The organism is Streptomyces sp. P1-3, from assembly GCF_050613155.1.
Lineage (GTDB): Bacteria > Actinomycetota > Actinomycetes > Streptomycetales > Streptomycetaceae > Streptomyces.
This window is the reverse complement of sequence record NZ_CP192512.1, coordinates 1416907-1532249: the sequence shown is the minus strand read 5'-3', so window position 1 is coordinate 1532249 and position 115343 is coordinate 1416907. Positions and strand designations below refer to the sequence as shown.

Here is a 115343-nt window from a genome sequence, read left to right as displayed (position 1 = left end):
CATCGCGTCCTCGATGGCCAGCTTGTGCAGGTCGAACTCCTCGGCGAGGGAGACCAGTTCCGCCTCGCTGGGGCGGTGCAGGCCGATCCACGCCATGCTGCCGTCGGCCTCCTCGCGCAGCCGCCGGTAGGTGGCCGCGAGCGTGCCGGGGGTGGCGACGCGGTGCCCGTCGCGGTAGACCGCCGCCTCGACGACGGTGCGCGCCGGGGGAGTGCCGAGGGAGTCGGACCGCGGCGCGGCCGGCGCGCGCGGGCCCGCGGCCGGCGGCGGCGCGGCACCGCCGTTCGCCCGACCGCCTGCCGGACGCAGCCAGGAGTAGTGCTTCTTCTGCTTCTGGTGCTCACCACTTGTCACGGACTCACACCTCCTCGCCGTACGTCGTCACCATGTCGCTCACGCCGCACGCCGACGTGCCCAGAGCAGGATATACGTCCGATTTGACCCGGTGGCCTGGCGGACAGGCCGGGTCACCCGGCCCGGCGATGCGGACCAAAGCTGTCCGCAAGGGGCCGTAGCGTGGAGGCCATGACCGAGACCGGGACCGTCCTGACCCGCCGCGAGCTCAACCGCGCCACCCTGGAGCGGCAGCTCCTCCTGCGCCGCGCCCGGATGACGGCCTTCGACGCGGTGGAACATCTCGTCGGCCTCCAGGCGCAGGCCATCAAGCCGCCGTACCACGCGCTGGCCGCACGGCTCGCGGACTTCCGGCCCGAGGAACTGTCCGGGCTGCTCGCCGACCGGCGGGTCGTGCGCATCGCGCTGATGCGCTCGACGATCCACCTGGTGAGCGCCGCCGACTGCCTCGCGCTGCGGCCCCTGGTCCAGCCGGTGCACGACCGCGTCTTCCAGGGCAACCACGGCAAGCGGCTCGGCGGGGTGGACCAGAGGCGTCTCGCGGCCCTCGCGCGCGAGCTGGTCGAGGAGCGGCCGCTGACCTTCAAGGCACTCGGTGAGCAGCTGCGCGCGCACTGGCCCGACCGCGACCGCCAGGACCTGGCCATGGCCGCCCGGACCCTGCTGCCGCTGGTCCAGGTGACCCCGCGCGGCCTGTGGGGCCGGAGCGGGCCGATCGCGCACACGACGGCGGAGCACTGGCTGGGCGCGGCGCTCCACCCCGCGCCGGACCTGCCCGGCACCCTGCTGCGCTATCTGGCGGCGTTCGGCCCGGCCTCGGCGAAGGACATGCAGACCTGGTGCGGGCTGACCCGGCTGCGCGAGGTGATGGAAGGGCTGCGGCCACGGCTGCGGACGTTCCGCGACGAGCGGGGCGCGGAGCTGTTCGACCTCCCTGACGCACCCCGCCCGGCGCCGGACACCCCCGCGCCGCCGCGCTTCCTGCCGGAGTACGACAACGTGCTGCTGTCGCACGCCGACCGCAGCCGGGTGATCAGCGACGCGCACCGGCCCCGGATCTGGCAGGGGAACCAGGCGTACAGCGCGTTCCTGGTGGACGGATTCGTCCGCGGGGTGTGGCGGCTGGAGGAGGCAGAGGGAACCACCGCGCTGGTGGTCGAGCCGTTCACCCGGCTGAGCCGGGCGGAGCAGACGGCACTGGAGGCGGAGGCGGCGGGCGTCCTGGCGATGACCGCACCAGACGCCGCCGCGCACGACGTGCGCTTCCTGACGGCCTGAGCCGGGCCCTCGGCGGGGCGGGCAAGGCACGCGGGCGGGCCACACCGGGTACGACGGCGCACCCTGGGCGGTGCCCCCACACAGCTGGGCACGACCGCTCACGGGAAGCACCAGCCCCGCAAGGGCAACCCGCGACGGACGGGGGCGGCCGCGGCCCGACGGCGGGAGGCGGCGGGGCCGCAGGATCAGCGACGGCGCGGGGCCCACAAGGACACCCCGCGACGGACTTGGGCGACCGGGGCCGATCGCACGAGGCGGCGGGGCGGCAGGATCAGCGCACGACGCGGGGGCCGCGGCTGACCACGACGGTCACCAGCCCGCAAGGGCAACCCGCGACGGACGGGGGCGGCCGCGGCTCGGCGGCGGGAGGCGGCGGGGCCGCAGGGGCGGGTTCTGGAGGCCACGTGTATTTGTGGCGTAAGCACCCAGAAGCCGACCTCACCGCGTACGCGCCGTAAATAGACGCTCCAGGGCCCGCCCCGGAGGCCCCAGCCGCCGGCACCCGACAACGGCGAGCAACCCACCCCCACCGCCCCGCCCTACGGCAGCAGCCCCGCGCGCCGAGCCTCGACCACCGCCTGCAACCGGGTGTGCGCCCCCAGCTTCCGCATCGAGGACCTCAGATAGCTCTTCACCGTCTCCGGCCGAAGCCCCAGCCGCTCCGCCGCCGCGGCGTTCGTCGCTCCTGAGGCCACACACGCCAACACGTCCACCTCGCGCGGCGACAGTGCCACCGACGGCCGCTCCACCGACGGCCGCCCCGCCGACTCGAGCCCCACCGCCCCGCCCGCCGCCGGATCCCCGCCCGCCGCCGCTCCCGACGACGCCCTCGCCAGCCGTCCGCACGCCGCCAGCATCTCGTCCCGCAGCACCGCGTCCGAGACCCGCTGCGCCAGCGCCCGCAGATCCGCGTGCGCCGCGCGTACCTCTTCCCACACCGCCGGGTCCGCGTCGCCCGGCCCCCGCTCCACCGGCCCCCGCTCCAACGACCCCCGCGCCACCGACAGCAACCGCTCCGCCTCGTCGTACACCGCGAGCGACTGCTCCAGCTCCCGCGCGGCCTCCACCGCCGCCGTCAGCGACCGGTCACCGAGCGCCGTCGGCTGCCGCAGCGCGCCGTACAACACCCCGCGCACCCGGCGGCGCACCACCACCGGAACCGCCAGGACCGACCGCAGCCCCTCCGTCGCCACCGCCGCGTCGTACTCGTGGCTGATGGCCCGTGAGGCGCGGTAGTCGGACACGGACATGGGACGGGACATCGTGACGGCCTTGCCGCCCAGCCCGTTCCCCGGGGAGATCACCAACCCCTGGAGGATGCGCGTCGCCGTACCGCTCAGTTCGGTGATGCGGAACTGCCGCGCCCCGGCGAACAGTCCGCCGAACGCGACGGGCAGCCCGCCGCTCCGCCGCATCCGCGACAGCGCCGCCCGCAGATCGACGGCCCCGTCCGGTTCCGCCACGGCCACCTCCCGACACGCCGCCACCCCCGTCCGGGGGTGGCGGGACTCAGATCACCCGGCAACGATGCTATCCAGCGGAACGGCAACGAGGAGGACATGTGGAAGCAACGAACCCGACCGGCGCCTTCCGCGCGGCCCGGGACTTCCTGCTCCGGCACCGCGAGGACTACACGGCGGCGTACGAGGGATTCAGCTGGCCGCGCCCAAAGACCTTCAACTGGGCCTGGGACTGGTTCGACCACATCGCCCACGGCAACGCCCGCACCGCCCTCCACATCGTGGAGGAGGACGGGCGCGAGACCCAGGTGTCGTACGGCGAGATGTCCGTGCGCTCCGACCAGGCGGCGTCCTGGCTGCGAGAGCAGGGCGTACGGGCCGGGGACCGCATCGTCGTCATGCTCGGCAACCAGCGGGAGCTGTGGGAGGTCGCGCTCGCCGCGATGAAGCTGCGCGCCGTCGTCATCCCCGCCACCCCGCTGCTGGGGCCGCTCGACCTCGCCGACCGGATCCACCGTGGCAGGGCCCGGCACGTGATCGTACGGTCCGCGGACACCGGCAAGTTCGCCGACGTGCCGGGCGACTACACCCGCATCGCCGCCGGCGAGGACGTCCCCGGCTGGCTGCCGTACGACGACGTCTACGGGGCCGCCGCGGACTTCGCGCCCGACGGGCCGACCCGCGCCACCGACCCCCTGATGCTGTACTTCACCTCCGGTACCACCGCCCAGCCCAAACTCGTCCAGCACACCCACACTTCGTACCCCGTCGGCCACCTGGCCACGATGTACTGGATCGGGCTGAAGCCGGGCGACGTCCATCTCAACATCTCCTCGCCTGGCTGGGCCAAGCACGCCTGGTCCAACCTGTTCGCACCCTGGAACGCCGAAGCCACCGTCTTCGTCTACAACTACACCCGGTTCGACGCGGCCCGTCTGATGGCGGAGATGGACCGGGCGGGCGTCACCACCTTCTGCGCCCCGCCGACCGTCTGGCGCATGCTCATCCAGGCCGACCTGAGTCTGCTGCGCACCCCGCCCCGCGAGGCCCTCGCCGCCGGGGAACCGCTCAACCCCGAGGTCATCGAGACCGTCCGGCGCGCATGGGGAGTCACCATCCGGGACGGCTTCGGCCAGACGGAGACCGCCGTCCAGGTCGCCAACACCCCCGGTCAGCCGGTCAAGACCGGCTCCATGGGCCGCCCCACCCCCGGCTTCGCCGTCGCCCTGCTGGACCCGGTCACGGGCAAGCCCGCCGACGAGGGCGAGATCAGCCTCGACCTGTCGGCACGCCCCGTCGGACTGATGACCGGTTACGAAGGCGACGGGGAGCGCACCGCCGAGGCGATGGCGGACGGCTACTACCGCACCGGCGACATCGGCGCCCGGGACGAGGACGGCTACATCACGTACATCGGCCGCGCCGACGACGTGTTCAAGGCGTCCGACTACAAGATCTCCCCCTTCGAGCTGGAGAGCGCGCTGCTGGAGCACGAGGCGGTCGCCGAGGCCGCCGTCGTACCCGCCCCCGACCCGCTCCGGCTCGCCGTCCCCAAGGCGTACGTCGTCCTGGCCGCGGGCTGGCAGCCGGGCCCGGAGACCGCCAAGGCGCTCTTCGCCCACTCCCGGGCCGTCCTCGCCCCGTACAAGCGCATCCGCCGGCTGGAGTTCGCCGAGCTGCCCAAGACCGTGTCCGGCAAGATCCGCCGCATCGAACTGCGGGAGCGGACCGCGCGGGGCGACGGCGTCGAATACCACGAGGAGACCGCATGACGACCAGCACCGCCGGGCCGGACTCGCGGCACCCGTCGCACGAGCCGTCCTACGCGAGCGGGACCGGCGACGTGCCACTGCTCGGCGACACCATCGGCGGCAACCTGGCCCGCGCCATCGAGCGGTTCGGCGACCGCGACGCGCTGGTGGACATCCCCAGCGGCCGCCGCTGGACGTACGCGGAGTTCGGCCAGGCCGTCGAGGCGGTGGCGCTCGGGCTGCTGGCCAAGGGCATCGGCAAAGGCGACCGCGTCGGCATATGGGCCGTCAACTGCGCCGAGTGGGTGCTGATCCAGTTCGCGACGGCCCGGATCGGCGCCGTCATGGTCAACATCAACCCCGCCTACCGTGTCCATGAGCTGGCGTACGTCCTGAAGCAGGCCGGGATCCGCCTGCTCGTCTCGTCCACCGCGCACAAGACCAGCGACTACCGGCGGATGGTGGAACAGGTCCGCGGCGACTGCCCCGACCTGCGCGACGTCGTCTACATCGACGACCCGACCTGGGACCTGCTGGTCGCCGCGGGCGGCGACGTACCCCAGGACCGGCTCGCAGCCCGCGAAGCCGGCCTGAGCTGCGACGACCCGGTCAACATCCAGTACACCTCGGGCACCACCGGCTTCCCCAAAGGCGCCACCCTCTCCCACCACAACATCCTCAACAACGGCTACTTCGTGGGGGAGACGCTCGGCTACACCGAACTGGACCGGGTCTGCGTGCCGGTGCCCTTCTACCACTGCTTCGGCATGGTGATGGGCAACCTCGCCGCCACCAGCCACGGCGCCTGCGTCGTCATCCCGGCCCCGTCCTTCGACCCCGCGGCCACCCTCGGCGCCGTCGAGCGCGAGCGCTGCACCTCGCTGTACGGCGTCCCCACCATGTTCATCGCCGAGCTCAACCTGCCGGACTTCGCCGACTACGACCTCACCACGCTGCGCACCGGGATCATGGCCGGATCGCCGTGCCCGGTGGAGGTGATGAAGCGGGTCGTCGCCGAGATGCACATGGCCGAGGTGTCCATCTGCTACGGCATGACCGAGACCTCGCCGGTGTCCACCCAGACCCGCCGGGACGACGACCTCGAACGCCGCACCGGCACCGTCGGCCGCGTACTGCCGCACATCGAGGTCAAGGTCGTGGACCCGGTCACCGGTGTCACCGTGCCGCGCGGCACCAGCGGCGAACTGCGCACCCGCGGCTACTCGGTGATGCTCGGCTACTGGGACCAGCCGGACCGCACCGCCGAGGCGATCGACGCCGCCCGCTGGATGCACACCGGCGACCTCGCGGTCATGGACCAGGACGGCTACGTCCAGATCGTCGGCCGGATCAAGGACATGATCATCAGGGGCGGCGAGAACGTCTATCCACGCGAGATAGAGGAGTTCCTGTACACCCACCCCAAGATCGCTGATGTGCAGGTGGTGGGCGTCCCGGACGAGAAGTACGGCGAGGAGGTCCTCGCCTGCGTCATCCTCCGCGACCCCGACCAGCCCCTGACCCGCGACGAACTCGCCCGCTTCTGCCGCGGCCGTCTCGCGCACTACAAGGTGCCGCGCTATCTGCGGATCGTGACGGAGTTCCCGATGACGGTGAGCGGCAAGGTGCGCAAGGTCGACCTGAGGGAGGAGGGCGCGCGGGAACTGGGGCTGACGGCGGAGCCGGCGCCGTCATCGGCCTAGGAGCGGGCCGCGCCGGACGGGTCGCGCCGGGCGGGCGGCACCCGTGATGGTCAGCCGCCCTGGAAGATCGTCGTGCACAGCAGGGTGCTGCCGTCGTCCACCGTCCAGGCCCAGTACCGCGTCCGGTCGCCCTGCCCGCGGACGCAGTTGCTGGCGCTGGCGCCCGCCGGGGCCCTGTAGACCCCGGTGATGTGCATGATCTGGTTGTACGGGGCCGGGACCTGCTGCCGCCGGCAGTCCACCGCCGTCATCGGCCCCACCGAGATCCTGTCGCCCGACTGCCGGCCGAGCAGGCAGTAACTCGCGTGGTAGATGCGGGACAGGCAGAGCCTCCTGGTCTCACCGGTGCTGACGGCCCGGTAGTTCCAGGACGCCTTTCCCACACCGCTGGGGCAGAGGCCGCCGGTGGTGCCGGTGACGCGGACCTGTGCCCGCTCGCTGCCACAGGACACGGGGTCCGGGGGCAGCTCGGTGCTCCACTTGACGGTGGTGTCGCCGCCGTAGCCGGTGTCGTAGACCGGGAGGCAGTCACCGGCCGAGACGTCTTCGAACGCCTCCTCGGTGGGGTCGGGGGTCGGTGGTGGCGTGGTCGGCGAGTCGGTCTCCTCGTCGGCGGTGCTAGAGCTGCCGGTTGAGCCGCTGCTGGAGCCGCCGCTCGAACTGCCGCTGGCACTGCCGTCCGAGGTGCTGGTCGGGTACGTGTCGCGGGTGGGCAGGGAACCGGTGCCGCCGCTCGATGAACTGCTCGACGTGCCCCCGCTCGTCGAGCCGGACGAGTCGTCGCGGTCCCAGGGCTGCCAGGCGAAGGCCACGACCGCGATGACCACGACCGCGATCCAGGAGAGTCCGGCGGCCGCGGAGTTGGTGGTCCGCGGGGCGGAAGGCGGTCGGGACGAGGAGGGCGCGCCGGTACGCGCCGAGGCACCCGCCTGGTGCGCGCTCGCCCGCGCCCTGGCCCGCGCTTGCCTGCGAGCCTCCTCCTCCGCGCGCTGCCGGGCCTCGCGCTCCCGTGCGGCGCGGGCCAGGTCGGCTTCGGCCCGGGCCCGTTCGGCGCGCTCCCGCTCCGCCCGCTCCCGGCGCGCGGCCCGCTCCTCGGTGGAGACGCGCGTGGGTCCCGGCGGCGGTACCTGCCGCGTCCGCTCGTCGATCGTGGGAGCCTCCGCGCCGCCGTCCTCGCTCAGCGCCCGCCCCTGAGCCTCGTACTCCCCGATCAGTGCCGTCCACCGCGGCGGCAGCCAGCGCTCGCCGCGCTGCGAGGTGCCCGTGCTCTGAAGCTCCTCCAGGAACCCCCGCAGCACGTCGGCGGGTTCGGGCCGCTCGCCCGGATCGGCGGCCAGGCACGGGCGGACCAGCGGGGTCAGTTCCTTGGGCAGCCCCGTCAGGTCGAGTTCGCCGCGCTGCACGAGCGTCAGCAGCCGGATCGTGTCGTCCGTCTCGGGGTAGGGCGGGCGGCCGACGGCGAGATGGAAGAGCGTCGCGCCGAGCGAGTACACGTCGGACGCCGTGGTGGACCGCTCCGCGCGCGCCTGCTCCGGCGAGGTGAAGGCGATGGTGCCCAACGTCAGCGACGTGCGCGTGATGTCGAAGGCGTGCGAGATGCCGAAGTCGATGAGGCGGGGCCCGGCCAGGGGCAGCAGGATATTCTGCGGCTTGACGTCCCGGTGGACGATGCCCTCCCCGTGCAGGGCCACCAGGGCCTGCGCGGTGCCCGCCGCGATCCAGCGCACCGCGGAACCGGGCAGCCGTCCCGCACTCCGCACGAGTTCGGACAACGCGGGCGCCGGTATGTACTCGATGGCCATCCACGGCCGCTCGGCCTCCGGGTCGGCGTCCCGCACCCGGGCCGTGTACGCGCTGTCGACCCGCCGGGCCAGCGCCACCTCGCGGGCGAACCGCCGCCGATCGGTGTCGCTGACGACGCCCTCGGCGAGCAGCGTCTTGACCGCGACGAGCGAACCGTCCACCGTGGACCGGGCCAGATAGATCCGCCCCATGCCCCCCGAGCCGAGCCGCCCCAGCAACCGATAGGCCCCCAGACCCTGCGGATCGTCACCGCTGAGCGGCCTCACTCCCATGCCGGCCATGCCGTGTCACCCTCCCCCGTGGTCCCGCTGCCGTGACACTGGTCAAACAGTGCCACGACAAAGGAAGTTGAGGAAGCGGCCGTCCCGGACGGTCACCGTTTCCGCCGGGGCGGGCATGCCCCGCGGCGGTCAGCGGACCGCGTCCGGAAGGCAGGCCCGTACGCCCGACTCCGCGCCCTGGCTGAACGACGCGATCCGCTCGGAGGCGTCACCGTGGTCCGCGGTGTCGGTCCACGGCGTCTCGTCGGCCAGCGCGGCCAGCGCCTGCGCGAGCTCCCGCGTGTCGCCCTCCTCGATGCGGAGGGTGCCGTCCCGCGCGGCCCCGAAGAGCGCCGCCCCGGCCAGGCAGTCCGCCTGCAACTCGCCCGCCAAGCTGACCAGTTCCTCGTGCAGCCGGCTCTGGATGGCGTGCCCCCACTCGTGGGAGATCACCAGATAGACCCACGCGTCGCCCATCCGATGCCCCTGCCGCATCAGGTCCATGTCCCAGGCGACGTAGTCCCCGGCGGGGCAGTAGACGGCGTTGTTGTCGGGCAGCCGCTCTTCGCCGCACAGGGGAACGTCGGAGGCGGCGCCGTCGTACGCACCCGACACCCGGGGCGAGCGGTACTCGCCGGTGAACAGCTCGGTCCAGTGCTCCGACCAGTAGCCGTCGGTCGCCCGTACCGCCGCCTCGATGTCCTCCTCGACCGTGTCGTCACCGCCGCCCGGCGGGGGCGAGACGGCGGACGTGGTGCCGCCGGGGGAACGCGGTCCGCCGTCACCGCCGCCGCTGCCGCAGCCGGTCAGCAGCGCGAGGACGGCGACGAGCACGGTCGGCGTCGTCACGTACCAGCGAGCAGCCATGGCGGCCTCCGACCGGGCGCGGGTGGGCGGCACTGGTCCCACGGAAGCGGCACCGCTCCCACAGAACCCGCAGCCTGTCATGATCGCAAGGTCTGGGCGCCGACATGCTCGCGGATGAGCAGAGCCACCTCGCGCGGGCGCTCCAGGAGCATCGCGTGCGTCGCGTCGAGGGTCCGCAGCGCGATGTGGCCGTGGCCGGCGGCCAGCTCGGCCAGCTCACGGTCGAGGCCCTGGGAGAGGGCCGCCATCAGCTCGTCGAACCACGCCAGCTCGCCGCCCTGGGCGGCGAGCCGCCCGGCGCGCACGACCAGCAGCCGGCAGCGCAAGCGACGGTACAGGGGGAACAGGTCCAGCGCGTGCATGGCGTCCAGCATCTGCAGCGCGGGACCGCGCTCGGGCCGCAGCAGCCGGTGGCCGTCCGCCGTCTCGGCGAACCCGCGCGCCGCGGCCTCCTCGAAGATCTCGGGGCCGATGCCCAGGCTCTCGGCCATGGCCGCCTGCTGTGCGCGTACGGCGTCGAAGACCTCGGGCGGGACCGCCTGGCCCGCGCGCGCCGCCACGGCTTCACGGACCCGGGCCATGCCCCGCAGCGCCGTCTCCCGGTCCAGGCCCGCGTACTGCTCGGGTACGCCCTGATTGTGGCCGTCGAGGTTGACCACGGCCGGGGTGCACGGGTGGGAGTCGGCGTACAGCGCCGCGGTCATGCCGCCGAGGGAGTGGCCGGCCAGTGCCGCGTCGGGGATGCCGCAGGCGGCCAGTACGGCCTCGATGTCGCCGAGCACCGCGGGGAACGTCCACGGGCCCGACCCGGAGTGGCCGTGGGCGCGCAGATCCATGGAGACCACGCGGTGGTGCCCCGTCAGCTCGGCCGCTACCCGTGACCAGTCGGCGAGGGTGCGGGAGGCGCCGTGCAGCAGCAGGACCGGGGTGCCGGTGCCGCCATGGTCCCGCACCGCGAGGTCCACGCCGCCGTGCCGCACGGTGAGGTCGCGGACGGTGAGATCGGAAGAGGACATGCCGAATCGCTCCAGGAAGGGAGGGGGAGGGGACGGATCCCACCCTAGGGCGGCCCGGGGACGCGAAGATCATCCGCGAAGGGGAGGACAGAAGGGGCCCGCGCGGGAGATGATGAACAAGGCTCAGAACTCCTGCGGGCCGTTGCGGATCAGCTCGTCCGCCTGGTCGTTGACCGGCTGCGGCGTCCCGGTGAGGTCCATGACGAACAGCGGCATCAGCAACTGGTCGGCTCGGCCGCGGGCGTCCCTGGCGTAGCCCGCCAGTGAGAAGAACACCGCGACGGCGGAGTCGTTGAGCCCGTTCAGCCACAGGCACTCGATCGCGCGGAGCGCGGTGGGGCGGGTCGTCGGGTCGACCCGGGCGACGAGCCCCGGACCGCGCAGATCGACGCCGGTGGCCGCGTGGTCCGCGGTCCGGCGCGCACCGGCGAAGCCCAGCCAGCGCAGATAGAGCGCGGCGGCCGTGACCGCGTCCCGCGCCGTACGGATCGTCACCGGGCGGAAGGCGGGCCGCAGCACGCCGGTGCCGGCCGCCGGACCCGCCGCGGGGAACCCGGTGCCGCCGCCCGCCTCGGTGTCGTCGCCGGGCTCGGGTTCGGGCGCGGGAGCCACCGGGACCCGGATGACCGTGCCGCAGGGGCAGTCCAGTTCGGGCTGGGGCCAGTCGTCGCGGCGGCCGCAGCCGGGGCAGCGGACGGCGACCCAGCTGTCGTCCCAGGTGCGGTGGTCCACCGCCTCCGGTGCGCCGTCGCGCAGTACGGGGAGGGCGAGCGGTGCGCCGCACGCGCACGGGAAGGCGGGCGGGGTGAACGACTGCTCGCGGCGGCACCGGGGGCAGCGCACCGGCACACTGTCTGTCATCTGCGGCTCCAGCGACGGGTCCGTGGACGGGGAAGGCGGTTCCCATGCTCCCGGAAGCACGACGCCACGGAAGGGGGATTGTCCCAATCCGTGGCGGCAGGGTGGCCCTGCGTGAGATGGCGCGGGGCGGCCATGTGGTTGCCGTCCGACGGCGCGAGGCTGCGTGCGACAGGACGTTCGCGCCGCCGGACGGATCTTGAGGGGACCGGTGAGGGAGCCGGTCCCCGGCTTGTGGTGTCGGGCCTTGTCGCGGGGTCAGTCCTCGCGGAGTTCGCGGACCATGGCCTCCACGCGCTTGCCGTAGTCGGCGTCGGCGGCGTGGAAGTGGGCGAGGTTCTTCTCGATCACGTCGTCCCGGGTGACCTGGGAGAGGCCGCCCGCGATGTTGGCGACCAGGCGCCGCTTCTCCTCCTCGGACATCAGCCGGTACAGCTCGCCCGCCTGGAAGAAGTCGTCGTCCTTGGCGTGGGCGGGCGCGGCGTGGGTGCCGGTCCAGCCGGTGACGGCGAGCGGGGCGGACAGCGGCCGGTCCGTCTGGGCAGGGCCGTCGTAGGAGTTGGGCTCGTAGTTCTTGGCGTGGCGGCCCTGGCCGCCTGCGGCCATGAACCCGTCGCGGCCGTAGTTGTGCGCGGTGGTCGCCTTCGGCGCGTTGACCGGCAGCTGGGTGTGGTTGACGCCCAGGCGGTAGCGGTGCGCGTCGGCGTAGGCGAAGAGGCGGCCCTGGAGCATCTTGTCGGGGGAGGGGCCGATGCCGGGCACGAAGTTGTTGGGCGAGAACGCGGACTGCTCCACCTCGGCGAAGACGTTGTCCGGGTTGCGGTCCAGGACCAGGCGGCCCACCCGGCGCAGCGGGTAGTCCGTGTGCGGCCACACCTTGGTGAGGTCGAACGGGTTGAAGCGGTAGTCCGCCGCCTCGGCCGCGGGCATCACCTGCACGTGCACCGTCCACGACGGGTACACGCCGCGTTCGATGGACTGGACGAGGTCGCGCTGGTGGCTGTTGGCGTCCTTGCCGACCGTCTCGGCGGCCTGCTCGGCGGACAGGCAGCGGATGCCCTGGTTGGTCTTGAAGTGGTACTTGACGAAGAAGGCCTCGCCCTCGGCGTTGGTCCACTGGTAGGTGTGCGAGCCGTAGCCGTTCATGTGGCGGTACGAGGCCGGGATGCCGCGGTCGCCGAAGAGCCAGGTGATCTGGTGGGTGGCCTCGGGGGCGTGGGCCCAGAAGTCCCAGACGTTGTCCGGCTCCTGCACGCCCGTGAACGGGTCGCGCTTCTGGGAGTGGATGAAGTCCGGGAACTTGATCGGGTCCTTGATGAAGAAGACCGGGGTGTTGTTGCCGACGAGGTCGTAGTTGCCCTCTTCGGTGTAGAACTTGACCGCGAAGCCGCGCGGGTCGCGTACGGCGTCGGCGCCGCCGAGGTTGTCCGCGACGGTGGAGAAGCGCAGGAACACCTCGGTCCGCTTGCCGACGGTGTCGAGGAAGGCGGCGCGGGTGATGTCGGTGACGTCGTCGGTCACCTCGAAGTGGCCGTACGCGCCGGAGCCGCGGGCGTGCACGACGCGCTCCGGTATGCGCTCGCGGTTGAAGCGGGCGAGCTTCTCCAGGAGGTGCTGGTCCTGGAGGAGGAGCGGGCCGCCGGGGCCGGCGGTGGCGGAGTTCTGATTGTCGGCGACGGGGGCGCCCGACTCAGTTGTCAGCGTGTGCTTTGGCATGGCGGACCTTCCGTGACTACTGCCCAGCGGTAGCGCGTTTCCGTATCGCGGACACTAGGGATTGCTTCAACAAAATGTCAATGGTGGAGGGTGCCGCCCGGCGGCACTTTGGGCGCGACGGGACAGGTCAGCGCCGCCGGGCGGAACTCGGGGGAGGGCCTGGCTGTTGAAGGAGGCGGCCAGGCCCTCAGGAGGCCGTCAGGCCCCGGGGAGCGGCTCGAACTCCTTGACGGCGTCGATGGCCGGGCCGTGCGGAGTGTTGGCCTCCCGCTCGATCATGATCTCCACGAGCACCGGGCGCCGCGTGGTCTGCGCCTCCTTGCGGGCCCACTCCAGGCTGGTCCGGATGTCCTTGGGGTCGTAGACCCGGGTGCCGGAGCAGCCGTACGCCTCCATGATCTTGACGTTGTCGGAGCCGTACTGGTCGTAGTGGATGTCGACCTGGTAGTTCATGTCGAACGGGATCGACGCCTGGCGGATCAGGCCCAGGTACTCGTTGTTCAGCATGACGATGACGTACGGGACGTTGTACTGGGCCGCGACCGCGAGCTCCTCGACCATGTACTGGAAGCCGTAGTCGCCGACGATGCCGACGACCTCGTTGTCCTTGCCCGCGTTCTCCAGGGCCTTCTTCACGCCGATCGCCGCCGGGATCTCCCAGCCGAGCGGGCCCGCCTGGCCGCAGATCTGGTAGTGGCGCGGCTTGTACGCCTTCTGGTGCTGGCCGCCCCAGATCTGGTACAGGCCGATCGCGGTGACGAAGTAGGTGTCCTCGTCGAAGACCTCGTTGATCTCCTTGTAGGCGCGCGGGGCCTTGATCGGGATGTCGTCGAAGTCCTCGCGCCGGGTCAGGGTCTGCCGCAGCTCCTGGACCCGGGCCACCCACGCGCCGTCCTCCCGCGCGAGTTCGCGTGCCTTGGCGGCGTCGATCAGCGCGCGCAGGAACAGCCTGGCGTCGGAGACGATGCCCAGGTCCGGTTCGAAGACCTTGCCGATCTGGGTGGCCTCGATGTCGACGTGGATGAACTTCCGCGTCCCCCGGTAGGTGTCCAGCTGCCCGGTGTGGCGGTCGCCGAAGCGGGCGCCGACGGCCAGCACGGTGTCGGACTCCAGGAACGACTGGTTTCCGTACCGCTGCGAGGTCTGCACACCGGTCATGCCGGAGTACAGCGCGTGGTCCTCGTCGATGGCGCCCTTGCCCATCAAGGTCACCTGGACAGGTATGCGCAGCAGCTCCGCCAGCTCGCGCACCTCGTCGGCGGCCTCGGCGATGATCACGCCGCCGCCCGCCAGGATCAGCGGCTTCTCGGCCGCCAGCAGCAGGTCGAGGGCGGCCTCGACGCGCGGCAGGTGCGGCTTGACCGCCTCGATGGCCAGCGGGGCGTCGATCTCCGGGTCGTACCAGATCTCGCGCTGGGCGACGTCGACCGGGATGTCGATCAGGACCGGGCCCGGACGGCCGGAGCGCGCGATCCGGAACGCCTCGCGGAAGATCCAGGGGGCCTGTGCGGCCTCCTTGATCTGCACCGCCCACTTGGTGACCGGCTTGGCGATGTCGACGATGTCGACCGCCTGGAACGCCTCCTGGTGCAGCTTGGTGGAGGCCGCCTGGCCGGTGATGCAGATGATCGGGATCGAGTCCGCGATGGTGGTGTACAGACCGGTGATCATGTTGGTGCCGGCCGGCCCCGAGGTGCCGATGGCCACGCCGACCTTGCCGGTCGTACGGGCCCAGCCGTCCGCCATGTGGGTGGCGCCCTCTTCGTGGCGGACCGTCAGGTGGTCGATCCCGCCGACCGTCTCCATCGCCTTGTACAGCGGCAGGATCGCGGCGCCGGGGCAGCCGTACGCGATGTCGACACCCTCGGACTTCAGGACGTGGACGACCGCCTCCATGGCGGGCATCTTGCGCGGAGCCATGTCTCAGCCCTCGACCTTCTGGCCCGAGAGCCGCTCGACGCCGCGCAGCAGCGCGGAGTGGTCCAGGCCGCCGTCGCCCTGGGCGCGCAGCGAGGCGACCAGGTTGGCGACCACGGCGCCCACCGGGAGGGCGGCGCCGACGTTGCGGGCGGCGTCGGTGACGATGCCCATGTCCTTGTGGTGCAGGTCGATCCGGAAGCCGGGCTTGAAGTCCCGGTTCAGGAAGTTGCCCGTCTTGCGGGCCAGGACGGTGGAGCCGGCCAGCCCGCCGCCCAGGACGTCGAGGGCGGCGGCCAGGTCCACGCCGGACTTCTCCAGGAAGACCACGGCCTCGGCGCACGCCTGGATGTTGACCGCGACGATCAGCTGGTTGGCGGCCTTCACCGTCTGGCCGGAGCCGTGCGGGCCGCACAGCACGATGGTCTTGCCGAGTACGTCGAGGATCGGCTTGGCCGCGTCGAAGTCGTCCTGGGTGCCGCCGACCATGATGGACAGCACGGCCTCGATCGCGCCCGCCTCGCCGCCGGAGACCGGGGCGTCGAGCACCCGCACGCCCTTCTCGGCCGCGGCGGCGGCCAGGTCGACCGAGGTCTGCGGGGTGATGGAGGACATGTCGATCAGGAGGGCGCCGCGCCTGGCGTTGGCCAGGATGCCGTCCTCGCCGTAGGCGATGGCCTCGACCTGCGGGGAGGCCGGGACCATCGTGATGATGATGTCGGCGTCCTTGACGGCTTCGGCGATGGAGGCGGCGGCGGTGCCGCCCGCGGCGGCGAGCCGGTCCAGCTTCTCCCGCTCGAGGGTGTAGCCGGTGACGGAGTAACCCGCCTTGATCAGGTTCTCGGACATGGGGGAGCCCATGATGCCGAGGCCGATCCATGCGATCTGGGGGAGTTTGCTCATGAGGGTGCCTCTTTCAAAGCTTCGGTACGAAAGTGGCGGCGCGCGGCGCGGGGGTCAGGCCGGCAGCCAGCCGAAGGAGTCGGCGCTCGGGCGGTCGCCCGCCTTGTACTCCAGGCCCACCCAGCCGTCGTAGCCCGCCTTGCCGAGCTGGTCGAGCAGCTGCTCCAGCGGAAGGGCGCCGGTGCCGGGGGCGCCGCGGCCGGGGTTGTCCGCGATCTGCACGTGGCCGGTCTTGGCGGCGTAGGCGTCGATGACCTCGGGCAGGTTCTCGCCGTTCATCGACAGGTGGTACAGGTCCATCAGGAACTTGGCGTTGCCCAGGCCCGTCGCGGTGTTGACCTTGTCCACGACCTCGATGGCGGCGGGTGCGCTCACCAGCGGGTAAAGCGGGGACTCCGGCGCGTTCAGCGCCTCGATCAGCAGGGTCGCGCCCACCCGGTCGGCGGCGCGGGCCGCCAGGACCAGGTTCTCCAGCGCGAGGCTGTCCTGGATCTGCGGGTCCACGCCCGCGACCCGGTTGCCGTACAGCGCGTTCAGCGCCGTGCACCCCACCGACCGGGCGAAGTCGGCCGCCACGTCGATGTTCGCGCGGAAGCGGTCCGATTCCTCGCCGGGCACGGACAGGGCGCCGCGGTCGGGGCCCGGGAGCTGCCCGGCGTAGAAGTTCAGGCCTACGAGCCGGGTCCCGGCGGCGTCCAACGCCGCTCCCAGGGCGTCGAGTTCGGCCTGCGGAGGCGTGGGCGAGTCGACCCAGGGCCACCACAGCTCCACCGCGCCGAAGCCTGCGGCGGCGGCCGCCGCCGGGCGCTCGAGCAGCGGAAGCTCCGTGAAGAGGATCGAGAGGTTCACATCGAAGCGCTGGTCCTGGAATCCCACTGGCGCTGCGCTCCTTCCGTATCGCGGAAGTTAATTTCTATCTGACGGAAGAGTGCAGGGGATCTCGGCGGGCTGTCAAGTGGGGCTGCCGGATCTGCGGCCGGGCGCAGTAGGTTGGCCGGGTGAGATTGAAGGTTGAGTTCACGACCGAGCCGTTCGACCTCGACGAGGCGCCGCCGCATGCCGTGGCCGCCCGCGAGGTCCTGCAGTCCGCCCAGCTGGACGCCGTCGACGTGGGGCCGTTCGGCAACACCGCCGAGGGCCGGGCGGAACAGGTGCTGAGTGCCGTGGACGAGTTGCTGCGCAAGTCCCTGGCCGCCGGCGCCACCCGGGTGTCGTTGCAGGTCAACGTGGTAGGGGAGGGCGAGGCGTGATCGATTCCGCCGACCACCCGTCCATCGCCGCCGATCACCCGTTCGTGGCCGCGGTCAAGCCGCTCGTCGACGCCATGGGCGGCGAGATGGTCGCGCCGGACCGCGCCGAGGGCGACGATGTCGTGCTCTCCTGGGAGGGCCGGGAGCTGGTGGCCGTCCGGCTGCCGCATCTGTCCGACTCGCTGGACCACATCCTCGCCGAGCTCCAGCGCCGCCACGGGATGCCGCTGGCGGAGCTGGACCGCAAGACCAAGCAGTCGGTGGTGCGGATCCTGGAGCAGCGGGGCGCCTTCTCGGTGCGGCACGGCGTCGAGACCGTGGCCGCCGCGCTCGGCGTCAGCCGCTTCACGGTCTACAACTATTTGAACCGGGAGAGCGCGGCGAAGGCCGGGGAGTGACGCCAAGCCCGGCGGGTAGCGGCGAGGCCGGCGGGTAACTTCGCGGCAACGTCTGTTACCAGAAGTTTTCAACAAAGTGTTGACGGGTTGTACCGGCGGCTCCTAGCTTGCCAATGTGACTTCCAGCGCGACGCCGGGCCTCGCCCGGCTCAACTCAAGCGACGAGCCGCACGCGGCCTACCTGCTGCGCGAGGTGTGCGCCAGCCGGTCGTGGGCCGCGGCGGTGGCGGGCGGTCGCCCGTATGCCGACGCGGAGGCCCTCTGCGCCGCGAGTGACGCCGCCATGGCGGCCCTCGCCCCCGCCGACCTCGCCGAGGCGATGGCGGGCCACCCGCCCATCGGGCGCCCCAAGCCGGGCGACCCGACTTCGGCGCGGGAGCAGAGCGGCGTGCAGGAGTCCGTGCGCGAGGAACTGCTCGAACTCAACCTCGCGTACCAGGACCGGCACGGCCACGTCTTCCTGATCTGCGCCACCGGCCGCACCGGCGACGAGATGCTCGCCGCCCTCAAGGAGCGGATCGGCAACGACGCGGACACCGAGCGCGAGATCGTCCGCACCGAACTGGGGAAGATCAACCGCATCCGGCTGACCCGGCTCGTGGAAGAAGAGAGCACATGAGCACCGAAACCACCGCTTCCGTGTCCACCCACATCCTGGACACCAGCGTCGGCCGCCCCGCCGAGGGCGTGATCGTCCACCTGTCGGTCCGTGCCGGCACCGAGGCGCCCTGGCAGGGCCACGGCACCGGTAAGACGGACTCCGACGGGCGCTGCAAGGACCTGCCGGCGCCGCCGGAGGGCACGACCCACGTACGGCTCGACTTCGAGGTCGAGCACTACTTCCTTTCACAACAACACAGCACAGCCAAGCAAGCCGATGCGCAGCAGGACGCCCCCGCGAATCGGGACAGCGGCGCGTTCTTCCCCGAGGTGGCGATCACCTTCGCCGTCGTACCGGGCGAGCACTACCACGTACCGCTGCTGCTCAACCCGTTCGGCTACTCCGTTTACCGAGGGAGCTAGCAGACATGCCCACGATTCTGGGACAGAACCAGTACGGCAAGGCTGAGAACCGCGTCGTCAAGATCACGCGGGACGGCGGCACCCACCACATCAAGGACCTCAACGTCTCCGTCGCCCTCTCCGGCGACATGGACGAGGTCCACCTCTCCGGCTCCAACGCCAACGTCCTGCCGACCGACACCACCAAGAACACGGTGTACGCGTTCGCCAAGGAGCACGGCATCGAGTCGGCCGAGCAGTTCGGCATCCACCTGGCCCGGCACTTCGTGACCAGCCAGGAGCCGATCCACCGGGCCAGGATCCGGATCGAGGAGTACGCCTGGGAGCGCATCGATACCTCCGACGGCAACTCCCGCTTCATCGGCGCCGACGAGGTCAAGCACTCCTTCGTCCGCAAGGGCCAGGAGACCCGCACCACCCAGATCACCTTCGACGGTGAGACGTGGCAGGTCATCTCCGGTCTGAAGGACCTGACGGTGATGAACTCCACCAACTCGGAGTTCTGGGGGTACATCAAGGACAAGTACACGACGCTCCAGGAGGCGTACGACCGCATCCTCGCCACCCAGGTGTCGTCCCAGTGGCGCTACAGCTGGTCCAGCGACGAGGAGCGCATGCCGAACTGGGAAAAGTCCTACGCCCAGGCCAAGAAGCACATGCTCCAGGCCTTCGCGGAGAGCTACTCCCTCTCGCTCCAGCAGACCCTGTACCAAATGGGCGCACGGGTCATCAACAGCCGCAGCGAGATCGACGAGATCCGCTTCTCGCTGCCGAACAAGCACCACTTCCTGGTGGACCTGGAGCCCTTCGGCCTGAAGAACGACAATGAGGTCTACTTCGCCGCCGACCGCCCGTACGGCCTGATCGAGGCCACCATCCTGCGGGACGGCGTCGAGCCGCAGATCCCGGTCGACCTGACCAACCTGTAGGGCAGCCGTCCCGCAGGGCTGTCCCCCGACGCGCGCGCCGGCGTCGATCCCAGGGGAGAGCGGGGGCATCTGCGCACACTGAGCAGTACCGCGGGCCCGGTCGTCACCCCGCTCGAACCCCGGGCCCGTGCATTCCACAGGGAAGAACGAGGGAACCTGCCATGGCAGTTTCGCGCATCGTCATCGAGAACTGCGCCATCGCGACCGTGGACGCGCACGACACCGAGTACGCCTCCGGCCATGTCGTGATCGCCGACAACCGCATCGAATCAGTGGGGGCGGGCGCGGCCCCCGCCCATCTCGACGGCGTGGTCCGCCGGATCGACGGCACCGGTCACCTGGCCACCCCCGGCCTGGTCAACACCCACCACCACTTCTACCAGTGGATCACCCGGGGCCTCGCCCAGGACTGCAACCTCTTCAACTGGCTCGTCACGCTCTACCCGACGTGGGCCCGCATCGACGAGCAGATGGTGCACGCGGCCGCCCAGGGCTCGCTGGCCATGATGGCCCGGGGCGGAGTCACCACCGCCATGGACCACCACTACGTCTTCCCGCGCGGGGCCGGCGACCTGTCCGGCACCATCGTCCGGGCCGCCGCCGACATGGGGGTCCGGTTCACCCTGGCCCGCGGCTCCATGGACCGCGGCGAGTCCGACGGCGGACTGCCGCCGGACTTCGCCGTCGAGACCCTCGACGGAGCGCTGGCCGCCACCGAGGAGACCATCGACCGCCACCACGACGCCTCGTTCGACGCCATGACGCAGATCGCGGTGGCACCGTGCTCGCCGTTCTCCGTCTCCACCGAACTGATGCGCCAGGGCGCCGAACTGGCCCGCCGCAAGGGCGTACGCCTCCACACCCACGGTTCGGAGACCGTGGAGGAGGAGAAGTTCTGCCACGAGCTGTTCGGCATGGGCCCCACGGACTACTTCGAGTCCACCGGCTGGCTCGGCGAGGACGTGTGGATGGCGCACTGCGTCCACATGACCGACTCCGACATCGCGTCCTTCGCCCGCACGAAGACCGGCGTCGCCCACTGCCCCTCCTCCAACGCCAGGCTGGCGGCCGGCATCGCCCGCGTCCCCGACATGCTCGCCGCGGGCGTACCGGTCGGCCTGGGCGTGGACGGCACCGCCTCCAACGAGTCCGGCGAGCTCCACACCGAGCTACGCAACGCGCTGCTCATCAACCGCCTCGGCGGCCACCGCGAGCGCGCCCTCAACGCCCGCCAGGCGCTGCGCCTGGGCACCCACGGCGGCGCCCAGGTGCTCGGCCGCGCCGACCAGATCGGCTCGCTGGAGGCCGGCAAGCTCGCCGACCTGGTGCTGTGGAAGCTGGACGGCATCGGCCACGCGTCGATCGCCGACCCGGTCGCGGCACTGGTCTTCGGCGCCGCCGCCCCGGTGACGCTCTCCCTCGTCAACGGCAGGCCCGTCGTCGAGGCGGGCCGCCTCACCACCGTCGACGAGGACGCCATCGCCCGCAGCACGCGGGACGAGGCCCGGCGCCTCGCCCGCATCGTCGCCGCCGCGGGCTGACCCCCGCGCCACGGCGCGACCGCACCACAACACCACAGGAACTCGGCCGGGAGGGACGGCTCCCGGCCGGGCTCGTGGACCCCTTCGTCCACGAGCGCCGCGCCCGGGGGCGGGGGCCCGTAACCCACGTCCCCGGGCACGGTCGAAGGTCTTCCGGAGGGAGCCCCACCGGGCTCCCTTCTTCCGTACGCGCACCCGTACGCGCACCCGCGACCCGTACCCGTGCGCTTCCCCGTACGCGCACCCGCACGCGTCTGGCACCACCAGCACACCCCCCACAGCACCTCCCTGAAACCCGCGTCCGCCGCGACGTGTTACCCGACAGGAGGATCGGCGTGCATCCGGTCGATCAGACTCTTCCCCCCTTCAAGATGTTCACCAGCGGGCTGCAGCATGTGGCCGCGATGTACGCGGGCGTGGTGGCCCCGCCGATGATCATCGGCCCGGCCGTCGGGCTCTCGGCCACCGAGACCACCTTCCTCATGGGCGCCAGCCTGTTCACGGCGGGCATCGCCACGCTGCTCCAGACCCTCGGCTTCTGGCGGGTCGGCGCGCGGCTGCCCTTCGTCAACGGCGTCTCCTTCGCGGGCGTGACCCCGATGATCGCCATCGGCAACGGCGCCGGGCCGCACGACGCCATGCCGGTCATCTTCGGCGCCACGATGGTCGCCGGAGTCCTCGGCTTCCTCCTCGCGCCCTACTTCTGCCGACTGGTGCGCTTCTTCCCGCCCCTGGTCACCGGCACCGTCATCACCCTCATCGGCATCTCCCTGCTGCCCGTGGCGTTCAACTGGGCGCAGGGCGGCAACCCGCACGCCGACGACTACGGAGACCCCGAGCTCCTCGGCCTGGCCGCCGCCACCCTGGTCCTCGTCCTCGTGCTGCGCCGGGTGCTGCGCGGCTTCCTCCAGCAGATCGCGATCCTGCTCGGCCTCGTCGGCGGCACGCTGATCGCCATACCCTTCGGGGTCACCCACACCGACGCGATCCGCGACGCCGACATCGTCGGCTTCCCGACGCCCTTCCACTTCGGCGCCCCGCAGTTCGACATCGCGGCGATCATCTCGATGTGCGTGGTGATGCTGGTCTGCATGACCGAGTCGACCGCGGACATGCTGGCGCTGGGTCAGATCGTCGACCGGCCGGCGGACGAGCGCACGCTGGAGGGCGGGTTGCGCGCCGACACCCTGGGCACCGCCGTGAGCCCGCTGTTCAACGGGTTCGCCACCAGCGCCTTCGCCCAGAACATCGGCCTGGTCGCGATGACCAAGGTCCGCAGCCGCTTCGTCGTCGCGACCGGCGGCGCGATCCTCGTCGTGCTCGGCCTGTGCCCGGTCGCCGCCTCGGTGATCTCACTCGTACCGCTGCCGGTGCTCGGCGGCGCGGGCATCGTGCTCTTCGGCTCGGTGGCCGCCAGCGGGGTCCAGACCCTGGCCGGGGCCGCCCTGGAGAAGGGCGACAACGCCCTGATCGTGGCCGCGGCACTGGGCATCGGGCTGATCCCCATCGCCGCCCCGGACTTCTACCACGCCTTCCCCGACGACCTGCTGGTCGTGCTGGACTCCGGCATCAGCACCGGCTGCCTCGTCGCCGTCGTACTGAACCTCGCCTTCAACCACGTGGGACGGCGAACGCCGGACGGGCCGCAGGAGTCGGCCCGCCCGGCAGTCGAGGAAGCGGTTCAGCCCAGCAGCTCGTAGGCCGGGAGGGTGAGGAAGTCCGCGTAGTCCTCGTCCAGGGAGACCTTGAGCAGCAGGTCGTGGGCCTGCTGCCAGCGTCCCGCGGCAAACGCCTCCTTGCCGATCTCCTCGCGGATGGCGGCCAGTTCCCGTGCGGCCACCTCGCGGGCCAGCTCCGCGGTGGCGCGCACGGTCCGGCCGTCGTGCTCGAACTCGACGCCCGCGTTGATCCACTGCCAGATCTGCGACCGGGAGATCTCGGCGGTGGCGGCGTCCTCCATCAGGTTGAAGATGGCGACCGCGCCGAGCCCGCGCAGCCACGCCTCGATGTACCGGATGCCGACCTGGACGGCGTTGCGCAGCCCCTCGTACGTCGGCGCGGCGTGCAGCGAGGCGACGTCGATCAGCTCGGCGCCGGTGACGTGGACGTCCTCCCGCAGCCGGTCCTTCTGGTTCGGCTTGCTCCCCAGCACCGCGTCGAAGGAGGCCAGGGCGATCGGCACCAGGTCCGGGTGCGCCACCCAGGAGCCGTCGAAGCCGTCCGCGGCCTCCCGGTCCTTGTCGGCCCGGACCTTCTGATACGCCACCTTGTTGACCTCGGGATCCTTGCGGGAGGGGATGAAGGCCGCCATGCCGCCGATGGCGTGGGCCCCGCGCTTGTGGCAGGTGCGCACCAGGAGTTCGGTGTACGCGCGCATGAACGGGGCCGTCATCGTCACCGCGTTGCGGTCGGGGAGGACGAACTTGGGCCCGCCGTCGCGGAAGTTCTTCACGATCGAGAACAGGTAGTCCCAGCGGCCCGCGTTGAGCCCGGCGGCGTGGTCGCGCAGCTCGTAGAGGATCTCCTCCATCTCGTACGCGGCGGTGATGGTCTCGATCAGGACGGTGGCGCGGACGGTGCCCTGCGGGATGCCGACGTAGGTCTGGGCGAAGACGAAGATGTCGTTCCACAGCCGCGCCTCAAGGTACGACTCGGTCTTGGGCAGGTAGAAGTACGGGCCCTTGCCCAGGTCGATCAGGCGCTGGGCGTTGTGGAAGAAGTACAGCCCGAAGTCGACCAGGGCGCCGGGCAGGGCGCGGCCGTCGACCTGGAGGTGGCGCTCGTCCAGGTGCCAGCCGCGCGGCCGCATCACGACGGTCGCCAGTTCGTCGGCCGGCCGCAGCGCGTAGGTCTTCCCCTCGGGGCTGGTGAAGTCGATCCGCCGCTCGTACGCGTCCATCAGGTTGAGCTGGCCGAGGATGACGTTCTCCCAGGTGGGGGCGGAGGCGTCCTCGAAGTCGGCGAGCCAGACCCGCGCGCCCGAGTTGAGCGCGTTGATGGTCATCTTGCGGTCCGTCGGGCCGGTGATCTCCACCCGGCGGTCGTTCAGCGCGGGCGGGGCCGGAGCGACCCGCCAGGTCTCGTCCTCGCGGATGTGCGCGGTCTCCGGCAGGAAGTCCAGCGTGCTCGTACGGGCGATCTCGGCGCGGCGCTCCGCGCGGCGGGCGAGCAGCTCGTCGCGGCGCGGGGTGAAGCGGTGGTGGAGTTCGGCGAGGAAGGCGAGGGCCTCGCCGGTCAGCACCTCGCCCTGACGTGCCAGTGGGCTTGCGTCGACGACGGCCGGCCGGGACGGCGCTGGTGCGGACATGGGCTGTCACTCCTTTTGCGATGGCACGGGGTGCCGCTGCTCTTCAGGCGCGGTGGCCGACGCCATCTGACGGTTCAGCGATGCTCAGGGCGCTTCTGACCAGTGGAGAATAATTTCCTCATGGTGGAAGTTCAATGGTTTGTTGATGTCGAGATATCTTTTTCCGCCGGGACGGGCGGTGGGGTGGCTCAGAGTGCCACCTCGTTCACTCCAGGAGTGCGAGGTCCCCGGGTGTGTCGATGTCGTCGGGCGCGGCGATGTCCGCGCACTCGACGAGGGTCAGTTCCGCCCCGTGCGCGCGCAGGAAGTCGCGGGCGCCGCGGTCCCCGGTCGCGGCCGCCGCGACTCCCGCCCAGTGCTCGCGCGCGAACAGCACCGGATGGCCGCGCTCCCCGCCGTACGTGGCCGCCACCAGGGCCGCCCCGGCGCGGTGCGCGGCCACCAGCCGGGCCACCACCTCCGGCCCGATCCGCGGCTGGTCCACGAGCATCACCAGGGCCGCCGGCGCCCCGGTCCCGGCCAGCGCCGCAAGTCCGGTACGCAGTGAGGAGCCCATGCCCGACGCCCAGTCGGGGTTCTCCGCCAGCAGGCAGCCGGACAGCTCCGCCCGCTGCCGCACCTCGTCGGCGGCCGCGCCCAGCACGACCTGGACCGGCCCGCAGCCGCCCGCGCGCAGCGCCGCTACGGCGCGCTCCACCAGCGGCCGCCCCCGGTACGGCAGCAGCGCCTTGGGCCTGCCGCCCAGCCGCCGCCCGCCGCCGGCCGCCAGCAGCAGCCCGGCCACGGCGCCCGCGCCCGCCGCGTCGTGTGAGGCGGCGTCACCTTCGGTACGTGTCATGGCCCCTGCATACCGCATCCGTCCGCCCCGTGCCCGAACCAGTCTGTTCCGAGGGAAGCCGGAAGAAATCGGAGACCTGAATTTCGCCCTCCGTGTGGCGCGCTGTGCGGAGAGTGGCGTTAACTGATCCGGGCCTCGCGCGTCCGGTCATCCGCGGACGGGCGCGGCCGATGTGGGCGAGGAGTCTCGCGCGACGGCGCGCGAGGGGGAGAGGCGAGTGTTGTCCGACGATCGTGTGGGGCGCGGGCGGCTGCCCGGGGCTCCGGCCATGAAGGGCGCCGCAGTCGTGGACCAGATGCGGGTGGGCGGCACCGGCGAGGACCCGGGAACGGCGGAGCTGCTCCGGGCGGTGGCCCGGCTGCGCCGTGAACTCGCCGCGTACCGGGCCGACTTGCCGGACCGGGACATAGCCGAGGACGAGCTCGCGGCGCTGGACGCCATGGCGCGCGCGGGCGCGCCGCCCGAGCCGTCCCGGCTCTTCCGGTCGCTGCTGTTGGTGGCGGGCGCGCTCGGGTCGGTTAGCGCGCTGGCGCCCGCGCTGGGCGCGGTGCGGGCGGCGGTCGACCTGTTCGGCGACGTGCCGCGCTCGCGGGCGGGTACGGAGCGGGGCTGACCGGGGACAGGCGGCGCTGGCGCGGGCTCGTACTGAACAGGCTGCTGCCGTTGGGCCGGTACGGAATGGCGCTGACGCGGGCCCGTACCGAACAGGCTGCCGTGGGCCGGTGCGGAGCGGGCCGACGCCTGCCGGTACGGAACGGGTCGACGTCTGCCGGTACGGAGCGGGGCTGGCCGGGGCTGCGGCGGGCCGCCCGGTGCGGTCCGCGCTCCGGGGGCTCGACAGCCGCCGGTACGGAGCGGGGTCGGCCAGGGCCGCGGGCGGGGCCCGGGTGAGGCCGTCAGGCGCCCGCGCTCCGAGCGGTCATGCTTCCGCGCGCGCTCCGGGCCCGCGACGGCCGCCGCGTCCGCGGTCGCCGGGTGCGCGTCCGTGCCGCCGGGCGCGCGCGGCCGCCGATTACGCGTTCCCGTTCGTGTCGGTGAGCGCCACCGACAGCTGGGCCGCGACCGCCTTGAGGATCGGCACGATCTCCTCGGTGGCCTCCTCCGTCACCCGTCCGGCCGGGCCCGAGATCGAGATGGCCGCCGCCGTCGGCGAGTTGGGCACGGAGACCGCCAGGCAGCGCACGCCCATCTCCTGCTCGTTGTCGTCGACCGCGTAGCCCTCCTCGCGGACCTGCTCCAGCGCGGCGAGGAAGTCGTCCGGCGAGGTGATGGTCTTCTGCGTCGCGGCGGGCATGCCGGTGCGGGCGAGCAGGGCCCGTACCTCCTCGGGCGGGGTGTGCGCGAGCAGCGCCTTGCCCACTCCCGTCGAGTGCGGCAGCACCCGCCGCCCCACCTCGGTGAACATCCGCATCGAGTGGCGCGAGGGCACCTGCGCGACGTACACCACCTCGTCGCCGTCGAGCAGCGCCATGTTCGCGGTCTCGCCGGTCTCCTCCACCAGCTGCGCCAGATACGGGCGGGCCCAGGTGCCCAGCAGCCTTGACGCGCTCTCGCCGAGCCGGATCAGCCGGGGCCCCAGGGCGTAGCGCCGGTTCGGCTGCTGGCGTACGTACCCGCAGGCCACCAGCGTCCGCATCAGCCGGTGGATGGTGGGCAGGGGCAGACCGCTGCTGCCGGAGAGCTCGCTCAGCCCGACCTCGCCCCCGGCGTCGGCCATCCGCTCCAGCAGGTCGAAGGCGCGCTCAAGGGACTGGACGCCGCCAGAGCTGTTGCTGGCGGACTTGGGCTCGGCGGACGGCGGCACGTCGCGTTCCTTTCGGGACGGGTGGGGTCGATCGTCGCGCGGTGACGGGCGCCGCGGTGCCGACCGGCAACGGGCAGCCTACCCGCCCCCGGCGATCTCCACAGCGCCTTGGGCGTGCGGTTATCGCCGGTCACGGCCTGTTTGCGGCGGCGCCCGCCGACCGTGCACGGCACGATCGACCGCGCCAGTGGACGGAACCACATTCTACTTCGCGGAAATACTCTTCCGTTTTGTGGAATCCTCCGAGTCGCGGTCGGATCCGTGTCGCGACATCCTGGCGCCGGGCGGGTGGGTCTTGACTCCGCGCCGAAGCGGAAGGAAAACTCTCAACAGAACGTTGAATTCCGCGATGCGGAAACATAGCGGTAACTTTATGGGAGGGAGAGGTGTCCGACGTGGAGCTGGTGCTGCGTTCGACGCGCGTCACAACCCCGGAAGGCACGCGCGCCGCTGCCGTGGCCGTCGCCGACGGGAAGATCGCCGCTGTCCTGCCGTACGACGCCGAGGCCCCGGCCGGCGCCCGGATCGAGGACCTCGGCGACGACGTGCTCCTCCCCGGCCTCGTCGACACCCACGTCCACGTCAACGACCCCGGGCGCACCGAGTGGGAGGGCTTCGCCTCCGCCACCCGCGCGGCCGCGGCGGGCGGCATCACCACCCTGATCGACATGCCGCTGAACAGCATCCCGCCGACCACCACCCCCGACGGGCTGGCGGCCAAGCGGGCCGTCGCCCGGGCCAAGGCCCACATCGACGTCGGCTTCTGGGGCGGCGCCGTCCCCGGCAACGTCCCCGACCTGCGCCCGCTGCACGACGCCGGGGTCTTCGGCTTCAAGTGCTTCCTGCTCCACTCCGGCGTCGACGAGTTCCCGCCGCTGGGCCCGCCCGAGCTGGAGGCCGCGCTCGCCGAGATCGCGGGCTTCGGCGGGCTGCTCATCGTGCACGCCGAGGACCCGCAGCTCATCGGCGGCGCCCCGGAGCCCCGGGGCCCGCGCTACGCCGACTTCCTGGCCTCCCGCCCGCGTGCCGCCGAGGACCGGGCCATCGCCGGGCTCATCGACCTGGCCCGCAAACTGGACGCCCGCGTGCACGTGCTGCACCTGTCCTCCAGCGACGCCCTGCCGCTGATCGCCGAGGCCCGCCGCGAGGGCGTACGGATCACCGTCGAGACCTGCCCGCACTTCCTGACCCTGACCGCGGAGGAAGTGCCCGACGGCGCCACCGAGTTCAAGTGCTGCCCGCCCATCCGGGAGGCCGCCAACCAGGACGCCCTGTGGGACGGCCTGGCCGACGGCACGATCGACTGCGTCGTCTCCGACCACTCGCCGTGCACCGCGGACCTCAAGGTCGGCGACTTCGGGCAGGCGTGGGGCGGCATCGCCTCCCTCCAACTCGGCCTGCCCGCCGTATGGACCGAGGCCCGGCGGCGCGGCCGCAGCCTCGAAGGGGTGGTCCGCTGGATGGCCACCGCCCCGGCCGCCCTCGTCGGCCTGGGCACCAAGGGCGCGATCGAGGCCGGGCGGGACGCCGACTTCGCCGTGCTCGCCCCCGACGAGACCTTCACCGTGGACGCCGCCGCGCTCCTGCACCGCAACCCCGTCACCGCGTACGCCGGGAAGACCCTGTACGGCGTCGTACGGTCCACCTGGCTGCGCGGCCGGAAGATCGCCGACCACGGCGTCACCACCGAACCCACCGGCCGACTCCTCGAAAGGCCCTAAGGCATGACCGCCGCGATACCTTCCTTCACCGGAGACGCCAACCCGTACGGCGGGGGCGACCCGTATGCCGACTACCGCACCGCCGACTTCCCGTTCGCCCACCTCGTGGACCTCGCGGACCGCCGACTCGGTGCGGGCGTCATCGCCGCCAACGACGAGTTCTTCGCTCAGCGGGAGAACCTCCTGCTGCCCGAGCCCGCCCACTTCGACCCGGAGTCGTTCGGGCACAAGGGCAAGATCATGGACGGCTGGGAGACCCGGCGGCGGCGCGGCGCCGACGCGGACCACCCGCACCCCACCGACGAGGACCACGACTGGGCGCTGGTCCGCCTCGGCGCGCCCGGCGTCATCCGCGGCGTCGTGGTGGACACCGCCCACTTCCGCGGCAACTACCCGCAGGCGGTCAGCGTCGAGGCCGCCTCCGTCCCCGGCTCCCCGTCCCCGGAGGAGCTGCTGGCGCCGGACGTGAAGTGGACGACCCTCGTGCCGCGCACCGCGGTCGGCGGCCACGCGGCCAACGGCTTCGCCGTCGAGGCCGAACAGCGCTTCACCCACCTGCGGCTCAACCAGCACCCCGACGGCGGCGTCGCGCGGCTGCGGGTGTACGGGGAGGTCGTACCGGACCCGGCGTGGCTCGCCGCGCTCGGCACCTTCGACGTGGCCGCCCTGGAGAACGGCGGCCAGGTCGAGGACGCCTCCAACCTCTTCTACTCGCCGGCCACCAACACCATCCAGCCGGGCCGCTCCCGGAAGATGGACGACGGCTGGGAGACCCGGCGCCGCCGCGACAAGGGCAACGACTGGATCCGCTACCGGCTGGCCGCGCAGTCCGAGATCCACGCCGTCGAGATCGACACCGCCTACCTCAAGGGCAACGCGGCGGGCTGGGCGGCGCTGTCGGTCCGCGACGGCGACGACGGCGAATGGGTAGAGGTCCTGCCTCGCACCCGGCTCCAGCCGGACACCAACCACCGCTTCGTCCTCGCGACGCCCGCGATCGGCACGCACGTCCGTATCGACATCTTCCCGGACGGCGGAATCTCCAGGCTGCGGCTGCACGGCGCCCTGACCTCCGACGGCGCGGCACGACTCGCCGCCCGGCACCGGGAACTCGGCGGCTGACGGCCCGTGAGCCGTGGCCTCGTCCAGCGGTCTGACGACGCGTAGAGGCCCGGATCCGGGCCGGCTGACGGCCTATGAGCTTCACAGCTTCAGACGGCTGACGGCCTCTGAGTCCCACGGCTTCAGACGGCTGACGGCCTCCAAGGCCCCGGCCCTCCAGAACGGCTGACGGAAGGGCCGCCGACCGCACCCACGCCAGGTCGGCGGCCCGCCTTCGCGGTGGCGCCCGTCAGTCCGGCCGCGGCGCGGGCTCCGGGACCCCCATGGGGTTCGGATACCGGAGCACCGCGCCGCAGGCGCGCGCCACCATCGCCGGCGCGAAGCCGAAGTCCACGACGCGCCCGCCCACGCCGCACGCGGTGGATCCCCACGGTCAACATCCGGTGAACGCCTCGTCACTTCACGCGCGCGACAGGGGGGATCTTGTGAACTCCGGGGAAACACTGACCCTTTGGCGTTGACATGTCACCGTCTACGCGCGTCATGCTGGTGGGCATGAGAATCCCCCCACGGATTGCCCGTATCGGCGCCCTCGGCGCGCTCGCCTCGACCCTGCTCCTCGCCGGACCCGCCGTCGCGGCCACCCCCGCCGCGCAGCAGGCCGGGTGGCAGACCACCGCCACGGCCGCCGCGCCGTTCCAGGCCGCCGCTGTCGGCGACATCTGCTACTCCAAGCTGCCGGCCCAGGCCCACGACACCCTCGACCTGATCGCGTCCGACGGGCCGTTCCCGTTCCCGCAGGACGGGACGGTCTTCCAGAACCGGGAGGGCGTGCTCCCGACGCAGAGCAGCGGCTACTACAAGGAGTACACGGTGATCACGCCCGGCTCCGACAACCGCGGCGCGCGCCGGATCGTCACCGGTGAGCGTACGAGCGAGGACTACTACACCGCCGACCACTACAGGACCTTCGACCTGGTCGACCGCTCCTGCTGACGGACCGCCACCCCCCATACACTGCGGCCGCTGCCTCCGCCCGGCAGCGGCCGCAGTCCCGCGGGCGCGCCGCCGGGTTCCGTCCTCCCCTCAAGGAGATGCCGTGAGACGTGCCGCCACGCTGTCCGCCCTCGCCGCCGTGCTCGCCGCGACCGCCGCCGGCTCGGCCCTGGCCTCTGGCGCCGGAGGGCCCCGTACCGCGGCGTCCGGCGCCACCGCGCCCCGTACCGCGGCGCACGGCAAGCACGCCACGCTGCTGGACGCGGTGCCCGCGCGCGGTGTGCTGCGCGTGTGCACCACCGGGGACTACCGCCCCTTCACCCATCGCGACCCGGCGACCGGCGCGTACCGCGGCATCGACATCGACATGGCGGCCGACCTGGCGAGGAGCCTGGACGCCGAACCCGCGTTCACGGCCACCACGTGGGCGAGGCTGGTGGACGACCTGGCCGCGGGGCGGTGCGACATCGCCATGGGCGGGGTGTCGGTGACCCTGCCCCGGGCCCGCAAGACGTACTTCAGTGAGCCGTACCTCACCGACGGCAAGACGCCCATCGTCCGGTGCGTGGACAAGGAGAAGTACCGCACCCTGGAGCAGATCGACCAACCGGGCGTGCGGGTGATCGTCAACCCCGGCGGCACCAACGAGCAGTTCGTCCGCGCCCACGTCAGGCGGGCCACCCTGACCGTCCACCCCGACAACACCACGATCTTCGAGGAGATCATCGCGGGCCGCGCCGACGTGATGATGACGGACGCCAGCGAGACCCGCTACCAGTCCAAGATCCACCCGGAGCTGTGCGCGGTCCACCCGGACCGGCCGTTCACCTTCTCGGAGAAGGCGTACGCCCTGCCGCGCGGCGACGAGGAGTTCCGGAACTACGTCGACCAGTGGGTGCACCTGGCCACCCGTGACGGCACGTATGCCAAGTACCAGGACGAGTGGATGAAGTGACCCGTCCTCGCGGGGTCGGGTAACTGGCCCGTCCCCGCGGGGTCGGGTGGCGCTGAATGTCCGCATTTTGTCAGGACAATCTGACGTCACGGCTTTGCGTCATGTACGCGGCCGGTTACGCTCACCCCCGTGGCAGCAACGAGGGGAACCGACTCACCGGCGGCACCGGAACCGGTCCAGTTCATCGTGGACCGCACCAGCCCCGTCCCGCTCTACTTCCAGCTCTCCCAGCAGCTCGAAGCGGCGATCGAGCAAGGACGGCTGGCTCCCGGCAGCCTGCTCGGCAACGAGATCGAGCTGGCCGGACGGCTCGGGCTGTCCCGCCCCACCGTCCGCCAGGCGATCCAGACGCTCGTCGACAAGGGCCTGCTGGTGCGCCGCCGCGGTGTCGGTACGCAGGTGGTGCACAGCAAGGTCAAGCGTCCGCTGGAGCTCAGCAGCCTCTACGACGACCTCGAAGCCGCAGGTCAGCGCCCTGCCACCCGCGTCCTGGTCAACACCACCGAGCCCGCGTCCGCCGAGGTCGCCGCCGCCCTCGGCGTCGCCGAGGGCACCGAGGTCGTACTGATCGAGCGGCTGCGGCTCGCCCACGGGGAGCCCATGGCCCATCTGCGGAACCACCTGCCCGCCGGGCTGCTCAAGCTGGACGGCGCGGCTCTGGAGGAGACCGGGCTCTACCGGCTGATGCGCGCGGCCGGGATCACCCTGCACAGCGCCCGGCAGACCGTCGGCGCGCGCGCCGCGACCGCCGAGGAGGGGGAGCGGCTCGGTGAGCCGGCGGGCGCGCCGCTGCTGACCATGGAGCGGACGACCTTCGACGACACCGGGCGGGCGGTCGAGTTCGGCTCGCACGTCTACCGCGCCTCGCGCTACGCCTTCGAGTTCCAGCTGCTCGTACGGCCCTGAGTCGGTCGTGCGCCTCCGAGGCGGCTGGTGCGCCCGGGGGCGCTCCCGCGGTCCCGAGACCGCCGCGGAATGATCTGTCCGGTACCTGCCAGGGGACCCGCTGGGCGTCCGAAGACGCGGTGACGGATACTTGGGCGCCGTGTGCCGCTCGTCGGCACCGGCCGCACCCTGGTGGACACTGAGAAGGGCGAGACTTCGTGGCAAAGCTTCGGACAGGTGTACGAGCGATAACCGCCGTGATGGCAGCGGTGCTCGGCGCGACCGCCCTGGCGGGGTGCAGCAGCACCGGTGGCAAGCGCGCGGAGGAGCGGGCGGCCCAGGCCAAGGGGCAGGCAGCGGTGAGCACCCCCCGCTGGACCATCGCCATGGTCACGCACTCCGGTGACGGCGACACGTTCTGGGACATCGTCCAGAGCGGCGCCGAGGAGGCGGCCCGCAAGGACAACATCAAGTTCGTCTACGGCCACCACGAGGAGGGCCAGCAGCAGGCCCAGCTCGTGCAGTCCTACATCGACCAGGACGTCGACGGGCTGATCGTCTCCCTCGCCAAGCCCAACGCCATGAAGGACGTGCTCAAGAAGGCCCGCAAGGCGGGCATCCCCGTGATCACGGTCAACTCCGGGTCCGAGCAGTCCAAGGAGTTCGGCGCCCTCGCCCACATCGGCCAGGACGAGTCCATCGCGGGCGAGGCGGTCGGCGAGGAGCTCAACAAGCGGGGCAAGAAGAAGGCCCTGTGCGTGCTCCACGAGCAGGGCAACGTCGGCCACGAGCAGCGCTGCGACGGCACTGAGAAGACCTTCACGGGCAAGCTGGAGAAGCTCTACGTCGAAGGCACCAACATGCCCGACGTCCAGTCCTCCATCGAGGCCAAGCTCCAGGCCGACAAGGGCATCGACGCCGTCGTCACCCTCGGCGCGCCCTTCGCGGACACCGCGGCCAAGGCCGCCGACCAGGCGGGCAGCGACGCCGAGATCGACACCTTCGACCTGAACGCCAAGGTCGCCGCGGGCCTCCAGGACGGCAAGCTCGGCTTCGCCGTCGACCAGCAGCCGTACCTCCAGGGCTACGAGGCCGTCGACCTGCTGTGGCTGTACCGCTACAACGCCGACGTCCTCGGCGGCGGCCGCCCGGTCCTCACCGGCCCGCAGATCATCACCAAGGACGACGCCGCCGACCTCGCGGACTTCACCAAGCGGGGCACCCGATGAGCGCCGCCGCCCCGACCGCGGCCCCGGAGAAGACCGGCGACGAGCGGCTGATGCACCGCTCCGCGGCCCGGCGGCTGCTCGGCCGGCCCGAGCTGGGCGCCGTCGTCGGCGCCGTCGCCGTGTTCGTCTTCTTCTCCGTCGTCGCCGACGCCTTTCTTCAGTGGTCCAGCTTCAGCACGGTGCTGTACGCGTCCTCGACCCTCGGGATCATGGCGGTGCCGGTCGCGCTGCTGATGATCGGCGGCGAGTTCGACCTGTCGGCGGGGGTGATGGTCACCTCGTCCGCGCTGACCGCGTCGATGTTCTCGTACCAGATGACGGCCAACGTCTGGGTCGGCGTCGGGGTCTCCCTGCTGGCCACCCTTGCCATCGGCTTCCTCAACGGCTTCCTGCTCACCCGCACCAAGCTGCCGAGCTTCATCGTCACGCTGGGCACCTTCCTGATGCTGACGGGTGCCAACCTCGGCTTCACGAAGCTCATCAGCGGCACCGTCTCCACCAAGATCATCGGCGACATGGAGGGCTTCTCCTCCGCCCGCAAGGTCTTCGCCTCGCACCTGACCATCGGCGACGTGGAGCTCAACGTCACCATCCTGTGGTGGTTCGGCCTGGTGGCGGTGGCCACGTGGATCCTGCTGCGCACCCGTATGGGCAACTGGATCTTCGCGGCGGGCGGCGGCGCCGACGCGGCCCGTGCGGTCGGCGTACCGGTGAACCGCACCAAGATCGGCCTGTACATGGCGGTGGCGTTCTGCGCGTGGATCGCCGGGATGCACCTGCTGATGTCGTACGACGAGGTGCAGTCGGGTGAGGGCGTCGGCAACGAGTTCCTGTACATCATCGCGGCCGTCATCGGCGGCTGCCTGATGACCGGCGGCTACGGCTCGGCCATCGGTGCCGCCGTCGGGGCGTTCATCTTCGGTATGACCAACAAGGGCATCGTGTACGCGCAGTGGAGCGCGGACTGGTTCAAGCTGTTCCTCGGGGCGATGCTGCTGCTCGCCGTGCTGCTGAACGCGTGGGTCCGCAAGCGGTCGGAGGCAAGCAAGTGAGCACGGAACGCACCCCCCTGGTCGAACTCGCCGAGGTCAGCAAGTTCTACGGCAACGTCAAGGCGCTCCAGGACGTCTCCCTCGAAGTGCACGCCGGGGAGATCACCTGCGTGCTCGGCGACAACGGCGCCGGCAAGTCCACCCTCATCAAGATCATCGCCGGGCTGCACCAGCACGACGCGGGCACCTTCGCCGTCGAGGGCGAGGAGACCCGGCTCGGCTCGCCGCGCGAGGCCCTGGACCGCGGGATCGCCACCGTCTACCAGGACCTCGCCGTCGTCCCGCTGATGCCGGTGTGGCGCAACTTCTTCCTCGGCTCGGAGCCCACCAAGGGCCGCGGGCCCTTCAAGCGCCTCGACGTGGCGCGGATGCGCGAGACCACCCGCGGCGAGCTGCTGCGCATGGGCATCGACCTGCGCGACGTGGACCAGCCCATCGGCACCCTGTCCGGCGGCGAGCGGCAGTGCGTGGCCATCGCCCGCGCCGTCTACTTCGGCGCCAAGGTCCTGGTCCTGGACGAGCCGACCGCGGCGCTGGGCGTCAAGCAGTCCGGCGTGGTGCTCAAGTACGTCGCCGCCGCCCGCGACGCGGGTCTGGGCGTCGTCCTGATCACCCACAACCCGCACCACGCCTACCTCGTCGGCGACCGCTTCGTGCTGCTCAAGCGCGGCACCATGGCCGGCAGCCACGCGAAGTCGGAGATCGCCCTGGAGGAGCTGACCCGCCAGATGGCCGGCGGCAGCGAGCTGGAGCAGCTCAGCCACGAGCTGGCCCGCACGCCCGCCCCCGACCTGCCGGGCCCGGCCGCCAGGGACTGAAGGCCCCCGCCGGGGCCGTTATGCGCGACATACCGCCGGTGAGGCACAATCGGCCACGGCGGGCCGCGCCCGCAGCAAACCGTGACCAGAGGCTCCGGCCTCCCGAGACCTCCGCAGGGACGACGACTCTTGCGAGCACGCACCCGCAGCGAACGCGACCCAGACACCGCACCCGCGAAGAGGTGCAGCCGATGAGCATGTATCGCGAACGCGTGCACCGGGGCTCGGCCCGGGCCACCGTGCTGCGCACCGTCGGCACCCGCGAGCGCCGGTCGCACCTGACCGCCCCCCGGGTGCCGACCGTCGGCATCGACATCGGCGGCACCAAAGTCGCCGCCGGTGTCGTCGACGCCGACGGCAACATTCTGGAGAAGGTCCGCACGGAGACCCCCGACAAGTCCAAGAGCCCCAAGGTCGTCGAGGACGTCATCGTCGACCTGGTGCTGGACCTGTCCGACCGGCACGACGTACACGCCGTCGGCATCGGCGCGGCCGGCTGGGTCGACGCCGACCGCAACCGCATCCTGTTCGCGCCGCACCTGTCCTGGCGCAACGAACCGCTGCGGGACCGGATCGCCCAGCGCCTCGCCGTCCCCGTCATGGTCGACAACGACGCCAACACCGCCGCCTGGGCGGAGTGGCGGTTCGGCGCCGGACGTGGCGAGGACCACCTGGTCATGATCACCCTCGGCACCGGCATCGGCGGCGCCATCCTGGAGGACGGCCAGGTCAAGCGCGGCAAGTACGGCGTCGCCGGCGAGTTCGGCCACATGCAGGTCGTCCCCGGCGGCCACCGCTGCCCGTGCGGCAACCGCGGCTGCTGGGAGCAGTACAGCTCCGGCAACGCCCTGGTCCGCGAGGCCCGCGAACTGGCCGCCGCCGAGTCCCCCGTCGCGTACGGCATCATCGACCGCGTCGGCGGCCACATCCCGGACATCACCGGCCCGCTCATCACCGAGCTGGCCCGCGAGGGCGACGCCATGTGCGTCGAACTCCTCCAGGACATCGGCGAGTGGCTCGGCGTCGGCATCGCCAACCTCGCCGCCGCCCTCGACCCGTCCTGCTTCGTCATCGGCGGCGGCGTCAGCGCCGCCGACGACCTGCTGATCGGCCCCGCCCGCAACGCCTTCCGCCGCCACCTCACCGGCCGCGGCTACCGGCCCGAGGCCCGCATCGTCAAGGCCCAGCTCGGCCCCGAGGCCGGCATGGTCGGCGCCGCCGACCTGGCCCGGCTGGTCGCCCGCCGCTTCCGGCGTGCCACCCGGCGCCGCGTCGAGCGGTACGAGCGCTACGCACAGGCGGGCCGCGGATGACCGAGGACGCCGAGTCCGAGCGGCCCGACCGGAGCGAGCCGGGTCCCGGGGAGCGCCCCCGCCCGCAGCGCCGCTGGCTCACGGCGATCGTGGTCTTCCTGCTGATCACCATCCCCGCGGGCTATCTCGTCATCTCCGCGCTGCAGAGCCGGGACAGCGGCGAGGAGAAGGAGCAGAGCGCCTCCGCGACCGGGCTGACCGAAGACTGGCCCAGCAAGGTCCAGCGGCGCATCTACGACGTGTGGATCCCGCCGTGGTCGCGGGACGTGGCGTACTACGAGACGAACAGCTGGAAGACCAGCGTGATGTACGTGCAGTTCCTCACCTCCCCGGAGGGCCTCGACCGCTATCTCAAGGACACCCTGAACACCAGCTCGCGGGCGCTCACCGACGGCAACATCACCATCAGCGAGGAGGATGAGAAGGCCGCGGGCTGGCGGCTGGACCCCGGCGACGGCTGGTCGGGCCTCACGGTCGACCAGAAGGACCCCCAGCCGACGGTGGACGTGGTCGTCGAGTACCGCGACCCCCGGCACCGCATGGTGTACGTGGCCTCCACCATCACCCCCTGACGGGGCCCTCTACCATCACCCCCTGACGGGGGCGGCCTGCTGTTGGGCCGGGACGCCGTCTAAGGCGCGGGCGCGGGCGCGTCGGCTCCCGCCTTCGTCTCGGCCAGCGTCCGGACGACGGACTGCAGCACTCGGGCGGCCCAGTCGTTGCGGCTCAGGCCGAAGGATTCCGCGATCCTGGTGATCTGGTCGAACTCGTTGACCGGCAGGTCGATCTCTATCGTCGTCCCCCGGTTGGCGGGTGCGATTTCGTCCGCCGGAACCGGCTGCTGGTCGGTGGACTGCCTGTTCGCGGCGTTCGGCGGCGGAACCGGGATGCTCTCGCGCTCGGCGATGCTGGCCCGGACCTGCTTCCGCAGTTCGTTGCGGGACCATGCCTGCTGCTCGGCCTTGCGCAGCCAGTAGTCCTGTTCCGGGGTGGGCAGCCGAGCCACCTCCGCGTGGTGCGCGAAGCTGAGCGCCTCGCGCCGCCGGTGGTGCTCGAACCTCCTGGCCACCCAGGCGTAGTTGCGGAGCGTTTTGTAGTCGAGCCCGGTCCGCTCGATCGCCTCGCGGTACTGCGAACCGTACGAGCTCTCGCCGTAGATCATCCAGTCCGCGAGCCACCAGACAGATGAAATGGATACGTCTTTCAGCTGATTTCCGATAGCTTCCCACGATTGCCGGGTCATGCCCTGGGGAAAGGTGATGCCCATTTTTCTCAGCGAACCATGGACGGCCAGACGGCTGAGCGGCGACATCTTTTTCGCGCCGAATGCCTCTAGCGGTAATTGGAGTTCGCTGGAAGTCATGTCGCATATCTCCTATTGGGTCAGTTCAAGCCAGCCCCTGGCGCATGCGGGCGTGCTGATCCGTACCCCTGTCATCACCACGCCGATCTTCGCGTACGCTAACCAGCGGAGCACCCTGACCACAACCCACATATTCGGGCCTCGCTCACTCATATGGTCACCGAACAGCTCATTCGGGTGGCCGCTGCACCCCAAGGGCGCTTGACCAGCAGGAATAGCAAATGCAATGGGGTAACAGTCGTAGGTCGCAAGCGCCCCGTACCGGAACTGTTCGTCAACTGTTCGTCAGCAGGGTCTGTCCCGTTGACGGGACGCCCGTCGAAATCCGCCTGGTAGCGCTCCGTCGTTCGCGTCGCGGCGAGGGCCACCGGCACGTTTCGCTCGTCGATGATGGTCAAGTGACGATCGGAGGACGGCCCGACGTACTTTCGGTGCGGCCGACAGTGCCAAACACCGGACGAGGGAAGAGGGCTGGAAATGGGATCGTGGCTGCGGCGATATCAGCATGATGAACAGCCGGCCATGACGCTCGTCTGCCTGCCGCACGCAGGCGGGACAGCCGGGATGTTCGCCGCGTGGCACCCGCTGTTGCCCGCGGATGTCGAGCTGATCAGCGTGCAGTACCCCGGTCGTCAGGACCGGTTGACCGAACCGCACGTCGAAGACCTGGCGGAGGTCGCCGACCGCGTGGCGGCCGAACTCGGCGAGTTGCCCGACCGGCCGGTCGCGCTCTTCGGCCACAGCGTGGGTTCGGCCATCGCCTACGAGATCGCCGTGCGCCTGGAGCGGGACACCGGTCATGCCCTCCAGCACGTCTTCGTGTCGGCGCGGGAAGCACCGCACCGCAAGCACGGCGAGGAAGACCACCGACTCGGCGACGAGGACCTGATCGCCGCCATCCGGCAGCTCGGCGGCCGGGACCTGGAGGCGCTCAACACCCCCAGGTTGTGGCCGATCATCCTGCCGCCCCTGCGGGCCGACCTGCGGATGGCGGACCGCTACCGGCCGACGCGCCTGGAGCCGCTGCACGCGCCGATCACCGCGTTCGGTGGTGCAGGCGACCACACCTGTGCGCCGCAGGACCTGGAGACCTGGCGCGACGCGACGGCCGAGAAGCTCGACGTTCAGGTGTTCCGCGGGAAGCACCACTACCTGACCGAGGATCCGGCGCCGGTGGTCGAGGCGATCACGCAGCGGCTCCGCGCCGGGACGCCCGAGCCCAGCTCGCCGCTGCGAACACGGGCCACGCCGACGAGTCCGCCGACATCGCTGGAGCAGGAGATAGCGGCGCTGTGGCGGAAGAACCTCGGCGGTGGCGAGGTCGGGGTGGACGACGACTTCTTCGAACTCGGCGGCAATTCGCTGGCCGGGATGAAGATCATCGACCAGATGCGGGAGATCTACGGCGTCGAACTCTCCGTACGCGCCTTCTACCTGGCGCAGACGCCGACCGGGGTCGCCGGACTGATCGAGAAGGAGAGGGCCACGCTGTGAGGCTCACCGCGGGGCCCGAGCACGCGGTCGATCTCGACCACGTCGACCTGTTCGACCCGGAACTCTTCGCCTTGGGTGATCCGCACGCGATCTGGAACGTCATGCGGACCGAGGCGCCCCTGCACCACCAGGTCCTGCCGGACGGCCGGGCGTTCTGGTCGGTGACCCGGTACGAGGACGTCTGCCGGGTCCTCGGCGACCACCGGGTGTTCACCTCGGAACGCGGCACCGTCGTGACCCAGCTGGGGCATGACGACATCGCCTCGGGCCTGCTGATGACGTCCACCGATCCGCCGCGCCACACCGAGGTCCGCCGGTCGATCAGCGGCCGGCTCACAGCGCGGGCGGTGGCGTCCTGGGAGGACCGGATCCGGCGGGCCATCGTGGGTTTCCTCGAACCGGCGCTCGACGGTGGCCGGTGGGACCTGGCCGAGGGGGCGTACCGCCTCCCGATGATCGTCGCGGGCGCCCTGCTCGGGATACCGGAGCGGGACTGGGACGACCTCGTGCGGCTGACGGGCATGGTGACCGCCCCCACGGACCCGGAGTTCCGGCTCGGCACCCAGACGGCGACGCTGACCATCGCGCACCACGAGATCTTCCAGTACCTCGGTGAACACATCCGGCAGCGGCGAGCCACGGGGGGTGAGGCGGAAAGCCTCTTCGACCACCTGATGTCCGCCCACGCGGGGCGAGCGCCGCTGAACGACGAGGAAATCGCCTACGACGCCTACAGCCTGCTGCTGGGCGCCAACGCGACGACGCCGCACACCCTCTCCGGCACGGTGCTCACGCTCATCGAGCGACCCGAGCAGTTCGACAAGGCCCAAGCCGACCCTTCGTTGACCCCGTCGCTGGTAGAGGAGGGGCTGCGCTGGACATCGGCGGCGTGCAACTTCATGCGGTACGCGACGGCCGACACCCGGATCGGCGGGGGCACGGTCCGCGCCGGTGACGCCGTCGTCGCGTGGATCGGGTCGGCCAACCGCGACGAGTCCCAGTTCGCCGATCCGCACGAGTTCGACGTGACGCGGGGAGAGAACCGCCATGTGGCGTTCGGGTTCGGGCCGCACTACTGCATCGGGGCCCCGCTGGCCCGGATGACCGCCCGCATCTTCTTCGAAGAGCTGTTCCGGATGTTCTCGTCGGTCGAGCTCGACGGCGAACCGCAGCACCTGAGGTCGATCTTCATCGCGGGCATGACCCACCTGCCCATCGTCACCCGGAAGCGAGCGAAACCATGATCTCCGGCTCCGCCAGCAACAGGTCCCCGTGGTTCGTCCGGCAGCCGTCCACCGAACATCCCGCCCGGATGTTCTGCTTCCCCTATTCCGGGGTCGGAGCCTCGAGCTTCCACGCGTGGCCCGCCGTGATCGACGACGTCGAGGTCTGCCCGCTGCAGTTCCCCGGCCGCGAGAGCCGGATGGCCGAACCTCACTACGGCACGTATCAGGAGCTCGCCGCCGGCCTGATCGAACCGCTGGTGCCGCAACTCGACCGGCCGTTCGCGTTCTTCGGCCATTGCGCGGGTGCGCTGCCGGCGTTCGAGACCGCGGCGCTGCTCGACGAGCTCGGCCTGCCCACCCCGGACTGCCTCTTCGTGTCCGGGCAGGTGGCACCGCACGACTGCCCGTACGACCGGATGCTCACCATGACCGAGGCCGAGCTGCGCGCGGAACTGGAAGGGGTCACCCGGAGCCGGGGGCACGCGCCGAAGCCGGACATGATCGACATGGGCATGGCCGTGCTGCGCCGAGATCTCGAGGCCACCGGCGCCTACCACCGGCCGGAACCGGTGGTGTTGCCGTGCGAGATCGTCGTGCTGCACTGGCGGGACGACCCCGAGGTGGATCTCGACCAGCTCGAGGGGTGGCACCAGTACTCCGATTCGGTCGACGTCCGGGTCGTCGAGGGGGGACATTACGACTTCCTCGACGCACCGGACGAACTGACGAAGCTGCTGACAGGCTGGCACTAGCGCCTACGCCACGCCGCCGCGGTCATCCGCGTACCGCTCGACCGGCTCGACGGGCCGCACCCGCGTGAGGGTGCGGCCGGCCAGGGCCTGGGAGCACGCCCGCACCAAGCCGTGCATCCGGTAGATCCCGGGCACGGTCGGCTCGACGAAGTGCCGATCGGCGAGCGCCTCGAGCCCCTGTTCGGCGCGACTGCCCGAGATGCCGGCGAGCGCGGCGGCTTCCGCGACGTCGATCCGCTCGGTGCGCGTCTGGCCGAGTGACCTGAAGAACCGCTGGAGCTCCGGTGCCAGTCGCTGGTACGACGACAGCAGCCGGGACGCGACGCTGCGGTCCTCCGCGCAGAGTTCGTCCAGCAGGCCATCGCCGTCGGACAGCCGGCCGGCCAGGTCGGCCACTGTCCAGTTGGGACGGTGGCGAAGCCGCGCAGCGGCGATCAGGATCGCGAGCGGCAGTCCACCGCAGAGCCGGACGACCGCCCTCGCCTCGGCCGGCTCCCCCTCGGAGCGCGCATCACCGAGCGCCCGCGAGAACAGCGACCGCCCCTGCTCGACGGAGAGCACGTCGAGCGAGACGGTTCGGACCCCGTCGAGACCGGCGAGCCGATGCCTGCTGCTGATCAGCACCAGGCAGTTGGCCCCGTCCGGCAGCAACGGCCGGACCTGCGCGCTGCTGGCGACGTCGTCCAGGACGATCACCGCACGGCGAGTGCGCAGGCTCGCCCGCCAGAGCGCGGCGCGTTCCTGGAGACCGGCCGGGATCTCCTGGCTGGGGATGCCGAGTGCGACGAGCAGGTGCCCGAGCGCGGTGGTGGGGCTCATCGACGCGCCGTCGCCGGTGTGCGCTCCCATGTCGAGGAACAGCTGCGCGTCCCGGTAGTCGCTGGCGAGTTCACGCGCGGCCCGGATGGTGAGCGCGGTCTTACCGACACCCGGCATGCCGTCGATCACCACAGTGCCACCGTGCGCGGACCGCGCGGACGTGGCCGTGCGTGCCGCCGCGACGATCGCGCCGAGCTCGGCGGCCCGGCCGACGAGGTGGGGCACATCGGGAGGGAGGGTGGACGGGCCGTGCGGCAGGCCCTCCGGTCGCGGCGCCAGCTCGTTCACCCTGATGCGCGCGCACAGCCCGCGCAGCCGGGACCCCGGCTCGGTGTGGAACTCCTCGCTGAGGACCTGGCGGGCCCGGTCGTAGACGGCGAGCGCCCGGGCACGCTCGCCCAACTCGGCCAACGCGCGCATGAGGCAGCAGACGAGCCCTTCGCGGTGCGGGTTCGCCTCGACCAGCTCCATGAGTTCGGCGACCAGCATGCGGTGCCGGCCGCTGTCGAGCTCCAGTTCGATGCACTCCTCGTAGGCGACCAGCTGTTCTTCGCTGAAAGTCGCCGCGACGCTGTCGATGAACTCGCTGTGGACGTTGCTGAGCACCTGGCCGCAGCACAGCGTCAACGCGTTTCGGTACTCGACGATGGCTTCCGCCTTACGCCCCCCTCGCGCCACGTGCTCCCTCGCGAGGGCGATCCGACGCCGGAACGTCTGCAGGTCGGTCTCACCGCAGCGGATCCGCAGGCGGTAACCGGGCGGAACGGTCTCCACGTCGACCCCCGCCCCGGAGAGCTGTTTACGCAGATCGGAGATGCTGTTCTTGATCTGCTTCTCGGCCGTCGCCGGTGGCGTCGGTCCCCACACGGCGTCGACGAGCCTAGCGACCGACATGACCTCGCCCTCGGCGACGAGCAGGCACGCGAGCACGGTCCTCGAGCGGTTTCCCGGAAGGCTCCGCTGGTGACCGGCGACCCGTACCTCCAGCGGGCCGAGCAAGCGGAAGTCGACGAATTCACCTGTGCTGGTGCTGGGTTTCCGGCATCGACTCAACAGATCAGCCATGTCCGAATATCGCCTCCGCCTGTCACGCGTGCAATTCCTGCCGCAGTGCCGAAGTTCCGGAAAGTGCGCTGTTGCAGCGGCACTTGCGGTGTTGGGCGATTCCCGAGTATGGACAGCGATGCATGGTCCGGGCAATAGATGCCGTGTGCGATGTCTCGCTAGCGGGACACGCGGACGCCCTGGCGGGACCCGGCCTCCTGCCCGGCGGGACGCCGTGCAGTTCTGAGAGGGCATTCGATTGGGGCGATTGCTCCTTATGCCCCGGTAGGCGCCTCGCCGGGTGGGTGCATTTTGTCAGGGTCACGTACACATAAGGGCGGCCCCCGAACGCGTCGCGTTCGAGGGCCGCCCTTATGTGCCGCCGGTCAGCTCCTCACAAGCGCACCGGAAGTTCGGCGAGCATCCGAAGGCCGAGACTGATGTCGGTGTAACTCAAGTCGTCACGGCTCACGGTGATTTCCAGACTGTCGCGCTTGAGCAACAGGTGATCGAGGGCTATCTCGCCTTCGAGGCGGGCGAGCGCCGCGCCGATGCAGTAGTGCGGGCCCGCGCCGAAACTGAGGTGGCCTTCCCCGCGCTTCATCACACGCTCCACATTGAACCGTTCGGGCTCGGGGAAGACGCGCGGGTCGTAATTCGCGGACTGAAAGGAGCCGGTCAGGGCCTCGCCCTTGCAGATCGACACCCCGGCGAACTCCAAGTCCTCGGTCGCGTACCGGGGGGCGGCGATGGGGAGGGGGTTCGCGATCCGCAGCAACTCGTCTATGGCGTGCGGCAGAGCTTCCGGCTTGGCGCGCAACAGGGCCAGTTGGTCCGGATGGTCGAAGAGTGCGACAACCGCGTTCGGAATGAAGTGAGCCGTGGAGTGATGCCCGGCGATCACCAGGAGGAGCACCAGCCCGATGATCTCAGCTTCGCTGAGCCGGTCACCGTCCTCGTCGCTCGTCTGCACCAGGGTGGAGATCATGTCATCCGTGGGCGCGGCCCGGCGCCGCTCGATGAGCTTCTTGGTGTACTCGACCATGCCCTGGGCGCTCGCAGCCTGGTCACCGTTGGCGTAGTCGTGCATCCACTCCCGCATCTGCGGCTGATCGGCCTCGTCGATGCCGATGAGTTCGCAGATGACGGTGCCGGTCAACGGCGAGGAGTACTCCTCGATGAGGTCGCCGGATCCCTTCTGAGCCAAGGCGTCGATGAGCCGCGCGGAAGTCTTCTCCATGCGCGGCCGCAGTGCCTTGATGCGCCGGACGGTGAGCGCGGGCGTCACGAGGCGGCGCAGCCGGGCGTGTTCCTTGCCGTCCTGGTACATCATGTTGCCCGCGTAGTCCCGGAAGTCGTCCGGCAGATTGGCGGCCTCGACCATTTCGTCCACCAAGCTGCGACCTTGATGGCCCGGCACACTGCTGTAATCCACTACGAGCCGCGGGTCGCTCAACGCCGCTTTGACGTCTTCACATCGCGTGATCAGCCATACCGGCGGCCCGCCGGGATGCCCGATGCGGACGAGCGGAGACTTCTCCCGCAGGCGCGCGTAGGCGCCGACGGGGTCGTCCGCGAATTCAGGGTTCATCAGGCTGACGATCGGCTCAGACATAATCGCCGTCTCCTTAACGTCCTTGTCGAACGGTTGGCAAGCTCAGTTGGATTCCCTTGGTGTGCAGCGACGGCCTCCTGCGGCGGGATGTAGTGCAGGCGCCTTCCCCTCGATCTGCAGGGTGAAACCCCTTCGGTTGCCGCCCGTCAGGTTGGCAGGTCGAAACCTATAGGGCCAGCAGTAACGGAGTTCGTCCCGCCGAGCGAGACAAAGCCGTGAGCCATGCCCTCTGAGGTCATTTCGAGGACATGTCGAGGACGGCCGCTTCTACCTTCCTCGGAGCGACCGAATACTCGTCATACTGGAGCCAGTCGATGACACTGCACGGAAAACGTGTCGGCTTGCCGCGGGAGCCCATCGTCCACAAGGTGTTCGAGGAGCACGCGAGGAGCACACCCGACAGCGCGGCTGTCGTCTGCGCCGGGCAGCGACTGACCTACGGGGAACTGAACGCGAAGGCAAACCAGTTCGCGCATTTCCTCGCTGCGCGGGGAATCAGCCGGGGCGCGAAGGTCGGCGTCTGCCTCGACTACTCGATCGACATGGCCGTCGCCGTTCTCGGCACGTTGAAGTCCGGCGCGGCCTACGTACCGCTCGACCCGTCCTACCCGGCCGCAAGGCTCCAGCTGATGCTGCGGCAGCTCCCTGACCTCGCCCTGATCGTCGTCTCTCCGGCAACGGTCGGACTGGTGGACTCGGCCGCCGTCGAGGCCATCGATCTCCAGGAGCGGTCCGGCCAGTTGGCGAGCCTGGTGGCCACCGATCCCGACGTCCCGGTCACCGGGGACGACCTGTGCTACGCGGTCTTCACATCCGGATCGACCGGTACGCCGAAGGTCACCGCGGCGCGACACGAGGGCTGGTTCAACCTGCTGAACTGGCTGGCGCTCGAGTACGGCCTGCATCACGGGTCGCACAACCTGGTCGTCAGCGCGTTCGGATTCGACCTCAGCCAGCGCAGCCTGCTGATGCCGTTGTTCTGCGGCGCCACCCAGCATCTGATGCCGAGCAGGAACTTCGACGCCGCGATGGCCTACCGCATGCTCAACGAGCACGGCGTCCGCACGGTGCATTGCGCGACGAGCGCGCTGTACCTGCTCGTCGACTGGGAGACGGCGCGCGGGGGTGAGGCGCTCGCCGCCCTGGACTACGTGTTCTTCGGAGGCGAGCCGCTGTCCTTCGAGCGCGTGGCGCAGTGGGCGAGACGCGAAGGGAACACGTGCACACTGCTGCACCAGTACGGCGTCGCCGAGTGCACGGACGTCGCCTCGTCGTACGACCTCGCTGACCGCAGGGCCGGGGAACAAGGCGTGGTTCCGGTCGGCAAGCCCGTCTACAACACCGAAATCCACATCCTCGATGAAGAGTTGCGGGACGTCGGGACGGGAGAACACGGAGAGATCTGCATATCGGGGATCAGCGTCGGCGCCGGCTACCTCAACGGCACGGGCCCCGAGTCCGAGCGGTTCACGACGGTGATGCGCGACGGCGCGCCGTGCCGGTTGTACCGCACGGGCGACCGCGGCTACGTGACGCAGGCCGGAGAACTCGTCGTCCTCGGCCGGATGGACGCACAAGTGAAGGTCCGCGGCATGCGCATCGACCCGGCCGACGTGGAACGCGCCCTCGGCAGGCTCGACGGGGTGCGGGAGGGTGCCGTGGTGACCAGGCGCGTCGACTCCGGCGACGTCGAACTGATCGCCTTCGTCGTCCCGAAGGAGGCGGAGCTCGACGAGAGCGACGTCCGTGCCGGCCTCCTCGAGGCGCTGCCGCGGAACATGGTTCCGGCCGAGGTCATCAAACTTCCCGAGATTCCCTTGAGCCACAACGGAAAAGTGGATCGCACGGCGCTCGCCGAACGCGTGCGGCAGCCGGTGCGCCAGGTGGGCGGCGAAGCCCGGCCGGCCAACCCCGAACGTCGACCAGGAGGACTGCGATGATCGCCGACAAGGTTCGCGCCATCTGGTGCCGGGAGCTCAGACTCGACGGCATAGCGTCGGATGACGACTTCTTCGCCCTCGGCGGCCACTCGATCGCCATGGCGCGGATCCAGAGCGCCCTCGTCGAGGAACTGGGCGTGGAGGTCCCGATGGACCAGCTGTTCCTGAATCCGACAGTGGCGTCGATCTCCGCGCATCTCGAGTCGCTGGGCGCCGACTCCTGACCCCGATGCGAACGCCATGGGGTTAGCCGAATTCGTACGTGACTTTCTTGGATTTCAGCCCGCCGCCGCGCACATGCCGCGGCCGGTGAGTTGATTCGTGTCGAAGGTGGGTTCATTGTCTGCCGCAAGTGTGTCAACGTCACAGTTAGGGTTGTGGATCGCCGACAAGCTGAATCCGTCGATCCGCAACAACATCGCCGCTTGGTGGGAGGTCGACGGTGCGCTCGACCGGGACATCCTGATCACGGCACTGCGGCAGGCACTGCAGGAGAGCGCCAGCCTCCTGGTCACGTTCGAGGAGACCGAGTGCGGACTGCGGGCTGTTCCTCGAGAACTTGGATCGTGGCAACCCTTCTTCGTTGACCTGAGCGGTTCCGAGGACACCGAGGAAAGGCTGTACTCGGTGCTCGCAGAGGTGCAGGAGGAACGGTTTGACCTGAGCTCCGATCTGTTGTTTCGGCTCGGCGCCGTCAAACTCAGCCAATCCCGCTGGATCTTCTGCCTGATGTTCCACCACATCGTGACCGATGGCATTGGTTACAACAACTTCGCGCTGCGGTGCGCCGAGATCTACACGGCCCTGGCCGAGGGGAAGCCGGTCCCCGAAGCATCGGTCCTGGACGCCGACATCGTGGCGAAAGAAGAGGCGGACTACCGAGACTCGGCGCGATTCACCGAGGACGCGGCGTTCTGGCGGGACTACCTCGCGGATCCGCCGGACGCCGCTCGGCTGCCGAGCACGCACGGAGCGGGCGAGATCCGGCCGGGCGAAGACGACTCGACACCGGGCAGCGGTCCGGCGCGAGTCGCCCATGCGAGCGGCATGGCGAACTGCACGACAGCGATCCCCAGCGAGGAGGCCGCCGAGTGGAAGCGGGTCGCCAGGTCGGCCGGCATCTCGGTACCCACCCTGGTGACGACCGCAGCGGCCGTGTTCATGCACGAAACCTGCGGACTCTCGGAACTCATGTTCTCGCTCGCCGCCGGCAACCGCTCCGAGATCACTCGGAGGGCGACCGGAATGGCCGCGAACTTCGTCCCGCTACGGGTCGCCGTCCGGGAAACCGATTCGTTCCTGGAGATCGCCGGCGCGATCACCGCGGAGAAGGCGTCCGTCACCCCGCACGGCCGGCGCCTCATCGCCGACATCAGGCAGGACATGGGGCTGACCGATGTCAGGCGCAGCCCGGTCGGCGTGATCCTGAACTTCATCCCGATGCAGCGCCTCCGCTTCGGCGCGCACCCGGCGTCCTTCTTCGGCGGTTGCTTCCCCTCGCCGGACGAACTCATGATCACCGTGTTCCGGTCCGGCCCGGAGGAAGCCGTCACGATCAGCATGGACGCGCCGCGGGACATGTACACCGCCGCCGAGCTGGAGCGGTTCTCGGCGCGGCTCGTCACGTTCGTACGGGCCCTGGCCGCCGACCCGCGGGCACGGGTCGGTGCGGTGGACCCGTTGAGCGGTGCTGAGCGGGACTGGCTGCTGCGGGAGCTGAACGACACGGACGTGCCGCTGCCGGGGCTGACGGTGCCAGGGCTGTTCGCACGCCAGGTGGAGCAGGCTCCCGACGCGGTGGCCCTGGTTTCCGGGGACGCGGCGCTGTCGTACCGGGACGTGGATACGCGCGCGAACCGTCTGGCCGACGTGCTGCGGCACCGGGGCGTCGACACCGACGTGGTCGTGGCGGTCGCCCTGCCGCGCTCGGTGGACTTGGTGGTCGCTTTGCTGGCGGTCCTGAAAGCGGGCGGGGCCTATCTGCCGCTGGACCCGGCGTACCCGGCGGAGCGGATCAGGTCGATGCTGCGCGACGCGGGGGCGCGCATGGTCCTGACCGATGCGGCGACAGCCGAAACGCTGCCCGAGGACCTGGCGATTCCCGCCGTTGCGCTCGACGGCGAAGATGGCCCGGACGGCACCTTCGACGCAGACGGCGAACTGCCGGCGCTCCCGGCGCGGTGGCATCCGGACCAGATGGCGGCCGCCATGTTCACCTCCGGGTCGACCGGTGCCCCCAAGGGGATCGGTACGACGCATCGCAACCTCGAGGCGTACGTGACAGACCGCCGCTGGCAGGGCGGCAGCCACACCACCACGTTGTTCCACTCGCCGTACACCTTCGACGCGTTCGTCATGGAACTGTGGGTGCCCCTGCTGAACGGTGGCCGGGTGGTCGTGGCTCCACCGGGAGAGCTGGACATCGAGACGCTCACCGAACTCCGAACTGCCCACGGGATCACCGTGCTGTGGCTCACCGCCGGGCTGTTCTCGGCGATCGCCGAGGAACGTCCGGAATGCCTCGCCGGGCTGCGTGAGGTGTGGACGGGCGGTGACGTGGTGTCACCCGCCGCCGTGCGCCGGGTGCGAGAGGCCTGCCCAGACGTGACGGTCGCCAACGGCTACGGGCCGACGGAGACGACGGTGTTCGCCGCCTCGCACCGCCTGGCGGCCGACGAGCGGGTACGCCACACCATCCCCATCGGCCGTCCCATGGACAACACCGCGCTGTACGTCCTCGGCCCGGGCCTGGCGCCGGTTCCGGTCGGCACCGTCGGGGAACTGTACGTGGCCGGTGCCGGTTTGGCGCGCGGCTACGTCGGGCGGCCGGGGCAGACCGCCGAGCGGTTCGTGCCCTGTCCGTTCGGCCCGGCCGGTGGGCGGATGTACCGGACCGGAGACCAGGTGCGGTGGGACGCAGAGGGCCGTCTCGAGTACGTGGGCCGAGCCGACGCGCAGGTGAAGGTGCGCGGGTTCCGGATCGAACCGGCCGAGATCGAAGCGGTGCTCACCGAGCATCCCGGTGTGGCGCAGGCGGTCGTGGTCGCCGCGGCGGACGGTTCCGGGCACCGGCGGTTGGTGGGGTACGCGGTGCCGGCCGGCGGTGGCTTCGTCGGCGGCGACGGCGCGGGCGGCGTCGGCGACCTCGACTTCCAGGCCGGTGTTTCGAGCGGCGAGCTGCGCCGGTTCGCGGCCGGGCGGTTGCCGGAGTTCATGGTGCCTTCGGTCTTCGTGATCCTGGACCGAGTGCCGTTGACCGCGAACGGCAAGCTGGACCGGGCCGCGCTGCCGGAGCCGGAGCTCGGCGGCCAGGCGTACCGGGCTCCGCGCAACGCGGCCGAGTGGGCCCTGGCCGAGGTGTTCGCCGATGTGCTGGGTGTGGGACAGATCGGCATCGACGACGACTTCTTCGCCGTCGGCGGGGACAGCATCCGCTCGATCCAGGTCGTGGCGAGGGTCAAGGCACGCGGACTCCGGGTCAGCGCGCGGGAGATCTTCGAACACCGCACCATCGCCCGGCTGGCCGAGTTCGTGAGCGAGGGGGAAGGCGGCCGGGAGAGGCTGCCGGAGCTGCCCGGCGGCGGTGTCGGCCGGATTCCGCCTTCCCCGGTGGCGCTCCAGGTCCTCGGCGCCGGCGGCGGCACGAACCGGCTCTCCATGGCCATGACCGTGCGACTGCCGGAGGCCATCGACCGGGCCGGACTGGTCGCGGTGCTGGAAGCCGTGCTGGCCCACCACGACATCCTGCGCGGTCGGCTCGAGCCGACCGGGCTGGGCCTGTGGGTCGACGCGGCGGACGCCGTGGAGGTCGATCCGCTGCTGCGGCGGGTTCCGTGTGCGCAGTGGCCGCCGCAGGACGAAGCCGTCACGGCGGAGCTGGACGCCGCCGCGGACCGCCTGGACCCGGGCAACGGGGTGATGGCGCAGTTCGTCTGGTTCACCTCGGACTCGGAGCCCGGGTGGCTGCTGGTGGTGCTGCACCACCTGGTGGTCGACGGCGTGTCGTGGCGCATCCTGCTGCCCGACATGGCCGCGGCATGGCGACAGGTGCGTGCCGCCGAGGAGCCGGTGCTGCCCGAGGTCGGTACCTCGGCCCGGCGGTGGGCGCACGCCCTGGTGGACGAGTCGGCCAACCGGCACGCGGAACTTCCACTGTGGCAGGACATGCTGTCGGGCGCGGAACCGCCGCTGGGGGAACGGGCCCTGGACCCGGCGGTGGACGTGTCGGCGACGGTGGACGGGCTGCGCGTCCGGGTGCCGGCCGCGGTCACCGAAGCGGTGCTGACCGCGTTGCCCGCGGCGTACCGCGGCGGCGCGGAGGACGGCTTGCTGGCCGGTCTGGCGCTGGCGGTGGCCGGCTGGCGGCGTGCGAGGGGACTGCGCGACGCGTCGTTCTCCATTCGTCTGGAGGGCCACGGCCGGGAGGAAGACGTCGTCCCCGGAGCCGACCTCTCCCGCACGGTCGGCTGGTTCACCAGCACGTTCCCGGTGCGGCTCGACCTTGAGGGCGTCGACGTGGACGACGCGGTCGCGGGCGGGCCGGACGCTGGACGGGCGGTCAAGCTCGTCAAGGAGCGGCTGCGTTCGATCCCGGACAAGGGGATGGGCTACGGGCTGCTGCGCCACCTGAACGAGGACACCGCGGCGACCCTGAGCCAGTACGGGGATCCGCAGATCGGGTTCAACTACCTCGGCAGGGTCTCCGCGGCGGACCTTCCCGAGGAACTCCGGGAGGACGGCTGGACGCCCCTGTCGAACCTGGGGGAGTTGATCCCCGCTCCGAACCCGGACATGCCGCCGCTGTCGGCATTGGAGATCAACGCCTCTGTCGGCGAGGACGGGCAGCTGACAGCGCACTTCGGATTCCCGGCCGGGGTTCTCTCCCGCGCCGAGGCCGACGAGCTGGCGCAGCGGTGGGTCGAGGCGCTGACGGGGCTGGCGCGGCACGCTTCGGCGCCCGGCGCCGGTGGGCTGACTCCCGCGGACGCGCCCCTGGTCGAGGTGCGCCAGGCGGAGATCGACACCTGGGAGGCGAGGTACGGCCGGCTGGCCGCGATATGGCCGGTCACGCCGGTGCAGTCCGGCCTGCTGTTCCACACGATGCTCGCCGACAGCTCGTTCGACGTGTACCACCTGCAGTTCGTGTTCCACCTCTCCGGCGTGATCGATCCGGAGCGGATGCGCCGCGCCGGACAGGCCTTGTTGGAGCGCCATCCGAACCTGCGAGCGGGGTTCGTCGCCAGCGACCACGGCGAGACGGTCCAACTCGCGCCGAAGGACACCGAGTTGCCCTGGCGCCTCCTCGACCTCACCGGTGGCGGTGACCTCGAGGCGTTCCTCGCCGAAGACCGGGCGACCCACTTCGACCCCGCCGCACCGCCACTGATCCGCCTGGCGTTGGCCGTGACGGCGTCCGATCGGGCCGAACTCGTGCTGACCGCGCACCACGCGCTGTTCGACGGCTGGTCACTGCCGCTGCTGATGCGGGACCTGCTCCAGCTCTACGCGGCGGACGGCGCCCCTGCCGACCTTCCCCCCGCACGTGACTACGCGGACTTCCTCACGTGGCTCGCCGACCAGGACCACCAGGCGTCCGCTCGCGCATGGGCCGAAGAGCTCCACGGGCTGCGCCACCCCACCCTGCTGGCCCCGAAGAGCGCGGCCGGCGGCGCCGAGGGCATCCGGCGGGTGGAGCTCGACCTGAGCTTCGAGGCGGCACAGCAACTCAACCGGTGTGCCTCGGCGTTGAGCATCACGCTCAACACCCTGGTGCAGGGCGCGTGGGCGATGCTCCTCGCACAGCTGACGAGGCAACAGGACGTGGTCTTCGGCGCCACCGTCTCCGGGCGCCCGGATGCGCTGCCGGGTTCGGACCGCATGGTCGGGCTGTTCATCAACACCATTCCGGTGCGGGTCCCGTGCCTGGCGGAGCAGACCGCGGCCCAGCTCCTGGTCCACCTCCAGGACCGGCAGGGCAGGCTCTTCGACCACCACTACTACGGGCTGTCCGACATCCAGGAGGAAACCGGGCACGCCACCTTGTTCGACACGCTCATCGGATACGAGTCCTATCCGGTGGACCGGGTCGCGCTCGCCGAAGCCGATGCCGCGGCGGGCTTCGCGGTCACCGGAATGCGGCCGTACTACGGTTCGCACTACCCCGTCACGCTGAACGCGTCCGCCGAACCGTACCTCCAACTCTCCATCGACTATCCGGTCGGGCAGCTCGAACACGAGACGGTCACGCTGATCGCCGCTCGCCTGGTGCGCGTGCTTGAGCGCATCGCGGACGATCCCGACACCGCGGTCGGCGCGCTCGACGCCCTCGACGCCGCCGCGCGGGACCGGCTGCGCGAGCTGCTCCACCTCGACCAGGAATCGGCAAAGCCGGCGGAGTGCGATGCCGAACCTGTGGCATACCGCGCGCCGCGGACGGCGCGTGAGGACTCTCTGTGCGCGTTGTTCGCCGAAGTGCTCGAAGTGGATCGCGTGGGCATCGACGACGACTTCTTCGACCTCGGCGGAAACTCGCTGCGGGCGATCAAGCTGGTCAACCTGATCCGTGCGGAACTGAGCCTGGAAATACCGATCCGCACGTTGTTCGAAACGCACACCATCGCCGCTCTGTCGACGGTGTGGGAAGAACTGTCCCTGTCGAACCGGCCGGCCTTGAGCAGAAGGACGAAGGGCGGGGAAATCGTGCCCGCTTCTTCTGATTCGTCGCCGCACTACGACCGATAATCTACCCAGGACGGAGGCGCCATGTACGACGTGATCGTCGTCGGTGCTCGTTGCGCTGGTTCTCCGGCCGCGATGTTGTTCGCTCGGCAGGGATATCGCGTCCTGCTCCTTGAGAAAGTGCAGTTCCCGCAGGACAAACTGTCCTCGCACTACATCCACCAGCCGGGTGTCGCGCTGCTCGGCAAGTGGGGCCTGCTGGAAGACCTCCGGCAGGCGGGCTGCCGGCCGATCGACCACATCAGCTACGAGTCGGCCGGTGTGCGACTGGACGGATGGTCCCTGCCGGTCGACGGCCACCGCATCACCTATGCGCCGAGGCGCTTCGTGCTCGACCCGATCCTCGCCGCGGGGGCCGTGGCAGCCGGCGTCGAGTTCCGGGAGAACTGCACGGTCAGCGGGCTGCTGTTCGAGGACGACCGGGTCGTCGGGGTGCGGTACAAGACGCCGAGCGGTGCGGAGGCGACCGAGCGCGCGCGCCTCGTGGTGGGCGCGGACGGCATGCGATCACTGGTCGCGCGCGAGGCGGGAGCGAAGTTCGTCATCGAGGACCCGCGCATGACATGCACCTACTACAGCTACTGGGAAGGGGTTCCGGCGCATTTCGAGCAGTACGAGCGCCTGGACCGCTGGATCGGTGTCATCCCGACCAACAACGACCTCACGCTGGTCATGACCTACTTCCCGCAGCGCGAGTTCCACAAGGTCCGCGCCGACGTGGAAACCGCGTACCTCGAAGCGGTCCGCACGACGGCGCCGGAACTCCACGACCGGATCTCGGCGGGCCGACGGGTGGAACAGCTCTACGGCACCGGCCACCAGGAGAACTTCTTCCGCAAGGCGGGCGGGCCGGGCTGGGCGCTGATCGGCGACGCGGTGCACCACAAGGACTCCATAGCCGCCCGCGGTATCACCGACGCCTTCGTCCAGGCCGAACTGCTCACCGAGCACATCGGGGACCAGCTGCACGACGAGGCCGGGCTCAAGGCCGCGCTGAAGCGCTACGAGAGCGATCTGGACGGGCATTTCTACGACTTCTACCGGAGCACGCTCAACGTGGCGGAGCTGAAACCCACCGAGGAGCGGACCGCTTTCCTCCAGAGCCTGGTGGGGAACCAGGAGCTGATCGACCGGTACTTCTCCACCTTGTCCGGCGCGTGCTCCCTTGAAGACTTCTACAACGATGACCTGTTGGCAGCACTCGTCCAGAGCTGAGCGGCAGCGTCCCACCAATAGGTCGCGGAGGTATTCAGACAAGATGATCCCGTTGTCGTTTGCGCAGCGTCGGATGTGGTTCATTGACCGGTTCGAAGGTCCTTCGCCGACCTACAACGCGCCTTTCGTGCTCCGGCTGACCGGTGAGCTGGACGCCGGCGCGCTGGAGATGGCGTTTCGCGACGTTGTCGACCGGCACGAGGCCCTGCGGACCGTGATCGTCGAGGACGGCGACGGCACGCCGTACCAGCACGTCCTGCCATCGGACGCGCAGCCCTTCGAGCTGCCCGTCATCGAGGTCACGGAGGAGGAACGGGGAGCGGCGATCCGCGACACGGTCGCCCTGCCGTTCGACCTGACGGCGGACCTGCCGATCCGGGCCAGGCTGTTGAAGTGCGCACCGCGCGACCACACGTTGGCGGTCGTCCTCCACCACATCGCCGCGGACGGCGAGTCCATCGATCCGCTCGTGCGGGATCTGACGTCGGCGTACTCGGCCCGCAGGGAGGGCCGGGCGCCGGTGTGGGAGCCGCTCGCGGTGCAGTACGCGGACTACACGCTCTGGCAGCGCGACCTGCTCGGCGACGAGTCGGATCCCGAAAGCCTGGCGGCCAGGCAACTGCGCCACTGGCGGCAGGAGCTGGCCGACCTGGCGCAGCCACTGTCCATCGCGACCGACCGCCCCCGGCCGAAGACGCCGAGCCACCGGGGCGACCTGGTCGAGGCATGGATCGATCCCGAGCTGCTCACCGCCGTGGAGAAGCTGGCCGCCAGGCGGGACACCACCGTGTCCATGGTCATGCAGTCGGCGCTCGCGGTCCTGCTCCAGCACCTCGGCGGCGGGGACGACCTGACCATCGGCGGGCCGATCGCCGGCCGTACCGACGCGGCGCTGAAGGAGCTCGTCGGATTCTTCGTCAACACCTGGGTCCTGCGCGCCGACCTCTCCGGGAACCCGACGTTCTCCCAGCTGCTCGACCGGGTGAAGGACAAGGCCCTCGCCGCGTACGACAACCAGGACATGCCGTTCGAGCGGTTGGTGGAACTGATCAACCCGGACCGGTCCGCCGCGTACCACCCGTTCTTCCAGGTGATGCTCGCCTGGCAGATCTCGTGGCCGGAGGTGGAGCTCCCGGGCCTGGAGGTGGTGTTCGAGCCGAACCAGAACCAGGCGGCGAAGTTCGACCTGTTCTTCAACATGATCCCGAACCCCGCCGGTGGGGCGGAGTGCCGCCTGGAGTACGCCACCGACCTGTTCGACCGGGACACGGCCGAGGGCATCGCGAGCCGTCTCATCCGCGTGCTGAGCCAGATCGTGGCGGACCCCGAGTGCCGGGTCGGCGGCCTCGACGTCCTGGAACCGGGGGAGCGGGAGCGGCTGCTCAGCCAGTTCAACGCGACCGCCACGCCCCTGCCCGAGGTGACCGTTCCGGAGCTGTTCGAACGCCAGGTGGCCAGGACGCCCCGGGAGCCCGCGGTCGTCTGCGACGGGCGCACCCTGACCTACGAGGAGCTCGACAACAGGGCGAACAGCCTCGCGCGGGAACTGATCCGGCGCGGTGCCGGGCCGGAATCCGTCGTGGTGCTGGCCCTGCCGCGCACCGAGGAACTCCTCGTGGGGCTGCTCGGCATCCTCAAGTCCGGTGCCGGATACCTGCCGATCGACCCGCAGTACTCCAGCGAGCGCGTGGACTTCCTGCTGTCCGACGCGCGCCCGCGGTTCGCGGTCACCGACACGGAGACCTCGGCGAAACTCCCGCGGCAGGGCCTTGACCTGATCAACCTGGACGACTCGGCGCACTGGGACACGGCCGACGGGACCCCCGGGAACACCGGCCGGATCACGCCGCTGCGACCGGACAACCTGGCCTACCTGATGTACACCTCCGGCTCCACCGGCCGGCCCAAGGGCGTGGCGATCACGCACCGGAGCGTCGTCAACGGGGTGCTCGAACTGGTCCGCACGCTGGACGCGCCGCCCGGATGGCGCATGCTGGCCGGCACTTCGGTGAACTTCGACGTCTCCGTCTTCGAGATCCTGACCACCCTGTTCACCGGCGGCACCGTCGAGGTGGTGCCGAACGCCATGGCCCTCGCGGAGAGGGAAGCCTGGGACGGCAACGTGATCAGCACGGTGCCGCCGGTCCTCGCCGAACTGGTCGACCAGCTCGGCACGATGCCCAACGTGCACACCGTGGTGCTCGCAGGCGACGTGCTGTCGGGTTCGCTGGTGCAGCAGGTACGCGAGGCGCTGCCCGACGTACGCGTGGTGAACTCCTACGGGCAGAGCGAGAGCTTCTACGCCACGGCGTTCTCCCTCGCCGCGTCCGACGACTGGGACGGGACGGACGTCGCGCCGATCGGGACACCACTGGGCAACATGCGGGCCTACGTGCTGGGGCCGGGCCTCGCCCCGGTACCGCAAGGCGTGGTCGGAGAACTGTACGTGGCCGGGACCTGCCTCGGCCGGGCCTACCACGACCGCCCGGAGCTGACCGCGGAGCGCTACGTGGCGGATCCGTTCGGGCCGGCGGATGGGCCCCTCCTGCCCTGGGGGTCCCCCCGGACGGAGTCTGGGGGAGGGCAAGGAGGGAGGATGTACCGCACCGGCGACCTGGCGCGGTGGAACGCCGACGGCCGGTTGGAATGCGTCGGCCGGGCCGACGCCCAGGTCAAGGTGCGCGGCTTCCGTATCGAGCCCGGAGAGGTCGAGGCCGCGCTCACCGCGCACCCAGGGGTCGCGCAGGCCGCCGTCATCGCCCGCGACGGACGCGGCGGCAACACCGGCAAGCAGCTGGTCGCCTACGTGGTCCCCGCCTTCACCAGCGACAACACGACGACCGACTTCCGCTCCGGCCTGGACGCGAAGGAACTGCGCGGCTTCGTCTCGGAGCGGCTGCCGGACTTCATGGTGCCGTCCGCCTTCATGGTCCTCGACCGGCTGCCGCTCGCCCCGAACGGCAAGCTGGACCGGGCCGCGCTGCCCGAGCCGGAGTTCGCCGGCAGCGAGTACCGCGCGCCGAGCACGGCCGAGGAGCGGATCCTGGCCGAGGTGTACGCCGAGGTCCTCGGTCTGGACCGGGTGGGTGCCGACGACGACTTCTTCGCCGTCGGCGGTGACAGCATCCGCTCCATCCAGGTCGTCTCCCGGGCCCGCGCCCAGGGCCTGGAGGTCACCCCCCGGCAGATCTTCGAGCGGCGCACCGTCGCCGAGCTGGCGCTGGTGGCGACCGCGGGCGACGACACGCGGCCCGTCCTGGAGGAGTACGAGGGCGGCGGCACGGGACTGCTGCCGCTGCTGCCGATCACCGAGTACATGCTCGAACTGGGCGGCGGGCACGACCGGTTCTCCATGTCGATGCTCGCCGAACTGCCGGAGGGCATCGACGCGGCCGGTCTCGCCGCCACCATCGGCGCGGTCCTCGACCGGCACGACGTCCTGCGGTCCCGGTTCGCGGACGGCGGGCTGCGCGTCGACCCGGTGGGTTCGGTGGACGCGGCCGCGCTGATCCGCCGGATCGCCTGTGACGGCGACTGGGACAGCGAGTCCTGGCGGCATCTCCTGGACGAGGAACTCGACGCGGCGGCGGGCCGGTTGGACCCGGCCGGCGGAGTGATGGCCCAGTTCGTGTGGTTCGACCCGGACGAGGGCCCGGGCCGCCTGATCATCGTGCTGCACCACCAGGTGGTCGACGGCGTGTCCTGGCGCATCCTGCTCCCGGACCTCGCCGGGGCCTGGCAGCAGATACGGCAAGGCAGGGAGCCGAAGCTGCCTGAGGTCGGCACGTCCGTACGCCGCTGGACCCACGCCCTCGTCGACGAGGCCCACGCGAAGCGGAGGCGGGCCGAACTCCCGCTGTGGCGCGAGGTCCTGGACGGCCCCGACCCGCTGCTCGGCGCACGGCCGCTGGACCCGGCCGTCGACACCCGCACCGCTCTGGAGCGCCTGGAGTTCCGGCTCCCGGCGGAGGTCACCGAAGCGCTGCTCACCAAGGTGCCCGCCGCCTTCCACGGCGGCGTCAACGACGGACTCCTCGCGGCCCTCGCCCTCGCCGTCGCCAGGTGGCGGCGCGACCGCGGCGTCGACGAGCCGTCCACGCTGATCAAGCTGGAGGGCCACGGCCGCGAGCAGGACCTGGTCCCGGGCGCCGATCTCTCCCGCACGGTCGGCTGGTTCACCAGCCTCTTCCCGGTGCGCCTGGACACCGCGGGCTTCGACCTCGACGAGGCGTTCGCGGGCGGACCGGCCGCCGGCGGAGTCGTCAAGGCGGTCAAGGAGCAGCTGCTCGCGATCCCCGACAAGGGTCTCGGCTACGGCCTGCTCCGGTACCTCAACGAGGAGACGGCCGCCGAGCTCAGGGAGCTCCCGACCGGCCAGATCGGCTTCAACTACCTGGGCCGCTTCTCCGCGGCCGACATGCCGGAGAGCCTGCGCGGCCTCGGCTTCACCAAGATCTCCGAACTGGTCGCGCCCCTGGACGCGACCATGCCGGCCATGTCCGTCCTGGAGCTCAACTCGGCGGTCGTCGACACCGACGAGGGCGCCCGGCTCGACGGCGTGATCTTCTACCCGCCGGGGGTCCTGGACCGCGCCGAGGTCCAGGAACTGGCCGACCTTTGGGCCGAGGCGCTCGGCGCCCTCGCCCGGCACGCGGCCACCCCGGGCACAGGCGGTCTCACCCCCTCCGACCTGCCACTGGTCGAGGTCGACCAGCGGTCCATCGAGACCTGGGAGGAGCGCTACCGGGGCCTCGCGGACGTCTGGCCGCTCACCCCGCTCCAGTCCGGTCTGCTGTTCCACACGATGCTGGCGGACACCGCCGTCGACGCGTACCAGATGCAGCTCACCTTCCATGTCGAGGGCCAGGTCGACCCGGCCCGGATGCGGGCGGCAGGCCAGGCGCTGCTCGACCGGCACGCCAACCTGCGCACCGCCTTCGCCACCGACGCGGACGGCCACCAGGTCCAGCTCGTCCTGGACCACGTCGAGGTCCCCTGGCAGGAGATCGACCTGCGGGATCTCGGTGAGGCCGAGCGCGCGACGGCCTTCGAGCGGTTCCTCTCGGAGGACCACACCCGCCACTTCGACCCGGTCGAGCCGCCCCTGCTGCGCCTCGCCCTGGTCAGGATGGGCCCCGACCGCTCCGAACTCGTCCTGACGGCCCACCACGCCCTCTTCGACGGCTGGTCGTTCCCGCTGCTCATGCAGGACCTGCTGCGGCTGTACGGGGCCGCGGGCGACCTCTCGGCGCTGCCGAGGGCGAGCGGCTACCGGGACTTCCTGGTCTGGCTCTCCGAGCAGGACCAGGAGGAGGCGGCACGGGCGTGGGCCGCCGAGCTCGAAGGGCTCGAGGAGCCGACCCTGCTCGCCCCCGGCTCCGCGGGCGCGGACGACGACGGCTTCGGCCTGGTCGATCTCGCGCTCCCGATCGACGAGGCACGCGAACTCAACCGGTGCGCCTCCGAGCTGGGTGTCACCGTCAACACCCTCGTCCAGGGCGCCTGGGCGCTGCTGCTCGGCCAGCTCACCGGCCGCCGGGACGTGGTGTTCGGCGCCACCGTCTCCGGGCGCCCGCCCGCGGTGACGGACGTCGACTCGATCGTCGGGATGTTCATCAACACCCTTCCCGTACGCGTCGAGTACGCGCCCGGCGACACCCTCGCCGAGGTGCTGACCCGGCTCCAGGACCGGCAGGCCGGCCTCCTGGAGCACCACCACCACGGGCTCACGGAGATCCAGCAGGCCGTCGGCCTGCCGTCCCTCTTCGACACGCTGGTCGTCTTCGAGTCGTACCCGGTCGACCGGGAAGGGCTCAGCGCCGCCACCGAATCGGCGGGCGGGATCGCCTTCACCGGCATCACCCCGTCCACGGGCACCCACTACCCGCTGACCGTGATGGCGGACGCCGACCCGCATCTGCGGCTGCTCCTCAGGTACCAGGAGGGCGTCCTCGACCGGGACGCGGTCGAGCTGATCGCGGCCCGCCTCGGGCACATCCTGGGGCAGCTGGTGACCGACGCGGAGCTGCCCGTCGGCCGGATCGACCTCCTGGAGCCGGCCGAGCGCGACCGGCTGCTCGCCCTCAACGACACGGCGGCCGAGACACCCGACGTCCCCGTCACCGAGCTGTTCGAGCGCCAGGCGGCGGCGACCCCGGACGAGGTGGCACTGGTCTTCGAGGACACCTCCCTGACGTACGGGGAGCTGAACGCCCGCGCCAACCGCATCGCCCACGCCCTGGCCGGCCGCGGCGTCGGCGACGAGTCCGTGGTGGCCCTTTCGCTGCCGCGCTCGCCGGACCTGGTGGCCGGACTGCTCGCCGTGCTCAAGGCCGGCGGCGCCTACCTGCCGATCGACCCCGCGTACCCGAGCCACCGCCTTGCGGCGATCCTCGCCGAGGCCCGGCCGCACCTCGTCCTCACCGACACCGCGACCGAGCCCGTCCTGCCCGCGCACGGTGCCGACGTACTCCACCTCGACACGCTCGACCTGTCCGACGCCGACGGCAGCGACCTCGGACTGCCGCTCCAGGCACACCAGTTGGCGTACGTCATGTACACCTCCGGCTCCACGGACAAGCCCAAGGGCGTCTCCATCACCCACGCGAACGTGGTCAACGGCATCCTGCGACTCGCCCCCGTGGTGGGCATGGGCCCCGGCAAGCGGCTGCTCGCGGGCACGTCGATCAACTTCGACGTATCGGTCTTCGAGATCTTCACCACCCTCGTCGGCGGCGGTGCCGTCGAGATCGTGCGCGACGTGCTCGTCCTCGCGGAGCGGGGCGGCTGGAGCGGCGGCATCGTCTCCACCGTGCCGTCCGCGTTCGCCGAACTCGTCGACCGGATCGCCGACAAGACCAGCGTGGACACGCTCGTCCTCGCCGGCGAGGCACTCCCGGGCTCCCTGGTGGCGAAGGTCCAGGACACCTTCCCCGGCGTGCGGGTCGTCAACGGGTACGGGCAGAGCGAGTCGTTCTACGCCACCGCCTTCACCGTCGCCGGCGACCCGGCGGACTGGGCGGGCAGCGCGCCTATCGGCACCCCGCTCGGCAACATGCGGACCTACGTCCTCGGCCCCGGCCTGGCGCCGGTGCCGCCGGGCGCGGTCGGTGAGCTGTACGTCGGCGGGAACGTGGGCCGCGGCTACCACGGCCGCGCCGAACTGACCGCCGAGCGCTTCGTCGCCGACCCGTTCGGCCCGTCCGGCTCGCGCATGTACCGCACCGGTGACCTGGCCCGCTGGAACGGCGACGGCCAGCTGGAGTACGTGGGGCGAGGGGACGCGCAGGTCAAGGTGCGCGGCTTCCGCATCGAACCCGGCGAGGTCGAGGCCGCGGTCACCGGGCACCCCGAGGTCGCCCAGGCCGCCGTCATCGCCCGGCAGGGGCCCGGCGGCGGCAAGCAGCTCGTCGCGTACGCGGTGCCGTCGGGCGAGACCGACTCCGAGGAGATCCGGCGGTTCGTCGCCGGGCGGCTGCCCGAGTTCATGGTCCCGTCCGCCTTCGTGCTCCTGGACCGGCTGCCGCTGATGCCCAACGGCAAGCTGGACCGGGCCGCGCTGCCCGAGCCCGAGTACACCGGCGCCGCCTACCGCGCGCCCCGCACCACCCGCGAGGAGGCCCTGGCAGAGCTGTTCGCCGAGGTGCTCGGCGTGGACCGGGTCGGCATCGACGACAGCTTCTTCGCCCTCGGCGGGCATTCCCTGCTCGCGACCCGGCTCACCAGCCGGATCCGTACGGTCCTCGACGCGGAGATCCCGATCCGGGTGGTCTTCGAATCGCCCACGGTCGCCGAGCTCGCCGCGCACCTGTCGTCGGACCTTCGGGTACGACCCCGGCTGCGGAGGCTGACCGAACGGCCGGAGCAGCCGCCGCTGTCGTTCGCCCAGCGCAGGCTCTGGTTCATCGACCGCTTCGAGGGACCGTCGGCGACCTACAACATCCCGATGGCGCTGCGGCTGACCGGCGCCCTGGACGCGGACGCGCTCGCGGCGGCGATCCAGGACGTCGTCGACCGGCACGAGAGCCTGCGGACGCTCTACGTCGAGGACGAGGAGGGCATCGCCTGCCAGCGCGTCCTCCCCGTGGCTCAGGCGCGCCTCGCCGTGCCCGTCATCGAGGTGGCCCCGGAGCAGGTGGCCGGGGCGGTCGCGGACGCGGGCCGCCACGCCTTCGCCCTCGACTCGGAGATCCCCGTGCAGGCCCGCGTCCTGCGTGTCGGCCCCGAGGAGCACGTCCTCACCCTGGTCATCCACCACATAGCCGGCGACGGCGAGTCGATGGCCCCGCTCATCCAGGGCATCTCGCAGGCTTACGCCGCCCGCCGGGAGGGCCGGGCCCCCGCGTGGCCCGAACTGCCCGTCCAGTACACCGACTACGTGCTCTGGCAGCGCGAGCTGCTCGGCGACGCCGACGAGCCGGACAGTGTGCTCTCCGCCCAGTCCGAGTACTGGCGCGAGACGCTGGCAGGCGCCCCGCAGCCGCTCGCCCTGCCCACGGACCGGCCGCGGCCGCCACGGGCGAGCCACCGCGGCGACATGCTCGAGTTCGCCATCGACCACGACCTGCTCGCCGCCGTCGAGGACCTGGCGAAGCAGCGGGACGTCACGGTGTCGATGCTGATGCAGTCGGTGTTCGCCGTCCTGCTGCACCGCCTCGGCGCCGGGGACGACATCCCGGTCGGCTCGCCCATCGCGGGCCGCACCGACGACGCGCTCACCGACCTGATCGGCTTCTTCGTCAACACCTGGGTGCTGCGCACCGACCTGTCCGGCAACCCCACCTTCGACGGACTCCTCGAGCAGGTGCGGGAGAAGTCCCTGTCCGCGTACGGCAATCAGGACGTGCCCTTCGAGCGTCTGGTGGAGCTGCTCAACCCGGACCGCTCCACGGCCTACCACCCGCTGTTCCAGGCGATGTTCGCCTGGCAGAAGTTCACGCGGGCCGACTTCGAGCTGCCCGGACTGCGCGTCGGCATCGAGCCGATCGCCACCGGCACCGCGAAGTTCGACCTGTTCCTCAACCTCACGGAGGTGACGGACGAGAACGGGCGACAGGCCCAGGGCCTCCTGGAGTACGCCACCGACCTGTTCGACCGCGCCACGGCCGAGACCATCGCCGAGCGGTTCACCCGCGTGCTGCGGCAGGTGGTCGCCGATCCGCGGGCGCGGATCGGCGCGGTGGACGTGCTGGACGATGCCGAGCGGGACTGGCTGCTCACGGAGCTCAACGACACGGCGGCGCCGGTGCCGGTGTCCACGGTGCCGGACCTGTTCGCGCGCCAGGCGGCGCGGACTCCGGACGCCGTGGCGGTGGCGTGCGGGCCGACCGAGGTGTCGTACCGGGAACTGGACGCCCGCACCGATCGGCTGGCCGCGGCGCTGCGCGCCCGCGGGGTCGGGCCGGAGACGCTGGTCGCCGTGGCGTTGCCGCGTTCGGTGGACCTGGCGGTCGCGCTGCTCGCCGTGCTCAAGGCCGGGGGAGCGTATCTGCCGATCGATCCCGACCACCCGGCCGAGCGGGTCGACGTGCTCCTGCGCGAGGCGGACCCGTTCCTGGTCCTGACGGACAGCGCGGTGCGACACACGCTGCCGGACCTCGGGGTGCCCCTGCTCGGCCTCGGCGACCTGGATGTCGACGCGGGAACGCCGCCGCCGCACCGCGAGGTCCGGCCGGAGAACCTCGCGTACGTGATGTTCACGTCCGGATCGACCGGAAAGCCGAAAGGCGTCGGCATCACGCACGCCGGGGTCGCCAACGGCGTGCGGCGGCTCGCCGAGGTGGTGCGGGCCCGGGAGGGCTCCCGCATGCTCGGCGCGACATCGGTGAACTTCGACGTCTCCGTGTTCGAGATCTTCACCGCGCTCAGCGTCGGCGCGAGCGTCGAGATCGTCCGCGACGTGCTGGAGCTCGGTGAGCGGGGCGGCTGGTCGGGCACCACGATCAGCGCGGTGCCGTCGGTGTTCTCCGCGCTGCTCGACGAGGTGACCGGCGAGCTGGACGTGGAGACCCTGGTCTTCGCCGGTGAAGGGCTCTCCGCCGACCTGGTCGCCAAGGTCGGGGACGCGCTGCCCGACGCGCGCATCGTCAACGCCTACGGGCAGACCGAGAGCTTCTACGCCTCGACGTTCACGGTGCCGCAGGGGTGGACCGGGACCGGCGCGGTACCGATCGGGCATCCGCTCGGCGGCATGCGCGCCTACGTGCTCGGTCCGGGACTGGCCCTCGTGCCCCCCGGCGTCGTCGGCGAGTTGTACGTGGGCGGTCTGGTCGCCCGCGGCTACCACCGACAGGGCGCGTTGACCGCGGAACGGTTCGTGGCGTGTCCGTTCGACCCGTCGGATGGGAGGATGTACCGCACCGGCGACCTGGTGCGCCGCGGCGCGGACGGCCGCCTCGAGTACGTGGGGCGGGCCGACGCCCAAGTGAAGGTGCGCGGTCTGCGGATCGAGCCGTCCGAGGTCGAGGCCGCGCTCACCGGACACCCCGGCGTCAGCCAGGCCGTGGTGGTCTCCACCGCGGGACGGTCCGAGACCGACACCCGCCTCGTCGGGTACATCGTGCCGGTGGCATCGAAGTCCAGTGCGGGCGACGCCGCGGGCGACTACGACCTGAACGCCGGTGTCTCGGTGGCGGAGCTGCGGCGCTTCGCGGCCAAGCGGCTGCCGGACTACATGGTGCCGGACGCCCTCGTCGTGCTGAACCAGCTGCCGCGGAACGAGAACGGCAAGCTGGACCGGGCCGCGCTGCCCGTGCCGGAGTTCACCGGCGCCGAGTACCGGGCACCGCGCACGGACGCGGAGCGGGCGCTCGCCGACGTGTACGCCGACGTGCTCGGCACCGAACGGGTCGGCGTGGACGACGACTTCTTCGGCGTCGGCGGTGACAGCATCCGCTCCATCCAGGTCGTCGCACGGGCCAAGACGCGCGGAGTGGTGATCACCACACGGGAGATCTTCGAGCACCGCACGGTCGCCCGCCTCGCGGAGGTGGTGGCCGGGCGGACGGAGGAGACCCCGACCCTGGCCGAGCTGCCGGGCGGCGGCATCGGCTGGATGCCGCTCCCGCCGACCGCGGCGCACATACTGGCGCTCGGTGGCGGCCTGGACCGGTTCTGCATGCACGCGGTGCTGACCCTGCCCGAGGACGTCGACCGCCCGCGCCTGGTCGCGACCTTGCAAGCGGTGCTCGACCGGCACGACGCGCTGCGCGCCCGGCTCGACCGGGTGGAGCCGGGAATACGGACCAGTCCGTCCGGCAGCGTGCACGCCGACGGCCTGCTGCGGGAGGTCCGCGGCGGCCGACCCGACGCGGACCTGGTCGCCGCCGAGCTGGACGCGGCCGCCGGCCGGCTGGACCCGGACGCCGGGGTCATGGCCCAGTTCGTGTGGTTCGCCCCGGACACGGGTGCCGGACGGCTGCTGATCGTGCTGCACCACCTCGTCGTCGACGGGGTGTCGTGGCGGATCCTGCTCCCGGACCTGGCATCCGCCTGGCAGCGGGTGCGGGACGGCGAAACCCCGGCGCTGCCCGCGGTGGGCACGTCGCTGCGGCGTTGGATGCACGCCATGGCCGACGCGGCGGCCGACCCGGGACGCGTCGCGGAACTGCCGCTGTGGCAGGACATCCTGCGCGGCGACGACCCCGCACTCGGGGCCCGGGACCTGGACCGGTCGCGCGATGTCGCCGCCACCGTGGACACGGTGCGCGTCCGCGTGCCCGCACAGGTGACGGAGACGCTGTTGACCACGGTGCCCACCGTGTTCCGCGGCGGGGCCAACGACGGACTGCTCACCGGCCTCGCCCTGGCGCTCGCCCGCTGGCGCGCCGCGCGCGGCGTGCCGGAGTCGTCGGCGCTGGTGCGCCTCGAAGGGCACGGGCGCGAGGACCACCTGGTCCCCGGCGCCGACCTGTCCCGCACGACCGGCTGGCTCACCGCGATGTTCCCGGTGCGGCTCGACCTTTCCGGGATCGACCTGGCGGACGCGTTCGCCGGCGGCCCCGCGGCCGGTCAGGCGCTCAAGGCGGTCAAGGAGCAGCTGCGGGTCGTTCCGGACAAGGGCATCGGCTACGGGTTGCTGCGCCACCTCAACTCCCGTACCGCCGCCGAACTGACCGGCTGCCGGGAGCCGCGGATCGGGTTCAACTACCTCGGCAAGGTCTCCGCCGCCGACATCCCGGACGACCTGCGCGGCTCGGGCTGGGCGCCGGACCTGGAATACCGGGAACTGGTGGCCGCTCCCGACGCGGACATGCCCGCGCTGTCGGAGCTGGAGATCAACGCGAACGTCGCGGACGACGGACAGCTGACCGCGTACTTCGGCTTCCCGACCGGCGTGCTCTCCCGCGACGAGGTCGCCGAACTCGCCGACCTGTGGACCGAGGCGCTGACCGCGGTGGCCCACCACGCCACGACACCGGACGCGGGCGGACTGACCCCCTCGGACGCGCCACTGGTCACGGTGCGGCAGGCGGAGATCGAAGCCTGGCAGGATCGGTACGGGCCACTGACCGACATATGGCCGGTCACGCCCGTGCAGTCCGGGCTGCTGTTCCACGCGATGCTCTCCGGCGCAGCCTTCGACGTCTACCACATGCAGCTCGTGTTCCACCTGTCCGGCGAGGTCGACCCGGAACGCATGCGCCGGGCGGGACAAGCGCTCCTCGCCCGCCATCCGAACCTCCGCGCCGCCTTCGTCACCAAGACCGACGGCGACTCCGCGCAGGTGATTCCGGACGAGGGGCCCTTGCCGTGGCGCCACATCGACCTGACCGCGGCGAGCGAGCCGGAACAGCACGAGGCGCTCGAGCGGTTCCTCGACCAGGACCGGGCCGCGCACTTCGACGTGGCCAACCCACCGCTGATCCGCCTCGCGCTCGTGGCCCTCGGCCCCGATCGCGCCGAGCTCGTGCTCACCGCCCACCATGTGCTGTTCGACGGCTGGTCGATGCCGATCCTCATGCGGGACCTGCTCCAGCTCTACGCGTCCGACGGCGACCGGACGGGTCTGCCCGGCACCCGCGGCTACGGCGACTTCCTCGCCTGGCTCACCCGCCAGGACGGCGAAGGGTCCGCGCGCGCCTGGGAGGCCGAACTCGACGGCGTGGAGGAGCCCACGCTGCTCGCGCCGCGCGCCGGAACCCAGCACGGCTCCGCCGGGGTCGGGAACCTGGATGTGGCGTTCGCCGACATGCACGGCCTGTCCCAGCGGGCCGCCCAACTCGGGGTCACGCTCAACACCTTGGTACAGGGGGCGTGGGCCGTGCTGCTCGCCAACCTCACCGGACGGGAGGACGTCGTGTTCGGCGCCACCGTCTCCGGACGTCCCGCCGCCCTCCAGGACGCCGACGACATGGTCGGTCTCTTCATCAACACCCTCCCTGTCCGGGTGCGCTGCCGGCGGGGGGAGACCTTCGCCGAACTGCTCACGGACCTGCAGGACCGGCAGGCCGCGCTGCTCGACCACCATCACCACAGCCTCGTGGAAATCCAGCAAGCCACTGGGTTGAGCACGCTGTTCGACACCCTGGTCCTCTTCGAGTCGTTCCCGGTCGACCGGGACGCCCTCGACGAGGCCAACGACGCGGCCGGGGTCACCATCACCGGGCTGCGGCCGTTCGCCGGTTCGCACTACCCGATCACCCTGACCGCCGCGTCCGATCCGCAGCTGCAGCTTTCCCTCCAGTACCAGAAAGGCCTGCTCGGCCCGGACCAGGCCGCCGAGATCGCCGACCGCCTCACCCGGGTGCTCGGCCAGTTCCTCGCCGACCCGGCGACGCCCGTCGGCGAGGTCGACGTACTCGGCGAGGACGAGCGGAACTGGCTGCTGCGGACGGTGAACGACACCGAGGAGCCGACCCTCGAGGCGGACGTACCGCAGTCGGTCCACCGGCAGGCGCGGGCCACCCCGGACGCGCTCGCCGTGGTGGGCGAAGACGCCTCGCTGACCTATCAGGAGCTGGACAGCCGGGCCAACCGCCTGGCGCACTGGCTGATCGACCGCGGTGTGCGCCCCGAGTCGCGCGTGGCAGTGCTCCTTCCCCGGTCGGCGGACCTGGTGGCCACCCTGCTCGCGGTGCTGAAGGCCGGGGCGGCCTACATCCCCATCGATCCGGACCACCCGCGCACCCGGATCGACTACATCCTCGAGAACTCCGGTCCGGCACTCGTGCTCGACACCGACTCGCTGGCCGCGGCGGACTGCTCGGGCTACCCGGATGCGCCACCGGAGCCGGGCGCGTCGCCGCAGAACACGGCCTACGTGATCTACACGTCGGGTTCCACCGGGAACCCGAAGGGCGTGGCGGTGCCCCGCGCGGCCCTGGCGAACTTCCTGGCCACGATGGGGCGTCGATTCCCGCTGTCACCGGCGGACCGGCTGCTCGCGGTGACCACGATCGCCTTCGACATCGCGGCCCTTGAGATCTATCTGCCGCTGATCTCCGGGGCAGGCGTCGTCCTCGCGGGCAAGGAGACGGTCTCCCAGCCGTCCGCGGTCTCGGCGGCGATGCGCCGCCACCAGGTCACCGCGGTGCAGGCCACCCCGGCGTTCTGGCAGATGCTGCTGACGGACGAGCCGCGCGCCGCGGAGGGGCTGCGCGTGCTCGTCGGCGGCGAGGCGCTGCCCGCGCCACTGGCCGCGGCACTGGCCGAACAGGCCGGCGAGGTGTTCAACGTGTACGGCCCGACGGAGACGACGATCTGGTCCACGACGGCACCCGTCACGACCGGGGACGGCCCGCCCGCGATCGGCGCCCCCATCGGGAACACCCGGGTGTACGTCCTTGACCCCCAGCTGCGCCCGACACCACGCGGGGTGAGCGGCGAGCTGTACATCGCCGGTTCCGGCCTGGCCCGCGGCTACCTGGGCCGAGCGGGGCTGACCGCGGAGCGTTTCGTCGCCTGCCCGTTCGGGCCGGCGGATGGGCCCCTCCTGCCCGGGGGGTCCCCCCGGACGGAGTCTGGGGGAGGGCAAGGAGGGAGGATGTACCGCACCGGCGACATCGTCCGGTGGAACGCGGACGGCCGACTGGAGTACCTCGGACGCAGCGACTTCCAGGTCAAGATCCGGGGCTATCGCATCGAACCGGGCGAGATCGAGCACGTGCTCGCCGCGCACCCGGGTGTGGCGCAGGCCGCCGTCGTCGTGCGTGAGGACCAGGCGGACGACAAGCGCCTCGTCGGTTACGTGGTACCCGCACCGGGCAGCGGGGCGGGCGACGCCGAGGCCAAGGTCGACGAGTGGCAGCAGGTCTACGAGGACACCTACACCGCCTCCGCGGAAGCGGAGTGGGGCGACGACTTCCAGTTGTGGAAGTCCTCCTACGACGGCGAGCCGATCCCGCGTGCCGACATGCTCGAATGGCGGGACGGCGCGGTGGACCAGATCCTGCGCTGGTCGCCACGGCGGGTGCTGGAGATCGGTGTCGGATCCGGTCTGCTGCTCGCCCACGTCGTCGGTGAGGTCGAGGAGTACTGGGGTACCGACCTCTCCGCGACGGTCATTGAGCGGCTGGGCGCGCAGGCCGAACGAGCCGGGTACGGCGAGCGGGTCCGGCTGCGCCACCAGCCGGCCGACGACCTGTCCGGGCTGCCGCCCGAGGCGTTCGACACCATCGTCCTCAACTCGGTGGCGCAGTACTTCCCGGACACCGCGTACCTGGACCGGGTGCTGAGCCAGGCGATGGAAAGGCTCGCCCCGGGCGGCCGGATCATCGTCGGCGACGTCCGCAACGCCGCGACGCTGCGCATGCTGCTCACGGCGACGCAGCGGGCCGCGCATCCACAGGCGCGCCCGGAGGAACTGCGCACCCTCGTGGAGAAGGCGGTCCTCGCCGAGAAGGAACTCGTCGTCGATCCGGAGTGGTTCACCGCGTGGGCACGCGAGAACGCGTTCGCCGGAGTGGACATCCGGCTGAAGGCCGGTCGCGCGCACAACGAGCTGACCAGGCACCGCTACGAGGTCGTGCTGCACAAGGCACCGGTCGGCCCGCTCGCGCTGGACGCCGTCCCGGCCCTGCGCTGGGGCGATCAGGTGGGCGGGCTCGCCGATCTGCACCGTCTCGTCAAGAGCGCGGGCGGTGAGCCGGTCCGGGTCAGCGGCATTCCGAACGCGAGGCTGGCCGAGGAGTTCACCGCCGCCGTCACGGCCGGGGTGGCGGATCCGGTGGCGGCGTCCGGAAAGCCGGTCGATCCCGCGGATCTGGACCGTCTGGCGCGGCAGGCGGGCTGGGAGGCGCTCCTCACGTGGTCGAGCGAGGCCGCGCACCGCTTCGACGTGGTGCTCCTTCCCGAGCCCGGGGCCGTGACCGGTGGGTTCCTGGAGTCCGGCCGAGCGGCGCGGGCGCTGTCGAACAGTCCTGGCATCGCCTCGGCGATCGGCCCGCTGCTCGCCGGGCTGCCGCAGTACCTGCGCGAACACCTTCCGGAGTACATGGTGCCCGCCACGGTGGTACCGCTCGCCGAGATGCCGTTGACCCCCAACGGAAAGCTCAACAGGAGCGTGCTGCCGCTGCCGGACTACACCCAGCTGTCGACCGGCGGCGCGCCGCGCAACCCCCGCGAGGAAGTCCTGTGCCGACTGTTCGCCGAAGTGCTCGGCCTCGAACGGGTCGGCATCGACGACGACTTCTTCGCGCTCGGCGGCCATTCGCTCCTGGCCACCCGGCTGATCAGCCGGGTCCGCCGTGAGATGGGCGTGGAGATACCCATCCGCAAGGTTTTCGATACGCCAACCGTGTCCCAGCTGGTCGCGTGGGCGGAGCAGTCGGCCAAGCCGAGCAGGTCTCGTTTGCGCAAGATGATCGTCGAGGAGTGAGCATGAGGATTCCGCTGTCGTTCGCGCAGCGCCGGTTGTGGTACCTGCACCAGCTGGAGGGCCCTTCCGATACGTACAACGTGGTGGTGTCGTACCGATTGACCGGGGTGCTTGACACCACCGCTCTCGCGGCCGCGGTCCGCGACGTGGTCGTTCGGCACGAGAGCCTGCGCACCCTGTTCGCGGAGGACGACGATGGTGAGCCGTACCAGCGGATCCTGCGGGAAAGCGAGATGTCGCTGGACGTGCCGGTCATCGAGGTGACGCCGGACGAGGCGGACGCCGCGTTCGACGAGGCGATCTCGTACGGGTTCGATCTCGCGACCGAACTGCCGGTGCGGGTCAGCGTCTTCCGCTTCGCACCGCGGGAGCACGTGCTGGTCCTCGTGCACCACCACATCGCTGCGGACGGAAGTTCCCTGGGGCCTCTGCTGCGGGACCTGGCCGCCGCCTACGCCGCCCGGCGGGAAGACCGGGCACCGGGCTGGGAACCGTTGCCCGTGCAGTACAAGGACTACACGTTGTGGCAACGCGAGAACCTGGGCGACGAGGAGGACCCGGACAGCGTCGCGGCGACCCAGGTGGGGTACTGGCGCGACGAGCTGGCCGGCGTGCCGCAGCCGCTGCGGTTGCCGTTGGACCGCCCCCGGTCCGCGGAGGCGGACCACCGGGGCGACATGGTCGAGTTCACCGTGGAACCGGAGGTGCTGCGCGGCCTCGAGGAACTGGCCGCTGAGCGGGGCTCGACGGTGTCGATGGTCGTGCAGACCGCGTTGGCGGTGCTGCTGAACAAGCTGGGCGGCGGGGACGACCTGACGATCGGCAGCCCCATCGCCGGACGCACGGACGACGCCATGGCGGACATGGTCGGGTTCTTCGTCAACATCTGGGTGCTGCGGGTGGACCTGTCGGGGGACCCGTCGTTCTCCGGACTGCTCACGCAGGTGCGGAACAAGGCACTGGCGGCCTACGAGAACCAGGACGTGCCGTACGAGCTGCTCGTGGAGTCGACCGATTTCGACCGCTCCGGCGCGTACCAGCCGCTGTTCCAGGTGATGTGCGAGTGGCTGAACTACGCGAAACCGGATTTCGAGTTCCCCGGGCTCGACGCGGAGCACATGATGCTCACTCCCTCGGCCACGAAGTTCGATCTGCACTTCAGCATCACCAAGGACCCCGCGCAGCGGATGCGGGGCGTCATCCAGTACGCGACCCAGTTGTTCGACCGGGAGACGGTAGAGGCCATCGCCGCCCGGTTCGCCCGGGTCCTGGAGCAGGTGGTCGCCGAACCGGCCGCTCGCCTGGCCACCATCGACGTGCTGGCGCCGGAGGAGCGGGAACGGCTGGTGCGCGGGGCGGGTGACACCGAGGAGCCGGACAGTGCGCGCACCCTGCTGGACGGCTTCGTGGCGCAGGCGGAACGCGACCCCGGCCGGACAGCGCTGGTGTACGACGGGCAGGAGGTCACGTACCAGGAGCTGAACGCTCGCGCGAACCAGCTCGCACATTGGCTGATCGAGCAGGGTGCCGCTCCGGAAAGCGTCGTCGCCGTGCGGATGCGGCGTTCCGTCGAACTGGTGGTGGCGCTCATCGGCGTGCTGAAGGCGGGGGCAGCGTTCCTGCCGATCGAGACCGATCTGCCGGATACCCGGGCAGCCGGCATGCTCAGCGACGCGCGCCCGCACCTGGTGCTGAACGGCGAACTGCCGGATGTGTCGAGTCTCCCGGCGGCGGACCCCGGCGTGCGGGTGGCACCCGACAACGCGGCGTACGTGATCTACACGTCGGGATCGACCGGTGGGCCCAAGGGCGTCGTGGTCTCGCACCGCTCGATCATGAACCTGATGCTGTGGGGGCTCGCGCGCTTCGGCACCGGCGTCGGCACTCGGGCTCTGTGGGGCGCCTCGGTGGGCTTCGACGCGTCGATCCCGGAGCTGTTCGAACCGCTGCAGGTGGGCGGGACGGTGGTGATCGCCGGTTCGGAAGGGCGCAAGGATCCGGCGTACCTAGCCCGGCTGATCCGGGACCAGCGGGTGACCGACGCCAACTTCGTGCCCTCGCTCCTCGAGGTCTACGTGACCGAACCGGCCGCGGCGGAGTGCACCAGCCTGCGGCGGATGCGCGTCGGGGGCGAGGCGTTCCCCGCGGTGTTGGCCGACCAGGTCGCGGAGCTGCTTCCGCAGTGCGAGGTGCACAACTGGTACGGACCGACGGAGGCCGCGGTGGCGGTCACCGCGTGGCAGCACCGGGCCGGCGCCGCGAGCATTCCGATCGGCGCACCCATCCGGAACACCCGGGCGTACGTGCTGGATTCGAGCTTGCGCCCGGTGCCGGTCGGGGTGGCCGGGGAGCTCTACGTCGCCGGCACCGGGTTGGCTCGCGGATACCTCGGTCGCCCCGGGCTGAGCGCGGAGCGGTTTGTCGCCTGCCCGTTCGGCACCGCGGATGGGCCCCACCGGGGAGGGCAAGGAGGGAGGATGTACCGCACCGGTGACCTGGTCCGGTGGAACCGGGACGGACAGCTGGAGTTCATCGGACGCGCCGACTTCCAGATCAAGATCCGAGGGTTCCGCATCGAACCGGGTGACGTCGAACAGGTGCTGTCCAGCCACCCAGACGTGGCCGCGGCGGCCGTCGTGGTCCGCGAGGACCAGCGGAACGACAAACGGCTGGTCGGCTACGTCGTGCCCAGCACCGGTGAGGTCGACGGCACGGCGCTGACCGGCTTCGCGAAGGAGCGGTTGCCGGAGTACATGGTGCCGACGGTGATCGTCTCCGTCGCCGAGCTGCCGACCACGTCCAGCGGGAAGCTGGATCGCAAAGCGCTTCCGGAACCCGATCGGGAGCACATCGGCACCGGTCGGCCGCCGCGGCACTCCTACGAACGCAGGCTGTGCGCTCTGTTCGAGGACGTGCTCGGACTGCAGCACGTCAGCATCGACGACAACTTCTTCGTGCTCGGCGGCCATTCGCTCCTGGCGACCCGGCTCAGCGCACGCATCCGCGGCGAGTTCGACGTCGACATGCCCATCAGGACGATCATTCGCCATCCCACGGTCGCCCAACTGGCCGCGCTGCTGCTCAGCAACAGCGTTCCGGACGACTTCGCCGACCCGTTCGCGGTGGTGCTTTCACTGAGCGGCAAGACGGAGCAGCCGCCTTTGTGGTTCGTCCACCCGGGCAGCGGTGTGAGCTGGCCGTACTTCAGTTTCGTGCCGTACCTACAGGACCGGCCGATCTACGCGCTGCAGTCTCGCGCCTACGGCAGTGGTTCGCTGCCCGAAACCGTGGAGGAGATGGTCGAGGACTACGTCGCACAGATCCTCCAGGTCCAGCCGGAAGGACCCTTTCACGTGCTCGGCTGGTCGTACGGGGGCACGGTCGCCCATGCCGTGGCCGACGCGCTCGACCGGCGCGGGCACCAGGTGCCGCTCCTGGCCATGCTGGACTGCGTGCCGGCGAGCTTCTTCGCGGAAATGGAGGAACACGACCAACCGGGCGTGCGGGCCGTGGTCGAAGGGTTCCTCGGCCGGTTCTTCAACATCGGCGGGGACGACCGCTTCGTGGGCACCATGGCGGGTGTGGTCTCCCACCACACGGAGATCATGAGGAAATTCGTGTCGCCGGAGTTCCGCGGCGACGCCCTCTTCTTCAACTCGGCGCTGCGGGAGGAGGAAGAGGGGTCCTGGGCGCCCCTGTGGAAGCCGCACATCCTCGGAACCCTCGAGGAACACGATGTGCAGGCCACGCACCACGACCTGCACATGCCCGAGTCCGCGGCGGAGATCTGCGAGGTGATCAAACGCAAACTCGACGCGTGACCGATACGGATGGCCAGTCCGCGCTGAACTTCTGCGCGGGACAATCCCAGTGAAGGGGAAGGAAAAGCGATGAGCACGAATCCGTTTGACGATGAGACGGGCCGGTTCCACGTGCTGGTGAACGACGAGGAGCAGTTCTCGCTGTGGCCTTCGTTCGCCGAGGTTCCGGCCGGGTGGCGTGTCGCCCTCGGCGAGGTGGACCGGAACGAGGCGCTGGAGTTCGTGGAGCGGAACTGGACCGACCTGCGCCCGCGGAGCCTCCGCGCGGCGATGGCCGAAGACCTCGTCCCGTAGCCGTCGACGGAAGGGCTGACATGTCTTCCGAGTACCAGGAGAAGACCACGCTGGTGTGCGTTCCGTTCGCGGGCGCGGGCCCCTCGTTCTTCCACCCCTGGCGGGCGCTGACCAGCGACGGGTGCCGAGTCGTCACGGTCGACCTCCCCGGCAGGGAGCGACGGCTGCTCGAAACGCCGTACCGGAATGTCTACGAAGCGGCGTGCGGAACGGTCGACGATGTCGTGGCGGCCGCCGGCGAAGGCGCGCGGGTGGTGTTCTTCGGGCACAGCCTCGGCGCGGTGCTCGCGTACGAGCTGGCTCACCTGTTGAGCAAGCGCCACGAGGTGACGGTCGAGCGGCTGTTCGTGAGCGGTTCGCCGGGGCCGTGGACGCAGCGGGCCAGACGGGCGACCGGGCTGCCCGACGAGGAGTTCCTCGCGCGGGTCGAGGTGTTCGCCGGATTCCGGCACGAGGCCCTCGACCATCCGGAAATGCGTGAGCTCGTCCTCCCGACCCTGCGGGCCGACTGCGAGATGCACGAGAACTACACGCCGAGCACGGACGAGCCGCTGTCGATACCGATCTGCTCGATCCGGGGCACCACCGACGATCTGGTCGACGCCGAGCTGGCCCGGGAATGGCGGAAGGCGACCGTGGACGAATTCACCTTCACCGAGATGCCCGGCGGGCACATGTATCTCGTCGACCACGCCGAGGAGTTGGTGCGGCTGATCGAAGCCGGATCTGGCGGCTGACGGAGGAGCTCCACATCGCTGTTCCGATGCGGGGCCGGGGCGCCGTCGACGGCGCCCCGGCCCCGCATCGGGCTGCGCGCGGGATCGGTGGAGAGGGTGCCTTGACCTGCTCGGTAGCGGTCGCCGGCCATCGGAGCCGTGCGGCAGTATGGGTGAGGTGCGAATCTTGATGCTCGGACCGCTCGAGGTCCGGACCGGCGATGGCGCGGTGGTGGAGGTGCCGGGCGCTCGGCTGCGCGCACTGCTCTCCGCGCTCGCCCTCGAACCCGGTCGGATCGTCACCCGGCCGAGGCTGGTGGACTGGATCTGGGGCGACCAGCCGCCCGCGGACGAGGTCAACGCCTTGCAGGCGCTGGTCTCCCGGCTCCGCAGGGTGCTGCCGGACGGTTCGGTCGAGGCGGAGTCGGGTGGGTATCGGCTGGCCGTGGCGCCCGATGCCGTCGACGTGAGCCGGTTCGAGCACCTCGTCGGCCAGGCGCGTGCCGCCGGGACCGCACCGCTGCGGGCGGAACTGCTGCGCTCGGCCCTGGGGTTGTGGCGCGGAAAGGCCATGGCGGACCTCGCACCGTACGGCAGCGAGGCCTTCGACGCGGCGGTCGCACGCCTTGACGAGCTCCACCTCGCCGCGCTCGGGGACCGGGTGGACGCGGACATCCGCCTCGGCCGTGGCGCGGAGCTGGTCTCCGAGCTGACCGAGCTGGTCGCCACGTACCCACTGCGGGAAGGGCTCGTCGCGGCGTTGATGCGCGCACTCGCCGACGTGGGGCGTGGGGCCGAGGCGCTGGTCGTGTACCAGCAGCTGCGCGAACGGCTCGCCGAGGCACTCGGCGTCGAACCGTCGGCCGAACTCGCCGCGCTGCACACCGCGTTGCTGCGCGGCGAGGTCGGCGGGCTGGCGGAGAGCCACCGGACGAACCTGCGCGCCGGACTGACCAGTTTCGTGGGCAAGGACGCCGACGTCGCCGCGGTCGCCGACCTGGTCACCGAGCACCGACTGGTCACCTTGACCGGGGCGGGCGGCTCGGGCAAGACGCGACTGGCCACGGAGACCGCGCGGATGATGCTCGGCAATCTTCCCGACGGGGCGTGGCTGGTCGAGCTGGCCTCGGTGCGGGCGGGCGGAGAGCTGGCGCCGGTCGTGCTCACCGCGATCGGCCTGCGCGACCAGGCCCTGCTCGGCGGAGCCACGGGCGGGGACTCGGTGGATCGGCTCGTCACCGCGATCCGGGAGCGGGCCCAGCTGCTGATCCTGGACAACTGCGAGCACATGATCGAGACGGCCGCCGCGTTCGCGGACCGGCTGCTCGGGGAGTGCCGCAGGCTGCGGATCCTGGCCACGAGCCGGGAGCCGCTCGGCATCACAGGGGAGGCACTGTGGCAGGTGGAGCCGCTCGCGCTGCCGGCCGAGAGCGCGGGCCTGCCCGAGGTCGGGGCCTCGCCCGCGGTGCGGCTGCTGCGGGAACGGGCCGGTGCGGTGCGCAAGGACATCGCCTCCGACGAGCGGACCTTGTCCGCCATGGCGCGGATCTGCCGGGCGCTCGACGGGATTCCGCTGGCGATCGAACTGGCGGCGGCACGGCTGCGCACGATGTCCATCGAACAGCTGGCACATCGACTCGATGACCGCTTCCGCCTGTTGAGCAGCGGCAGCCGCACGGCGTTGCCCCGGCACAAGACACTGCGCGCGGTCGTGGACTGGAGCTGGGACCTGCTCACCGAGGCCGAGCGCGGCGTGCTGCGGCGGCTCTCGGTGTTCTCCGGCGGGGCGACACTGGACGCGGTCGAACGGGTGTGTGAGGGCGAGGTGCTCGGCGGGGAGCAGGTCCTCGACGTGCTGACCGCGCTGATCGAGAAGTCGCTGCTGCTCGCCGACGACGCGGTCGTGCCGCGCTACCGGATGCTGGACACGATCAGGGAGTACGCGGCGCACCGGCTCGCCGAAGCCGGAGAGGCCGAGTCGGCGCGCCAGGCGCACGTCGCCTACTTCACCGAGTTGGCCGAGACGGCCGAGCCGCACCTGCGCCGGGTCGAGCAGCTGGAATGGCTGGCCACGCTCGAGGCCGAGCACGACAACATCAATGCCGCCCTGCGCGGCGCCATCGCCGAGGGCCGGGCCCACGAGGCGATGCGGCTGGTAGCGGTCGTGGGCTGGTACTGGTTTCTGAGCGGGCGCAAGGCGGAGGGCACCGAGTTGAGCATCGCGGCGGCCTCCCTGCATGGCGAGGCGCCCGACGACGTGCGGGCCATGGCGTACGCCGTCGTGACGATGTTCGTGACCTCCGGGCAGGGTGACCAGTACCAGGCGCGGGAGTGGATCCATGAGGCGTACCGGTTCGCCCAGCGCAGCACGCGCCGCCACCCGCTGCTCGGATTCGTCGGACCGTGGGAGCGGATGCTGCAGGAGCCGACGGAGTTCCTGCCCGCGATTGAACCGCTGCTCGCCGACGACGACTCGTGGGTGCGCGCCCTGGCCCGGCTCAACCGCGGCCGGCTGCGGCTCACGCTCGGCCGCGACGAGCCGGAGGCGGACGTGGACATCGAGGTGGCCCTGGCCGAGTTCCGCGTGCTCGGAGAACGGTGGGGGATGTCGCTGGCGCTGAACTCCCTGGCCGACCGTCTCTCCCTGCGCGGCGAGTTCGCCCGCGCGTGCGAGCACTACGATCAGTCGATCGTGGCACTGACCGAGCTGGGCGCGATCGAGGACGTGGTCGGCCTGCGGGCGCGGCAGGCCCAGCTGTACTGGCTGCTCGGGGACGAGGAGACCAGTGAGGCCACCATGGCCGAGGCGCAGCGCTGCGCGGACCGGGTCGCCTGGCCGGACGCGCTCGCCGAGCTGGTCCTTTCGAAGGCGCAGTTGGCCCGCTGGCGCGGCGAGCGGGACGAGGTGCGTGAGCAGTTGGCCGCGGTGCGGACGATGCTGCGCGACGCCGAGACGAACGGAAACGTCCGCGCCGTGACCCAGGACCTGTACGGCTACCTCGCCGAAGACGTCGACCAGGCCCGCACGCACCGGGCCGAGGCGTTCCGCGCCGCCGTGGAGCTGGGGTACGCGCCGCTGATCGCGCAGGTGCTGATCGGCCTCGCGGACCTCGCGCTGCGCCAGGGGCAGGACGAGCAGGCGGTGCGGCTGCTCGCGGCGAGCGAGAGCGTGCGCGGCACGCCGGACCGCTCGCAGCCGGACGTCTCCCGGATCACCGAGGAGACGCGCGTGCGCCTCGGCGAAACGGTGTTCGCCGAGGCGACGCGCGCCGGCCGGGGACGGGACTGGCGCGAGCTGGCCGAGGTCACGCTCGCTTCGTGAAGTTCGATCGCGCCAGCAGGAATCCGAGCAGCGCGAGGCCGACGCACCAGATGACCGCCTGGATCGCCGGGCTCGCCGACGGATCGCCCGCGAAGAGCCCGCGCAGGGTCTCGGTGATCGGGGAGAACGGCTGGTACTCCGCGAACTGGCGCGCCCCGCCACCCATGTTGTCGGTCTCGACGAACGCGTTGCTCAGGAAGGGCAGCATCATCAGCGGGACGACGGCGAAGCCCGCGTTCTCCGGTGTCTTCGCGCCGAGCCCGAGCGCGACGGTCAGCCAGCCGATCGCGAACAGCGCCAGCAGGATGACCCCGAGCACCCCGAGCCACTGGAGAGGGCTCGCGTCGGGCCGGAAGCCCATCGCCAGCGCGATGAGGACGATGAACGTGATCGACGCCAGGCTGCGCAGCATGCTCGCGATCACGTGCGCGGTCAGCACCGAGGTGGGGGACACGTCCATGACCCGGAACCGGTTGATGATGCCGGTCGACATGTCGGAGTTCACGGCGACCGCGGTGGCGCTGACCCCGTAGCCGATGGTCATCATGATCACCCCCGGTGTCGCGTAGTCGATGTAGTCGACGTCGCCGACATCGAAGGAGCCGCCGAACACGTGGACGAACATCAACATCATGATGATCGGGAAGAGGACGGCGTTGAACAGCGCCGTGGGATTCCGCAGCGTGTGCCGGAAATTGCGCTGCAGCATGGTCGAGAAGTCCTCCAGCGAGGCCGCCATGGTGCTCATCGCGCGTTCACCGCCTTGTTCTCCTTGTTCGCGTTGCCGGTGAGAGCGAGGAACACGTCGTCGAGATCCGGTGTGTGCACCGACATGTCCTCGACGTCGACCGAATGCTCGTCGAGCCGGGCGAGCAGCGTGCGGAACGATTTCACCCCGCCGTCTCCGGGGACGCGCAGGCACAGGGCGTCGTCGTCCTTGGTGGACTCGTGCAGGGCCAGTGCCGCGGCGTCGAGCTCGTGCTGGTCGCGGAAGCGCAGCTGGATGTGGCTGCCGGGCACCAGGCGCTTGAGCTCGCTGGGTGTGCCCTCGGCGACGAGCCGTCCCTGGTCGAGGACGGCGACGCGGTCGGCGAGCTTGTCGGCCTCCTCCAGGTACTGCGTGGTGAGGAAGATGGTCATGCCCTCGGCGACCAGTTCCCGCACGATCTCCCACAGCGTGAGGCGGCTGCGCGGGTCGAGCCCGGTGGTGGGCTCGTCGAGGAAGATGATCTGCGGCCTGCTGACCAGCGTCATGGCGAGGTCGAGCTTGCGGCGCATGCCGCCGGAGTAGGTCGCCACCGGCTTGGCCGCCGCCTCGGCGATGTCGAACCGCGCGAGCAGCCGCTCGGCGATCCGCTTGCCCTCCGCCTTGGGAAGGTGCAGCAGCTTCGCCATCATCAGGAGGTTCTCCTCACCGGTGAGCAGCTCGTCCACCGCCGCGAACTGCCCGGTGACCCCGATCGCCTTCCGCACCGCCCTGGGCTCCGTCGCCACGTCGTGCCCGGCGACGACGATCCTCCCGGCGTCGGGCGCCAGGAGCGTGGTCAGCAGGTTCACTGTCGTGGTCTTCCCGGCGCCGTTGGGCCCGAGCAGGGAGAAGACCGTGCCGGCCCGGACGTCCAGGTCGATTCCGTCGAGCACGGTCTTGTCTTTGTACGCCTTCCGCAGCCCGGTAGCCGCGATCGCTGAACTCAACATGGCAGCCACGATCGGCGACCGCCCTGACACCGGGCCGTCCCCGCGCTGATACGGCGCCTGACACGGCCTGACACGCTGCCTGTGTACGATGCCCGCGCGTCGTACTTCACGTACCTGGCGAACAACGGAGTGCCGGGCGGTGGAGGCCACCACCCCCGTCGGTGAGATCTTGTGAGATGTGGGAGCGTGGGCGGGTGAGCGAGACCAAGACCCTCCAGTACCGGACCGACGGCCCCGAGGACGGGCCCGCCCTCATCCTCGGCCCGTCCCTGGGCACCACCTGGCACATGTGGGACCGGCAGGTCCCCGAGCTGTCCCGCCACTGGCGCGTCATCCGCTTCGACCTGCCCGGTCACGGCGGCTCGCCCGCCCACCCCGCCAGCGCCGTCTCCGAGCTCGCCGACCGGCTGCTGGCCACCCTCGACGAGCTCGGCGTGGACCGCTTCGGCTACGCCGGCTGCTCGCTCGGCGCCGCCATCGGCGCCGACCTCGCACTGCGCCACCCGCACCGGGTCGGCTCCCTCGCCCTGGTCTCCTCCTCCGCGCGCCACGGGACCGCCGACGCATGGCGGCAGCGCGGCGTCGTCGTCCGCACCAACGGGCTCGACCCGATCGCCCGCACCACCCCCGAGCGCTGGTTCACCCCCGCCTTCGCCGCCGCCCAGCCCGCCATCGTCGACTGGTCCGTCCAGATGGTGCGCACCACCGACCCCGGCTGCTACATCGCGGCCTGCGAGGCCCTGGCCGCCTTCGACATCCGCGCCGGACTCGGCAGCATCGGGATCCCGGCACTGGTCCTCGTCGGCGCCGACGACCAGGTGACCCCGGCCGCCGACGCCCGGACCCTGGTGGCCGGGATACCGGACGCCCGGCTCGCCCTGGTCCCCGGCGCCTCCCACCTCGCCCCGATCGAGCAGCCCGCCGCCGTCACCGACCTGCTGGTCCGGCACTTCTCCGGCTCCTGGCAGAACCCGGACCACGCGACGGGGATGACCGCCATCCCCGCGCCCCCCGTCAAGCCGCAGCTCGCGCCCGCGCCGCCAGCCGCCCCCGCCGCGCCGCCCGTCGAGCCCGCCGCCACCCGGCAGCCGGACCCGGCCGCCGACGCCCGCGCCGACGCGTACGACCACGGCATCAAGGTCCGCCGCGAGGTACTCGGCGACGCCCATGTGGACCGGGCCATCGCCAACACCGACGACTTCACCGAGGACTTCCAGGACTTCGTCACCCGCTACGCCTGGGGCGAGGTGTGGTCCCGGCCCGGCCTCGACCGGCGCACCCGCAGCGTCATCACGCTCACCGCCCTCGCCGCCCGCGGCCACTTCGACGAACTGGCCTTCCACACCCGCGCCGCGCTGCGCAACGGGCTCACCCCCGCCGAGATCAAGGAGGTGCTGCTGCACACGGGCGTCTACTGCGGGGTGCCGGCCGCGAACTCCGCCTTCGCCGTGGCCCAGCGGGTCATCCGGGAGGAGACCCGCCCGGAGGAGTGAGCCAGGTGGTGCCGCCACCCGGCTGAGCGCCCCCGCGCCGGGGTGCCGCAGGGCAGGATGGGATCATGAAGCTGACCAAGAAGGGCCACGCCTGCGTCCGGCTCGAACGGGACGGACAGGTGCTCGTCATCGACCCGGGCGCGTTCACCGAGGCCGACGCCGCCGTCGGCGCCGACGCGATCCTGGTCACCCACGAGCACCTCGACCACTTCGACGAGGGACGGCTGCGCGCGGCCATGGAGGCCAACCCGGCGGCCGAGATCTGGACCCTGGCCAGCGTCGCCGGGCGGATCTCCGCCGCCTTCCCCGGCCGGGTGCACACCGTCGGCGCCGGCGACACCTTCACCGCGGCGGGCTTCGACATCGAGGCGCACGGCGAGCTGCACGCGGTCATCCACCCCGACATCCCGCGGATCACCAATGTCGGCTACGTGGTGGACGGCTCGGTCTTCCACCCCGGCGACGCCCTCACCGTGCCCGACCGCCCGGTGGAGACCCTGCTGCTGCCCGTACAGGCCCCGTGGAGCAAGCTGTCGGAGGTCGTCGACTACATCCGCGAAGTCCGCCCGCGCCGCGCCTACGACATCCACGACGCGCTGCTCACGGACGTCGCGCACCAGGTCTACGGCCGGATGCTGGGCCCGGAGGGCCCCGGCATCGCGGGCGCCGAGCACACCCGCCTGGCCCCCGGCGACAGCGTCACCCTGTGACTGTCAGACCCGGCCTGTAGGTTTGACGGCATGCGCATCGCCACCTGGAACGTCAACTCGATCACCGCCCGGCTGCCCCGGCTGCTGGCCTGGCTGGAGACCACCGGCACGGATGTCCTGTGCATACAGGAGACCAAGTGCGCCGACGACGCTTTCCCGTACGAGCCGCTGCGCGCCCTGGGGTACGAGGCGGCGGTGAACGCCGACGGCCGGTGGAACGGGGTCGCGGTAATCTCCAAGGTCGGCCTGGAGGACGTGGTGACCGGCCTGCCCGGCGGCCCCGCGTACGAAGGCGCCCAGGAGCCGCGCGCCGTCAGCGCCACCTGCGGCCCGGCCCGCGTCTGGTCGGTGTACGTGCCGAACGGCCGTGAGATCGGCCACCCGCACTACGCGTACAAGCTGGACTGGTTCCAGGCGCTGAAGTCGGCGGTCGCCGAGGACGCGGCCGGGGAGCGCCCGTTCGCCGTCCTCGGCGACTACAACGTGGCGCCCGCGGACGAGGACGTCTGGGACCGCTCCGTCTTCGAGGGCTCGACCCATGTGACCGACCTGGAGCGCGCGGCGCTGGCCGGGCTGCGGGAGGCCGGGCTCTCCGATGTCGTACCGCGCCCGCTGAAGTACGACCACCCGTTCACGTACTGGGACTACCGCCAGCTGTGCTTCCCCAAGAACCGGGGCATGCGCATCGACCTGGTCTACGGCAACGCCCCGTTCGCCAAGGCCGTCACCGACGCGTACGTCGACCGTGAGGAGCGCAAGGGCAAGGGCGCCTCGGACCACGCCCCGGTCGTGGTCGACCTGGCTCTGGAGACCGAGCAGTTCAGCTGACCGGGGGCCGGGGCGGGGCCCCGGCCAACCGGAATCCGCGCGCCCTGTGGTATGTGCGCCGCCGCGGTGCGACCCTGAACCGTATGAACATCTCTTTCCTGGGCAACTGGCGCAAGCGGCACAGTGCGGCGCGGGGCACGGCGCTGGCGGTGGCCCAGGAAAGCGACCCCGAGGGCGTGGCCCAGTTGCTGTCGGAGTGCGAACTGCTGCGCGCCCGCGCCGCGTCGGCAGGGGTGGAACTCGACGACACGCCCGCCTCTTTGGAAGCCCTGGACCAGCTCCAGCCGCGCTGGCGCGACCACCCCGACGATCCCGACGAGCTGACCTGGCTGGGCAACGACGCGGGCCTGTACCTGGGCACGGTCGTGGTCCGCACCGTGCCCGGCGCCCGCTGGCAGGTGTGGCCCGACGAGCGGCCATTGGTCCGGCTCGGCTCCGGACGCGAGGTCGACGTGGTGGAGGTCGGCCTCCAGTGGGCGGCCGTCGGCGCGCCCGAGCTGTCCCAGCTCTACGCGGAGGTCGCTGAGGGCTGAGGCGCGGCCGCCCGGGGCCGGACCGCCCGTCGTGGTGGTTCTCCGCGCCCGGATGCGTGTCGCCCGGAAAGTCCCACTTCGCTGCGGATAGTTTGCGCTGACCGCGAGAGAGCCGCGAGAGCCGCGAGACAGCGACGAGTGGGTAGGGCTGCGTATGGCCGTCGATCCGTTGATCGAACTGCGAGGCGTCAACAAGTATTTCGGCAGGCTGCACGTCCTGCGGGACATCGATCTCACCGTCGACCGCGGCGAGGTCGTGGTGGTCATCGGCCCGTCGGGCTCGGGGAAGTCGACCCTGTGCCGGGCGATCAACCGGCTGGAGACCATCCAGTCCGGCAGCATCGCCGTCGACGGCAAGCCGCTGCCCGAGGAGGGCAGGGAGCTCGCCCGGCTCCGCGCCGACGTCGGCATGGTCTTCCAGTCCTTCAATCTCTTCGCGCACAAGACGGTGCTGGAGAACGTGGCCCTCGCCCAGATGAAGGTCCGCAAGCGCAAGCGGGAGGAGGCCGAAACGCGCTCCCGCGAGCTGCTGGACCGCGTCGGCCTCGCCGACCAGGCGCCCAAGTACCCGGCCCAGCTCTCCGGCGGCCAGCAGCAGCGGGTCGCGATCGCCCGCGCGCTGGCCATGAAACCCAAGGTCATGCTCTTCGACGAGCCCACGTCGGCGCTCGACCCGGAGATGATCAACGAGGTGCTGGAGGTCATGCGGCAGCTGGCCCGGGAGGGGATGACGATGGTCGTCGTCACCCACGAGATGGGCTTCGCCCGCTCCGCCGCGAACCGGGTCGTGTTCATGGCCGACGGCGCCGTCGTGGAGGACCGCCCCCCGGAGGAGTTCTTCACCGCGCCCCGCAGCGAACGCGCCAAGGACTTCCTCTCCAAGATCCTCAAGCACTGAGCGGCCCGGTGACAGCGATGAGACGTCTCAGGCCGCCCCGGCCGTGCTTCCAGGCACGCGCCCGCCGCACGATCGCCGCCCTGGTCCTGGCCCTCCTCGCCGTCGCCTGCGGCAAAGAGGGCAGCCCTCCGGTCAAGGGCCCGGAGATCGACAAGCTCCCCGTCTACAAGGTGGACACCGGTTTCCGGCTGCCGGAATCCAGCACCTGGCGCAAGGCCAAGAGCCGCGGCCACCTCGTGGTCGGCGCCAAGGAGGACCAGCCGTACCTGGGCGAGAAGGACCCCGCCACCGGCCGCTACTCCGGCTTCGACATCGAGATCGCCAGGATGATGTCCGCCTCCCTCGGCTTCGACCCGAAGACCATCCGGTTCCGCACCATCGCCTCCGCCAACCGCGAGACGGCGCTGCAGAACGGCCAGATCGACTACTACGTGGGCACCTACACCATCAACGACCTGCGCAAACGACAGGTCGGCTTCGCGGGCCCCTACTACCTGGCGGGCCAGTCCCTGCTGGTGCGCAAGGACGAGAAGGACATCCACGGACCGGACGATCTAGCCGGCGAGAAGGTGTGCTCCGCCGCCGGCTCCACGCCGCTCCAGCGCATCCAGAACGACTACCCCGACGCCGACCCCGTCGCGTACGACACCTACTCGGTCTGCGTCGACAACCTCCTCACCCTCCAGGTGGCCGCCGTCACCACGGACGACACCATCCTCCTCGGCTACGCGGCCAAGGTCCCCGACGAGCTCAAGATCGTCGGCAGGCCCTTCTCCGAGGAGCCGTACGGCATCGGCGTCCCCAAGGGGGACAACGCGCTGCGCTTCGCACTCGACGACGCCATCGCGGCCCACGAGAAGAACGGCGACTGGAAGCGGGCGTACGAGGCCACGCTCGGCCTGTCCGGGGTGCCCGCCCCGAAACCGCCGCCCATCGACCGCTATCCGGCCGACTGAGGAGGACCGACGCCGCCATGGACACACTCACCGAGAACTGGTCGCTCTACGGCGACGGCCTGCTGGGCACCGTGGAGCTGACGGGCTACGCGTCCCTGCTCGCCCTCGGCCTCGGCATCCTCATGGCCGCCTTCCGCGTCGCGCCGGTCGGCTCGCTGCGGGTGATCGGCGCCACCTGGGTCAACGTACTGCGCAACACCCCGCTGACCCTGCTGTTCTTCGCGGTGCTGCTGGGCCTGCCGCGCTTCGGCGTCCAGCTGCCCTTCACCACCTTCGCCGTGCTGGCGCTGGGCTGCTACACCTCCGCGTTCATCTGCGAGGCGGTGCGCTCGGGCATCAACACGGTGCCGGTCGGGCAGGGCGAGGCGGCCCGCAGCCTCGGGATGACCTTCGAGCAGACGCTCGGCACGGTCGTCCTCCCGCAGGCGTTCCGGTCGGTCATCCCACCCATCGGCTCGACGCTGATCGCGCTGGCCAAGAACTCCGCCATCGCCGGGTCCTTCAGCGTCACCGAGCTGCTGGGCGTCTACCGGCCGCTCAACGAGCTGGGCTACAGCATCATCTGGTCCTTCGTCTGGATCGCCGCCGGCTACCTGATCGTCACCCTCACCATCAGCCTGATCTTCAACCTCCTGGAGAAGTACTGGGGAGTCGCCCGATGACCACCACCGCCCTCTACGACGTCCCCGGCCCCAGAACCCGGCGCCGCCACCTCACCTACGGCCTCGCGTCGACCGCGGCGATCATCGGGATCGTCGCCTGGATCGTCTACCGGCTGGTCGACACCGGCCAGTTCGAGGCCGTCAAGTGGCGGCCCTTCCAGTACGAGGGCATCCAGGAGCTGCTCCTGGAGGGGCTGGGCAACACCCTCAAGGCCTTTGCGATCGCCGCAGGTCTGGCGCTCGCGCTGGGCGCCGTGCTGGCCACCGGACGCCTGTCGGACTTCCGCGTGGTGCGCTGGGTCTCGACGCTGGTGGTGGAGTTCTTCCGGGCGATGCCCGTCCTGGTGATGATCTTCTTCGTCTTCGTCGCGCTGGAGGTGAAGCCGCTGCCCGCCCTGGTCGCCGGACTGACCCTCTACAACGGCTCGGTGCTCGCCGAGGTGTTCCGCGCGGGCATCAACTCGGTCGAGCGCGGGCAGCGGGAGGCGGCGTACTCGCTCGGCATGCGCAAGACGCAGGTCATGACGTACATCCTGGTGCCGCAAGGCGTGCGCGCGATGCTGCCGGCGGTCATCAGCCAGCTCGTGGTGACGCTGAAGGACACCTCGCTCGGCTTCCTCATCACCTACGAGGAGTTCCTGCACGCCGGCAAGCTGATCGCCAGCAACCTCGACTACGACCTGCCGTTCATCCCGGTCGTCCTGGTCATCTCGCCGATCTACATCGGGATGTGCATGCTGCTGTCGTGGTTCGCCAACTGGGTCGCCAAGCGGCAGCGGCGCAGCGTGAAGACCGAGGCGGTGGAGGTGGCCCGCCCGGAACCAGGCACCCTGCTCCCGGGCGGACCGCAGCCGTAGCCCCGTCAGCCGGTGGGCACGGCGAGCGTGCTGATGCGCAGGGCGCCCTCGGGCGCCCCCGGGTGGCGGCTTGTCATGTCGAGCCGTACCCGTGACGCCCGTACCGCATCGAAGGTGACGACCGTGGGGCCGTCCGACGCGCCGCCCCATGTGACGGACGCGCCCCGCACGGGAACGTACCGCGTGCCGTTCCACGCCGAGACCTCGATCGACGCGGGCAGCGTGTGCGTCGCGTCGAGGGTGAAGGAGACCTCGACCCGGCTGAGCCGCCGCGGCCGCTCCCACGCCACCGACACCCAGTCGGCCGGCCGGGCGCCGTCGAACGCCGGAAGCAGCGCCGTCGCGGCCTTCTGGAACGCGTTGGACCAGCCGGTGGCCGGGTCGCCGTCCAGCATCGCGGCGGGCAGGGTGTCCGCCGCGCCCGAGTAGCTCGCGTCGGCGAGCGGATACGACGGGGCGCCCGGGCCCGGGTCCGGTGCGAAGGGCGTCACCGGGGTGACCGGGCCGGAGCCCCGTCCGGTGGCACGGATGGCGGCGCTGCCCGTACGCAGGCCCTTCGCGCGGGCCGTGACCGTGAGCGAGCCGGGCGCGGTGTCCGAGCGGACGATGGCGAGGGCCTTGCCGTGGTAGGCGGTGCGGGTACTCGCCTGGTAGCGCTCGGCGCTCTCCTGGCGCCCGTTGTCGACGCCCGCCAGCCGGCCCCCCTTGACCTCGAAGGCGATCAGGTGGTCCGCGCCGGGCACCACCGTGCCGCGGGAGTCGACGACCTCGGCCGTCACGAAGCACAGCGACCGGCCGTCCGCCTCGACGGCCTCGCGGTCGGGGGTGAGGCGCACGGCGTGCGGCGTGCCGGCGGTCCGCAGCACGTCGGTGGCGACCACCTGGCCGTCCCGCCTGGCCACCGCCTTCAGCTCGCCGGGCTGATACGGCACCGTCCACGTCAGATGGAGCTTGCCCGCACTGCCGTTGGGGCTGGTGTAGCTGCCGGGGTACGGCCCCGAGGCGACCGTCTTGTCGTCACCGGTGGGTTCCGTGGTCTCCAGATACCGGCGCCCGTCGGTGGTCTTCTTCACGTCGAAGGACCGCACGCCGAGGGACCTGCCGTTGAGGAACAGCTCCACGGTCTCGACGTTCGCGTACGCCCACACCTCGACGTCCGCGCCCTCCTCGTGGTCCGTCCAGTCCATGGGCAGCAGATGCACCATGGGCTGGCTCGTCCACTGGCTGCGGAACAGGTGGTACATGTCCTTGGGGAACCCGGCGGTGTCGACCGCGCCGAAGAAGGACGCCTTCACCGGGAACACCTCGTACGGCGTCGGCTCGCCGATGTAGTCGATGCCGGACCAGAGGAACTGCCCGGCGAAGAACCTCCGGTCGCGGTCCTTCTTCAGCCCGTACTCGCCGCTGTATGTCCACGAGGCGAGGTTGTTGTCGTAACTGGAGGTCGCGCGCCTGCCGGGGGTGTGGTTCTCGCCGGTGTTGAGGTGCCGCGGCTCCTGGTACGCCCCCCGTGTCGAGGTCTCGGACGACGACTCGGACTCGAAGAGGAACAGGTGCGGGTAGCGGGCGTGCAGGGCATCCACCGACGCCGCCGAGTTGTAGTTCAGGCCGAGCCCGTCCAGCTTGGCGAGCATGCGGTCCGCCGCGGAGCCGGGGGCGGGCGGGGTGCGGTACTTGTCGGAGCCGATGACCACCGGCCGGGTGGTGTCCAGCGCCTTGACGCCGTCGATGATCCGCTCGGCCATCGCCAGCCCCGCCGTACTGGTCGAGTCGGGGATCTCGTTGCCGATGGACCACATGACGACCGCGGGTGAGTTGCGCGCGGCGAGCACCATCTCGGCGACGTCGGCCTCGCAGTGCGCGTCGAAGAAGCGCCCGTAGTCGTATCGGTTCTTGCCGGTCCGCCAGCAGTCGAACGCCTCGACCAGCATGATGACGCCGAGCTTCTCGCAGATCGCGATCAGTTCGGGAGCGGGCGGATTGTGCGAGGTGCGCAGGGCGTTGACGCCCATGCTCTTCATGATGGTCATCTGCCGCAGCAGGGCGTCGGCGTTGACGGCCGCGCCCAGCGCGCCCTGGTCGTGGTGCAGGTCGACACCCTGGATCTTGGCGTACTCGCCGTTGAGGGAGAAGCCGCGGTCGGGGTCGAAGGCGGTGTACCGGAAGCCGAAGGGCGTGCGGTGGGTGTCGGTGGTCTCGCCGTCCACCCGGAGCTCGGTCTCCAGGGTGTAGAGCCGTGGTGTCGCGAAGGACCACAACCGCGGTGTGGCGACGGTCATTTCGTGAGTGGCGGTGCGAGCGTCCGCGCCGACGGTGAGCGTGGATTCCGTGGTGGCCACGGTGCGGCCTTCGGGGTCCTTGACCGTGGAGAGCACCGTGACGGCCCGCTCGCCGCCGGACGCGTTGACGACGGTGGTCCGCGCGCGCACGGTCGCGCGTCCGGACTCCAGCTCGGCGGCCAGGTCCGGCGTGGTCACGAAGGTGCCCCAGCGCTGGACGTGGACCGGCTCGGTGACGACGAGCCGGGCGTGCCGGTAGATCCCGCTGCCCGAGTACCAGCGGCTGCTGGGCAGTTGGTTGCGGACCTCGACGGCGAGCACGTTGGCCGTGGTGCCGTCGGTGCGCAGCAGGTCGGTGAGGTCCAGCGCGAACCCGGTGTAGCCGTAGGGATGGTTGCCGACGAGCTCGCCGTTGCAGTAGACGTTCGCGTCCATGTAGACGCCGTCGAACTCGACGGAGATCCGCTTGCCCGCGTACTCCCGCGGCACCGTGAACCTCTTGCGATACCAGCCGAGTCCGCCGGGCAGGAACCCGGTGCCCGCGCTGGTGCCGTGCTCGGTGGTGGGCGTGAGCTCGATGCTCCAGTCGTGCGGTACGGCGACCATCCGCCAGTCCGAGTCGTCGTAGCCGGTCCCGGCGGCGTCGGCGTACGCGCCGGTCGGATCGGTGATCCCACCCGGATTGACGAGCGCGAAGCGCCAGCCGTCGGTCAGCTCGACGGTCCGGCGCCCGGGCTGCCGCGAGTGGTCCGCGGCCTGCGCCCCGGTGGCGGCCTGCGCTCCCGCGGCGGCCTGGGCCCCGGTGGCGGCGAGCGCACCGACGGCCGGCCCGGCCGTACCGGCGATCAGCAATGCTCTGCGGGTGACGGGCATGGGGTTCCCCTCGTAGAGCGAACATGAACATTCAGAAAGCGCCTTAAGAACAACAGATTCTGACGGAATCTCACAGGGGCGCGTCAAGAGTCGCACACAAGTCCCATCTGTCACGGCACCATTGACCGCCCCATGGGCCCATGTCACTCTCTCGGTGGTGAGAGCGCTCTCAGATTCCGTATGCCGGCACCCTGTTTCCTCGTGGCGAAAGGTCTGCCATGCCCGCGTTCACGGCGCTCCCGCGCTCCTGGAAGAGAGCGTTGACAGCACTTCTGTCCTCGGCCCTGCTCTGCGCGGGGCCGGCGGCCGCTCCCACCGAGGCGGCGGGCTCGCCCGCCGCGACGGGGGCGCGCGGCGAAGGCCACCCGGCGGCGGCCACCCCGGTGCGGGTCAACCAGCTCGGCTATCTGCCGGACGGGCCGAAGCGGGCCACGGTGGTCAGCTCGGCCGAGCGGCCGCTGGCCTGGCAGTTGCGCGACTCCTCCGGCGCGGTGGTCGCCTCGGGCGCCACCACGGCGCACGGCACCGACACCGCGTCCCGGGACCCGGCGCACCTGCTGGACTTCTCCTCGTACACCGGTACCGGCACCGGATACACGCTCACCGTCGACGGGGGGCGCAGCCATCCCTTCGACATCCGCGCCGGCCTCTACGGCAGCCTGCGCTCCGACGCGCTGGCCTTCTTCTACCACCAGCGCAGCGGTATCCCCATCGAGGCGTCGCTGGTCGGCCAGGAGTACGCGCGCCCCGCCGGGCACCTCGGGGCCGCGCCGAACCGGGGCGATGTCCGCGTCCCCTGCCAGCAGGGCGTCTGCGACTACCCGCGCGATGTCAGGGGCGGCTGGTACGACGCGGGAGACCACGGCAAGTACGTGGTCAACGGCGGCATCTCCGTCTGGCTGCTGGTGAACTCCTTCGAGCGCGCGCGGCGCGCCGGCACCGGTGACGCGCTCGGCGACTCCACCCTGGCCATCCCCGAACGCGGCAACCGCGTGCCCGACATCCTGGACGAGGCGCGATGGGAGATCGATTTCCTGATGCGCATGCAGGTACCCCGGGGCAGGCCGCACGCGGGCATGGCCTTCCACAAGATCCACGACGCCGCCTGGACCGGCATCCCCATGCTTCCGGACCAGGACGACCAGCCGCGCGAACTCCACCGGCCCTCCACGGCGGCCACGCTCAATCTGGCGGCCGTCACCGCGCAGTGCGCCAGGGTCTACGCCCCATACGACCCCGTCTACGCCGCCCGCTGCCTTGGCGCCTCGCAGCGCGCATGGAAGGCCGCCCGAGCCAACCCGGACATGTTCGCCCCGGACTCGGACAGCACCGGCGGCGGCGCCTACGGTGACGACGAGGTGAGCGACGAGTTCTACTGGGCGGCAAGCGAGTTGTACGCCACCACCGGCATGCCTGCCTACCGCGACGCCGTCACGTCCTCCCCCTGGCACACGTCGGCCGACGCCCTCACGGCGTCCGGCTTCGGCTGGGCCGACACCGCGGCGCTCGGCCGGCTCACCCTGGCCACCGCCCCGAGCGCCCTGCCGGCGGACGACGCCGCGCGGCTGCGCGACTCCGTGGCCACCGCCGCCGACACACACCTGGCGACGATGGCCGGCCAGGGCTACGCCGTGCCCCTCCCCAAGGACGCGTACGTATGGGGCTCCAACAGCCAGGTGGCCAACAACGCGATCGTGATGGCGGCCGCGTATGAACTCACCGCCCAACCGCGCTACCGCACCGGCGTGTTGGAGTCACTGGACTACCTGCTGGGCCGTAACACCCTCGACCTGTCCTACGTCACCGGCTACGGCGATCGGTTCGCGCGGAACCAGCACCACCGGTTCTGGGCCCGCCAGGCCGACGCCGCACTGCCCCACCCGCCCGCCGGATCCCTCGCGGGCGGCCCCAACGCCGCGCTCCAGGACCCGGTCGCCGAGGACAGGCTCAAGGGCTGCGCACCGGCCGCCTGCTACATCGACGACCTCCACTCGTACTCCACCAACGAGGTGACCATCAACTGGAACGCCCCACTGGCCTGGCTCGCGGCCTTCGCCGCCGAGCAGGGGTAGGACAGCCGCCGCCCGTGCGAAGATCGCCTCGCAGTGTGCGCTGACTCCGGCCGTGGAAGGTGACGATGTACGCGATATCCCTGGGCGACGACGGCGCGGAGCTGCGCCCGCTCGAGCCGTGGCGGGCCGAGGAGTTCCTGGCGCACATCGACCGAGGGCGGGAGTTCATCGGGCAGCACAACGCCCTGCCCGACGTCGTCACGGACCTGGAGTCGAGCCGGGCGTTCCTCCAGGCGTACGCGGAGAAGGCCGCGGCCGATGCCGGGCGGATCCACGGCATCTGGGCGGACGGCACGCTGGTCGGCGCGGTCATCTTCCGGACGATGGACGTCGCGCAGGGCACCGCCGAGGCGGGGTGCTGGCTGGAGCCGTCGGCGGTGGGCAGGGGGCTGGTGACCCGGGCCGTGCGGGTGATCATCGACTGGGCCGTCGAGGAGCGGGGCATCCACCGCGTGGAGTGGTGGGTCTCGGCCGGGAACGCGCCCAGCATCGCCGTGGCCCGGCGGCTGGGGATGACGAGGGACGGCGTGCTGCGGGAGAGCTACCTGTACCGGGGGCGGCGGCACGACGAGGAGATCTGGTCGGTGCTCGCGCCCCAGTGGCGGGCGGGCAAGCGGGCGCGCCGGACGGGCTGAACGTTTCTGCCCGTCCGGCGCGTGCCCGTCGGTCAGGACAGCTGGCCGTTGTAGTCCGGCAGCTTGAAGGTGCGCTCGGCGTGGCCGCCGACGAGGTCGGTCTCGCGGTTGCCCACGTTGCCGATGATCGTGTAGCCCTGCTCCTCGATCTCCGCCCGCTTGCCGGTCTTGTAGGCGCTGACCTCTTCGAACAGGTCCGGCAGGTCGCGTACGTGGACGGCGCTGACCGGGTAGCCCTCGGACTCGAGGTTCCACTTGGTGAGGCTGTGGATGATGCCCGGGCGCGCGGTGACGAAGATGATGTCGACGCCCCGGGACTTGGCGTAGCGGGCCAGTTCCAGGGAGGGCTTGAGCGCGGGGGTGGGCAGCTGGTACCAGGGGTGGAAGTCCGTCTCCAGCGTCGTGTTGTCGACGTCGAAGACGAGGGCGAGCTTCTGCCCGTGGGCGTTGGCCGTGCGCTCCTCGATGTAGGGGATGGCTTCGTCGATGACGGCCTGTACGTCGCGCTGCCAGGTGGCGTAGTCGACGTCCGCCGTGGCTCGCGCCGCCGTCGTGCTCAGGGCCGGGGCGGAGGCCGGGGCCGCGGCCGCCGAGGCCGTGGCCGTTCCCCCGAGCCCCAGGGCCAGCACAACCGAGACCGCGCCTATCCGGTGACGCACACCGCGTCCAGTCATCTTCGTATCCCTCACTCTCATTGATGTGGCGGGGGTAGTGGGGACCCTCGTCACTCCGATCATGGTCACGACAGTCGGTGAACAGGGCGCGACGTGGGAGTGGCCGATCAGTGGCGACTTCCCACCTCACCCGTGGCGCGTCCGCTGGAGGCGTCTCAGCGGTCGCGTTGACGCGCCTCAAGTGGTCGCGTGGACGCGCCTCAGCGGTCGCGCAGCGGCACCGACAGATACGACGGGTCGTCCTGCGGCGAGGAGAACGTCAGGTGCGCGCCCGCCGGGTTGTGCTCGGCGTACAGCGGGTCCACGGTGTCCACGACCACGGCGAGCCGGTGCCCGGCCGGGACGTCGTAGGCCGTGGCGAACAGCTCCAGGTCCACCCCGAACGGCTGCCCCGGCACCTTGTCGTGGAAGGTGAACGGCGCGTTGGTGACGAGCTTGCCGATACCCAGTGGGCCCACGTCGTAGAGGTAGGCGACCGCGGTCCCGTCGGCCTTGTCGCTGGTGACGGTGGTGTGCAGCGTCGCCGCGCCGCGCACGCGCTGCTCGGTGGCGTACCGCTCGCTCTGCCAGACGGCGGCGAAGGCGCGCGGCAGCAGCGGGATCGAGGCCATCGGCGGCAGCTTGAGGAACTGGTCGAGGGCGCCTGAGAGCATGACCACGCCTCCGTTGGCGCCGGAGTCGACGTTCGCGGTGATCCGCCGGGTGCCGTCGAGCGGAACGCGGCGCTGGCCGGCCGGCACGGCCGACCAGCTCGGATAGCCCTCGTAGCCGTCGCCGGTACGGGACTTCAGCTGCACCGGCCGCTCGCGGTCGATGCCGTTGCGGTCGCCCTTGAGGTAGCGGTCGAACCAGCGGTGGGCGTTGGTCCACACGTCGTTGGGCAGCCCGAACAGGCCGGTGGCCTCGGCGGTGGCGTGGTCGCCGGGCCGGAACTCCAGGCGCTTGGGCCCGGTCAGCTTCTCGTAGAAATCGGCGTACTGGTTGGGCGGGAAGATCGTGTCGCCCCAGGCGTTGCCCAGCATGATGGCCGCGCCGTTCGCGTTGATGCGGTCGAGGTACGCGGCGGGGGAGCGCTTCTTCCCCCACGCGAGCATCTGCTGCTCCTTGGACAGGTCCGAGCCGAGGAACGCCGCCATGATCTCCTTGAGTTCGGCGCTCGGGCGGCCGGTCAGCGCCCCGGCGCCGCCCAGCAGCGCCCCGGCCTGGACGTGCTGGGTGCGGTTGCCGTAGATGGCCTCGGTCAGGTCCGCCCAGCCGCTCATCGCCACGACGGCCTTGATCCGGGGGTCGGACCCGGAGGCCAGCAGGCTGATCCCGGCGCCGTAGGAGACGCCGCCCATGCCGATGCGATCGGGGTCGGCGAGGGTGTGGGCGAGCGCCCAGTCGATGACCTTGGACGCGTCGGCGATGTCCGGCGGCCCGGCCGTCTCGATCTCGCCGCCGGACTGCCAGAACCCGCGGGCGTTGTAACCGACCACGACATATCCGGACTCGGCCAACTTCTTGGCCTGGGCGATGTATTCGATCTGCGGCATGCCCCAGCTGGTGGGCAGCACGATCAGCGGGTAGCGGCGGCTGCCGTCCGCGTCGCCCGGGGTGAAGACGTTGGCGGCCAGCTTGGTGCCGCCGTCACCGGGGATGTCGACGAACTTCACCGTGGCCCCGGAGAGGGCCTGGGTGCCGGCCGGGGCGGTGGGCGCCGCCTGGGCGGCGGCTGGGGCGACGCCGAGCGCGGCACCGGCCAGCAGGGCCGCCGAGACGGCGGCCGCGGCCGTGGCGCGCAGAGGTATGCGGGCGTGGGTCACTGTCGCTCCTGACATGGATGCCGTGGGGGGCATGGTGGTACTGCGGTGCGATGTGACCTGACGGTAACCTCAGGACTTACCGCGGGTAATAGCTCGGTAAGTTACGCCTGGGTAACGATGGGGGTGGGGCGGGTTGCGGCGGCCGCGGATCCGTCGCGGGGGGCGGAGTGGACCGGTGAAGGAACCGTCGCGGGGCGTGGCCCGGCGCGGGTCAATCGCCCTTGCCGGCGCGCCGCGACGGCGGGGTGAGGGACGTCGCGGTCTTGGTGACGTCTGCGACCACCTCCACCACATCCGGCCCGTACGCCTGGGAGTTGCTGACCTTCAGCAGCAGGCAGAACGACCCGTCCGCCCCGTACTTGCGCGCCAGCCGGGCCCGGTTGCGCACCAGATGGCGGATCGCCGCGCGGTGGGTGACCGGCCGCTGCCCCGCCGCCAGGAAGACCGGCCGGCCGCCCTCGCCGCCCGTCAGCCGGGCCACCAGCACATGCTCGACCGCGCCCGGCTCGGCCCGGTACGCCGTGCCGCCGATGGTCAGCGTGCCGCGGTCCGCACCCGTCTCGTCGCCCGGATGCACCGCCACCCCCGGCAGCAGGTTCGCCATGTGGGAGGCCAGGCGGCGGTGCGCCGTCGGATCGCCGACGCAGAACTCCGTACGCGCGCCGAAGCCCTGCAATCCGGTGTCGTGCGGCGCTATCTCGGCGTGCGCCCCGCAGTTCTCCACGACCGCCGCGAGGCCCAGGAGCGCCAGCGCGTCATGGCGCGGGATGCTCCAGTGCGCCGAGGCACTGTCCCGGTGGGTGACCAGCACGCACTCCGAGCCGTCCGGCAGGCCGAAGAACCGCTGCTCGCGGGTCCGGCCCCGGCGCGCGGCGGCGGCCCGCACGGCCCATCCGAGGGCCAGGCCCACGACCAGGGCCGCGGCGGAGGCGATCAGGTCCTGCACGGTGTCAGTCATGGCCGGGCATGGTAGCGGTGATGCGGGTGTGCGTTCGAGCGGCGGGTGGTTTGGCGGTGGTTTGGTGGTGGTTCGGCGGCTGGTCCGGCGGGGTCCGGCAGGCGGGGGGGGGGAGTGGGACCCGTACGGGCGTAACTCCCGGTCGCGCTGGGGCGCGTGTCAGTGCGCCCCTGTCGGATCCGGTGGTGCGGCGAGTATTCTCCGGCCCTCCGGGTCGTCACGCCGTTCATATGGAGGTATGCATGGCACGCGCCGCGCGCGCAACCGCACCCACGGCAGCCCTCGCACGGCGGGTGCCCGTGCCCGCACGGCGGCGGCTGCCCGTACTCGCCGCGACGACCCTGCTGGTCGCGGGCCTCGGCGCCGTACCGGCCACGGCGACCGCGGCGCCGTCCGCCACGGCTGCGTCCGTCACGGAGGCGTCAGCCTCGGCACCGTCGGCCTTGGCCACCGCCACCCCGCCCAAGACCCCGGTCGCCGCGGGCTACGGCGGCGCCGTCTCCAGCGTCGACCCCGACGCGTCGGCCGCCGGGATCGAGGTGCTGCGGCGCGGCGGGAACGCGGTGGACGCGGCGGTGGCGACCGCCGCCGCGCTCGGCGTCACCGAGCCGTACTCCGCGGGCGTCGGCGGCGGCGGATACTTCGTCTACTACAACGCGAAGCACCGCAAGGTGTTCACCATCGACGGCCGCGAGACCGCGCCGCTGAGCGCGGACCGGAACCTCTTCCTCGGCGCGGACGGCAAGCCGATCCCGTTCGACCAGGCCGTCACCAGCGGACTGGGCGTCGGCACCCCCGGCACCCCGGCGACCTGGGCCCGCGCCCTCGACGCCTGGGGCACCCGTTCGCTCGCGCACGTCCTGCGCCCCGCCGAGCGGCTCGCCCGGCACGGCTTCACCGTCGACGCCACCTTCCGCCAGCAGACCGCCGACAACCAGGCCCGCTTCGCCGACTTCCCGGCCAGCGCCGAACTCTTCCTGCCCGGCGGCGACCTGCCCAAGGTCGGCTCCACCTTCAAGAACCCCGACCTGGCCCGCACCTACGCCCTGCTCGCGAAGAAGGGCGCGGCCGCCGTCTACAAGGGCGAGCTGGGCCGCGACATCATCACCACGGTCCAGCACCCGCCGGTACGCCCCGGCGCCACCCGCGTCGTACGCCCCGGTGACCTGACGGCGAAGGACCTGCGTGCGTACGAGACGAAGCGGCAGGCGCCCACCAGGACGTCATACCGCGGACTCGACGTGTACGGCATGGCGCCCTCCTCCTCGGGCGGGACGACGGTCGCCGAGGCGCTCAACATCCTCGAGCGCACCGACCTGTCGAAGCTGAGCGCGCGGCAGTACCTGCACCGCTACATCGAGGCGAGCCGGGTCGCGTTCGCCGACCGCGGCCGCTGGGTCGGCGACCCGGCGTTCGAGGACGTCCCCACCCGGGGGCTGCTCTCGCAGCGGTTCGCGGACTCCCGCGCGTGCCTGATCAAGGACGACGCGGTGCTGGCCAGCCCGGTCGCGCCCGGCGACCCGGCCGCGCCGAACGGCGCCTGCGGCGCCTCGGGCACCGCCGCCCCCACCACCTACGAGGGCGAGAACACCACGCATCTGACGGTCGCCGACAAGTGGGGCAACGTCGTCGCCTACACCCTCACCATCGAGCAGACCGGCGGCAGCGGCATCACCGTGCCCGGCCGCGGCTTCCTGCTCAACAACGAGCTGACCGACTTCTCCTTCGCCCCCGCCAACCCGGCCGTGCACGACCCCAACCTGCCCGGCCCCGGCAAGCGGCCGCGCTCCTCGATGTCGCCCACGATCGTCCTCGACGACGGCCGCCCGGTCCTCGCGCTCGGCTCGCCCGGCGGTTCGACGATCATCACCACCGTGCTGCAGACGCTGACCGGTCACCTGGACCGCGGGCTGCCGTTGGTCGACGCGATCGCCGCGCCGCGCGCCAGCCAGCGCAACGCGGCCACGACGGACCTGGAACCCGGCCTGTGGAACAGCCCGCTCCGCTCCCAACTGGAGGCGCTGGGGCACACGTTCAAGCAGAACCCGGAGATCGGGGCGGCCACGGGGGTGCAGCGCCTGCCCGACGGCCGCTGGCTGGCGGCGGCGGAGACGGTACGCCGGGGCGGCGGCTCGGCGATGGTGGTCCGACCGGCGGGGGACGCGCGGTGAGGGCGTATGCGCGGTGAGGGTGCACAAGGCGGTGAACGCACGCACTGAATGAGGGTGCGCACTCCATGAGGGCGCGCACGCGGTGACGGCGCGCACGCGCTGAAGGAGGGCGCACACCGGCAAGAACCGGACATGGCGCGATTCGTCCTGGTGTGCGCGTCCGGAAAAGCGCCCGTAGCACAGCGGTGCCCCGTTCTGTAACACGTCCGAGGTCCAATGCCTGCGCACCGTGGCCGTCCGGCTACGGGGGAGGAGCGGAGATGGTGGACGGCCAACTCCCGGCGGCGGAGACTGATTTCGCACGGTACCTGCGGGCGCTGACCGGCCGGCTGGACCCGGGCGCGGGCTGGTACGGCGTGTTCGCGCGGCGCGACCCGGACGGGATACGGGCCTGCCTGGACGGCAACGAGGTGCCGCCCTGGGACGTGGTGCGGGCGCTGCTCCAGGACCTGTCCGCCCGGTGCGGTACGGACGTCGCCCGCCAGGCGGCCGACCGGGCCGCGGCCCTGTACCGGGCGGCCGTCGCCACCCACGACGCCCGCCCCGGAGCGGTCGAGGACCTCCGCAACCGGCTGCGGCTGATGGTCCGCGAACAGCGGTACGCGACCCGGCGCGAGGGGGACCTGACGGAGGCGCTGCATACGACGCCTCCCGGTGAGGCCGCCTCCGGCCTCACCGCCGAACTCGCCTGGGCCCGCGACGACCGCCAACGCGCCATGGCCCGCTGCGAGGAACTGGCGGCCCGCCTGGCCGCGCTCGGGGCTGATCCGCGCGGCGGCGCGGTGCCGGCAGCCGCAGCGGACCCGCGCGGGGGTGGAACACCGGGAGTCGTAAACGATCCGCGCGGGGGCGGCGCGGTGCCGGGAGCGGCGGCCGATCCGCACGGGGGCGGGGCCTCGGAGTCCGCGGACGGGGCGGGGCCGAGCCCGGCGGATGCCCGCCCGGCCCCCGCCACCGAGCCCGCACCCGAGAGCGCATACGCACCCATGCCCGAGAGTGCACACGCGCCCATGCCCGCGAGCGAACCGGCACTCGCGCCCGCGAGCGCATCCGCATCCGCTCCGGCCCGGCGGCGGCCGCGGGGCGCGCGTTTCGCCGGGGTCGAGGTCGCGGAGACCGACACCGCGACCGCCCCGCCGCCTGTCCCGCAGGCGGTCTCGCCAGGTGCCGGTACGCCGCGCGGCGCGCGCTTCGCCGGGGCGGCGGGTGATGGCGGCCCCGGCGGCGGACGCCGTAGACGCGGCAAGGCGGCGAAGGCGACCGAGGCGGCCACGGCGGCGGCAGCGGCGAACGGGGCGGGAACGGTGGCCGACGGCGCCGACCCGGAGCGGATCGCGGCGGCACGGTACGCGGCGGAGGAGGCCGTGGCCCGGCTCGCGCGGCTGCGGGCGGAACACCGAAGCGGCGAGGCGCACGAGCTGCTCTGCGCGGCCGCCGCCTGGCCCGCCGAGCGCCTGCCGTTACTCGCCGCCCGACTCGAACACGCCGGCCTCGCCGCCGATGTCGCGACCCTGCTGTGGGAGGCCGCCTGCCTGCCGCCCGCCGCACTGGCCGCGGCCGCCGCTGCCCTGACAGCCCAGGGCCGCGCCCGCGACTGCGCCCAACTGCTCCGGCAGAGCGTCGCCCGCCCGGTCGCCGAGGTGGCCCAGACGGCCATGGCGCTGCGCGCGGCGGGGCAGACCCCGGAGGCGGACTTCCTACTGGAGGCGCTGGTCCGTGCCCGCACCCCAGAAGAATCCGCCCACGCGGCGGCCGACGCCCCCGATCAACTGATCCCCCTCCTGCTGTCCGCCGCCCGGAAAGTCTCCTCCGGAAGACACCACGACCTGGCCCACGCGCTACGCGTCGCGGGCCTGGGGTGACGAAGAGTCGACGTACGCGACGGGAAGCAGCTCCGGGCGCTTGGCCGTGCGGCCCTCGCCGGAGGAGCGGCCGCGCAGGCGTCTGCCCAGCCAGGGGCCGAGGAAGGTCGCGGCCCAGCGCAGCTCGGCGGGTGCGGCGCGCCAGCCGGTGGGCGCGGGGGTGGGCGGGGGCGGTAGGGGGCGGGTCCAGGCGTCGCTGCTGCCGGGCAGCCGCAGGGCGTGGGCGACGGCGGCGGCGATCCGTTCGTGCCCGAGCGGGCTGGCGTGGAGCCGGTCCTGGCTCCACAGCCGGGGATCGCCGACCACGGCGTGGTGGGCGGTCTCGGCGACGGTGACGCCGTGCCGGCCGGCCGCCGCGCGGATGCGGTGGTTGAGGGCGGTGACGCGGGGGCCGATCGGGCGGGCGAGCGGGGTGATCCGCGCGGCGTCGGGGAAGGTCACGGTCGCCACATGGGCGCCCTGGGCGGTGAGTTCGGCGAACATCGCCTCCAGATGGCCGGCCACCTCGTCGGCGTCGAATCGCGGCCGGAGCAGGTCGTTGACCCCCGCGACGACGGTGGCCAGATCGGGGCGCAGAGCGAGGGCCGGGCCGAGCTGTTCGGCGCGGACCTGGGCCGCGACGCGCCCGCGTACGGCCAGGTTTGCGTAGCGGACATCGGGGGCGAGCGCCGCGAGCCGCTCGGCCAGGCGGTCGGCCCAGCCGCGCAGGCCCACCGTGTCGTCCCCGTCGCCGAGCCCCTCGGTCTGGCTGTCGCCCAGGGCCACGTACCGCACGAACTCACCGGCCGGCATGGGCCGCCCGCCTCTCCCGCAGGGTCGCGGCGCTGCGGCGGCACCAGTCCCGGTTGCCCTGCTCGAAGGCGAGGCCGCGCAGGCAGGTGAGGTAGGGGCCGACCCGTTCGCCGGTGCGCAGGAACGCCTCCTCGCTCCGGTCCCCCCGCATCTGCCGCAGCAGCGTGTCGAACAGCTCGATCTTGGCTTCGGCGAAGGCGGCCCGCTCCATGAGGTGCGCGATCACCTCGTCGGTGTCGACATGGTCGACGGCCTGGACCTTGACGAGCAGGTCATCGCGGATGAAGGACGGTTTGGCGGCGGTGGACGCGAACCGCTCCAGCTCGGCGAGGCCGGCCTCGGTGACCCTGAAGACGCGCTTGTTGGGACGGGTGTCCTGGACCACCTCCCGCCCCGCCACCAGCCCTTCCCCCTCCAGCCTGGCCAGCTCGGCGTAGAGCTGCTGGGGCAGGGCGTGCCAGAAGTTCGCCACACCCATGTCGAACGCCTTGGCCAGCTGGTATCCGCTGAGCTGCTCGTCCAGCAGTGCCGCCAGCACGGCGTGCCGCAACGCCATCGCCGGTGCCTCCTCGCCTCTGTGCCGTCTCTGCCCGCCGGGCCGTCCCGTCTCTGTCCGCCGGGCCGACCCTCATGGTACTACTCAAGAAAGTGACTAGTCAGATTCTTGAGTAGTACACATCGAGGAGGAGTCGAGGAGTCATGGGGACCGCAGACCGCTTCCGTGCCGCCGTCGAAGGCCGCGACCTCGCCGCCCTGGAGGACCTGTTCACGGAGGACATCCGCTTCTACAGCCCAGTGAAGTTCACGCCCTTCGAGGGCAGGCCGATGGTGCTGGGCCTCTTCGGCGTGCTGCTGCGCACCTTCGAGGGGTTCCGCTACGTCGGGTACTTCGACGGCGTGGCCGAGACCGGCGCCGACGGCTCCGAGGCCCCGTCGGCCGCCCTGCTGTTCCGGGCCGCCGTCAACGGGAAGCAGATCCACGGCATCGACCTGCTGCACTTCGACGAGTCGGGCAGGATCAAGGAGTTCACGGTGATGGTGCGGCCGCAGTCGGCGGTGCACGCCCTGGGTGAGGCGGTCCTCGCCGGCCTGGTCGCCGACGGGCTGGTGCCCGCCCCGGCCGATCGCTAGCAACGGAACGGGCCCGCCGATCGCCCGCGGGCCCGCGATCGCCCACCGGGGCGCCCCGGGGCGCGCGGCGCGAGACGCGCTGCCGGAAACGTGATCGGCTTCGTTGCTTAACGCGGGCGGTCTTGTCACCGTGGAGGCCGGGTCGTACGTTCTCCATCTACGCCCGGTGTCTACGTGCGTAGATGCTTCTGACGTGCAGTCAAAGGAGCCGCTCATGGCCAAGATTGTCCGTGCAGCCCTGGTCCAGGCCACCTGGACCGGTGATACCGAGTCGATGATCGCGAAGCATGAGGCGCACGCCCGCGCGGCGGCCGCGCAGGGTGCCCAGGTGATCGGGTTCCAAGAGGTCTTCAACGCCCCGTACTTCTGCCAGGTGCAGGAACCCGAGCACTACCGCTGGGCCGAACCCGTGCCCGACGGCCCGACCGTGCGCCGGATGCGGGAGCTGGCCCGCGAGACCGGCATGGTCGTCGTCGTGCCGGTCTTCGAGATCGAGCAGTCAGGCTTCTACTACAACACCGCCGCCGTCATCGACGCCGACGGCAGCTACCTCGGCAAGTACCGCAAGCACCACATCCCGCAGGTGAAGGGCTTCTGGGAGAAGTATTACTTCAAACCCGGGAACGCGGGCTGGCCCGTCTTCGACACCGCCGTCGGCAAGGTCGGCGTCTACATCTGCTACGACCGGCACTTCCCCGAGGGCTGGCGGCAGCTCGGCCTCGGCGGCGCCCAGCTCGTGTACAACCCGTCCGCCACCTCCCGCGGCCTGTCGGCCTACCTGTGGCAGCTGGAGCAGCCCGCCGCCGCCGTCGCCAACGAGTACTTCATCGCCGCGATCAACCGCGTCGGCCAGGAGGAGTACGGCGACAACGACTTCTACGGAACCTCGTACTTCGTCGATCCGCGGGGGCAGTTCGTCGGCGACGTCGCCAGCGACAAGGAGGAGGAGCTGGTCGTCCGCGACCTCGACTTCGGGCTGATCGACGAGGTCCGGCAGCAGTGGGCGTTCTACCGCGACCGCCGGCCCGACGCGTACGAGGGGCTGGTGCGGCCATGAGCGACACTCACGCCGCGCTCCACCTGCGGCACCGCGCCGTCGCCCCCGACTGGCTCGCCCTCTACTACCGCGAGCCCATCGAGCTCACGCACGGCGAGGGCCGCCACGTCTGGGACGCCGACGGAAAGCGCTACCTCGACTTCTTCGGCGGCATCCTCACCACCATGACCGCCCACGCCCTGCCCGAGGTCACCAAGGCCGTCGCGGAGCAGGCCGGCCGCATCATCCACTCCTCGACCCTCTACCTCAACCGGCCCATGGTCGAGCTGGCCGAACGCGTCGCCCGGCTCTCCGGCATCCCCGACGCGCGCGTCTTCTTCACCACCTCCGGCACCGAGGCCAACGACACCGCCCTGCTGCTCGCCACCACCTACCGCCGCTCCAACCAGGTCCTGGCGATGCGCAACAGCTACCACGGCAGGTCCTTCTCGGCCGTCGGCGTCACCGGAAACCGCTCCTGGTCGCCCACCAGCCTCTCACCGCTCCAGACGCTGTACGTACACGGCGGGGTGCGCGGCCGCGGCCCGTTCGCGGCGCTGTCCGACAGCGAGTTCATCGACGCGTGCGTCGCCGACCTGGAGGACGTCCTCGGCCAGGCCCATGGCAACGTCGCCGCCCTCATCGCCGAGCCGGTCCAGGGCGTCGGCGGGTTCACCGCCCCGCCCGACGGGCTGTACGCGGCCTTCCGCGAGGTCCTCGACCGGCACGGCATCCTGTGGATCACCGACGAGGTGCAGACCGGCTGGGGCAGGACCGGCGAGTACTTCTGGGGCTGGCAGGCCCACGCCGCCGCCGGGCCGCCCGACATGCTCACCTTCGCCAAGGGCATCGGCAACGGCATGTCCATCGGCGGTGTCGTGGCCCGCGCCGAGGTCATGAACTGCCTGGACGCCAACTCCATCTCCACCTTCGGTGGCAGCCCCGTCACCATGGCCGCCGGGCTCGCCAACCTCGCGTACCTCCTGGAGAACGACCTCCAGGGCAACGCCCGCCGGGTCGGGGGACTGCTCCTCGAACGGCTGCGGGCCGCCAGCGCGGGCAACGACGCCGTACGGGAGGTGCGCGGCCGCGGCCTGATGATCGCGATCGAACTGGTCGAGCGCGACGGATCGCCGTCGCCGAACGCCGCCACCGCCGCCCTCGAATCCGCCCGGGAGAACGGCCTGCTCGTCGGCAAGGGCGGCCTGGCGGGCAACACCCTGCGCATCGCCCCACCGCTCTCCCTCACCGTCCGGGAGGCGGAGGAGGGCGCGGCCATCCTCGAAACCGCCCTGCGCCAGGCCCAGGACACGATCGCGGGGAAGGAGCCGTCATGACCCGTACCGTCATCCGCGGCGGACTCGTCATCACCGCCGCCGACGAGGTGCACGCCGACGTCCTGATCGAGGACGGGCGCGTCGCCGCGCTCGCCGCGCAGGGCAGCGCGTACGCCGAAGGCTGGACCGCCGACCGCACGATCGACGCCACCGGCCACTACGTCATCCCGGGCGGCGTCGACGCGCACACCCACATGGAGCTGCCGTTCGGCGGCACCTTCGCCTCCGACACCTTCGAGACCGGAACCCGCGCCGCCGCCTGGGGCGGCACCACGACCATCGTGGACTTCGCCGTCCAGTCGGTGGGCCGCTCCCTGCGCGAGGGCCTGGACGCCTGGCAGGCGAAGGCGGACGGCAAGTGCGCCGTCGACTACGCCTTCCACATGATCCTGTCCGACGTCACCGAGGACTCCCTCAAGGAGATGGACGCCCTCATAGGCGAAGGAATCTCCTCGTTCAAGCTGTTCATGGCCTACCCAGGGGTCTTCTACAGCGACGACGGGCAGATCCTGCGCGCCATGCAGCGCTCCGCCGCCAACGGCGGGCTGATCATGATGCACGCCGAGAACGGCATCGCCATCGACGTACTCGTCGAACAGGCCCTCGCGGCGGGCCGCACCGCCCCCCGCCACCACGGCGAGGTCCGCAAGGCGCTGCTGGAGGCCGAGGCCACCCACCGCGCCATCCAGCTCGCGCGGGTGGCGGGCGCGCCCCTGTACGTCGTGCACGTCTCGGCGGAGGAGGCCGTCGCCGAGCTGGCCGCCGCCCGCGACAAGGGGCTGCCCGTCTTCGGCGAGACCTGCCCGCAGTACCTGTTCCTGTCCACCGACAACCTGGCCGAGCCGGACTTCGAGGGCGCCAAGTACGTGTGCTCCACACCGCTGCGGCCCCGCGAGCACCAGGCCGCGCTCTGGCGGGGCCTGCGCACCAACGACCTCCAGGTGGTCTCCACCGACCACTGCCCCTTCTGCTTCACCGGCCAGAAGGAGCTGGGCCGCGGCGACTTCTCCAAGATCCCCAACGGGCTCCCCGGCGTGGAGAACCGGATGGACCTGCTGCACCAGGCCGTGGTCGACGGGCACCTCACGCGCCGCCGCTGGATCGAGACCGCCTGCGCCACCCCCGCCCGGATGTTCGGCCTCTACCCGAAGAAGGGCACCATCGCCCCCGGCTCGGACGCCGACATCGTCATCTACGACCCGAACGCCCAGCAGACCCTGTCCGCCGACACCCACCACATGAACGTCGACTACTCGGCGTACGAGGGCAAACGGGTCACCGGGCAGGTCGTCACGGTGCTGTCGCGCGGCGAAACCGTCATCGACCGGAGACAGTTCACCGGGCGGGCGGGACACGGCCGCTTCGTCCCTCGCGACACCTGCCAGTACCTCAGCTGACCCCGGGAGTGAGTGATGGACTTCGGACTCGTCCTGCAGACCGACCCGCCCGCGTCGGCCCTCGTCGGACTGATGCGGCGCGCCGAACGCAACGGCTTCCGCTACGGCTGGACCTTCGACTCGGCCGTCCTGTGGCAGGAGCCCTTCGTCATCTACAGCCGCGTCCTGGAACACACCGAGCGGCTGATCGTCGGCCCGATGGTCACCAACCCCGGCACGCGCACCTGGGAGGTCACCGCCTCCACCTTCGCCACCCTGAACGACATGTACGGCAACCGCACGGTGTGCGGCATCGGCCGCGGCGACTCCGCGATGCGCGTGGCGGGCCGCAGACCCAACACCCTGGCCCGGCTGGGGCAGGCCATCGACGCCATCCGCGACCTGGCGGAGGGCCGCGAGGCGGTCGTGGACGGCACCACCCTGCGCCTGCCGTGGGTCAAGGAGGGCAGCCTGCCGGTGTGGATGGCGGCCTACGGGCCGAAAGCGCTCGCACTGGCCGGGCAGAAGGCCGACGGCTTCATCCTCCAGCTCGCCGACCCGTTCCTGACGGAGTGGATGGTCAGGGCCGTCCGCACCGCCGCCGCCGAGGCGGGCCGCGACCCCGACGCGCTCACCATCTGCGTCGCCGCGCCCGCCTACGTCGGCGACGACCTCGCCCGCGCGCGCGAGCAGTGCCGATGGTTCGGCGGCATGGTCGGCAACCACGTCGCCGACCTGGTCACACGGTATGGCGAGCACTCCGGCGCCGTACCCGAGGAGCTGACCGAGTACATCAAGCAGCGCACGGGCTACGACTACAGCCACCACGGGCGTGCCGGGAACCCCGACACCGCCTTCGTCCCCGACGACATCGTCGACCGCTTCTGCCTCCTGGGCCCGGTCGAGGCGCACATCGAGAAGCTGCGGCGGCTGGCAGACCTGGGCGTGGACCAGTTCGCGGTCTACGCCATGCACGACGCGAAGGAGGCGACGATCGACGCGTACGGACAGCGGGTGATCCCCGCGCTGTCCGGCTGACCGCTCAGCGTCCGGTGCGACCGCCGCCCGTACCGCCGCCGCCCTCGCCGCCCGTACCGTCGTCGCCGTCCGGTCGCCGCGCGTGCGGCGGGGGCGGCCACTCCTGGACGCCGCCACTCGGCGCGAGCCGGGTCACGGCGGTGGCGAGCAGACCGCACACGTACGCGATCTCCAGGTGGGTGCGGTTGCGCTCGGTGACGACCGCGGACAGCAGTAGAGCGGTCATCGCCGCCGCCCCGTTGAACGCCTGGAGGATCAGCATCTGGGCCGGCAGCGCGTGGTCCTTGAACGGGCCCGCGTCGTCGGCCGCCGCCGAGATCGTCACCACGGAGACGACCAAGGTGCACGGCGCGGCCCCGGTCTGCTGGAAGCGGAACGCCGCCCAGATCAGCAACGGGAAGGCCAGGAAGAGCAGGTTGACGTCGGTCCGGGTGGCCACCACGGTCACCGCCGTCGTACCGCACACCAGCGCCGCCGCCTCCGCCCAGCGGTACGCGGACATCATCCGCAGCGGCCACGCGGCGCGCGCGACCAGCAGGACCGGGGCGACCACGAGCACCCCCATCGCGTCGCCCGTCCACCACACCGACCACGTCGGCCAGAAGTCGCCCCCGCCGATCGCGTCGGCCGCCGCCAGCACCGCCGTGCCCACGGTCGCGCTGACCAGCATCGCCGGGAGGGCGGCGAGGAACACCAGCGCCAGCGCGTCCCGCAGCCGGTCCATCTCGGTGCGGAAGCCCGCCCGGCGCAGCAGCAGCCAGGCGCAGACCGGGGCGAGGGTGTTCCCCGCCACGATGCCGAGCACGGCGAGCGCCGACGGGCCGATCGTGACGTTGACCAGGAACGCGCCGAGCGCGATGCCCGGGCCCGCGCGCAGCCCCCACCACAGCAGGCAGACCACCGCGATGCCGGTCGGCGGCCACAGCGGTGTCACCTGCCCCCGGACCAGTTCCTGCAGCAGCCCCACCTTCGCCGACCCGTAGTAGGCCCCGGCGATGACGCAGGTCCGCAGGGCCTCGGCCGGGTAGCGGGGGAGCGGTCGGTTGAACGCCATGGCAGTCATCAGACAACGAGCTGGCGGCGCGTCTTCGACGACACGCGCGGTCGGCGCCCAGGCCCGCCGTACGTGGGCAGCCCGCCCTACCCGGCCGTCTGTCCTACCCGGCCGTCCGCCCCACCTGGTCGTCCGCCCCATCCGGGCACCCCGTCCTACCCGGGCCTCCCGTCGTACCGGAGCACGACGACCGCGGCGTCGTCGTCGTGGCCGGTCAGATCGGCGACCCTGAGGACCTCCGAGGCGAGCACGTCCGGGTCGGCGTCGAAGCCGGCTCCGACCAGCTTGGCGACCGCCTCCAGTCCGCGCTCGATCGGGAACTCCGGGCCCTCCACCACCCCGTCGGTCAGCAGGACGAACGCGCCCTGCGCCGTCAGCGGATGCCGGGTCACCGGGTACTCCTCGCCGGGGAACATGCCCAGCGGCAGCCCGCCCGCGTCCAGCACGATGTCCGAACGGCCGTCGGCGTCCGCCCAGACCGCCGGGACATGCCCGGCGCGGGCGTCCGCCAGCTCGCCGGCCGCCGCGTCGAAGCGGAGGAACGAGCACGTCACGAACAGCCCGCAGGCCATGGTCACCAGCAGGTCGTTGACCCGGGCCAGCACCGCGCCCGGATCGGTGGTGGTCCCGCCCGCGACGGCGCGCAGCGCGGTACGGACCTGCCCGACGAAGGCCGCCGCCTCGGCGTCGTGCCCCTGCACATCCCCGATGGCGACACCGAACGTCCCGTCCCCCATGGTGAAGGCGTCGTACCAGTCGCCGCCGATGTCCAGCCCCCGCCGGGCGGGCACGTACCGGGCCGAGGTCCGCAGGCCCGGCACCTGCGGCAGCTCGGACGGGAGCATCAGGCGCTGGAGGGCCGTGGCCAGCTCCACGCGCGCCTGCTGCAGCTTGATGCCGTCCAGCACGTCACCGGTGAGCTTGACGAGGGTGTCCAGCAGTTCCTCGCCGCTCGGGGCCTGGGACCTGGTGAAGCGGAGTCGGCTCATCACGCACGCTCCGGGGTGCCGCTCCGAAGGAGACCTCTACGCCACGTTACGCCCCCTGGCCTCCGTCGCGCCGACGGCGAGATCATCAAGACGGCGAGATCACCAAGACCCATCGGCACGGATCCGCTCGCGGGCGACAGGAGCCAGATGACAGCGTTCACCACCCGGCCGACCCTCCAGGGCACCTTCGGCATGGCCTCCTCCACCCACTGGCTGGCCTCCCAGACCGCGCTCGCCGTGCTGGAGGACGGCGGCAACGCCTACGACGCCGCCGTCGCCGCGGGATTCGTCCTGCACGTCGTGGAACCGCACCTCAACGGCCCGGCCGGCGAGGTGCCCCTGCTCCTGGCGCCCGCCGGCGGCCCGGTCCGGGTCCTGTGCGGCCAGGGCCCGGCCCCGGCCGGTGCCACCATCGCGCACTACACCTCGCTCGGCCTCGACCTCGTGCCCGGCACCGGCCCGCTGGCCGCCGCCGTACCCGGCGCCTTCGACGCCTGGATGGTGCTGCTGCGCGACCACGGCACCCGGCGCCTCGCCGACGTGCTGCGCTACGCCATCGGCTACGCGGAGTCCGGCCATCCGCCGGTGGCGCGCCTCGGCGAGACCGTCGCCACCGTCCGTGAGCTGTTCACGGCCGAGTGGACCAGCTCCGCCGCCGTCTACCTCCCCGGCGGGCGGCCGCCGGCGCCGGGCCGCCTGTTCACCAACCCCGCGCTCGCCGCCACCTGGCGCCGCCTGCTGGCCGAGGCCGAGGCCGCGGGCAGCGGCCGCGAGCGGCAGATCGACGCCGCGCGCCGCGTATGGCGGGAGGGCTTCATCGCCGAGGCGCTCGCCGCGGCCGCCGCCCGCCCCACCATGGACACCAGCGGGAGGCGCCACACCGGCACCCTCACCGGCGACGACCTGGCCGCCTTCGAGGCCACCTACGAGACCCCGGTGACGTACGACTGGCACGGCTGGACCGTCTGCAAGGCCGGCCCCTGGACCCAGGGCCCGGCCTTCCTCCAGCAACTGGCCCTCCTCCCCGACGGCCTCGACCGCCTCCACGGCACCCCCGCCTACGTCCACACCCTCATCGAGGGCACCAAGCTCGCGATGGCCGACCGCGAGGCGTGGTACGGCGACACCGCCGACGTCCCCCTGAACGCCCTGCTGTCGCCCGAGTACAACGCCGCCCGCCGCGCCCTGATCGGGGCCACGGCCTCGTACGAGCTGCGGCCGGGCAGCCCCGAGGGCCGCACCCCCGTTCTCAGCCCGCACGCCACAGCCGCCGCCTGCGGCGCGGTGCCCGTCGGGCCGCCGGACGCCGCACCCCCGGGCGCCGGCGAGCCGACCACCTCCGGGAACGGCGCCACCCGGGGCGACACCTGCCACCTCGACGTGGTCGACCGCTGGGGCAACATGGTCTCCGCCACGCCCAGCGGCGGCTGGCTCCAGTCCAATCCCGTCGTCCCCGAACTGGGCTTCCCGCTCGGCACCCGGCTCCAGATGGCCTGGCTGACCCCCGGCCTGCCCGGCTCCCTCACCCCCGGCCGCCGCCCCCGCACCACCCTCAGCCCCTCCCTCGCCCTGCGCGACGGAGTGCCGGTGCTGGCCTTCGGCACCCCCGGCGGCGATCAGCAGGACCAGTGGCAGGTGCACTTCTTCCTGGCCGTCGCACTGGCCGCCGCACGCGGCGGGCCGGAGCGCGGCGGCCTGCCGCTTCAGGCCGCCATCGACGCCCCCAACTGGCACACCGACGCCTTCCCCAGCTCCTTCTACCCGCGCGGGACCCGGCCCGGGGCCGTCACCGTCGAGGCGCGCATCGGCCAGGAGACCATCGCGGAGCTGAGGCGGCGCGGACACCGGGTGACCGTGGGCGACCCCTGGTCGGAGGGCAGGCTGTGCGCCGTGTCCCGCGACCCGGAGACCGGCGTCCTGTCGGCGGGCGCCAATCCGCGCGGGATGCAGGGGTACGCGGTCGGGAGGTGACAGCCCGCCGCGGTCGGGAGGTCACAGTCCGCCGCGGTCGGGAGGCGACAGCCCGCCGCCGTCAGGAGGCGACAGCCCGCCGTTCACGCGCGGGACACCGTGCCGCCCCCGCGGGGATCCCTGTTGTCGGAGGGGCATGGTTCCATGGGGGGATGATCGATGCATTCCTCACTGGTGACCTGTCCGAGGTCGAGGAGGCGATCCGCAAGGCGGCCGCCGCCGAGATCCTGCCGCGGTTCCGGCAACTCGCCGACCACGAGATCGTCGAGAAGAAGGGCCCCCACGACCTGGTCACCGTCGCCGACCGGCTCGCCGAGGAGCACCTCACCGCCGCGCTCACGGCCCTGCTGCCCGGCTCCGCCGTGGTCGGCGAGGAGGCCGTGCACGCCGACCCCGGCGTGCTGGCGGCGCTGAGCGGGGACGCGCCGGTGTGGATCGTCGATCCGGTCGACGGCACCCGGCAGTTCGTGCACGGCGATCCCGGCTTCGCCACGCTGGTGGCACTCGCCCACCACGGCGAACTGCTCGCCTCCTGGACGTACGCGCCCGCGCTGGACCTCATGGCCGTCGCCCGCCGCGGCCGGGGCGCGTGGCTGGGCGGCGAGCGGTTGCACCCCGGCTCCCCGGCGCCCGGCAAGGTCCTCGAAGTCGCCATATCCCACTTCGACTTCACCGACGACGACGAGAAGCGGTCCCTGACCGGGCTGGAGACCCCGGGCGTCTCGACCCGGCCGTGCGGCTCGGCCGGACTGGAATATCTGCACGTCGCCCGCGGCGAGATGGACGCCGTCGCCTTCACCTGGGAGAACGCCTGGGACCACGCCGCCGGGCTGCTGCTGGTCGCCGAGGCGGGCGGCTTCAGCGCCACCATCGCTGGCGAACCCTTCCGCATCGCGGGCGGCAACGCGCTGCCCTTCACCGCGGCGCGTGACGAGGCGACCGCGCGGCATATCCTGGCCCTGCTGTCGGGCGCGCACTGAGGGCCGCGCACATCTCCACACGGTCCGCGGGGCGCGCACGGCCCGGCGGCGCCAGCAGGCGACCCGCAACGGCGAGGAGGACTGTCACGTGCCGTCGATGCTCGACGTGGTGGTGGTGGGTGCCGGGCCGAACGGACTGACCGCGGCCGCCGAACTCGCCCGGCGCGGCCTGGCCGTGGAGGTCTTCGAGGCCGCGGACGGGATCGGCGGCGGCGCCCGCACCGAGGAGCTCACCCTCCCCGGCTTCCGGCACGACCCCTGCTCCGCCGTGCATCCGCTCGGCGTGGGCTCGCCCGCGTTCCGGGCGATGCCGCTCGCCCGGCACGGACTGGAGTGGCTGCACCCCGAGCTGCCGCTGGCCCACCCGTTCCCGGACGGTACGGCCGCCATCCTCGCCCGCTCCGTGGGGGAGACCGCCTCCTCCCTCGGCGCGCGCGACGCGGGCGCCTACCGCCGGCTCCTGGCCCCCTTCCACGGCCGCTGGGACACCCTCGCCGCCGACTTCCTGCGCACCCAGTGGCTCGGGCTGCCCCGTGACCCCGTCACCTGGGCCCGCTTCGGCCTCAACGCCGTCCAGCCCGCCGCCCTCATCGCCGCCACCCGCTTCCGCGACGAGAAGGCCCGCGCCCTGCTCGCCGGGCTCGCCGCACACGCCATCGCCCCCACCACGGGCCTGGCCACCGGCGGTATCGCCCTCATCTTCGCCCTCGCCGCGCACGAGGTGGGCTGGCCGGTGCCCCGCGGCGGCTCCCAGGCCATCTCCGACGCCCTGGGCGGCCTGCTGCGCGAGTTCGGCGGCGCCGTGCACACCGGCTTCGAGGTCAAGCGCCTGGACGACCTCCCGCCCGCCCGTGCGTACGTCTTCGACACCTCACCCACCGCCCTGGCCCGGATCGCCGGACTGGGCAACGCCTACCGCGGCTACCGTTACGGCGCCAGCGTCTTCAAGATCGACTACGCCCTGGACGGGCCGGTGCCGTGGACCGCGCCCGAGGCCGGCCGCGCGGGCACCGTCCACATCGGCCCCACCAGCAGCGAGATCAACGCCGCCCTGCGGGCCGCGGTCGAGGGCCGCGACCCGTCCGTGCCCTTCCTCATCACCGCCCAGCCGTCACTGATCGACCCCAGCCGGGCCCCGGAGGGCAAACACGTCTTCTGGGCGTACGGCCACGTACCCAGCGGCTGGACCGGCGACGCCACCGACGTCATCGAGCGGCAGATCGAACGCTTCGCGCCGGGCTTCCGCGACCGCGTGCTGGCCCGCGCCGTCGCGGGCCCGCGGGAGCTGGCCGCGCGCAACGCCAACTACGTGGACGGCGACACCGCCTGCGGCGCCTTCGCGGGGCTCCAGACCGTGCTCCGCCCCAAGCTCGCCCGCGTCCCGTACGCCACCGCCCACCCCGCCGTCTTCCTGTGCTCCTCGGCGACCCCGCCCGGGCCCGGCGTCCACGGGATGTCGGGACACCACGCGGCCCGGGCGGTATGGCGGCGCC

Annotated in this window: 80 protein-coding genes (2 of these 80 only partly in view); 53 read left to right on the top strand and 27 right to left on the bottom strand. The window is 71.6% G+C overall.

What is annotated here, in order from left to right:
- Window positions 1-309: the beginning of a magnesium and cobalt transport protein CorA gene (locus tag ACQUSR_RS06555; RefSeq protein WP_431047418.1), read on the bottom strand. The gene continues 822 nt to the left of window position 1, outside the view; only the first 309 of its 1131 coding nucleotides appear in the window; it begins with the start codon at window positions 307-309; the stop codon falls past the left edge of the window.
- A 216-nt stretch (window positions 310-525) separates the two neighbouring features.
- On the opposite strand from ACQUSR_RS06555, the gene ACQUSR_RS06550 reads away from it, so the two are divergent.
- Window positions 526-1632 carry a winged helix DNA-binding domain-containing protein gene (locus ACQUSR_RS06550; protein ID WP_431041595.1) on the top strand — a complete coding sequence of 369 codons (1107 nt, stop codon included), beginning with the start codon at window positions 526-528 and terminating at the stop codon, window positions 1630-1632.
- A gap of 539 nt (window positions 1633-2171) precedes the next feature.
- On the opposite strand, the gene ACQUSR_RS06545 is transcribed toward ACQUSR_RS06550, so the two are convergent.
- Window positions 2172-3095, bottom strand: coding sequence for a response regulator transcription factor (locus ACQUSR_RS06545; protein WP_431041594.1), 924 nt, complete (start codon window positions 3093-3095; stop codon window positions 2172-2174).
- 98 nt (window positions 3096-3193) lie between these two features.
- Between ACQUSR_RS06545 and ACQUSR_RS06540 the strand changes: the two genes are divergently transcribed.
- Both ACQUSR_RS06540 and ACQUSR_RS06535 read left to right on the top strand, forming a co-directional pair.
- Window positions 3194-4864, top strand: a complete 1671-nt coding sequence (locus ACQUSR_RS06540) for an AMP-binding protein (protein WP_431041593.1) — start codon at window positions 3194-3196, stop codon at window positions 4862-4864.
- On the top strand, window positions 4861-6546 hold the full coding sequence (locus ACQUSR_RS06535; RefSeq protein ID WP_431041592.1) for an AMP-binding protein: 1686 nt from the start codon (window positions 4861-4863) through the stop codon (window positions 6544-6546). The genes ACQUSR_RS06540 and ACQUSR_RS06535 overlap by 4 nt, the downstream gene beginning before the upstream one ends.
- 50 nt (window positions 6547-6596) lie before the next feature.
- Here the strand turns inward: ACQUSR_RS06535 and ACQUSR_RS06530 are convergent, their stop codons facing one another.
- The 8 genes from ACQUSR_RS06530 to ACQUSR_RS06495 all read right to left on the bottom strand — a co-directional run bounded on the left by ACQUSR_RS06530 (window position 6597) and on the right by ACQUSR_RS06495 (window position 16762).
- Window positions 6597-8630 (bottom strand): serine/threonine-protein kinase, encoded by a 2034-nt coding sequence (locus ACQUSR_RS06530; RefSeq protein WP_431041591.1) that lies wholly within the window; start codon window positions 8628-8630, stop codon window positions 6597-6599.
- Between the two features lie 129 nt (window positions 8631-8759).
- Entirely contained in the window at window positions 8760-9476 is a 717-nt protein-coding gene (locus ACQUSR_RS06525) for a neutral zinc metallopeptidase (RefSeq protein ID WP_431041590.1), read from the bottom strand.
- 77 nt (window positions 9477-9553) lie between these two features.
- Entirely contained in the window at window positions 9554-10492 is a 939-nt protein-coding gene (locus ACQUSR_RS06520; protein ID WP_431041589.1) for an alpha/beta fold hydrolase, read from the bottom strand.
- Window positions 10493-10615: 123 nt separating this feature from the next.
- A complete protein-coding gene (locus ACQUSR_RS06515; RefSeq protein WP_431041588.1) occupies window positions 10616-11353 on the bottom strand; it encodes a hypothetical protein in 738 nt (245 codons plus the stop codon).
- A 255-nt stretch (window positions 11354-11608) separates the two neighbouring features.
- Window positions 11609-13066, bottom strand: a complete 1458-nt coding sequence (locus ACQUSR_RS06510; RefSeq protein ID WP_431041587.1) for a catalase — start codon at window positions 13064-13066, stop codon at window positions 11609-11611.
- Between the two features lie 198 nt (window positions 13067-13264).
- Window positions 13265-14986 (bottom strand): glyoxylate carboligase, encoded by a 1722-nt coding sequence (gcl, locus tag ACQUSR_RS06505; protein ID WP_431041586.1) that lies wholly within the window; start codon window positions 14984-14986, stop codon window positions 13265-13267.
- A 3-nt stretch (window positions 14987-14989) separates the two neighbouring features.
- Window positions 14990-15886 (bottom strand): 2-hydroxy-3-oxopropionate reductase, encoded by an 897-nt coding sequence (locus ACQUSR_RS06500; protein WP_431041585.1) that lies wholly within the window; start codon window positions 15884-15886, stop codon window positions 14990-14992.
- 54 nt (window positions 15887-15940) lie between these two features.
- Window positions 15941-16762 (bottom strand): TIM barrel protein, encoded by an 822-nt coding sequence (locus tag ACQUSR_RS06495; protein WP_431041584.1) that lies wholly within the window; start codon window positions 16760-16762, stop codon window positions 15941-15943.
- 122 nt (window positions 16763-16884) lie between these two features.
- Here ACQUSR_RS06495 and ACQUSR_RS06490 point away from each other — a divergent pair, with 122 nt between their 5' ends.
- From ACQUSR_RS06490 to ACQUSR_RS06460, 7 genes are all read left to right on the top strand, one after another.
- Window positions 16885-17136 (top strand): hypothetical protein, encoded by a 252-nt coding sequence (locus ACQUSR_RS06490; protein WP_304464519.1) that lies wholly within the window; start codon window positions 16885-16887, stop codon window positions 17134-17136.
- Complete coding sequence (locus ACQUSR_RS06485; RefSeq protein ID WP_431041583.1) at window positions 17133-17534, top strand: helix-turn-helix domain-containing protein; 402 nt, start codon at window positions 17133-17135, stop codon at window positions 17532-17534. The genes ACQUSR_RS06490 and ACQUSR_RS06485 overlap by 4 nt, the downstream gene beginning before the upstream one ends.
- A gap of 115 nt (window positions 17535-17649) precedes the next feature.
- Window positions 17650-18153, top strand: coding sequence for a 2-oxo-4-hydroxy-4-carboxy-5-ureidoimidazoline decarboxylase (uraD, locus tag ACQUSR_RS06480; protein ID WP_431041582.1), 504 nt, complete (start codon window positions 17650-17652; stop codon window positions 18151-18153).
- Window positions 18150-18557, top strand: a complete 408-nt coding sequence (gene uraH, locus ACQUSR_RS06475) for a hydroxyisourate hydrolase (RefSeq protein WP_431041581.1) — start codon at window positions 18150-18152, stop codon at window positions 18555-18557. Before uraD ends, uraH begins: the two co-directional genes overlap by 4 nt.
- Window positions 18558-18562: 5 nt before the next feature.
- Complete coding sequence (gene pucL, locus ACQUSR_RS06470; RefSeq protein ID WP_431041580.1) at window positions 18563-19486, top strand: factor-independent urate hydroxylase; 924 nt, start codon at window positions 18563-18565, stop codon at window positions 19484-19486.
- Window positions 19487-19647: 161 nt separating this feature from the next.
- Window positions 19648-21027, top strand: a complete 1380-nt coding sequence (locus tag ACQUSR_RS06465; RefSeq protein WP_431041579.1) for an 8-oxoguanine deaminase — start codon at window positions 19648-19650, stop codon at window positions 21025-21027.
- A 311-nt stretch (window positions 21028-21338) separates the two neighbouring features.
- Window positions 21339-22727, top strand: a complete 1389-nt coding sequence (locus ACQUSR_RS06460; RefSeq protein ID WP_431041578.1) for a nucleobase:cation symporter-2 family protein — start codon at window positions 21339-21341, stop codon at window positions 22725-22727.
- Here ACQUSR_RS06460 and aceB read toward each other — a convergent pair.
- Window positions 22709-24334: a malate synthase A gene (gene aceB, locus ACQUSR_RS06455; protein ID WP_431041577.1), complete on the bottom strand. Its 1626-nt coding sequence runs from the start codon at window positions 24332-24334 to the stop codon at window positions 22709-22711. The genes ACQUSR_RS06460 and aceB overlap by 19 nt on opposite strands.
- A gap of 205 nt (window positions 24335-24539) precedes the next feature.
- Window positions 24540-25172: a nucleotidyltransferase family protein gene (locus tag ACQUSR_RS06450; RefSeq protein WP_431041576.1), complete on the bottom strand. Its 633-nt coding sequence runs from the start codon at window positions 25170-25172 to the stop codon at window positions 24540-24542.
- A 286-nt stretch (window positions 25173-25458) separates the two neighbouring features.
- On the opposite strand from ACQUSR_RS06450, the gene ACQUSR_RS06445 reads away from it, so the two are divergent.
- On the top strand, window positions 25459-25785 hold the full coding sequence (locus tag ACQUSR_RS06445) for a DUF5955 family protein (RefSeq protein ID WP_431047416.1): 327 nt from the start codon (window positions 25459-25461) through the stop codon (window positions 25783-25785).
- A 399-nt stretch (window positions 25786-26184) separates the two neighbouring features.
- On the opposite strand, the gene ACQUSR_RS06440 is transcribed toward ACQUSR_RS06445, so the two are convergent.
- On the bottom strand, window positions 26185-26976 hold the full coding sequence (locus tag ACQUSR_RS06440) for an IclR family transcriptional regulator (RefSeq protein WP_431041575.1): 792 nt from the start codon (window positions 26974-26976) through the stop codon (window positions 26185-26187).
- A gap of 386 nt (window positions 26977-27362) precedes the next feature.
- Between ACQUSR_RS06440 and allB the strand changes: the two genes are divergently transcribed.
- The 10 genes from allB to ACQUSR_RS06390 all read left to right on the top strand — a co-directional run bounded on the left by allB (window position 27363) and on the right by ACQUSR_RS06390 (window position 37579).
- The gene (gene allB, locus ACQUSR_RS06435; protein WP_431041574.1) at window positions 27363-28697 is read left to right on the top strand and encodes an allantoinase AllB; all 1335 of its coding nucleotides are present in this window, start codon (window positions 27363-27365) and stop codon (window positions 28695-28697) included.
- 3 nt (window positions 28698-28700) lie between these two features.
- Window positions 28701-29819, top strand: a complete 1119-nt coding sequence (gene alc, locus ACQUSR_RS06430) for an allantoicase (protein WP_431041573.1) — start codon at window positions 28701-28703, stop codon at window positions 29817-29819.
- A 495-nt stretch (window positions 29820-30314) separates the two neighbouring features.
- Window positions 30315-30755, top strand: a complete 441-nt coding sequence (locus tag ACQUSR_RS06425; protein WP_431041572.1) for a ribonuclease domain-containing protein — start codon at window positions 30315-30317, stop codon at window positions 30753-30755.
- 103 nt (window positions 30756-30858) lie between these two features.
- Window positions 30859-31710 carry a transporter substrate-binding domain-containing protein gene (locus ACQUSR_RS06420; protein ID WP_431041571.1) on the top strand — a complete coding sequence of 284 codons (852 nt, stop codon included), beginning with the start codon at window positions 30859-30861 and terminating at the stop codon, window positions 31708-31710.
- 186 nt (window positions 31711-31896) lie between these two features.
- Entirely contained in the window at window positions 31897-32616 is a 720-nt protein-coding gene (locus tag ACQUSR_RS06415) for a GntR family transcriptional regulator (RefSeq protein WP_431047414.1), read from the top strand.
- A 197-nt stretch (window positions 32617-32813) separates the two neighbouring features.
- Complete coding sequence (locus ACQUSR_RS06410) at window positions 32814-33824, top strand: sugar ABC transporter substrate-binding protein (protein WP_431041570.1); 1011 nt, start codon at window positions 32814-32816, stop codon at window positions 33822-33824.
- A complete protein-coding gene (locus ACQUSR_RS06405; protein WP_431041569.1) occupies window positions 33821-34876 on the top strand; it encodes an ABC transporter permease in 1056 nt (351 codons plus the stop codon). Before ACQUSR_RS06410 ends, ACQUSR_RS06405 begins: the two co-directional genes overlap by 4 nt.
- Window positions 34843-35694: an ATP-binding cassette domain-containing protein gene (locus ACQUSR_RS06400; RefSeq protein WP_431041568.1), complete on the top strand. Its 852-nt coding sequence runs from the start codon at window positions 34843-34845 to the stop codon at window positions 35692-35694. Before ACQUSR_RS06405 ends, ACQUSR_RS06400 begins: the two co-directional genes overlap by 34 nt.
- 191 nt (window positions 35695-35885) lie before the next feature.
- Window positions 35886-37007 (top strand): ROK family glucokinase, encoded by a 1122-nt coding sequence (locus ACQUSR_RS06395; RefSeq protein WP_431041567.1) that lies wholly within the window; start codon window positions 35886-35888, stop codon window positions 37005-37007.
- Window positions 37004-37579 (top strand): hypothetical protein, encoded by a 576-nt coding sequence (locus ACQUSR_RS06390; RefSeq protein WP_431041566.1) that lies wholly within the window; start codon window positions 37004-37006, stop codon window positions 37577-37579. The genes ACQUSR_RS06395 and ACQUSR_RS06390 overlap by 4 nt, the downstream gene beginning before the upstream one ends.
- 59 nt (window positions 37580-37638) lie before the next feature.
- Here the strand turns inward: ACQUSR_RS06390 and ACQUSR_RS06385 are convergent, their stop codons facing one another.
- On the bottom strand, window positions 37639-38370 hold the full coding sequence (locus ACQUSR_RS06385) for an LmbU family transcriptional regulator (protein ID WP_431041565.1): 732 nt from the start codon (window positions 38368-38370) through the stop codon (window positions 37639-37641).
- 149 nt (window positions 38371-38519) lie between these two features.
- A complete protein-coding gene (locus ACQUSR_RS06380) occupies window positions 38520-38768 on the bottom strand; it encodes a hypothetical protein (RefSeq protein WP_431041564.1) in 249 nt (82 codons plus the stop codon).
- 124 nt (window positions 38769-38892) lie between these two features.
- Between ACQUSR_RS06380 and ACQUSR_RS06375 the strand changes: the two genes are divergently transcribed.
- From ACQUSR_RS06375 to ACQUSR_RS06365, 3 genes are read left to right on the top strand one after another with little or no spacing between them, the layout of a single operon-like run.
- Window positions 38893-39864: an alpha/beta fold hydrolase gene (locus ACQUSR_RS06375; RefSeq protein ID WP_431041563.1), complete on the top strand. Its 972-nt coding sequence runs from the start codon at window positions 38893-38895 to the stop codon at window positions 39862-39864.
- Entirely contained in the window at window positions 39861-41108 is a 1248-nt protein-coding gene (locus ACQUSR_RS06370; protein ID WP_431041562.1) for a cytochrome P450, read from the top strand. Before ACQUSR_RS06375 ends, ACQUSR_RS06370 begins: the two co-directional genes overlap by 4 nt.
- Window positions 41105-41842 carry a thioesterase II family protein gene (locus ACQUSR_RS06365; protein ID WP_431041561.1) on the top strand — a complete coding sequence of 246 codons (738 nt, stop codon included), beginning with the start codon at window positions 41105-41107 and terminating at the stop codon, window positions 41840-41842. The genes ACQUSR_RS06370 and ACQUSR_RS06365 overlap by 4 nt, the downstream gene beginning before the upstream one ends.
- 3 nt (window positions 41843-41845) lie before the next feature.
- On the opposite strand, the gene ACQUSR_RS06360 is transcribed toward ACQUSR_RS06365, so the two are convergent.
- Window positions 41846-43591 carry a BTAD domain-containing putative transcriptional regulator gene (locus tag ACQUSR_RS06360; RefSeq protein WP_431041560.1) on the bottom strand — a complete coding sequence of 582 codons (1746 nt, stop codon included), beginning with the start codon at window positions 43589-43591 and terminating at the stop codon, window positions 41846-41848.
- 508 nt (window positions 43592-44099) lie between these two features.
- Entirely contained in the window at window positions 44100-45320 is a 1221-nt protein-coding gene (locus ACQUSR_RS06355) for a cytochrome P450 family protein (protein WP_431041559.1), read from the bottom strand.
- Window positions 45321-45661: 341 nt separating this feature from the next.
- Between ACQUSR_RS06355 and ACQUSR_RS06350 the strand changes: the two genes are divergently transcribed.
- From ACQUSR_RS06350 to ACQUSR_RS06310, 9 genes are all read left to right on the top strand, one after another.
- The gene (locus tag ACQUSR_RS06350; protein WP_431041558.1) at window positions 45662-47260 is read left to right on the top strand and encodes an amino acid adenylation domain-containing protein; all 1599 of its coding nucleotides are present in this window, start codon (window positions 45662-45664) and stop codon (window positions 47258-47260) included.
- Entirely contained in the window at window positions 47257-47484 is a 228-nt protein-coding gene (locus ACQUSR_RS06345; protein ID WP_431041557.1) for a phosphopantetheine-binding protein, read from the top strand. Before ACQUSR_RS06350 ends, ACQUSR_RS06345 begins: the two co-directional genes overlap by 4 nt.
- 130 nt (window positions 47485-47614) lie before the next feature.
- Window positions 47615-54001, top strand: coding sequence for an amino acid adenylation domain-containing protein (locus ACQUSR_RS06340; protein WP_431041556.1), 6387 nt, complete (start codon window positions 47615-47617; stop codon window positions 53999-54001).
- Window positions 54002-54022: 21 nt separating this feature from the next.
- Entirely contained in the window at window positions 54023-55213 is a 1191-nt protein-coding gene (locus ACQUSR_RS06335) for an NAD(P)/FAD-dependent oxidoreductase (protein WP_431041555.1), read from the top strand.
- A 43-nt stretch (window positions 55214-55256) separates the two neighbouring features.
- The gene (locus ACQUSR_RS06330) at window positions 55257-72029 is read left to right on the top strand and encodes an amino acid adenylation domain-containing protein (protein WP_431041554.1); all 16773 of its coding nucleotides are present in this window, start codon (window positions 55257-55259) and stop codon (window positions 72027-72029) included.
- A 2-nt stretch (window positions 72030-72031) separates the two neighbouring features.
- Window positions 72032-75850, top strand: a complete 3819-nt coding sequence (locus ACQUSR_RS06325; protein ID WP_431041553.1) for a non-ribosomal peptide synthetase — start codon at window positions 72032-72034, stop codon at window positions 75848-75850.
- 69 nt (window positions 75851-75919) lie between these two features.
- Complete coding sequence (locus ACQUSR_RS06320) at window positions 75920-76144, top strand: MbtH family protein (RefSeq protein WP_431041552.1); 225 nt, start codon at window positions 75920-75922, stop codon at window positions 76142-76144.
- Window positions 76145-76164: 20 nt separating this feature from the next.
- On the top strand, window positions 76165-76881 hold the full coding sequence (locus ACQUSR_RS06315; protein ID WP_431041551.1) for a thioesterase II family protein: 717 nt from the start codon (window positions 76165-76167) through the stop codon (window positions 76879-76881).
- Window positions 76882-77050: 169 nt separating this feature from the next.
- Window positions 77051-80182 (top strand): BTAD domain-containing putative transcriptional regulator, encoded by a 3132-nt coding sequence (locus tag ACQUSR_RS06310; protein WP_431041550.1) that lies wholly within the window; start codon window positions 77051-77053, stop codon window positions 80180-80182.
- On the opposite strand, the gene ACQUSR_RS06305 is transcribed toward ACQUSR_RS06310, so the two are convergent.
- Both ACQUSR_RS06305 and ACQUSR_RS06300 read right to left on the bottom strand, forming a co-directional pair.
- Entirely contained in the window at window positions 80166-80930 is a 765-nt protein-coding gene (locus tag ACQUSR_RS06305) for an ABC transporter permease (RefSeq protein WP_431041549.1), read from the bottom strand. The two genes, ACQUSR_RS06310 and ACQUSR_RS06305, sit on opposite strands and share 17 nt — an antisense overlap.
- The gene (locus ACQUSR_RS06300; protein WP_431041548.1) at window positions 80927-81880 is read right to left on the bottom strand and encodes an ATP-binding cassette domain-containing protein; all 954 of its coding nucleotides are present in this window, start codon (window positions 81878-81880) and stop codon (window positions 80927-80929) included. Before ACQUSR_RS06300 ends, ACQUSR_RS06305 begins: the two co-directional genes overlap by 4 nt.
- Before the next feature lie 194 nt (window positions 81881-82074).
- Here ACQUSR_RS06300 and pcaC point away from each other — a divergent pair, with 194 nt between their 5' ends.
- The 8 genes from pcaC (at window position 82075) to ACQUSR_RS06260 (ending at window position 88817) form a co-directional block, all read left to right on the top strand.
- Window positions 82075-83373 (top strand): 4-carboxymuconolactone decarboxylase, encoded by a 1299-nt coding sequence (gene pcaC, locus ACQUSR_RS06295; RefSeq protein ID WP_431041547.1) that lies wholly within the window; start codon window positions 82075-82077, stop codon window positions 83371-83373.
- Window positions 83374-83438: 65 nt separating this feature from the next.
- Window positions 83439-84083 (top strand): MBL fold metallo-hydrolase, encoded by a 645-nt coding sequence (locus ACQUSR_RS06290; RefSeq protein WP_431041546.1) that lies wholly within the window; start codon window positions 83439-83441, stop codon window positions 84081-84083.
- A 30-nt stretch (window positions 84084-84113) separates the two neighbouring features.
- Window positions 84114-84911 carry an exodeoxyribonuclease III gene (locus ACQUSR_RS06285; RefSeq protein ID WP_431041545.1) on the top strand — a complete coding sequence of 266 codons (798 nt, stop codon included), beginning with the start codon at window positions 84114-84116 and terminating at the stop codon, window positions 84909-84911.
- Between the two features lie 83 nt (window positions 84912-84994).
- Window positions 84995-85444, top strand: a complete 450-nt coding sequence (locus tag ACQUSR_RS06280) for a DUF6278 family protein (RefSeq protein WP_431041544.1) — start codon at window positions 84995-84997, stop codon at window positions 85442-85444.
- Between the two features lie 154 nt (window positions 85445-85598).
- Window positions 85599-86342 (top strand): amino acid ABC transporter ATP-binding protein, encoded by a 744-nt coding sequence (locus ACQUSR_RS06275; RefSeq protein WP_431041543.1) that lies wholly within the window; start codon window positions 85599-85601, stop codon window positions 86340-86342.
- Window positions 86343-86359: 17 nt separating this feature from the next.
- The gene (locus ACQUSR_RS06270; RefSeq protein WP_431041542.1) at window positions 86360-87298 is read left to right on the top strand and encodes a glutamate ABC transporter substrate-binding protein; all 939 of its coding nucleotides are present in this window, start codon (window positions 86360-86362) and stop codon (window positions 87296-87298) included.
- Window positions 87299-87315: 17 nt separating this feature from the next.
- Window positions 87316-87960 (top strand): amino acid ABC transporter permease, encoded by a 645-nt coding sequence (locus ACQUSR_RS06265; RefSeq protein WP_431041541.1) that lies wholly within the window; start codon window positions 87316-87318, stop codon window positions 87958-87960.
- On the top strand, window positions 87957-88817 hold the full coding sequence (locus tag ACQUSR_RS06260; protein ID WP_431041540.1) for an amino acid ABC transporter permease: 861 nt from the start codon (window positions 87957-87959) through the stop codon (window positions 88815-88817). Before ACQUSR_RS06265 ends, ACQUSR_RS06260 begins: the two co-directional genes overlap by 4 nt.
- 5 nt (window positions 88818-88822) lie before the next feature.
- Here ACQUSR_RS06260 and ACQUSR_RS06255 read toward each other — a convergent pair whose 3' ends face one another.
- Entirely contained in the window at window positions 88823-91969 is a 3147-nt protein-coding gene (locus tag ACQUSR_RS06255) for a glycoside hydrolase family 2 TIM barrel-domain containing protein (protein WP_431041539.1), read from the bottom strand.
- A gap of 218 nt (window positions 91970-92187) precedes the next feature.
- Between ACQUSR_RS06255 and ACQUSR_RS06250 the strand changes: the two genes are divergently transcribed.
- Together ACQUSR_RS06250 and ACQUSR_RS06245 are read left to right on the top strand one after the other, a co-directional pair.
- Window positions 92188-94041, top strand: a complete 1854-nt coding sequence (locus ACQUSR_RS06250; protein WP_431041538.1) for a glycoside hydrolase family 9 protein — start codon at window positions 92188-92190, stop codon at window positions 94039-94041.
- A 65-nt stretch (window positions 94042-94106) separates the two neighbouring features.
- A complete protein-coding gene (locus tag ACQUSR_RS06245; protein ID WP_431041537.1) occupies window positions 94107-94676 on the top strand; it encodes a GNAT family N-acetyltransferase in 570 nt (189 codons plus the stop codon).
- Window positions 94677-94708: 32 nt separating this feature from the next.
- Here the strand turns inward: ACQUSR_RS06245 and ACQUSR_RS06240 are convergent, their stop codons facing one another.
- The 3 genes from ACQUSR_RS06240 to ACQUSR_RS06230 form a co-directional block, all read right to left on the bottom strand.
- Window positions 94709-95350: an HAD family acid phosphatase gene (locus ACQUSR_RS06240; protein ID WP_431041536.1), complete on the bottom strand. Its 642-nt coding sequence runs from the start codon at window positions 95348-95350 to the stop codon at window positions 94709-94711.
- Window positions 95351-95550: 200 nt separating this feature from the next.
- Window positions 95551-97155, bottom strand: coding sequence for a CocE/NonD family hydrolase (locus tag ACQUSR_RS06235; protein WP_431041535.1), 1605 nt, complete (start codon window positions 97153-97155; stop codon window positions 95551-95553).
- A gap of 211 nt (window positions 97156-97366) precedes the next feature.
- Window positions 97367-98113 (bottom strand): hypothetical protein, encoded by a 747-nt coding sequence (locus ACQUSR_RS06230; protein WP_431041534.1) that lies wholly within the window; start codon window positions 98111-98113, stop codon window positions 97367-97369.
- Window positions 98114-98355: 242 nt separating this feature from the next.
- On the opposite strand from ACQUSR_RS06230, the gene ggt reads away from it, so the two are divergent.
- Window positions 98356-100284: a gamma-glutamyltransferase gene (ggt, locus tag ACQUSR_RS06225; protein WP_431041533.1), complete on the top strand. Its 1929-nt coding sequence runs from the start codon at window positions 98356-98358 to the stop codon at window positions 100282-100284.
- Between the two features lie 260 nt (window positions 100285-100544).
- On the top strand, window positions 100545-102146 hold the full coding sequence (locus ACQUSR_RS06220) for a hypothetical protein (RefSeq protein WP_431041532.1): 1602 nt from the start codon (window positions 100545-100547) through the stop codon (window positions 102144-102146).
- Here the strand turns inward: ACQUSR_RS06220 and ACQUSR_RS06215 are convergent.
- The gene (locus ACQUSR_RS06215; protein WP_431041531.1) at window positions 102123-102938 is read right to left on the bottom strand and encodes an SGNH/GDSL hydrolase family protein; all 816 of its coding nucleotides are present in this window, start codon (window positions 102936-102938) and stop codon (window positions 102123-102125) included. The two genes, ACQUSR_RS06220 and ACQUSR_RS06215, sit on opposite strands and share 24 nt — an antisense overlap.
- Window positions 102925-103494 carry a PadR family transcriptional regulator gene (locus tag ACQUSR_RS06210; protein ID WP_431041530.1) on the bottom strand — a complete coding sequence of 190 codons (570 nt, stop codon included), beginning with the start codon at window positions 103492-103494 and terminating at the stop codon, window positions 102925-102927. Before ACQUSR_RS06210 ends, ACQUSR_RS06215 begins: the two co-directional genes overlap by 14 nt.
- A 143-nt stretch (window positions 103495-103637) precedes the next feature.
- On the opposite strand from ACQUSR_RS06210, the gene ACQUSR_RS06205 reads away from it, so the two are divergent.
- The 5 genes from ACQUSR_RS06205 (at window position 103638) to ACQUSR_RS06185 (ending at window position 108856) form a co-directional block, all read left to right on the top strand.
- Window positions 103638-104069, top strand: a complete 432-nt coding sequence (locus tag ACQUSR_RS06205; protein WP_431041529.1) for a nuclear transport factor 2 family protein — start codon at window positions 103638-103640, stop codon at window positions 104067-104069.
- Between the two features lie 214 nt (window positions 104070-104283).
- Window positions 104284-105126 carry a nitrilase-related carbon-nitrogen hydrolase gene (locus ACQUSR_RS06200; RefSeq protein WP_431041528.1) on the top strand — a complete coding sequence of 281 codons (843 nt, stop codon included), beginning with the start codon at window positions 104284-104286 and terminating at the stop codon, window positions 105124-105126.
- On the top strand, window positions 105123-106442 hold the full coding sequence (locus ACQUSR_RS06195; RefSeq protein ID WP_431041527.1) for an aspartate aminotransferase family protein: 1320 nt from the start codon (window positions 105123-105125) through the stop codon (window positions 106440-106442). The genes ACQUSR_RS06200 and ACQUSR_RS06195 overlap by 4 nt, the downstream gene beginning before the upstream one ends.
- The gene (gene hydA / locus ACQUSR_RS06190; RefSeq protein WP_431041526.1) at window positions 106439-107839 is read left to right on the top strand and encodes a dihydropyrimidinase; all 1401 of its coding nucleotides are present in this window, start codon (window positions 106439-106441) and stop codon (window positions 107837-107839) included. The genes ACQUSR_RS06195 and hydA overlap by 4 nt, the downstream gene beginning before the upstream one ends.
- Before the next feature lie 15 nt (window positions 107840-107854).
- Window positions 107855-108856 carry a TIGR03842 family LLM class F420-dependent oxidoreductase gene (locus ACQUSR_RS06185; protein ID WP_431041525.1) on the top strand — a complete coding sequence of 334 codons (1002 nt, stop codon included), beginning with the start codon at window positions 107855-107857 and terminating at the stop codon, window positions 108854-108856.
- A gap of 4 nt (window positions 108857-108860) precedes the next feature.
- Here ACQUSR_RS06185 and ACQUSR_RS06180 read toward each other — a convergent pair whose 3' ends face one another.
- Both ACQUSR_RS06180 and ACQUSR_RS06175 read right to left on the bottom strand, forming a co-directional pair.
- Window positions 108861-109910, bottom strand: a complete 1050-nt coding sequence (locus tag ACQUSR_RS06180; protein ID WP_431041524.1) for an MASE1 domain-containing protein — start codon at window positions 109908-109910, stop codon at window positions 108861-108863.
- Between the two features lie 155 nt (window positions 109911-110065).
- Window positions 110066-110899, bottom strand: coding sequence for a PP2C family protein-serine/threonine phosphatase (locus ACQUSR_RS06175; protein ID WP_431041523.1), 834 nt, complete (start codon window positions 110897-110899; stop codon window positions 110066-110068).
- A 147-nt stretch (window positions 110900-111046) separates the two neighbouring features.
- Here ACQUSR_RS06175 and ACQUSR_RS06170 point away from each other — a divergent pair, with 147 nt between their 5' ends.
- The 3 genes from ACQUSR_RS06170 to ACQUSR_RS06160 form a co-directional block, all read left to right on the top strand.
- The gene (locus tag ACQUSR_RS06170) at window positions 111047-112870 is read left to right on the top strand and encodes a gamma-glutamyltransferase family protein (RefSeq protein WP_431041522.1); all 1824 of its coding nucleotides are present in this window, start codon (window positions 111047-111049) and stop codon (window positions 112868-112870) included.
- 152 nt (window positions 112871-113022) lie between these two features.
- Window positions 113023-113850 carry an inositol monophosphatase family protein gene (locus tag ACQUSR_RS06165; RefSeq protein ID WP_431041521.1) on the top strand — a complete coding sequence of 276 codons (828 nt, stop codon included), beginning with the start codon at window positions 113023-113025 and terminating at the stop codon, window positions 113848-113850.
- A gap of 97 nt (window positions 113851-113947) precedes the next feature.
- Window positions 113948-115343, top strand: the 5' portion of a protein-coding gene (locus ACQUSR_RS06160) for a phytoene desaturase family protein (protein WP_431047412.1). It continues 17 nt past the right edge of the window; only the first 1396 of its 1413 coding nucleotides appear in the window; the start codon lies at window positions 113948-113950; the stop codon falls past the right edge of the window.

Bases quoted from the DNA above. Each gene is read 5' to 3' on its own strand.
- ACQUSR_RS06550 (WP_431041595.1), top strand. From the start codon at position 526: ATGACCGAGACCGGGACCGTCCTGACCCGCCGCGAGCTCAACCGCGCC.
- ACQUSR_RS06535 (WP_431041592.1), top strand. From the start codon at position 4,861: ATGACGACCAGCACCGCCGGGCCGGACTCGCGGCACCCGTCGCACGAG.
- ACQUSR_RS06530 (WP_431041591.1), bottom strand. From the start codon at position 8,630: ATGGCCGGCATGGGAGTGAGGCCGCTCAGCGGTGACGATCCGCAGGGT.
- ACQUSR_RS06525 (WP_431041590.1), bottom strand. From the start codon at position 9,476: ATGGCTGCTCGCTGGTACGTGACGACGCCGACCGTGCTCGTCGCCGTC.
- ACQUSR_RS06520 (WP_431041589.1), bottom strand. From the start codon at position 10,492: ATGTCCTCTTCCGATCTCACCGTCCGCGACCTCACCGTGCGGCACGGC.
- ACQUSR_RS06515 (WP_431041588.1), bottom strand. From the start codon at position 11,353: ATGACAGACAGTGTGCCGGTGCGCTGCCCCCGGTGCCGCCGCGAGCAG.
- ACQUSR_RS06510 (WP_431041587.1), bottom strand. From the start codon at position 13,066: ATGCCAAAGCACACGCTGACAACTGAGTCGGGCGCCCCCGTCGCCGAC.
- gcl (WP_431041586.1), bottom strand. From the start codon at position 14,986: ATGGCTCCGCGCAAGATGCCCGCCATGGAGGCGGTCGTCCACGTCCTG.
- ACQUSR_RS06500 (WP_431041585.1), bottom strand. From the start codon at position 15,886: ATGAGCAAACTCCCCCAGATCGCATGGATCGGCCTCGGCATCATGGGC.
- uraH (WP_431041581.1), top strand. From the start codon at position 18,150: ATGAGCACCGAAACCACCGCTTCCGTGTCCACCCACATCCTGGACACC.
- pucL (WP_431041580.1), top strand. From the start codon at position 18,563: ATGCCCACGATTCTGGGACAGAACCAGTACGGCAAGGCTGAGAACCGC.
- ACQUSR_RS06465 (WP_431041579.1), top strand. From the start codon at position 19,648: ATGGCAGTTTCGCGCATCGTCATCGAGAACTGCGCCATCGCGACCGTG.
- aceB (WP_431041577.1), bottom strand. From the start codon at position 24,334: ATGTCCGCACCAGCGCCGTCCCGGCCGGCCGTCGTCGACGCAAGCCCA.
- ACQUSR_RS06450 (WP_431041576.1), bottom strand. From the start codon at position 25,172: ATGACACGTACCGAAGGTGACGCCGCCTCACACGACGCGGCGGGCGCG.
- alc (WP_431041573.1), top strand. From the start codon at position 28,701: ATGACCGCCGCGATACCTTCCTTCACCGGAGACGCCAACCCGTACGGC.
- ACQUSR_RS06425 (WP_431041572.1), top strand. From the start codon at position 30,315: ATGAGAATCCCCCCACGGATTGCCCGTATCGGCGCCCTCGGCGCGCTC.
- ACQUSR_RS06405 (WP_431041569.1), top strand. From the start codon at position 33,821: ATGAGCGCCGCCGCCCCGACCGCGGCCCCGGAGAAGACCGGCGACGAG.
- ACQUSR_RS06395 (WP_431041567.1), top strand. From the start codon at position 35,886: ATGAGCATGTATCGCGAACGCGTGCACCGGGGCTCGGCCCGGGCCACC.
- ACQUSR_RS06390 (WP_431041566.1), top strand. From the start codon at position 37,004: ATGACCGAGGACGCCGAGTCCGAGCGGCCCGACCGGAGCGAGCCGGGT.
- ACQUSR_RS06385 (WP_431041565.1), bottom strand. From the start codon at position 38,370: ATGACTTCCAGCGAACTCCAATTACCGCTAGAGGCATTCGGCGCGAAA.
- ACQUSR_RS06375 (WP_431041563.1), top strand. From the start codon at position 38,893: ATGACGCTCGTCTGCCTGCCGCACGCAGGCGGGACAGCCGGGATGTTC.
- ACQUSR_RS06365 (WP_431041561.1), top strand. From the start codon at position 41,105: ATGATCTCCGGCTCCGCCAGCAACAGGTCCCCGTGGTTCGTCCGGCAG.
- ACQUSR_RS06355 (WP_431041559.1), bottom strand. From the start codon at position 45,320: ATGTCTGAGCCGATCGTCAGCCTGATGAACCCTGAATTCGCGGACGAC.
- ACQUSR_RS06345 (WP_431041557.1), top strand. From the start codon at position 47,257: ATGATCGCCGACAAGGTTCGCGCCATCTGGTGCCGGGAGCTCAGACTC.
- ACQUSR_RS06335 (WP_431041555.1), top strand. From the start codon at position 54,023: ATGTACGACGTGATCGTCGTCGGTGCTCGTTGCGCTGGTTCTCCGGCC.
- ACQUSR_RS06330 (WP_431041554.1), top strand. From the start codon at position 55,257: ATGATCCCGTTGTCGTTTGCGCAGCGTCGGATGTGGTTCATTGACCGG.
- ACQUSR_RS06325 (WP_431041553.1), top strand. From the start codon at position 72,032: ATGAGGATTCCGCTGTCGTTCGCGCAGCGCCGGTTGTGGTACCTGCAC.
- ACQUSR_RS06320 (WP_431041552.1), top strand. From the start codon at position 75,920: ATGAGCACGAATCCGTTTGACGATGAGACGGGCCGGTTCCACGTGCTG.
- ACQUSR_RS06315 (WP_431041551.1), top strand. From the start codon at position 76,165: ATGTCTTCCGAGTACCAGGAGAAGACCACGCTGGTGTGCGTTCCGTTC.
- ACQUSR_RS06310 (WP_431041550.1), top strand. From the start codon at position 77,051: ATGCTCGGACCGCTCGAGGTCCGGACCGGCGATGGCGCGGTGGTGGAG.
- ACQUSR_RS06305 (WP_431041549.1), bottom strand. From the start codon at position 80,930: ATGAGCACCATGGCGGCCTCGCTGGAGGACTTCTCGACCATGCTGCAG.
- ACQUSR_RS06300 (WP_431041548.1), bottom strand. From the start codon at position 81,880: ATGTTGAGTTCAGCGATCGCGGCTACCGGGCTGCGGAAGGCGTACAAA.
- ACQUSR_RS06290 (WP_431041546.1), top strand. From the start codon at position 83,439: ATGAAGCTGACCAAGAAGGGCCACGCCTGCGTCCGGCTCGAACGGGAC.
- ACQUSR_RS06285 (WP_431041545.1), top strand. From the start codon at position 84,114: ATGCGCATCGCCACCTGGAACGTCAACTCGATCACCGCCCGGCTGCCC.
- ACQUSR_RS06280 (WP_431041544.1), top strand. From the start codon at position 84,995: ATGAACATCTCTTTCCTGGGCAACTGGCGCAAGCGGCACAGTGCGGCG.
- ACQUSR_RS06275 (WP_431041543.1), top strand. From the start codon at position 85,599: ATGGCCGTCGATCCGTTGATCGAACTGCGAGGCGTCAACAAGTATTTC.
- ACQUSR_RS06270 (WP_431041542.1), top strand. From the start codon at position 86,360: ATGAGACGTCTCAGGCCGCCCCGGCCGTGCTTCCAGGCACGCGCCCGC.
- ACQUSR_RS06265 (WP_431041541.1), top strand. From the start codon at position 87,316: ATGGACACACTCACCGAGAACTGGTCGCTCTACGGCGACGGCCTGCTG.
- ACQUSR_RS06260 (WP_431041540.1), top strand. From the start codon at position 87,957: ATGACCACCACCGCCCTCTACGACGTCCCCGGCCCCAGAACCCGGCGC.
- ACQUSR_RS06255 (WP_431041539.1), bottom strand. From the start codon at position 91,969: ATGCCCGTCACCCGCAGAGCATTGCTGATCGCCGGTACGGCCGGGCCG.
- ACQUSR_RS06250 (WP_431041538.1), top strand. From the start codon at position 92,188: ATGCCCGCGTTCACGGCGCTCCCGCGCTCCTGGAAGAGAGCGTTGACA.
- ACQUSR_RS06245 (WP_431041537.1), top strand. From the start codon at position 94,107: ATGTACGCGATATCCCTGGGCGACGACGGCGCGGAGCTGCGCCCGCTC.
- ACQUSR_RS06240 (WP_431041536.1), bottom strand. From the start codon at position 95,350: ATGACTGGACGCGGTGTGCGTCACCGGATAGGCGCGGTCTCGGTTGTG.
- ACQUSR_RS06230 (WP_431041534.1), bottom strand. From the start codon at position 98,113: ATGACTGACACCGTGCAGGACCTGATCGCCTCCGCCGCGGCCCTGGTC.
- ggt (WP_431041533.1), top strand. From the start codon at position 98,356: ATGGCACGCGCCGCGCGCGCAACCGCACCCACGGCAGCCCTCGCACGG.
- ACQUSR_RS06220 (WP_431041532.1), top strand. From the start codon at position 100,545: ATGGTGGACGGCCAACTCCCGGCGGCGGAGACTGATTTCGCACGGTAC.
- ACQUSR_RS06215 (WP_431041531.1), bottom strand. From the start codon at position 102,938: ATGCCGGCCGGTGAGTTCGTGCGGTACGTGGCCCTGGGCGACAGCCAG.
- ACQUSR_RS06210 (WP_431041530.1), bottom strand. From the start codon at position 103,494: ATGGCGTTGCGGCACGCCGTGCTGGCGGCACTGCTGGACGAGCAGCTC.
- ACQUSR_RS06205 (WP_431041529.1), top strand. From the start codon at position 103,638: ATGGGGACCGCAGACCGCTTCCGTGCCGCCGTCGAAGGCCGCGACCTC.
- ACQUSR_RS06200 (WP_431041528.1), top strand. From the start codon at position 104,284: ATGGCCAAGATTGTCCGTGCAGCCCTGGTCCAGGCCACCTGGACCGGT.
- ACQUSR_RS06195 (WP_431041527.1), top strand. From the start codon at position 105,123: ATGAGCGACACTCACGCCGCGCTCCACCTGCGGCACCGCGCCGTCGCC.
- hydA (WP_431041526.1), top strand. From the start codon at position 106,439: ATGACCCGTACCGTCATCCGCGGCGGACTCGTCATCACCGCCGCCGAC.
- ACQUSR_RS06185 (WP_431041525.1), top strand. From the start codon at position 107,855: ATGGACTTCGGACTCGTCCTGCAGACCGACCCGCCCGCGTCGGCCCTC.
- ACQUSR_RS06180 (WP_431041524.1), bottom strand. From the start codon at position 109,910: ATGGCGTTCAACCGACCGCTCCCCCGCTACCCGGCCGAGGCCCTGCGG.
- ACQUSR_RS06175 (WP_431041523.1), bottom strand. From the start codon at position 110,899: ATGAGCCGACTCCGCTTCACCAGGTCCCAGGCCCCGAGCGGCGAGGAA.
- ACQUSR_RS06170 (WP_431041522.1), top strand. From the start codon at position 111,047: ATGACAGCGTTCACCACCCGGCCGACCCTCCAGGGCACCTTCGGCATG.
- ACQUSR_RS06165 (WP_431041521.1), top strand. From the start codon at position 113,023: ATGATCGATGCATTCCTCACTGGTGACCTGTCCGAGGTCGAGGAGGCG.